The sequence below is a fragment of the uncultured Dokdonia sp. genome, assembly GCF_947492535.1.
Lineage (GTDB): Bacteria > Bacteroidota > Bacteroidia > Flavobacteriales > Flavobacteriaceae > Dokdonia.
On record NZ_CANLNH010000011.1, the window covers coordinates 1 to 115,343 of the forward strand.

Consider the following 115,343-nt stretch of genomic DNA (forward strand, 5'->3'; position numbering starts at 1 on the left):
ACTGTTCCATCACCACCCGTAGGTTGGGTGATACTCCATGTGCCTTCCGTTGCGCCTCCTCCGATACTTGATCCTACCAAAGTGTAACTTCCAAAGTCGTTACATAATGCAATGTCATCACCTGCAGCAACCGTAGGCTCTTCATTTATCGTTAATGCTACCGTATCTACCGCTGGACTCGATGAACATGCGCCCGTAGCCGTTACTGTCTTGGTAAGGGTCACTACACCTGCGGAAATATCTAATGTACTTGGCGTATATACTGGATTGTCGATCGTAGCATCATCATACGTTCCTGATCCACTGGTTGTCCAAAGAATCGTTCCATTACTAGAGCTTCCACCTGTAACTGTATACATCCCATTTGAACAAATACTCGCCGTGGCTGGTCCTGCATCTACCGTAGGTGCTTCCTCCACTGTAATCGTTACTGTATCTGTCGCTGGTGTACATGGCGCCGTAGCATCTGTAGTTAAAGTAAGTACATATACCCCTGCTACCGTAGCACTAAATGTTGCCGTATCTGGGGTCGTCGTTGCTGTCAATGGAGTGACTGTTCCATCACCACCCGTAGGTTGTGTGATACTCCATGTGCCTTCCGTTGCGCCTCCTCCAATACTTGATCCTACCAAAGTGTAACTTCCAAAGTCGTTACATAATGCAATGTCATCACCTGCAGCAACCGTAGGCTCCTCATTTATCGTTAAGGATATATCATCACTGAAAAAACTAGAAGAGCAAGCTCCTATTCCCTTTACTGTCTTGGTTAACGTAATCATCCCTGCTGTGATATCTAATGCGCTTGGAGTATACACAGGATTATCAATAGTAGTATTATTAAAGATACCACTACCGCTAGTTGTCCAAGATATCGTACCATTACTCGAGCTTCCGCCTGTTACCGTGTACATCTCGTCTGAACAAATACTCGCAGTGGCTGGTCCTGCATCTACCGTAGGTGCTTCCTCCACTGTAATCGTTACTGTATCTGTCGCTGGCGTACATGGCGCCGTAGCATCTGTAGTTAAAGTAAGTACATATACCCCTGCTACCGTAGCACTGAATGTCGCTGTATCTGGAGATGCCGTCGCCGTTATTGGGCTTACTGTTCCATCACCACCCGTAGGTTGGGTGATACTCCATGTGCCTTCCGTTGCGCCTCCTCCGATACTTGATCCTACCAAAGTGTAACTTCCAAAGTCGTTACATAATGCAATGTCATCACCTGCAGCAACCGTAGGCTCCTCATTTATCGTTAATGCTACCGTATCTACCGCTGGACTCGATGAACATGCACCCGTAGCTGTTACTGTCTTGGTAAGGGTCACTACACCTGAGGATATATCTAAATCACTTGGCGTATATACTGGATTGTCGATCGTAGCATCATCATACGTTCCTGATCCACTGGTTGTCCAAAGAATCGTTCCATTACTAGAGCTTCCGCCTGTTACCGTATACATCTCATCTGAACAAATACTCGCAGTGGCTGGTCCTGCATCTACCGTAGGTGCTTCCTCCACTGTAATCGTTACTGTATCTGTCGCTGGCGTACATGGCGCTGTAGCATCTGTAGTTAAAGTAAGTACATATACCCCTGCTACCGTAGCACTAAATGTTGCCGTATCTGGGGTCGTTGTAGCCGTAGTTGGACTCACTGTTCCATCACCACCCGTAGGTTGGGTGATACTCCATGTGCCTTCCGTTGCGCCTCCTCCGATACTTGATCCTACCAAAGTGTAACTTCCAAAGTCGTTACATAATGCAATGTCATCACCTGCAGCAACCGTAGGCTCCTCATTTATCGTTAATGCTACCGTATCTACCGCTGGACTCGTTGCACATGCGCCCGTAGCTGTTACTGTCTTGGTAAGGGTCACTACACCTGCGGAAATATCTAATGTACTTGGCGTATATACTGGATTGTCGATCGTAGCATCATCATACGTTCCTGATCCACTGGTTGTCCAAAGAATCGTTCCATTACTAGAGCTTCCACCTGTAACTGTATACATCCCATTTGAACAAATACTCGCCGTGGCTGGCCCTGCATCTACCGTAGGTGCTTCCTCCACTGTAATCGTTACTGTATCTGTCGCTGGAGTACATGGCGCCGTAGCATCTGTAGTTAAAGTAAGTACATATACCCCTGCTACCGTAGCACTGAATGTCGCTGTATCTGGAGATGCCGTCGCCGTTATTGGGCTTACTGTTCCATCACCACCCGTAGGTTGGGTGATACTCCATGTGCCTTCCGTTGCGCCTCCTCCGATACTTGATCCTACCAAAGTGTAACTTCCAAAATCACTACATAAGGCTATATTATCGCCTGCCTCTACCGTTGGAATCTCTTGTACAACAACATTTATTGGAAGCTCATCCGTACAACCGTTTGTAGTAGTTGCTAAAATATAATACGTTGTTGTAACTGTTGGACTTACCGTACTATTTGTCAATTCATTCCCTAGCATTGCTGGTGTAGCACTATGATACGTAATACTCGCACTAGTGCTATTAGCATCCGTTATGGTTACTGTTGTTAAATCAAAACTATCACCAGAACATATAGTAGGAGTATCTGTAGTATTGATATCTGGAACTTGATTGACAGTTAATGTAACTGGAAGTTCATCTATACAACCATCTGTGGTAGTTGCTAAAATATAATACGTTGTTGTAACTATTGGACTTACCGTACTATTTGTCAATTCATTCCCTACCATTGCTGGTGTAGCACCATGATACGTAATACTCGCACTAGTGCTATTAGCATCCGTTATGGTTATTGTTGTTAAATCAAAACTATCACCAGAACATACCGATGGGGTATCTGTAGTACTGATATCTGGAACTTGATTGACAGTTAATGTAACTACGGTAGCAGCACTCTCACAACTAATCGTTTGTGTAACATATACTGTTGTCATACCAACCACTGTATTCAAAAAATTTAATTCAGCAATTGTAGGAGCAGCAGGATTAACAGTACTAATAGGCATTGTCAAAGCAGCATCACTATACCACTGTAATGCTGTTCCTGTAGCGGTAGGTGCTGTAATAGTTTCTCCAATACAATAAGTATCTGGATTGAAAGTAACAGATGGCGCACTCGGAGGAGTACAACCTGTACTAATGGTAACAGTAACTGTAAACGGAACAGGAGTGGAAATACAACCTGTTGAAGAATTTATAACGGTAATTGTTCCATTGTAAACACCAGGAGTTGCTCCACCAGGAATCGTTAGTACAATAGGAGAAGATGGTAGACTGGTTGGTGTTGTAATATCAACAAATCCTTCTGCATTTGCAGCTGTATCAAAATCAATAAGATATTGATCAGGGCTATTCGTTGTAGACGTATAAGGTAAATTGGCTGTAGTGGTTCCTGAACTAACTGTTGGATTTGTTCCTAAGGTGATAGTAGGAGAATTTGTATTTGTCAATGTGATTGGTCCAACAATTGTATTTGATTGACACCCCATAGCATCTGTTACTGAAATGTTTGTATAGTCTCCAGCTTCTAAACCATTAACTTGTATTTCAGATGTCCCAGTAGTTATATTTTGTGTAGGTTGTGCAACTCCATTAAAACTATATGAAACATCATAAGTTCCTGGAGTAACACCTGTTATAATTATAGTTCCGTTTGGTGTTATACAACTTGTCGGGTTTATATGTGTTCCTTCTCCAATAATAGGAGCTCCTGGGTCGCTTAATATAGCGCTTACTATATTAGAATCACATCCATTAAGTGTAACTATAATATTTGAATAAGAACTTGCTGCAAGGCCTGTAATTTCAAATTCGCCACTAGCATTTGAAGTAAAGCTACCTGCATTTACAGTGGTACTATTATCGTCGTAAATAAGATTATCATATAACGTAGAAGGGCTTAAACCACTTAATGTAATAATTCCATCAGTACCTCCACAACTAGTAGGGCTTGTTGAAGAAATTGAAATAACAGGAACGCTATTTACAACAATAGTAAAGACCTCTGGCGAACTTTCACATTCTATAGAATTAGAATTTTTTATAGTAAAAGATCCAGTATATGTACCCGCAGGAATTCCTGAAGGGATACTTAGCGTAATTGGGCTAGTAAAATTAGTATCATCTATGATATCTGAAAAACCTTCAGTTTCTGCAGCCATATCATAATCTATACTATAACTAATTGCTGGACCATTAGCGATTATTAAATACGCTAAATCAACCGAAGTATCTCCTTCACAAACATCTAGCATATTTGATGTTAAATCTATTTCTGGTAATACATTAACCGTAACATCAATAGGAGGTGATAATATTGTTTCACATAAAATTCCTCCTATTCGTTGTGCATTTACAGTAATACTAGTAATTGAAGTTGTTAAAGGAAATGTTGTCAAAACAAGTGCAGAACCGTCTCCTAATGCAGCAGGCCCTACTCCATTTCCAGCTTGATCAATTAGCTCATATACCACTAAATTTTCTGTGGTAGTTATTTCAAATGTAATCGTATCTCCTTCACAAATAACCGTGGTGGTGGTTGCGCTGAAACTCTGATTAACTGGCAATCTACACCCTATGATAGGTCCTGTTACTAAATTACTTTCACATAACATCCCATTTTGAACTGTAACAGCTACTTCACCTCCAGCATATAAAACATCAAATCCTGCACTTGCAGCATCTAAACCAGTAATTGTCCACATGCCTCCAGAAGCCATAGCTGTAAAACCCGGGATTATAGTATCATCTATATATAATTGAATAATACTTCCATCTGGTGCTGTTGTGGTACCAGATACGCTAGCATCACCTTCTTCTAATGGAGTTGTATCTATTGTAGCAGTATCTGTTGTTTGGCTAAACACTTGAACTTCATTAGACAAATCACTTTCTAAATCCCCAGTATTAGTTGCTGTGGCGGCTATATAATTTCCTACAGGAATTGAGAGTCCTGTCACCGTCCAACTCCCATCAGTTGCTACAATAGTTGTCCCAATTGAAGTTCCTATTGCCACAGGGGAAGTGGTAGATGTATATATATTTATTGTAGCTCCTATTTCAGATGACGTCCCGCTGACTTCATTAATGAATCCTGTAGATGTACAAAATGTCCCTTCAATAATTGGGGCTATTGATTGTGTTTGTACTGAAATAGCTACTGATTCTTGAGGACATTCTCCAACTTCTTGGTTAAATACAGAAATACTATCACCAGCCATTAAACCAGAAATACCTGATATAGACCAAGTAGTTCCCGAAGTAGTTGTCATAAAAGTTGTAACAACACCATTTATATATAAAGTTATTGTAGCTGTGCCTGATGGAGCTGCATCTAATGTTCCGGTTATTATAGAGGTAGTTTCTAAAATAGGGGATGTAGTAATGGTAGGTAATTGAGATGGAGTTCCTGTTATACATATAAATGGAGAGGCATTGGACTCACAATTGCCCGGTTCTTGAACTGTATAATAATAGATTCCCGATAAGGGAGAACCACAATTTCCTCCTTGATTACAATTTCCTGTATTAAAATTACCATTACAACTAAAAGCATATTCTCCTGTTGTTCCATTTTCTACTGCTGTACCTACAAGTCCTGTTACTGTATTATAAAATCGAATCGTTGCGCCACTAGGCAAACCCGTCACTACAATTCTTCTATCACTTGAACAAAACAGATTTGCTGCTATTGGAGTTGGAGAACAGACTGCTCCTACAGTAGTCGCATTACAGACATCTGTAGATTCTGATTTTTCTTCAGTACCTGTAGCCATTGCAACAGCTTCTGTTACTAAAGTTGTTGCCGTAAAAATTTCATTAGCCACGAAAGGAGCCAATCCAGATAATGTCCATGTTCCTCCTGAAACTGTAGTTGTAATTGGTTCTGGGTTCCCATCTCTATATACAGTAATTGTAGCTCCATCCACTTCTGTAGATGTACCAGAGATCGAAGTTGCACCAACGGCTAAGGGACCTGTAATTGTTGGACAATTTGCTCTTGGCGCTAATCCATCGATAATTTCATCAATGGGAGTAGGTGGAAAAATATCAATTACTTCCTCAAAAATTGTATCATCAGTTCCAGTTTGATCATCAACACCAGATACATCTGACAGACTGTTCCCTAATGCTGAATTAGGGTTAATGACTGTCGCTCCAACCATTCGTAACGGCGTAGAAGTAGTGATACCCGGAAACGCAGTCGTTATATCTGCAAAAGGAATATAGAAATCATAAAAGAAATCATCATCTCCACATATTTCTGAAAGAGCAATCGATTTTTGAGCAAAATCATCAAATGGCCTATCCACTGTATGATCTCCTATTTCTGTACCAGAAGTTGCGCCATCAACATCAAAAAGAGCTACACCAAAATTGGTTAATAATACTATTTCAATTTCAAATCCTGGATTTCCAGGCACAGCATTTGGATCGGCATCGGGACCAGAAAATCCAAAGCTTTCGTCAGTATCGATCAATATAGAATACCCTTTTGAATTACTAGCAGCACCACCTAGCCTGAAACGAAATAATAAATTATCACTGGCATCTAAATAGGAATATGTAGAATTATTATCTGCAGATCTCACTAAATCTGTAAATCCGCAGCTAGGTCCTGGACCTAAATCGCTATCTGGCTCACCAGCTCCTACACTTGGAAAACCAACATATGGGATTTCACTTTCTGTTTCATCATCAGACATAAATCCAGCATTGGTAGCAGAGGTATAACCATCTCCATTAGGATCTAATATAGGTTGACCAGCGCCTGCCGGATCAAATATTAACCCTTTAGTCTGTCCATAAAAATTAAATGACGCACTTAAAAATAAGAAAAAGGCAAAACAATACCTTTTTAAAATTATACCATAAGTAGTTTTTTTCATAAGAAAAGCTATATTTTGAATAGTATATAAGAATGTGTTTTTAACTTAAATTACCTGTAAAGAAAATTGACTATTTCTTTTTTGTGAGAAAAATCTTTAAATATACTATATGAGTTTTTGCAATTTTTAACATACTGATTAGCAATTAATTTAAATGTATATAATTATATTCGAAGAGCGAATATATATAACATTATTATTATATTAACGTTTTTAATCGGTAAAAAATGCCTTTAATCGAAATTTATTTATGCCTAAGTATTAATCACAAGTGCCTTATCAAAGATTAAAAAGTATAGATTTATTATGTTTTTTAAAAAAAAAGAATAATTGACAATTATTAACTAATGACCTACTTACTCTTATACAAGAGTATTGTCCAAACCCGTTGTGCATTTTGACAAAACAATTGTCATAGTATCCTATCAATCTTCATTATTTTCCTCAAATCCTAAAGGAAGTAATGAAGATTTCTTCGATTTACCCTTCAGAGAGGGGAGAAATCAATTCTTAAAATAATTTATAAACCCGTTGTTCATTTAGATGTTTATTACTCTAATTTTTAGTGAAATTTTTAGTTTTCACCTCAACCCTAAAGGAAGAACTAAAAATTTTGTCGATATTCCCTTTAGGATTAGGGAAAAATCGATAAAATTTCTTAACATGCACAACGGGTATTAATAAACATTTTTTATGAGTCATTGTAAGTTTGATATAACTTAACATAGATTAAATATAAATAACTGTTTAATTTCTTAATCTATTTTTGTAGGAATTTACCGTAACATATTTATAATTAAAATCACTTTTCTAAAATGTGGCATTATTAAATAGGCTATACCCTAGGTTTGATCCCTAAGAGCTCTACTTTTTGTACAAATTACTGAATATCTGATTTATGCGATTCGATAATGAATTAAGAAGAAGAACTTAATAGAAGAAATACTACCTTTTGATAGCGTTTTTGTTTTAATACTTTTAGGCAAGAAGTATATCCTAAGCAAAATTGAAGGGAGCCCAAGAGGAGAATCAAGTCCAAAGGCTCTGGGACTCTGGAATCATTTTTTAACAACAAATCTCCATATTTCAAGCCATATCTAATGTAATCTCCTCAACTTTCTTTTGCCGTCTTAGAGCTATCTTTCTATGGTCGTGAATTTTATAAGTTCGCCACCACTTCGCTCTCACTGTGTTTGTATATCTCGTTGTACGCTTTCGCGAAAACAAAAAAGGTCTTACCTCCAAGCGAAGAAAGATTATTTTACAAACTAAATATTAGTTTTTTTACTCAAACTGTTGCACTGTCCCAGAATTTGCGAGTACAAGTCATTCATATCGGCATCACCAACAATCATAGTAAAGATGCTGTTTACCTATACAAGTACTAAGTTATATGCTTTCGCGAAAGCGAGATATTATGTAAAATACAGCTACAGGTAGAATGGATTTGCTGTTTCTTATTGATTACATCTTCTAAAGGTGGGTATCCCAAAGATATGAGTACGTTTAATACTTCTGATACCTGATGCGCAGTTTTAAAATAAAAGGCAACTATTGCTGTTAGCGAGTCTAAGTATACTTGTTCAATCACATCTACTTTTCTAATAGCATCGGAAATCATTGGAATGCACTTTTTGTAAAAGGGAGTTTGAACTGGTATTTTAGCAAGTTGGAGCGTTTCTCTTTGATACATTTTTATCTTTCAAAAATCATAAAAATAGATGCTATCTGTTTTATGGAGTAGCAATCATATCTGTAGGACTGACTCCAAATTCTTTCTTAAAGCATTTTGAAAAATAAGAAGGGCTTGAAAAACCAAATTGAAAGGCAACTTCTGCTACGGTATCTTTATAAAAAAGTAATGCCGTTTTAGCTCTTTTTAGTCGCATAGACGTAATCAATGAACAAAGAGATTTTCCTGTGACTTCTTTTACTTTTCTTTGTAATTGACGTTCACTTAATGATAAATCTCTACAAAGAGTCTCTATTCCAAAGTCTGTATTATCTAAATTTTGTTCAATAACTACTAGTAATTTTTCTAGAAAGCTCTCGTCATTTGGATCACTAATAAGTTCCTGATGTGGTACCTCTTGTATCACTTCGGTTTTACTTTCTGCCACGAATAACTCACATATTTTCGTAGATTGATATTTTAAGATAGCGGCAGTTTTAATAAACTTAACATCGCCTCCAGATAGTATATTTTTTACGGTCTGAGATACAAGAATTTGATTTAAATGTGCTTGTAAGCGTATGGTTTTTATCATATAAATGTCTTCTGTTGTTAATTGACATCTATCTATGATATTTCCCTCTCGGGCATACATTCCCATCGTAGAACACAAACCAAATTTTTTGGATTTTTCCAGTAATTGTAAACTACAATTTGCTGCATTTTTGGCAGATGTAAAAGTAGCAACAAAATATTCGGTATTCGTTTGTATAAATTGCCCATTATATGCATTAACTAATGTGCATATCCAGTCGGTTTTATATCTTTTATGAGGTATTTTTTCAATGTGACCAAATAGCATGGTAATTAAGCCTTTTTTGTAGACATTTCTTTTTGATAATGACCCTATAAAGTCTTTCATTTCTACCAACACTTCTTCTGTATTTCCAGCCCAAAAAAGATGATCTTCTCCATCAAACTCAACAAATTTTGCATCCTCAATACGCTCTGCAATAAATCTTCCTTCTTCAATCTTTACATCAATATCATGAGTACGCTGCATTAAAAGGGTAGGTACTTTGATGTAGGATAAAATATCTGTAATATTTACTTGGGTATTCATCTTTGTAAGTAGCATCGCTGCCGAAGGACTGGCTCCTGATCTGAAATAACTAGCGAGCCAATTCATAAATGCTGGATCTTTTGCTTTAGAAGGGGCTAATGTTTCTAAATTCATTTGACCGCTTCCCCAACTATGCTCAATCATATCATATACTCCCTGGCGTTCTTGGTCTGTAGGCGCCCATGGATAGTCTTCTGAATAGCGTCGTTTTGCAAAAATTCCAAACGCCATTAATGCCAATACTCGATTGGGATACGTAGCACTGAATAAAGCAGACGCACTTCCTCCTTCTGAATGTCCGAATAAAATCGCTCTTTTAGAATTAGCTGCATCCATTACTGCTTTGATGTCTTCCATACGCTCTTCCAGTGTGGCATATGACTCCATTCTATCTGAAAGGCCTGTTCCTCGTTTATCAAAGAGGATAATTCTAGCTATTTTCCCTAATTCTTCAAAGAAGTGAACTAATTCTGGACATGCCCACATCCAATCTATATTAGAAACCCATCCTGGAATATATACAAGATCTACGGGACCTGTACCAAATACTTGATAGGCAATATTAACAGTTCCGCATTTTGTGTATTGAATTGGAGGAATCATACATCATCTAGTTTAAGATCTGGGGATCTTTATTTTAACTAGTATCAAATTAAGCAGAAAGCGTCAACGCAAACAAAAAATAAGGGGTCTCAAAAGAGTAGCAGAAATCTTATATCACTAACAATGAGCAATTTAAAATATTATGTGCTACTGCATATAACTCATTCTTTCCTGTTTACTTAAGAGTTTTGCAGGTAACATATATATTTCAACATAATCTGTATGAGCTATCCCTCTTCGTGTTTTCTATGATTATGAACCTGCCCGCAGACAGGTCTCACAAGTTCAATTTCGCGAAAGCATAAAAAACATTTAAATAACCCGTTGTGCATTTGATTCTATTTCTACTACTTTTTCCCCTACCCTAAAGGGTGAATAATAGAAATTTTCATTCCATCCTTTAGGATTTGAGGACAAGAATGAAAATATAGTATCTAAATCCACGCTATTTTTTCTAAATGCACAACGGGTTTAAATAGTATCTAAGCATCCTATTTTAAATGCTTCAGTATCGAATTTCTAAATATGCTGTTTTAATAATAAGCAGTACACCAAGATTCTACTAAAAAAGTAATAGATTTACTTTTTAGTATAAAATTAGCTTCCGATACTTATTTACTACCTTACTTTATATCATTACTTTTTGTTGTATTTCTAATATTGCCATAGCATCCTTTTTATTTTAAAATATCATCATAATCTCTTTTTAACACTTTTATGGTTTTAAGCGTTATCATTCCTGTTTACAATACAGAGAAGTTTATTAAAAAATGCATCCTTTCTATTTTAGATTTCTGTGACAACTCTATGGACATAGAGGTCATTGCTGTAAATGATGGTTCTACAGATACTAGTTTAAAAGAATTGCAAGCCATTCAGGACACGAGACTCATTGTTATAAATCAAGATAATGCGGGAGTAAGTGCAGCAAGGAATAGAGGGTTGGATGAAGCCAAAGGGTCATACGTCTGGCTTATAGATGCAGATGATTATTTAAGCGATCATTTTATTGGAGAAGTATATAACATCTTGACCAAAACAGCTCCAGAACTTCTCCTTTTTGGGATTAATTGGGTAGATAAAGATACCTTGCTGGGACAACGTATCTATGCTCCAGGAGAATATACCGTATCACAAATTATAGAGGCTCGTATTTATGACAGTAATGTGTGGAGTAGAGTGATTAAAAGGGACCTTATCGAAAATCATCATATTCGGTTTATTGACGTCATGAATGGAGAAGATTTTGATTTTTGCATCAAAGTATTTTGTCATGCTCAAAAAGTCACCATTCCCAAAATTATTGGATATAATTACCTTACAAACCCAAATGGATCTAGTAAAAAAAGAGCGCAAACGCATCTCAAAAATCTAGCTATTGACTCTGTAAAAACGTTAGTATATCTTAAAGCTTTTTTTGAAAAATCAAGAGGAACACTACACAATGAATTTGAAGTTTTTAAGCCTTGGTTTAATAATAATATTTTTGGATTATTATTCAGTTTATACAGGTTTGACTACAACATTTCTTTTGCAAAAAATATCATTCATTCTTTAGCGAAAAATGGGTATTATCCTGTGGAGACAACGGGTCAAGGTCGCAAGCAAAAAATATTCATCTCTATAGCCAATCGGAAATCACTTTTTATAAGTATTCTCAAGCTTAGACGTTTTTTAAACATATAACGTTAAAAATAATACGTGTATCCTAAAAATTAATGCTTCTTTATACGCTTTCGCGAAAGCGTATAATAAAACTAAAAATGTGCTTAATTGGAATTCTGGATGTAAAGATCTTATATGACTCCTTATTACTCTTTATAAAAACGCACTTCTTTTTGGCATGAAGCTTCATAGAAAAAATGTCTCCAAAAGAAAGCATTTTTTGTTTTATTTCTACTAGACAATCAATTACACAACAAACTACCTGCGTTCTAAAATGAGTAGAAAAACACAGTTCTACCATTATGGAACCGAGGCAAGTAATCATTAATAGATATGAAAATCATCGTTAAAGTGTTTATTTTATCGATGAAACGCATATTTAAAGCGATTTATTTGTTGAGGAAAATAAAAAAACTTGAAATCATAATTAGGAATATCTTGTTTAAGAAATAGCAATGATCAAAATATCAATGAATCTTCTATGGTTAATTATAGAATAGGTTTATTCTTTATCTAACAAGAAATATTTTACGCGAAATGAAAGAATTACCCCAAAATCTTAATTCTATTGAGCTCACAAAAATCATTAGATCTCTTATGCAGTTTATAGTCATAGACGGTAGAAAATTTATTGATGAAAAGAAGAAAAAAGAATATATTAAAAGTTATATATATACCTTTTCAAAATCAATAAATGGAATGAATGATTTCGTAAATATGAAAATGATTCATGACCAAATAGAAAAAGATATTATGTCAGGAGATTTTGACAATACAATCAAGTGATTTTAAAAATAAACTACCTCTGAGTAAGAACGAGACATTTATACGAAACTGAATTTTAATTTCTAAGCAAGCCTCTTGGTATTAAACCCTTTAGCGATACCAATAAAATAATACTTCTTTATACGTTTTCAACGTATTGAAATTTATATTTCTCATTCCGCTTATAATGCATTATTAGTCCTTTATACTAGCTCTTAACTAGTTATTAGCCATACTATGATTTCTCATCGTGAACCTTTTTTGTACGATATATTGTTTTCGCTTACACAATATATTGTGTTTTTAAAAAAAATTATTAACGTCTTTATATTTTAAATTACTCTTTATCAGTGTTTTAAAATTAAAAATAGATTTGGCACATATTTAGAATGATAGGCAATTAACTATTAACCCTACTTAAAAATCTATTATAAGATGACTACACAATCACTCGATCCTAATAAGTGGATTAATTCATATGCTGACTTTTTATTTAACTACACGATTACAAGAGTACGAGATGAAGAGACCGCAAAAGATCTTATTCAAGAAACGTTTTTATCTGCACTAAAGGCAGCTCCCAATTTTAGAGGGGAGGCTACAGAAAAAACATGGTTAACTTCTATCTTAAAACGAAAAATTATAGATTATTACAGAAAAATCAATAATCCTAAACATAAGGCTATTGTTCGTTTTCACAATACACAGAGAGAAAGTTCAAATAGCAGTAATTGGCTAGAAGAACGTTATGAAGATCGCACAAATATCTCTGGAGATGTAAAACTTGAAGCTCAAGAGTTTGAAACTTTAGTTTTTGAAAACATTGCTAAACTTCCAAAAAAACAAAACAAAGCACTCACTATGAAAACAATTCAGAAAATGAGTACAGAAGATATTTGTAATGAGCTAGATATTACAGTAGATAATTTTTGGGTAACCATACATAGAGCTCGAAAAAGATTGATGTTAGAAATAAATAAAGAATGGCATCACTAAATGCTTAATATAAAATAACGAGTACATCTATACCCAAGTTTAGTATCTTTAATCATCACATATAGTCTGTTTATAGCTTCTTAGAAATGATATTTACTTCAAAAACATTAGTACGTATACTACTTATTATCTTCTTTTATGGCTATACATACGGGCAAGTTTCTGAAAAAAATAATACCGAATTAGATAGCTTGCATCGACTTATAAAACAAGTAGATACTAAAGAAAAAATAGACCCTTTTCTTGAATTAAGTCTATATTATAGTAAGATTGACACCGAAAACCTGGATAGTATACGTTACTATGCAAATCAGGCATTAGTACTTTCAAAACAATACGAAGATACTGAAGAAAAGAAAGTAGAAGCCTATATTTCATTATGTTATGCTGATATCTATGCAGGAAATTTTGAAAAAGCAACTCCATATGCACAAGAAGCATTAGCATTATCTAAAAAATTAGATTATGGGGATGGTTTATTGTTTTCAAATAAAGCATTGGGACGATTACTGATAGATCAGGAGAATTACACAGAAGGATTATATTATTACAATAAAGCTTATGAGGTAGCTAATAAATATGGTGCCTCTAAAGATAAGATTATAGATGTAGCTATTGATTTGAGTACGGAGTATTTACTTTTGGAGTATACACAAGAAGCTTCTAATTTATTAGTAGATGCTACAAAACTATTGGACGACCCATCTGTTTCTTTAGAGAGCAAAGGGATTTTTTATACAAATTTGGCTTTCATAAATCAGGATAATAAAAATTATGAAAAAGCGATTGAATACTATAATCTTTCTATAGATTATTATAAACAAGATAATAATTTGACTTTTCAGATGGCTCCTATGTCCAATATGGCAAACATATATCAGGATATTCAAGAATATAGAAAAGCCATAGATATCCATGAACAAACGCTAGAATTAGCTAATACTATAAATAATAGTAGCAATGGTTCTGCCCTTCATGGAATTGGAATATGTTATCTGCATTTAGAAGAATATGACAAAGCAAAAAAATATTTTTTAAAGTCTGAGAGATTTCATGATTCGATAAACTATACATTTAGAGAAGCTGGTTCTGCAGAATTGATAGGAAGAGTAAATCTAAAGCAAAATAAAAAGAAAGAAGCTAGAACGTATTTTGAAAAAGCATCAGAACTATTCTTGGAGAGCATAGCGTTTAATAAAAATAATAATATTCGAAAAGATGAGATCAGTATTGCTTACTTAAGCCTTTCCGAAATTGATTCTATATATAAAAACCCTGAAAGAAGTCTTCAATATTACAAACAGCATGTTATTTACAAAGACAGCGTAGAAAACGAAAGAAAAATAAAAATTGCTGAGCGTATAGAGTTTGCAAAAGAGACAGAAAAAAAGAATCAAGAAATAATTGTCTTAGAAAATCAAAATAAAATTCAGCAAGTAAATGCAGAGAAACAACGATACTTAGAAATTGGTTTAATGATTTTTTTAGTACTTGTTATGTTACTTTTAGGAGTTGTTTCTAATAGATACCGTCTTAAACAAAAAGCACTAAAAATTATTGAAGAAAAAAATGAAGAAAATCAATTACTCATGCGTGAAATCCATCATCGTGTTAAAAATAATCTTCAAATTATCTCAAGCCTTTTAGGTACTCAAATTGATAAGCACATCACGAATAATGAATTAAAAGCAATACTTCAAGAGAGTCAGAATAAAATAAAGTCAATGGCCATTATTCATCAAAATCTTTATAAAGGAAATCAGTTTGCAAAAGTTTCTGTTTCTTCATACATAAGAGAGCTCATTGACCATATTCAAAAAAGCTTCGAAAAAGACAATACAAAGATTCAGTTTGATTTGGATATTGATCCTAAACAAATTCAAATAGGATTAGCAGTCCCTCTGGGGTTAATTTTAAATGAATTAATAACAAATTGCTACAAATATGCGTTTTCAGATAAAAATGCCATAAACAACTCTATTAAAATTGTTTTTAATCAAATTGATGATTCTTCTAAATACCGCCTTATCATTAAAGATAATGGGAAGGGACTCCCTCAAGATTTTGACCTTAATAACCTTTCGTCTTTTGGAATGCAATTGGTACAAGGATTGGTAGAGCAATTACACGGTGAAATTCAAATCAATCAAGAACAAGGCACAACATTTACAATGCATATGGAAGAACCTACAACTACATAATTAAAACACTGCTTCTTTCTATTTAAAAAAACACCTTGTTTCAAAGTTTCCCCTCAATACAAAAACACAATAAATTGTAACTTCTATTAAATATTGGATAATCATTCTTAGTGATTTGGTATTAATCAAAAACATTTTTGATGTAACAATCTAACAGTCAGTTTGTTGAAATAAAATTAATTACTAATACATACACGGTATATCTATTGCATTTATAAAAACATCTACTCATAAAGTAGAACAAAAAAATGCTATACAACTTAACTAATTGGAATGATGGATTTAGGATTAAGAAAAATTACTCAAAACCTCGGAATAAAAAAGCTCATACGAAAGAATATTACTGATTTACAAAATTTAAAAACTTCATTTGGCGTACAAATCAATAATAAATTAGACCTAACGGGCATTAGTGATCAAGAAATTATTAGGCTTCAATCTTTATTAAAACATAAAGGAATGATCGTCATTCCTTCACATCGTATACTAAGTGAAGAAGAACACTTAAAAATTACAACCCTTTTCGGGGTACCTCATGAAAAAGTAAGTTATATAGCACCTCATGTAAAGATGTCAGGACAATTCAATACAACCAACGACACCTATCTTTCAAGTTCTTTATGGCATAGTGATTACTCTCATTCAAAAAATCCAGCACATATAAGTATCTTCCAGATGACAGATACTATTGATCAAGAATGGGAAACTTCTTTTATTAGTTTGCACCAAATTTATGCAAAGCTTAATGAAGATGTAAAAAGAAGATGGGATGGAATAAAGGTAATGTATTCAGGGAACGATGCGATACATCCTTTATTATGGGTACATCCCTTTACAGGAAACCCTAGTATTTACTTTGATTTCAGATTTGCAAAAGAAGTATTTGACATTTGTACAAATACAGGGGAGATTTTATTTAAAAATATAAATGAGACCGTATCACATTTGAACGATTTATTTTCAAAAAAGATATCTGTTTATACACATAGATGGTGTTCTGGAGATATTGTTATAATAGATAATTATGCGATCTCCCGCAAAGAATCTTTAAAACCTGACTATTCTCAAAACGCATCAATAAGGCGCACAATGACAAAAGGAGTCTATTTTTAATACTGTCGTATTATGTATATTCATTTTCCTTTTTAATATCTAATTTTTTAATTCTGAAGTCAAGTGTACTTGGATGTAATTTAAGAATTTCAGCGGCACCTCCTTTTCCTCTAACCTTTCCTTTACAATACTTTAATGTCTGGATAATCTGCTCACGCTCTACATCTTGAAGTGATTTTAATTCAAATTCTTTCTGTAGATTATCTGGCCCTTTAGCATCGTTATTATCTAGAGAATTGAATAATATGTCGTCTTCGGCAAGTAAAATACCTCTCTCTATAAAGTGCTGTAATTCTCTAACATTACCAGGCCATTCATGCTGCATTATGCCCCTAAGAGTTTCTTTATCTAATTCTGGACATGGCCTATTAATCTCTTTAGAGAAACGATTCATAAAGTAGTTTGCCAGAAGTTCGATATCTTTACCACGCTCTCTTAACGGAGGTACAGATATTGGGAATATACTAAGTCTAAAAAATAGATCTGCTCGGAAGGTTCCTTTCTCTACCTCTTCTTCCAGGTTTCTATTTGTTGCTGCTATAATGCGTACATCTATTTTCTTAGATATAATTCCACCTACCGTTTCAATTTCTTTTTCTTGAATACAGCGCAGTAACTTTGATTGACTATTTAAAGGAAGTTCGCCTATTTCATCTAAAAATAAAGTACCTCCATTGGCTTGTTCAAATTTTCCTATTCTTTTCTCAGTTGCCCCTGTAAAACTTCCTTTTTCATGCCCAAATAAAACAGATTCAATCAAATCACTTGGCAGTGCTGCACAATTAACTTTAACTAAAGATTTCTTTTTTCTAGGTGAACTTTTATGAAGAGCCTCCATAATAAGTTCTTTTCCAGTCCCTGTCTCTCCTTGGATAAGTACTGTTATATCTGTAAATGCAACTTGTTGAACTTGTTTTAATGTTTTAGCAATAGCATCACTTTCCCCTATAATATCTGGGATATAAACGGTGCTAATTCCTGAGTTATTAGCAGTTGCTTTACCCTCAGAAGTCTTAGTGGGTAAAGGTGTATTATCTGTATCTATTTTTCGAAACCCTAAATCTAAAGCAACTCTAATATCTCGCTCATCAAAAGGTTTTAGAATATATCCCAATGGATTTGTTCGGGTCATTTCGCTTAAGGTACCCGAATCAGAATATGAAGTAACATAGATAAAAGGAAGCCCAAATTCTTCTCTTATTTTTACAGCAAGCTCAGTACCTCTTAAATCTCCTATAATATGAATATCCAATAACACTAGATCTGGAGGCTCATTGGCTATTTTTTTCATAGCCTCATCTGCAGATTTTGCCATCCCCATAACAGCATGCCCTAGACCAGATACAATTCTTCTTAAATCTTGAGCGATGATAAACTCATCTTCTACAATAAGAATTTTCCCCATTTTAAATTGTTTTGCGCATTCATGTATACTAACAAAAATACAATGTCATTCACTAATCCTATTGCTTATTATAATATAATTACCAATTAAACAAGCGTGAAACAATTTAAACATTTTGTTAAACAAAACAATCTTTTTTAGTGAAAAAATTAATTAAAAATGCAACTTTCATAGCATCACATTCATTTTTGTTTAACTTTTGAAGGATTAGCTATTTAACCAATTCTTAAATGCTAGCGATTTATTTTTTCCTACAAATATTGGATTCTCTGAAGCAGGAAAAGTTTCTATTTTTAATCCTTGCCCCATTTTAACAATCTTTTTAATTGCTGAAACTCCTAAAATTACTTGTCTATTTACTCTAAAGAAATAATGATGATCTAACTCAGCAAAAAGAGTATCTAAACTATTATTTGACACACTCTTCTGTCCATTCATATTCACTACATAGGTGATAGAGTTTTCCTTATAGATATAAGCGATTTCAGAAACATATACAATAAGAAGTTCATTGCGGAAATAGGTAAGAATACGATCTTTATAAGTACTCTTATCTACTACTATTTCTGTAGTATCTTCTTCAGTACTTTCCATGTCTACTATTTCTGTTAACGACTCTTCTGTATATAAATAAGTAACAGTCGTTTCTTTAGGTTTAAAAGTAAAACTTGGTATTTGATAATTAATTGATAACATAATAAATAAGTATGAATGGGTGGGTTAATAAATGAATATGTTGCTTAAATTTTGTTTGGAAGATTTTAGGCGAGGTCTAAACTTTCTATAAGTTCTTTTCTAGCATTCTGTATAAGTTTCCAGAATACAGCTTCATTAATGTCTAAATCTGTGCAAATGGATGATGTCCTCTTATCTTCAAAAGTTTTATAAACAAATGCATTTCTCTGTATTGCCGGCATACGGTTTAAACACTCTTGTAGTATAGAATCATTCTGATTTTGGGTATCTTCTGGAAAAGAATTAATCATATTTGATGTTCCTAAAGGATAAGATGCCCCTACAGGATTACCAATGTGTAAATGAGTATTAGTAACATTTGATCTCTCTGATTTTCTTTTCAGAAATTGTAGTCTTAGGTTTTTAAATATTATTTTAAGGATTAGCTTGTACCCTTTTTTAGCGTTCTCAATAATAGATTTTAGTTGTAAAAACGCTGTTACTTCTATTTGTATATACATTTTTTTAAGGTTTATAATTGTACTTTCTGTTCAGATATAGAATTTTACAATTACCTTATAACCTAAATTTATGCCGTAAAAGAAATATATTTTAAATAATTGACAAACAGTATTTTATGCTTTATGTTTCATAAAATTAATTAATAAAAAAACACAGAATATGGTAGGCACACAATATTTAAAGGTTAAACAAGACATTACATTGCGTCCTAAATAGCGTATCCTGCAGTTAGAAATAAGGTTCGTTATACGCTTTCGCGAAAGCATATACAACACGATCAAAATAATACATACACACGCTTCAATAAATCATCTCAACAATATAAAAAGACCTATAAATAAGTAATAGATTTAGTATCTTGTTGGAGAATTATTTAATTATAAATTTCAGAGTTATCATTCTATTAATCCTACTGTAAATAGCAATAAAACGCTCACTACTTTGAAGAAGAAAAAACAGCATACATCATTTACATGGTTATTGTACTTTGTCATTCCTTTTGCGGTAGTATTGGGATATAAATATATCTCAAAAGAGACACCACAAGACTACACAGCCATAGATGCTAGTAATCCTGAATTAGCAAGTAAAACCAAAGTACTTCCAGAAACCATCGATTATATTTTTGATGTAAAACCCATTCTCTCTGATAGATGTTATTTATGCCACGGTCCTGATGATGGCACACGAGAAGCTAACTTGCGTCTAGACACTAAAGAAGGAGCATTTGCAGCCATAGGTCCAAACCAAGACAGATTTGCCATTGTACCGAACGATACTCTTACCAGCCAACTCGTCTCTAGAATACATGCTGTGGGAACAGAAAAGTTGATGCCACCTGAAGATTCAAACCTGAGTCTGACTGACTATGAGAAACAAGTGCTGACCAAATGGATTGACCAAGGTGCTGTTTGGAAAGACCATTGGGCATTTGTAGCTCCCCAAAAAAAAGAAACACCACAGATTACCAATACAAGTCTTGCCGCCAATGAAATTGACAACTTCATTATTAAAAAACTGGAACAACAAGGATTATCACCTTCTGAAAGAGCCAGCAAAGAAAAACTCATACGCCGTGTCTATTTTGATCTTACAGGACTCCCACCAAGCGTTTCTGAAATAGACGCCTTTGTGAATAACAGCAACCCTAACGCATACGAAAGTATTGTCGATAGTTTACTAAACTCTACACAATATGGCGAGCATATGACCACAAGTTGGTTAGACATTGCTCGCTATTCAGACACGCACGGATATCAAGATGACTTGGAACGTGTGATGTGGCCATGGCGCGATTGGGTGATTAACGCTTTTAATAAAAATCTCCCTTATGACGATTTTGTAACCTGGCAATTAGCCGGAGATTTACTCCCTGATGCTAGCTTAGAACAAATTATAGCCACAGGTTTTAATAGAAATCATAAGATTACACAAGAAGGGGGTGTGATAGATGAAGAATACCGTGTAGAGTATGTATTAGATAGAACCAATACGGTTTCCAAATCTTTATTAGGACTCACCATGGAATGTGCACAATGCCATGACCATAAATACGATCCTATTTCTCAAAAAGAATACTTTAGTTTTTACAGTTTCTTTAATAAGGTGAATGAAAAGGGACGTATCGATTATGGAGAAATTCCTGAACCTAATCTCAAAATCACACAACAACAAACCAAAGAATTACTTTCATTTATTAATATGCCAGATTCTATACCAGAAGTACAGCTTATGGTCATGAAAGATGATGCACCTACCCGAAAAACATACATTTTAAAAAGAGGCGCTTATGATGCCTATGGAGATGAAGTACAAGCTAACACCCCAAAAGCCGTACTTGCTTTTGATGACTTTGAAAATAACAGACTCGGACTCTCTAAATGGCTTTTTGATGAAAAGAATACACTAACGGCTCGCGTAGCTGTCAATAGATTATGGCAACAAATTTTTGGAACAGGGATCGTTGCTTCTAGTTCTGATTTTGGAAACCAAGGTGCCTTACCGTCCCACCCAGAACTATTAGACTGGCTCGCTATCACTTTTAGAGAAGAAGGTTGGGATATCAAAAAAATGATCAAACGTATGGTCTTATCTAATACCTACCAACAAACCTCTAAAACAAGTCCAGAACTCTTAGAAGCAGACCCCTATAATGTATTACTCGCCAGGAGTACACGCCAAAAACTAACCGCCGAGATGATTAGAGATAATGCGCTTGCCGTAAGCGGACTCCTTGTCGAAAAGATAGGCGGCCCAAGTGTAAAACCATATCAACCCAAAGGACTTTGGGCAGAAACCACTTCAGGACAAGGGCTCACCGAATATATCATGGACACCGGAGAAAATGTATACAGAAGAAGCTTATATACCTTCTGGAAACGAACGGTGCCACCACCATCTATGATGACCTTTGATGCGGCCACACGAGATTATTGTACCGTAGAACGTCAAAAAACCAGTACCCCATTACAAGCCCTTGTGATGCTTAATGACCCTCAGCTTATTGAAGCGGCAAATGTATTAGCCACTCAAATGCTACAAGATAACAGCCTAACAGACCAAGATCGCATACATACGATCTTTAAAAAAATTACCTCGCGCGCTCCTGATGAAACAGAAGTACAGAACTTACTCGCATTTCTACAGGAATCTGAAGCAAATTATGATGAAACTAAAAATGTAACAGCGACCGATATGGCTGTTGACAAAGAAAAACTATATGCCTTTAGTGCAGTCACAAGTTTGATTTTTAATCTAGATGAAGCTATTGTAAAAGGATAATCACATGGAAGAAATCTCAAAACATTTTCTCAACAATAACCGAAGACATTTCCTAAAGAAATTGAGTTTGGGTATTGGCGGTCTCGCAGCTGCTTCCATGCTAGATCCCTTTTCATCTTTAATAGAAGCGCCAGATTCTCCGTTGAAAGGAATGAATCTACCGCATTTTGCACCTAAAGCAAAACGCGTTATCTATCTATTTCAAAGTGGAGGTCCTTCCCAATTAGAGTTGTTTGATTACAAGCCACTACTTGATACAATGAGAGGTCAGGATTTACCAGATTCTGTACGAAAAGGACAACGACTCACAGGAATGACTTCTGGACAAGATAGCTTTCCGCTGGTGGGTAGTACTTTTAAATTCAATCAATACGGAGAGTCCCGAGCTTGGGTAAGTGATCTCATGCCTTATACCGCAAAAATTGTAGATGAGTTATGCTTTGTAAAATCCATGCATACCGAAGCGATTAATCATGATCCTGCCATTACCTTCTTCCAAACCGGATCACAACAAGCAGGAAGACCCAGTATAGGTTCTTGGATGAGTTATGGATTAGGAAGTCTGAATGATAATCTTCCCACATTTACAGTCCTTTTATCTCGTGGGACAGGAAGACCGCTTGCACAACCTTTATATTCGCGACTGTGGGGAAATGGGTTTTTGAGTTCGCTACACCAAGGTGTTCAATTTAGATCTGGAAAAGATCCTGTATTGTACCTAAAAGATCCTGAAGGCATGAGTAGGTCTGAGCGACGAAAAATGCTCGATCATATCGCTGAGCTAAATGAAAAACAAGAAAAAGAATTTGGCGATCCAGAAATCAATAGTCGCATTGCTCAATATGAGATGGCATACAGAATGCAAACCTCTGTTCCTGATACAATGGATATAGAAGGAGAACCTGACCATATTATTAAAATGTATGGTGCTGATGCAACAATCCCAGGGACGTATGCAGCTAATTGTTTATTGGCTAGACGTCTTGTAGAGAAAGATGTACGCTTTGTACAACTCTATCATATGGGTTGGGATCAGCATGAGAATTTACCCACACAAATAGAAAAACAAGCCAAAGACATTGATCAGGCAACCGCAGCTTTGATTCTAGATTTAAAACAACGCGGACTCCTTGAAGATACGCTTGTAGTTTGGGGTGGTGAATTTGGACGTACCAACTACAGTCAAGGAACGCTCACCGAAACCAATTATGGACGAGACCATCACCCAAAATGCTTTACCATGTTTATGGCTGGTGGTGGTGTAAAACCAGGATTCACCTATGGAGAAACCGATGATTTTGGATACAACATCGTAAAAGACCCTGTACATGTGCATGATTTACAAGCTACCATGATGCATTTAATGGGCGTCGATCATACCAAATTCACCTATAAGCACCAAGGAAGAAGATTCAGACTTACTGATGTTTCTGGGCATGTAGTTCACGATCTTATTAGTTAATTCCATATGAGTCGTAGAAAATTTTTAAAACAATCTTCATACCTCACCATGGGGTTTCTGACGTATCCCGCTTTCGCGAAAGCGTTCTCAGTATCATCCTCCAAAGATGTGATTATAGGTCATAACTCACATCAATATAAAGTAAATCTCAACTGGGGAAACCTCAACGCATCCCAAACCCCTGTAAATGATTGCCATGAAATGGTACAGGACTCCAAAGGACGGATTGTATTATTAACCAATCATACTAAGAACAATGTCATTATTTATGACAAATCAGGAAAATTAATCGAAACATGGGGCACTGAATATCCTGGAGCTCACGGACTCACCCTCGTTAAAGAAAATGGCACTGACTTTCTATTAATCACCGATTATGAACGCCATCAAATTATCAAAACCACCATCGATGGTAAGGTGGTTTTTAAAATAGATGCACCTTTAGAAACGGGAAAGTATACTAAAAAAGAAGATTTTAAACCTACCGAAACGACCGTTACCGAAAATGGAGATATCTACGTAGCTGATGGCTATGGAAAACAATATATCACGCACTATAATCACAAAGGAGAATTACTAAATATATTCGGAGGTCATGGTACTAACGATGGTCAATTTCTAAATGCACATGGCATTTGCTATGATCATAGAGACTTAGATAATCCGTCGTTATTGATTACCGCTAGAGAATTAAATCAGTTGAAACGATTTAGTTTAAAAGGAGATTTTATAGAAACCATTCGGGTGCCTGGCGCCTTGATTTGTCGTCCTGTGATTCATAAAAAAGATATTTATTTTGCCGTCTTACGATCTAAAAATGCCGTACACGATGACTCTGGGTTTATCTTGATTATGAACGAAAAAAATGAAGTCGTTTCTTGTCCTGGTGCAACGGCGCCTTTATATCGCAATAATGAACTGGGTGAATTGTATCAAACCATCCGATTGTTTCAACATCCACATGATGTATGTATCGATGATGATGAAAATATGTATGTCGCTCAATGGAATTCTGGACAAACGTATCCTATTAAACTGACAAGAGTATGAGACTAGGTATACTAATCATACTCTTTATAAGCATCCTAAGTTGTGCTAAAAAAACAGAACCTGTTGATAGTATTTTTGTACAACAACAGGAAATCAGCATTGCACAACCTCGCGTAACGGCTACGAGCACGATTATAGATTCCACTGTAAAAATAACGGCTGCATTAGCACTAGAAGATGTTGCGATCTATTACACAACAGATGGTGCAGTTCCTACTGAAAACAACACAAAATATACCGTTCCTATTACGGTTCAAAAAGAAGGCAAGTATGCCTTTAAAGCATTTCATCCCGATTGGAAACCAAGTGAAACTACAACCTTAAAATTGTATAAAAAGGGGATTACTCCTCGTAAAATGGATTGGCAAACTACTGCGCACACTACCTATCCTGGTGTTGGGCCAATGACGGTACTGAATCAAAAGAAAGCCTCTTTAAACTTCAAAGATCAACAATGGATGGGTTATGATTCGTTAGCTTTCGCGAAAGCGTACTTTGACAAAAAACCTTTTATAAAAAGTATGACCATCGGATATCTCATCGATACCAAATCATGGATTTTTCCTCCAGAAAAAGTAGTGGTACTTCTTAATGAAAAAGATACCCTACAGATTGATATTCCAAAAACCACCGAAGGAGAAACACCTAGACTCGATGATGTATATATTCCTATTAATAAAGAAATAGAACGTGTTTCAATACGCGTATATAACACCTCAAAATTACCCGAATGGCATCCTGGAAAAGGCCTAAAAGCATGGTTATTTATGGATGAATGGATTTTTAACGAATGAAGGAAAGCAGTCAAGCATATAAAAGTATATTTCTAATCATCCTGACAGTGTTTGGCGTGATGACCTTGTATACGTTAAACACAGAAGAAGCCCCTCGATTTATACTCTTCTTTGGTCGATTTCACCCATTGCTTTTGCATTTACCTATTGGCGCCTTGGTGGTTACTTTTTTTATAGATATAACCAGTCGTTTTCAAAAAAAGTATCCAACGTCCATCATTAGAAATTTATTAGGATTTACAGCCGTTTTTGCGATAATCACGTGCTTTTTTGGTTATTTTCTTTCATTAGAAGGCGGCTATCAAGAAGAGACTTTAGACCTTCATTTTTATACTGGTATTGCAACGACATTATTAACGAGTGGTTTGTTTTTAATCAGTAATACATCAAAGCCAAAGACACAAAAATGGTTCTTACCGCTATTTATAGCAACGCTTATCCTCATCAGTATCGCTGGGCATTATGGAAGTGTTTTGACACATGGAGATAATTTCCTAACAGAATATGCACGTGTTCCCGAAAAAGAAAAAACGATAGAAGTAGTAGATAGTTTACGAATGTATGACCATGTTGTTGCAAAGATTCTGGATGACACCTGTATTCAATGTCATAATGCAAGCAAGCAAAAAGGCGAACTTTCCTTATTGACCAAAGAATCCATTTTAAAAGGTGGTGTGAGTGGTGCCAATGTCATTGAAGGAAATGCTTCTCAGAGTTTATTATACACACGTTTGTTACTTCCTATTTCTAATGAAGAACATATGCCACCAGAAGGGAAAGCACAATTAACCAAGGATGAGATTTGGCTACTACAACATTGGATTGACCAAGGACTCGATTTTGAAGGGTATGCGACGCGTGGTATGGAGAATGATACCCTACGTAAAAAGCTAAAAAAGTATCTTGTTTTTAATGAAGTTATCATTCCAATAGCACCTGTAGATGCTATTGAAGAAGTAAAGGAAGCTGGCTTTAGGGTTTTGGAATTGGTTCCTGGCAAAGGAGCCCTTAATGTGAAGCTCTTGAACTCCAGTCCTACAAAAGAAGCGATAGAAACGCTTTCTTTATTAGAAGAACAGATCGTAGAACTAGATTTAAATACGTCTGAAATTACAGATGAAATGACAGCAGTATTTAAAGATTTTAAAAACCTGAAATCCCTACGTTTAGATAACACCAACATTACAGATGCCGCTATCAAAAACATTAAAAAACTAGCGCATCTAGAGGTATTAAATATCTATAATACAGCGATCTCTAATGACGGACTTACCGAATTAGTAAACACCATACAACCCAAACAGGTCTATGCATGGCAAACCCAAGTAGATAAAGAAACTGCCGATAGACTAGCCCAGCAATTTGATATCCGTATTCAAAGTACAATTGCAGCTAATTTTGTAGAAGACAGTCAGCTGGAACCTCCATTAATTAGTCCTATAAAGACATTATTTAATGACACTATTCATATTGCGCTTGAGAGTCGTTTAAAAGATGTAGCGCTACGATATACACTAGATGGAACAACACCCGATACCACAGCAACGGTCTACACAGAAAAAATCATACTCGATCAATCGAAAACCCTTAAAGTTGCAGCTTTCAAAAAGGGATGGGACCCTAGTGATGTATTGGTGCGTGAGTATGCAAAAATCAAACATATCATCACTGATTTTACGATCAAAACAAAACCAAGCGAACAATATCCTGATGCCAAAAAGTTATTTGACTTAAAAGAGGGAAGCTTAGATTTTAAAGATGGGAATTGGACAGGATACTTAGGTACAGATCTCAATACGACGATAGACTTAGGAACTATTACTCCCATACAACATGTGTCATTTCGTTGTATGGAAAGCGTAGGCAGTTGGATTTTCTATCCTTCTAGTTTTACCTTGTATACGTCCACTACTAAAAAGGGTCCTTTTAAAGAAGTAGCTTCTACAAAAGTTACCAGAGAAGGGGAAGGTGGGGATACCGAAACAAAAAAGATGACCCTTGAACTTCCAAATACAGAAGCTCGCTACGTAAAAGTGGTCATCAAAAATTATGGAACATTACCCGAATGGCATCCGGGTGCTGGAAATCCCGCATGGCTTTTTGTGGACGAGGTTTATTTTTGGTAAACGTATATTTATCTAAAATTTACTAACTTATAAAATAAATAATACTCTTGGTGCACTTTAATTCAATCTTTCTGGATTTTTCCCAAGCCTTTTCGGTTCCGAGCTTACTCTTCTTTCAAGTTTTTTGATGTCTTCTTCAGGAGGTAACTCTTCTGGTTTAATACCTCGTTTTAGAAGTATATTTCTAACCCCACGATTATTAGTTATATGTTCAGCTGAAATTTGCCGCTCTGTAGAGAGCCCTTTCTCTTTTGTGTTAAAAACAGTTATCTCTGTGGCAAAGTCTTTTGCTTTTATGGTTATGGTAGGTAAAAAATCGGCAAGTGCACGTCCTTTTGGAACACCCATTTTCTCCTTCATTTGTTGAGTAGTTTTCCCAAACAATGCATGATCTCCTTTACTTCTTATTATTCCAAAATTTCTATCATTACCTGTTTGTTCATATATAAGTTCTGAGAGTTCTTTTTCAGAGAGTGTTAATTTCTGTCTTGCTTGCAATCTTTTCCAATCTTTTATCCTTTTCTCTATCTCTTCAAATTTACGCGTTTGTATTGCAAAATAATTTTGAGCAAAAGCTATTTGTTCTTTTCTAGAATCACCATTTTGAGCTATCAAGTAACAAGCGTATCTTGTTAGCATAATGTCTTCAATCTCTCTTTCACTTCCAGAACCTAATTTAACCATTTTGTTGACATCAACAAAATGGTCTAAAATTTCGTTCCCTGTTACTTCACAAGAGGTTTTTGCTTTAATAATAACTTTTTGAAAATTCCTCCATTCTGAATAACCAAGTAAGTGTTGTATATCCCTAGCAAACCAAAACTCAATCCCATTCTCAGTAGTTTGAGAGTGATCTTCAAAATTGTTTGATAATGATCTTATTATTTCTGATTTCATATTGTTAATATACAAACTTCATATTAATTAAACATGGCATTTTAAACACAATATTACATCTGTATTTTTCTATGATTAAGTAATTACAATTCAAAAGTCATTTACGACAGTTGAACAAAATCACTTTTCTATTTCTATATAATAATCACATATTTGACCTATCAACAAAAAATCCCGCTATAAAAGCGGGGTTAGTTCAACTTACAATCTTGAGTACGTCTTGCAGACTCCTCAACATTGAGTTTCACTAATTAAAAACGAACAACCATGACACCCACCGAAGTTTTCTCTATTGCAGGAATGATCACCATGCCCATGTGGATATTAATGATCGTAGTACCAAAATGGAAAGTCACTCGCTTCTTAATCGATTTTAAAGTCATTCCGTTAGCCTTATCAGCTATCTATGCGGTATATATTTTTAAAGCGATGCAGATAGGGGGGGCGCCAGATTTTGGGAGTCTAGCTTCCGTTATGGCATTATTTACCGAAGAACATGCAGTACTCGCAGGTTGGGTACATTATCTCGCTTTCGATCTTGTCGTAGGGATGTGGATGCTGGATCAAAATAAAAAACTACAAATTCATCAAGTACTCATGGCTCCGTGTCTTTTCGGGACATTTATGTTAGGTCCCATAGGCTTTCTTGCCTTTATGATCATAAGAGCTATTAAATCAAAGAAATCATGAATGCAATCAAAAATCTAATCAACACCGTAAGAACCTCAAGCCCTATTTTATATGGGATTGTCATACTACACTTACTCATGACTGTAGGATGTATCATTGGTCTCATGGTAGATGACAGAACATTACTAGGAATTAATGTCTGGATCAAACCTCTAAAGTTTACCATCTCTGGAGCGATTTATATTTTTACGTTTGGGTATCTCATTACACTATATCCTTTCTCTACAAGGAAAAAGAATATCATTAATAATATCACTTCATGGACATTACTGTTAGAAATTGGCATTATTGTATATCAAGCAGCACGCGGTGTACAGTCTCATTATAACATATCTTCTGCTTTTGATGGGATGCTCTTTGCAGCCATGGGAATCTTAATAGGAATCAATGTTTTAATTATGGTCTTCTTTATTATTGAGACCCTACGATTACGATTAAAAACCCCTAGATCCGTACAATGGGCCATTCTGATGGGATGGATTATTATCGTGGTAGGAAGTTGGATTGGTGGGCAAATGATTAGTCAGATGGCACATAATGTTGGGGTAGCCGATGGAGGTGAAGGAATCCCTATATTAAACTGGAGTACGGTAGCTGGAGACTTGAGAGTCGCTCATTTTTTGGGATTGCATAGCATACAAATAATACCGTTATTCGCAGTAGGGTTATACAAAAAATGGAATACTTCGACTAGAAATCAAGTACTAGGAGTTATTATATTTGGACTCTTATTTGCTTCTTTTATTGGGTTTACATTCTATCAAGCAAAACAAGGAATGCCATTTATTAAACTATAACGAGTATACCTCATTTTAAAATAAAGAGTCGGTTTTATACGCTTTCGCGAAAGCGTATACTAGAAAAATAGAACTTAAAACGATATGAAGTTATTTAATAAAGAAAAACGCATCAAATATCTAGGGTTTAATGACTTCTGGTTTGCAGTGATCGCTATTCTGGTTTTAAGTATTGTAACAAATTATCTATTCACGAACTATTCAGAGGAAGTTTCTTTTTTTGAAATCGTTATTAATTGGGTAATATCACTCTTCTTTACATTATGTAACTGGTTTTTTATGCGTAATGTGATCATTTACTTACGCAAAAAATACCCTTCTTTTAAAGACACTCCTAACCGTATTATTATTGTTTTTATTTTTATTCTCATATCCGTACCGCTTATTGATTATATAGGAAGTATGATGATTGGTGCGTTTTTTAACGACTTCCATTATTATATCACAGAAAGGTTTAAAGTGCTCCTTCCTATCGTTATTATAAGTGTCATGATTCAGGCGATTTATGAAGCGATTTATTACCATGCAATGCTCAAAAAAATAATTAGAGAAGAAGAGCAGGCAAAGCAAGTGATGGTACAGGCACAACTAGATGCGCTACGTAATCAAGCACAGCCTCACTTTTTCTTTAATACGCTTAATACATTACGTGATATTATTGATCAAAACTCTAAGGAAGAGGCAAAAGATTTTGTAGATAAGCTTTCAGGAGTGTATCGCTTTATTTTAGAGTCTGGAAATGTAAATGTCATTACATTAAGAGATGAGTTAAAGTTTTCACAGGCATATGTTCATATTCAATCAGAACGTTTTGGAGACAATCTGCAAGTACAATGGGATATTCCTGAGACCTTTTTAGATAGGATGACTGTTCCTATGAGTATACAACTCTTACTAGAAAATGCCATCAAACATAACGTGGTTTCTAGATCTAAGCCACTTACTATAAAAGTGTCTATTCATAATGACCACATCGTTGTGGAAAATAAAATCCAAGCAAAATCTACACAATTGCCTTCTACCAAATTAGGGTTGAAAAATATTGAAAAGCGATATGCTTTAATCTCTAATCAGTCTATAGAAATAACAAATGACGGAAAACAATTTACCGTTGCGCTTCCATTATTACATACATCTGATCAAAACAACTAAATATGCAGGTACTAATTATAGAAGACGAGCCACGTGCAGCAAGCCAACTACAAAACATGTTGAAAACATGTGAATTTGAATATCAATTATTAGATATTATTGATACGGTAGAAGATGCTGTGATTTGGTTTCAAAAAAATACCACGCCTGACTTAGTGTTTATGGATATACAACTGGCTGATGGATTGAGTTTTGAAATCTTTCAAAAAATAGATGTAGAGGCACCTATTATTTTCACCACAGCTTTTGATCAATACGCAATTCAGGCATTTAAAGTAAATAGTATCGATTATTTATTAAAGCCTATACAACGAGAAGATCTCACATCGGCATTAAAAAAATTCAAAAAAACAAATCAACCGCCTGCTGTTGATCCATCTATATTTAAACAACTTCTTACGAGTATTCAAACACCCCAAACAAGAACTGGGTTACTTGTAAAAGAAGGAAATGGATTTGTACAAATAAAAGTAACCGATCTCTTATATGCCTATTCAGAAGATAGTATCACTTTTGGAGTTACTTCAGATAGACGGTACATCATAGATGAGACCATAGATCAATTGTTCAACTCCCTTGACCAAAATGAATTTTATCGAATAAATAGAGGGCATATTGTATCAAAGCAAGCCATTATAAAAATAGATCCTTATTTTAATCATCGTGTAAAACTTACCTTGACAAACCCTAGAGATCAGGAATTTATTGTAAGCAGACCCAAAACAAGTGACTTCAAAACTTGGATGAATACATAATATAAAAAACAAATCATAATCCACTTATCTACAGATAGGTGCCATTCATCTAAGGATTATTTAGTTTCAAAGAATACTTTAATAATACACATCAATGTGGTGTAGTTTTATACTCGAATCATGCATTATAGACTCTCTAATGCATGATTTGGATAAATCATAATGATGAGACAATGGAGTTGTATGTATTAGAAAATAGGAAGGAAGAAGATGGAAAGAAAGATGTATTAAAGTATCATTTAAGGCATTTAGAATTTATTTTATTTTTTGAAATACAATTAGAACAAGGGTATGTAGGTGATTGCTCTTGGCATTTTTTAGAAAAGTTTAAAGTATTAAAACATGAAGCCCAAATGAATGTTTTAAAATACAGTTCATACTATCAAAAGGAGCAAAACGCTCAATTCCATTCGTCGACACTTAATGGTGATCCACCGATAGTAAACATAGATTAACCGAAACATATACGTTGCACATAAAAAATACACTATTTTTCATTAAATTTTGATATATTATCTCATTATGAGTAACTTACTTGATGTTCTGTTAATTGAAGATGACACCATAGAAATCATGAAATTAAATAGAACAATTTCTACCCTAAACGTAAAGCACAAAATTACAGAAGCTAACAATGGAGAAGAAGCACTTTCTATATTAAAAGAAGGAAATTCATTACCCGATATTATTTTATTAGATTTAAATATGCCTAAGATTAATGGAATAGATTTTTTAAAAATTTTAAAGAATGATGTTCATTTGAAATATATTCCAACTATTGTTCTTACCACTTCTAATAACAGAAATGATTTATTAGAATGTTATAAAATTGGAATTGCTGGCTATGTTTTGAAACCTTTAAAATATGATGACTATGTTTCAAAGATTGAAAAATTGCTTGCGTATTGGAGTATTAATGAATTAATAAAAGCATAAATGAAAGGAATTGTTTTTACAGAATTTTTAGATCTTGTAGAAGATAAATTTGGCTTAGAGATGGTTGATAAAATCATCACACAATCTGAACTAGAATCTGAAGGTATATATACTTCAGTGGGCACGTACAAGTTCTCTGAAATGTTACAATTACTTCAGAATCTAAGTGCAAATACGGGGGTGTCAATAGATGACTTGTTACTGGTATATGCAGAGCACTTTTTTAGTGTACTTGAAGACAGTTATCCAGGTCTTTTAAGTACCTATAAAGATCCTATAGAGATGCTTGCTTCTATTGAAAATCACATTCATGTAGAGGTGCGAAAAATATATCCAGATGCAGAGCTTCCTACTTTTTTAGTGGAAAGCAAAACAGAAAACTCACTAGTGATGATATACAAATCTAGTAGAGCAATGCATCATTTTGGTTTGGGGTTAATGAATAAGACGTTTGAACATTTTAATAGCAAAGCAACGATCACTTTAGAAAAAATCAAAGAAGATGGTACTGAGGTGAAATTTATCATTACCAAAATTTAATGAGTCAAGAAAACGTTGACATATTACAAAGAGCATTACAAAGAGAAAAAGCGGCTAGAAAAGTAGCCGAAAAAATCTTAGAAGAAAAATCATTACAACTCTATCAAACAGCTCAAGAGCTTAAAGAAGCAAATCATAAGTTAGAACATCTTCTAGACGAAAAGACATCACAACTACAAGGTATTTTTGAGAATATAAATGATGCGTATTTAGTGATGGATCTTAATGGCAATGTCATCAAAATGAATGACGCCGCTATTGAGCTTTTTGGATATGATATTGAAAAAGAAAAGGTCAATGTAGTTGCACTTATCTATAATGAAGATTATATGTATGCCATGCAATCTTTTAATGAACTTAAAAGTAAAGGTGCCTTTACAAATTATACAGCTCGTGTAAACACAAAAAATAAAGGCATACGATGGATTCATATAAATGCAAGTGTAGTTTTTGATAAGGATAAAAATCCTATTGCCGCGCAAGGAATTGTACGAGACATTACAGAAGCAAAACGCACTGCAAAATTAATTGAAGATCAGCGACAAGAACTAGATGTGATTGTGCAAAATTCTTCATTTGGTGTTGTACTCACTCAGAATGGTCAAATCCTAAGAACGAATGAAACCATTCAAAAAGCCTTAGGGTTTTCCAAAGAAGAATTACTAGAACGCACCATAAAAGACGTTTCTCTCAAAGAAGATTATCCTTTATCAAAGGAATATATCGCAAAAATGGATGCTGGCGAAATAGATAATTTTGTCATAGATAAGCGCTACAGAAAAAAAGATAATTCTATTCTATGGGCAAAGACCAATGTAAATGCTGTAAGAGACAAAACAGGCGTCATAAAGTACCAAGTTGCCATTATTGAAGACATTACTCAAGAAAGGGAACGATCACTAATTATCAATATGATTAATGAGGTTGCAAAATCCCTTTTAGGTAAGGTAGATATTTATGACATCGCTCTTGAAATCACAAATAGCATTGCAACCTACTTAAATACTGAAGATTGTGTCATTTACATTGTAGATCAAGAAAAAGAAACTGTTGAGCAAATTGCAGCTTATGGCGAAAAAGTAACTAATGATGGTGCGATCATTAACAAGATGTCTATTCCTATTGGAAAAGGCATTGTAGGTACAGTTGCAAAAACAGGAAAACCTGAACTCATAGCCAATACTGATCTCGATAAAAGATATGTCACCGATACCATAAAAAGACACTCAGAACTAGTTGTTCCTATTCTTAGTGATAACAAAGTTATTGGTATTATAGATTCTGAACATAGTCAAAAAAACTACTTTACTCAAAAACATCTTGAAACATTGCAAAATGTGGCTGGCTTGGTGTCTATGCAACTCAAAAGTGCTATCAATTTAAGAGAACGTCAAAAAGCAGAAAATCAAAATAAAATATTAGTAAAGGAGCTTGAAAAAAATAATAATGAATTACAAGAGTATGCACATATTGTATCGCATGACTTGAAATCTCCATTACGCAGTATAGAAGCACTTACCTCTTGGATTAAAGAAGACAATAAAGAAAAATTGGATGAAGCCAGTTTAAAAAACTTCTCTCTCATTGAGATGACTTTAGAAAAAATGGAACAACTCATTTCTGATATTCTAAAATACTCTAGTATCGGATCCAATGATCAAGACTCTCAGATGGTAGATCTTACTCCTACCATACAAGACTTAATACAAGTATTATATGTTCCAGAACATATTACAATCACCATTCTAAGAAAATTACCTACTGTAAAAGGAGATAAAACAAAACTCCAACAAGTTTTTCAAAACTTGATAAGTAATGCTATTAAATTTAATGATAAAGAAAAGGGGATCATTACAATAGATTATGAAGAAAAAAAATCTTATCATCAGTTTTCTGTTAGTGATAATGGAATAGGGATTGAAAAGAAATACCATGATAAAATTTTCAAAATATTTAATTCTTTAAAACAGAGTAAAGATTCCTCAGGGATTGGACTCTCCATTGTTAAGAAAATTATAGATTTATATCAAGGAGATATCTGGATTGAATCTGAAATACATAAAGGCACTACTTTTTTCTTTACATTAAAAAAATAACCCCATGGAACAACCTAATCATTCTTATATAGACCAGCTTTCTGCTGGAAATAAAGCCTTTAAAGAAAAGCTTATTTCTGTTATTAAAGAAGAGTTCCCAGAAGAAAAAGCTATTTATTTAAAGAACATAAGTGCAAAAAACTATAAAGAAGCTGCAGAAAATGTACACAAGATTAAACATAAAATTAGTATTTTAGGTCTTGAGAAGAGTTATGAAGTAGCACGTGCTTTTGAAAACAATCTTAAAGAAGAGAAGACCAACTTAAAAGATGAATTTGAAAATATCCTACATGTTATTTCTGAGTACCTACTAACGATGTAAGCCATTTATATGAATTGTATTATTATAGACGATGAAACGACTGCTAGAGTGATTATGAATCAATTGTGCTCGCAAGTAGATGATATAACTATTCTAGAAGAGTTTCCAAATGCAATACAAGCTATAAAATATTTAAACCAAAACGAGGTAGACCTTATTTTCTTAGATATACACATGCCCGATTTTACAGGATTTGACTTTATCCAAACCTTAAAAAATCCTCCAAAAATCATTTTAACTACTTCTGATCCTAATTTTGCTATTGAAGCATTTGAATACGATTGCATTGTAGACTATCTCGTAAAACCTATCCATTTTGCACGGTTTGAAAAAGCAATTCAAAAGGCAAGAAATGCAACCATAACTAACGAGAGTCCTTCTACACAATCTACTCCTGATCAAGAAGCTACTTCTGATAATCATTTGTATATCAATATAGACAGACGTTTAATAAAATTAGAAATCCCTAGTATCTACCTGATAGAAGCCAAAGGAGACTATATTAATGTCAAAACAGAAGACAAAAATTACACCGTACATTCTACATTAAAGAAAATAGAAGACAAGCTTCCTAAAGATTTATTCTTAAAAGTACATAGATCCTATGTTATTAATGTCAAAAAGATTATTGATATAGAAGATAACAGTGTCTTAATCAAGAAAGATGTTGTCCCTGTAAGTAGGTCCAATAGGCCTGAGCTTATGAAACGACTCAATTTGCTATAATATTCCTAATTCCCTTTTCAAAAGGGTGATTCTCTTTTATTTTATTTCGCTTAAAGCGAAATTCAACTTATACACAGTCAAGCCGTTACAGATATTGACTACGATCACTGTATCCTAAATCTTCAGTTATGTACCATTCACCTACAGTAAATGGCAACTCACCGAAATGTGATCAATATCCTCAAATTGCTACACGATATTTACACCAGAAATAAAAAACAACAATTATAAAAATATAAAAATCATGGCTTTACAAATCTTAGAATGCGACGGAACTTTTTACATCACTGGAAAAATAAACGCAACAACTTCAAATTCGTTTACGACACATTTTACACACGTATTAAGAAAACATGAAGAAGTAACAATCAATATTGATAATGTAAAAGAGATTGACAGAACAGGTGTAGAAGCTTTTAAAAGACTACAGACAACTGCCACAGAAAATCAGAAGGAGTTTTCAATAACAGGGTATGGATGTAAAGACATCTACTATGAATTTACATATCATAAAGCTGCATAAAGTACTCCCCTTATCATAATTATAATATATATAGTGCTCCCTACCTACTAATACTAAAAACAACAATCATGAAACTTGCCATAGTAACCGCTTATCCGCCTAGTAAAGTAACATTAAATGAATATGCTTTTCATCTTGTAAAGCATTTTAGACAAAAAGAAGAGATTACAGAAATTGTATTACTTACGGATAGAACTCAAGGAGAAAAAAACTTATCATTTACTGAAAATGGTTGTAAAATAACGATCAAAGAGTGTTGGTCATTTAATAGTTATCGTACGCTTTATAGTGTAAGTAACGCTATTAAAAATACACAACCAGATGCGGTCTTGTTTAACTTACAGTTTATGAAGTTTGGAGATAAAAAAATACCTGCTACGCTAGGACTATTATTACCTCTTGTCTGTAAACTAAGAAAGATTCCTACGATTGCATTACTTCATAATATACTAGAAGAAGTAGATCTCGGTTCTGCAGGATTTACTTCAAATAAAGTACTCCAAAAAGCCTATAATTTTATTGGCTCTATGATTACTAGATTAATTTTACAAGCAGATGTTGTTGCTGTAACTATGCAAAAGTATGTGACCATTCTTGAAGAGAAATATAAGGTTTCTAATGTGCAATGTATTCCACACGGAACTTTTGAAGTATCCAATGAAGCTCCAGACTATACCGTTCCAAAAGGGCCTTTACAAATCATGACTTTTGGCAAATTTGGAACCTATAAAAAAGTTGAGCCTCTTATTGAAGCCGTCGAACTGATACGAGAATCATCAGATCTAGACTTAGAAGTTGTCGTTGCGGGAACAGACAATCCTAATGTCCCTGGGTATTTAGCCAATGTACAAGAGAAATACAAACATATAAAACAAGTACGTTTTACAGGATATGTAGAAGAAGAAGAGGTTCCTACACTGTTTAAAGATAGTGCTGTTGTTGTATTTCCTTATACAGCTACTACTGGAAGCTCTGGGGTATTACATCAAGCAGGAAGCTATGGCAAAGCGGTGGTACTTCCAGACCTTGGAGACTTGGCTCTACTTATTAAAGATGAAGGATACCAAGGAGAATTTTTCAATCCGGAACATACACAAAGCTTAGCAACCGCAATAGAAAAGATTATTACAAATGACACCTATAGAAAGCAATTAGGAGAAGCAAATTATAAAGCTTCTATCGCTTTCCCAATGGAACGCATTACAGACATGTATCTTGATACATTTAAAACGATTATTCAAAGAAAAAAGCAGATAAGAAACACAAACGAAGCACCTTCTATTATTTAACATGGATGTACTAAAAGAAATACTACTATTTAATGTTTTACAATCTAAAAAATTCCTTCTCCTTTGGGAGAGGAAATATAAACAACTATTAACTGGAGATTATCTTTAATTTAATGTTTTTCTTATATCTAACTTACATTATAAAATATGCTTTGAACACTCCCTTTCACCCCTTTTCATTTGAATTATATAAAGCCCCCAAATTGTTTTCTGATTATTGATTTTTATGCTGGGGAAGGCCCCCTAAACTTTCCTGGCATTTCAGAAAACCTATTAACTATTATTCATTAGAAATATACTTGAACGCAGCCTTTTCATCCCCTTTTTGATCAATGAACCCAAATTGTTTTTGATTGTTTTTTTGCCAAGGAAGTCTCCCTATGACTTCCTTTGGTATTTCTACAAAGTCATATAATGTCCATGACATCGAAGGGATCTTATTTTTAGTAATAATACCTTGCATCTCTTTATGATACGCTGCCTGATCCTTTTCTGAATTTCCAAATGGATTCCAAATCCCTCTATACGACGACATTCCAAACTCACTTAAAACAATAGGTTTTTCTGGTATTTGCTTTTTTAAAGAGGTATATGTTTCCTCCAGTATATTGATATCTTCATAAAAGTGAAAAGACACAAAATCTACTTGATCTTTGAGAATAGCAGCACTTTCTGCATTAGACCATCCAATAGTCAATGGGTGTTTTGGATCTGTCTTTTTTACAAAACTCGTCATCATTTGTAGCCAAGCTGTTACTTGCTGTTTTCCACGAGATTCAAAATCTAAATTAGGTTCGTTTTTAATATCCCAAGCATACAATGCGGCATGGTCTTTAAGTGTCGTAATGATGGTTTCTGCGTGACGCCTATTTAAGGTCCAATCTAACACAGAATAATCTCCATAGAAATCAAATAATGTCACCATTACTTTCAAATCATACTGCAAAGCAATATCTAGTGTTTGTTCTAGTTTTTCTAATTTCCCAATCGCCACATGTGCCTTTCCAAAATCACTATACGGAACAAAAATCCGGATGCTTTCTAAACCTGCATCTTTTATGATTTTAAAATCTTTTGCCAGTATTTCTGGATCAAAACCAACACCAAACATATCCCAAGGTGTTGCCTGAGGATAATAGTTGATCCCTTTAAAAGATACCTCTGTAGTTTCACCAAAGTTCGCTGTTTCTATATACGGCTCATGACTATCTTTAATCATATGTCTGATCCGCCAAAACCCATCTTCAAGCAAAAGAGCAATCGTATATGTAGCAACTTCTGTGGTTTCTAAAACAAGTATATTGTCTTTGTATATACGTTTATACTCAACAACATTGGTATCTGTAATCACTGCAAGCTGACCATCTTCACTAAAAAATTCTAAAGTAGGATGATGCGCTAAGGTTGTCGCTTCTGTAGTAACGCCTTCCTTGGTATTGTACGCTATTGTATTGTAGAGATTTTTTCTAGCATTTTCGGTGTAATAATCTTCAATACCGTTTGTTGTATTTGTTTTATACGCTACTTGTTTTACATACCATGCATCAAGGTAATTATTCTCAATACGTTTTAAGGTTTGCTCATCCATGGGTCGACCTTCATTTTGTAAAGGTGCCCAAATCACTTCAGGTATATATTGATCTATCTTTTGTATTTCTGTATGTAGTATAGAAGCTCTATCTGCTCCTGTGTTTAAGTATCCAAACAAAGAGCTAATACCGCCAATAATAATGGCAATAATGATCATATAAGAGATGATCAGAACACTTCTCAATAGGTTCTTATTCATCGTTCTCATAATTTTATATTTTTAAAACTTTTTTCTATTCCTGCCGTTTTAATCTTTATAGTATAGGTGCCACTTATATACATTTCTTCCTTTAGCATAAAAGAGACATATCCTCCTTTTGACGTTTTTGTCTCTGTATTGAGTAATGTATCCCCTTTATAAATTTCCAATACGACATGAAATCCGTCAGGTATCATTTGGTTCATAAAACTTTTCAACGGACCTACTTTAATTTCTCTATTCGCTTTCGCGAAAGCGATCTCAACATCTTTAATAACTTGTTGATAGGCTATTGTCATCCGATTACTTTCTGCCATTCCCTGCACATATGCTTTGATGCTCCATGCTTCTTCCTGATCTGGATGAATCATTGTGGCTGTCGCAATACCTTGTACTGTCGTTCCAGAAGTCTTTAATATATTTCCTTCTTTATTTGTAATGAAAAAAGTGACAAAGGTACCATCACTTACCTCATTACCATATTGATCTCTAAGTATGGATGTATATAATGATGTGATTTGATTTCCATCTGCATACTCATGAGGACGATCTACTGAAATCGTAAAATCTGTAGGGATGGCAGGAAGTACATCCACCGTATACTCTTTTGAATTGGTTTCTAAACATTCTGAAGAAATAAACAATCTCCCACTTTTTGTTTCTGAGGTGATATTTTTATACGCAATGATCTTATTAGTAACAACCTCATCCCTTTTTTGGGTCTCTAAAAAACGATGATTGACCATAACCGAAGTGTTTTCTGGCATGGGGTTGTCTAACGCATCTGTTGGAATCACCACAAGCATCGTATAATCAATAGCTCCTGCCTCTATCGTTGGCGGACCAATATAGGTTTCCATAGAAGTGACACGCTCTTGAGGGTGCATCGTAAACATCCCTAAAGTGGACTCATGTCCTATTAACTTCCAATGCACTATTCCCTTTTTATTAGTGATAAACTCAGGGATTTCATAATAGAGTCCGAGGTCTTCCAATACAGGTGTTATAACGGTACTCCCATAACTATTTGAACAATACAAAAGAGGTAGCTCTGTATCTGATGAAGAAAATTGTAATAAAACAGTACTCCCTACTTCAAATTCAGTTTGAGTCGTTACTAACGTAATGCGATCTCCTTGGTTTTTATGTTGACCAATAGTGACCGTAGAAATCAGTATTCCTATACATATAAGTATGTGTATTTTTTTATACTTCATTAATTGGGGTTTCCTATATAAGAATTCATTTCAATTTTAATGTACTCATAATTTGGGTGTACAATTTTTTGTAATTCTGTTGCGGTATGATTTTGTATCCTATCGGGCACTATTTTATTAGAAATTCCCTCATTAGGCAATCCGTTTACAAAAATATATTCCATAGAATCGTTTACTACTGTAATAGATGCTTCTTTTAACATGGGGTATTCAAATACTTGTTGTCGTTGTTGCCTGATGCCTTCTTTTATAAATAGATGATCTACCCAAAGTAATGTTTTTTCTTCATCATAATAGGTGACTAAAAGCTGTGGTATGGTGATTTCTTCAACACCTCCATTAAATACAGTACCTGTAATTTTATCTGAATCTATTTGAATAGCACTCAGTGAGGCATCTTTATACAAATCAGAGCCCGCTACATTTCCTGCTACTTGAAGATTAAACTTGGTAGGTTGTTCTTCAAATTCAACAGGTGTAAACTCATCAGGATTAAATGCTTTTGGAATGGAGTCTTTTGTTTTAGACCAAGCAATACCTTCAAAATCAATTCGGAATGAACTTACTTCTTTAGGCATTAATTTATGTTTTACATGATCTTTTGCATTATAGGTAGCAAGCTCTTTATTTGCATCATTATATAATGTTCCTTTTAAAACGATATCTGCAGGCACATTTTCTAAATTTTGCACTTCCCCTATAATGGCATAATGCGTATTATACTGAACCAATTTAGCCGAAAGTACTTCTAACACAGGTTGTTTCAGCACATCTTCATGATGGGTTTGCTCTGTGGTGACCCTTCTTCTCCCTTGATTAAAATACTTGGTGGTATTAGAAGCATATAATTGGTCTGGAGGAATATCAGTATCCAAATCGTCGTGTTGTAGAAACCATTTTCCATTACGTTTTACAACTGTTCTATACGCTTCCTTATGGATCTTTTCAAGAGGTGTGATCCAATCTGTACTCACTTTGGCAGTTACTAAGGAATCACTATTCTTAGTAATTACCGTAGTGATGTTATCTAATTTAGCATAGGAACTTAGTAATCCATCTGTCACAGAAATTTCTAACATGTATTGTGCTATTGAGAGTTCTTTTTCTGGATCAACTAAAGCATACGCTTTTTCAAACTCTTTAAAATCTAAAGCATCATAATATGCAATAATAGCATTTTCAGGGGTTCGTTGTGTATCATTTTTGAGATAGAATACATACAAACCATAACAGACAATTCCTCCTAAAATAACAGACCAAATATGTGTCACCTTTAGAAGGTTTTTTGAAAATGAGGAATACGTATTTTTAAATTCTAAATATGCAGGAGTTGCTTTTATTTTGGTTTTCAATGATCGAATCCATAACATCTGAATATTCAGCATAAAAGCAATAATGACTGTCAGAAAAGGGATCGTTCCCCAGAGTATTTTTTGCCACTTTGGAATTTCATCTTTAGGTAAAATAGCAGGTACAGGCGGTACATTAAGTCGTTCCCAAACCATAATCCCATTTTCTAATTGACGTAAACGCTGCCAACCACAGAAATACAGAACTGGGTCATAAAACTTATCATTAGAAAAGATATACTTGAGATTATATTTTTCAGGGGTCGTTAAAAATTGCTGTAAAGAACCTATTCCCGCAACTCCTTTATATTTTGAATTTTCTAATCGTTCAATAGGTCGGGTTGTTAATTCAGGTAAACGTCTTGCCGAGTGATAATTCCCATCTACAGATAAGGCATTTGTCTGGGCAGATAACCACGCCATTTGATCTCCAAAACCTAGTGTTAAAAAGCGCCATTGATCGTGATCATCTTGATTAAGAAAGTTTACAATAGGTAACATCTTTATTTTTTGTGGCTGCGAAGGCCTAAAGTATCCTAAACTCATGGTGAAAACTGTCATAAAAATAAACAGACCCGCCAATACTCCTCCAATAATGCGATGATATACACTACCAAATCTTCCCTGAATACGCTGCTTTAAATCACCTTCAGAAAATCGATATACAAACTCTCCAAATAGAGGTAGCGCCATAATACTTGCCCAAAGTGTAAACCTATCTAAGGTTAATATATTAAAAGCTGTTTCTCCTAAAACCATTCTAGGAATAGGCGTTGTTCCTCCTGTTCCTAATATAAAAAGTATGGTAAAAGAGAGTCCAAAAAACAAGTATCGCTTGCTATAATATCTATAAAACAAATAAGGAAGTAGTACTAATAATAGTCCCCAAGGAATCAAAAAGAAAACGAGTCCTGAAGACGTTATCTCTAAAAAATTATCACGAGATCCATGTGGAATAGGTACTTGCGTAATAGGGTTATTTTTAGAATTGATCCAATACGGAAGAATACATCCTATAATGATTACTAAAGATGAGACTCCAAAACCTACAATACGTTTCAATAGTCTCAGGAAGCTTCTTAAAAAGATTTTAAACGTTATCTCTTTCATAGAAGAAACGTGCTCTCTGGATACATCCATAATAACCATTCCTATCAATGGAAAGATGAAGAATACCATTCCGAAAATAGGTGTCACGTGATGTGATGTCACTGTCACTGCAATTAATGACAATGATGTAAATAGATATCGATACTTTCCTGTTTTTAACCACAAATAAATCTCAGGCAACGCATGCATTAATATGGAAATTCCGATGATGCTTGGTAGTTGACCAAAAATATGTAGTGTCTCTACAAAAGAAGAAGAGAACACAGCAAGTATTGCAGCATATCCTGCCACGGTTCTATTTGCACTAATTAATAGCGAAAATCGATACACGCCTGTTATAAAAAGAACTATACTTAAAAGTGCCACCGTAAATAATCCAAATTTTAATCCGCCTATCAAAGACAAGACCCCTATAGATTGATGTACTAATGGCGGATAACTGGTTACTGTAAATCCTGTATACCATTTATAATTCCAAGGCTCAAACCAGCTATTTGCATAATGATCTGCAAAAAACAAATGGATCAATGCATCATACGTAGTTTCTAAGGTAAAAAAGATAGAAGTCCCATGAAAAGCCACTCCTACAAGGAGTGCTATTATGAGGTGCTTATTGGTACTTTCTTTCATGTATTGATTCACTATTCTTTTGAATTTTAAAGATATAACAAACTTCCTTCTCTGAAAGAAAGTGTGGTCTACGCTTTTTTTTCATTCACCTACACAAAAGCGCCATCCATCGAATATTACTCAAAAAGGGAAGCATCTCCTGCTACTTTTGACCTAAGAAACCCAAATAAATACAACATGAAAACTGGAATTATCATACCCTGCTACAACGAAGAAAAACGTTTACCTGTAGATGCTTTTATTAAGTTTATTACAACTCATGAATCGTATCATCTATGTTTCGTAAATGATGGAAGCAAAGACAATACTATAGAAGTTTTAGAAACAATACAAAAAAGTGCTCCGACTAAAGTAAGTATTGTAGATATCAAAAAAAATGCAGGTAAAGCTGCTGCCGTACGATTCGGATCAAGATATCTATTTAATAGAAAAGACATCGATTACATTGGTTTTATAGATGCCGATCTCTCCACAGACTTTGATGACTTTAAAAGTCTCACAGACACACTTCACAAGAATCAGGAACTAATGCTTGTATATGGATCTAGAGGAAAAGGTGAAGGTCAAATAGAAAGAAATATCTTTAGAAGCCTATTCTCTAAAATTGTAAAATCCATTGTATTCTTCATTTTAGGTCTTCCAATAGAAGACACACAGTGTGGCGCAAAAGTTTTTAGAAGAAATGCGATCCCTGTTGCGTATAATAATACGTTCTTAACGAGATGGTTATTTGATGTCGAGATCTTTTTACGTTTAAAAAAACACTTTGGTTCAAAAGAAATTATGAATAAAATGTATGAGCAACCTTTAAACCGTTGGGTACATGTAGACGATTCTAAATTAGGAATGAAAGACGCTATTCAAATTCCTGTAAAATTATTACAAATCTGGGTATCTTATAACGTATCTCCTGCTTTTAATATACAAGAAAACACTCCTGAAATAGCACCTCAAGTTATTGTATTACAACCAGAAAATCTTCCTATGGCAGCATAATTACTATACATTTAAAAATCACATATAAACACCTCAAATCATAACGCATTATATATCATGCCATGATAAAATGATAGGTCCTTAGGTATACGCTTTCGCGAAAGCGTACAAAGATTAATTGCATTAAAAAAACATTTCTTATATACTAACAAAAGCTTTTTCTAAAACACCAGCACCTGTACAGAATACAATTAATTGATCATCATCATCTGTTCTTCTCTCTTTTTCTGTTGGATCTGTTGGATTTACAATAATTTGTCGGCTTAGTCCTTCTTTTTCTAATAGTTGCTTTAGGGTTTCTTCATCTATGATTTCCTGATCGTTAGTATTATGATATACAACTCTTACGCCTATCAATAAAATACCCTTATCTCTTAATACAGGTATTAATTGATCATATGTTTTACGTACCAATGATTTAAACTTTTGAAGTTTTAAATCTATTGTATAGAACTCATTAAACTCATTATAATTAAGCACTTCATCCAATACTTTTGATACACCATGATTTAATAAGCTTTGTGTAATTATATTTTTACTGTAGACACTGCTGTTTATTATCTCATTTACATCAGATTTTTTAAGATCTTCTGTATATTTTTGATCATTTAATTCTGCAATTATATAAATGGAGTCTATATATTTATCTACTTCATGTTTTTTGTATTCTGATGTTACTTTTTCAAGACTATTTGTTTTTTCTAACATTTTCTTCCTACAATAGCGAGATATTGCCAAAGACCGTAAAAGTGTTTTTTGATCTGCTTCTTTTGTTGTGTTTTCAGAGAGAATGACAACCGTATTAGCATTTTCAATATTAGCATTTTTTAGTACTACTTCATCAGTTGCATCACCAGCAACGAACTCAACATATCGCTTTTCTTGTAATTTTTTTATTTCAGGATAATCTTCTATTATTTGTAACGGATTTTCTACAATAGTGATGATCTTTCCTAGCTTCTTTTTGTAAGAGTTCTTAGCATTGATAAGTTCTTCAAGAAATTTAGAAGTTGTACTCTTCCAGCCTATCACTATGATATGATTTTTAGTATTGAATTGCATAAGTCCTTGTTTTCTCTTTTTATTGAATTTATAAATTAAATACTCGCAAAAACCTATAATAATAGAGCCCACTATTAATATATAAGAACTAAAAGATAACATAAGTTGTCCTACATATGATAAAGGGAAAATATTATTATTATTACCTGTTAGATTCGTAATAATAATCCAGAAGTGAACATCTGTTTTTGTTAAGTTAAGTACTTTACTTTTAATGCCTAGTTTCTTGTAAAAAGAAGATTCTGCTATGAGTAATACTTCTACACTTATATAGTAAAGGATACATATGAAAAATATGCCAAGAATAATATGCTTATATCTTATCCAGACGATATACATATCTATATTAACTAATTGTTTACGAGCAATGTATAGCGCTATGCCTCCAATTAACAAAAGAGAAAAAAGAAATATTATTCTAGCGATATCCCAAGATGTGTAATTCATGAGGTTTCCTGTAGATGTACTCATAGGAATACCATAAATAAAGCCATGATTTTCTTTATTCTGAAAATAGATAACACTTTCTTTGATACTCTCTGCAATTACAGATTTATCATTTTTTGCAGCTTCAAATAAAGACTGCGATATCGTCTTTTTAGTAGATTCATGAATATCTCCAATACTTTTATCTAATCCTACAAAAAACGTCCAACTACCTATTGTCTTTTTTTGATCGCCAGCCTCAATTTTAATAGGAGATACATTATTAATTTTACTTATTATGAGTTGGATTTCTGAATTTGACAAACTCACCAATCCTATTGTCTTATCTGTATTGATTTTTTGTATAGGAAGTGAAAATGTAACTAATGCATCTATACTACCATCAATTAAAAATTGAGATAATACAGGATACGTTCCTTCTACGATCTCTATATCATTGAGATTTACATTCAATAATCTGCAGATTTTTTCAAATATTTTAAAAGAGTAACCTGTCTTACTCGTAAATCCTATTTTCTTAAACTTTTTACAGCTTTGAACCAAGGAATTATCAATTGCTAATGATTTCTTTGTATAAACCAATAACTTTTCTTCAAATAGTGGAAGAATGATTTCTACATTTTTTATACCATTAACCTCGTCATATATATTCTCTAAAAGCACATCTCGTTGTACAATAGCAAAATCTGCAAATCGGTTATCTAGTTGTTGAATGTTTTCTAAAGATCCTGAACTTTCAATATTTATAAATTGAAACTGTGGATAAATACTATCTAAGACTCTAGTAATAAGAGCTCCTGTTTTATTATAGTTTCCACCCATACTTCCCGAAGAAAGAATGTATTGTTTTTTAGCAACTTGTGAGTTTACAAACTGAAAAAGACATAAGAAAAAAAGGAGTGATATATTTTTAAATGAGTGCAATAGGCTTTAATTTAAATCATTATAAACTTTTTAAGGATGTTTCTAAAATAAGATTAGCTACCATGGGACCATATGTTTTAATCATGTCATTGCTTTTTTTATCTACCAATAGTTCTACATTTTGTTGCTTATCACTATAAATACGAACGTATTTTACTTGTTCTTTAGCTATTGCTTGAGAATGATTATACGGCTTACTAGATATAAAAGGGATACTACCTGTCTCATCTTCTATAATACTTATAGAATAATTCAAAAATGATGCTGTCTCTACAATAGAAATATTAGATATTATAAAATAATCTTTAGCTGCATATTTAGTAGGATTATCTTTTATCATTTGTATAGTGATTAATTCAGGAGAACAGGAAGTGATCACGAGTAGTAGTAATATAGATTTTAAATAAGAATACATATGATACTAATTTTAGAAGCCTAAAAATCCTTTTTTATTGCTTAATTCCTTTTGATAATCTTTAAGTTTTAACATAAAAATTTCATCAAGACCAGATAGGTTTTCTTGCACTTTTTCAAGTCCTTCCTGTAACTCTTTTTCCATGATTCCTACCTTATCTGTAAGCAATTGTATTTGATTTTCTTTAAGTACTTTTTTAAGTCCGCTACTGGTTTCTTGAGTTACTTTATCTATGGTGTCTTTACTATTTTCTAAAGAGTTTGCGATTGTCTTCTCTCCACTTATAGCAATTTGCTTGATTTTGCTACTCATATTTTCCTCTATAATTTGGAGTGCATCTTCTATCTCTTCTTTGATATCTTTTAGATTTTTTTCATAATTAGAGATTACCATTTTTATTTTTCCATACACTTTTTCAAGTTCATCATTACTATTAACTAGTAATGGTTTTAAGTCATTATTTTTTGTAATGTTTTCCTCTGTACGCTCAAGAAGATTCGTTAACAAATCATTATTTGTTTTGAGTAATTCTGTGAGGGATGTGTAGTCTGACTTAATGAAAGCCGTTACTTCCTTAAACTTTGATTTATGATCACTAATTAAATGTGTATGCTCTTTTTCCAATGAGTCTAGCGATGCTGTAGATAATGCTGTAAAAGCCGTTACATTTTTCTCTAAAACCAGAAGTCCTTGAGAAAAAAAACCTTTAAGGGTTTTAAGTTCTTTATTTAAATAATTAAAATTATTCTCTTTATATGTCTTTATATATTTCCATAAAAGAAATAATACAATGATATGTGTTATAAGTAGTAATACAACCAATATTTCCATAATATAATAAATTTACTATCGTTAGCGCATGCTATACGCTTTCGCGAAAGCGTATAAACCCATCACATTTTTTTATACAATTTTAATAGAGAGTTTTTCTTTTACACGCCACTTACCATCTTCTAGTGTCATTGTTCCTCCTTGTGTTCCTATTTCTTCTATCCTAGTACCTGATGAATTAAAATTTTCTGGTTTTAATTCACAAATAGGGAGTAACAACGAGTCATAACTCATAATTCCTGCTTGCATCATCTGTTCCTGATCTAATAACAAATGGAAAGTAGCTTGTGTAATATTATCGGAAGAAAGCGATAGTTGCAAAGCACTATCACGTGCCTTTGTCTTGGATTTTTTTTCGTCCGAGAGTGCTCCCCTCACATCTGCAAATGGGAAATAAAAAACAAGGTTTTCCTGTAACATCTTATGAAGATGCGTTTCTATACTTTTTTTAAAATCGTTTATAATTCCAGAGAGCACTTCTTGTGTTGTTGTAAGCGGAAGCTCATTAATAAGGTTTTGTCTTAATAGCTGTACTTTTGCTCGCACCTCAGACTCAGGAATAATTGCTGTGTTTATTGTGGGGAGAAAATCTTCTGTTGTAATACGAGTATGTATCTGTTGTATTGCCATATCTTGAGATACACATTCTTGTATATCAATTTCTAATAATGCACGATGCTTCTGAATTTGTTTAGAAATATAGGAGGTTAATTCTTGTTCTGAAGTAAACCTTTCTGATCGAGCTGCTGCTATGGTATCAGAAAGAAGTGTATTATAGGTAACTTCCTGATCTTCTACACAGTCTCGATGATAGTTATATAATAGCGTTTTATGCATCGTTTCATATGCATTTTCTATTTTATTCTTTACAATATGGTCACTTAACTTTGAGGGTTTGGGTTTAAAAACATCATCAGATTTGTTTTCTGGTTTCGTTTTAATTGAAGCTAATTTTTCTGTAGCTTTTGATAGTTTTGAATTTAACTGCCTTCTCTTTTTCTTATAGAATATATATTGTAGTATGTTAAGTATGATATTAACTAAAAGTAGTATCAAAAAAAGTAAGCCTTGTTTTTTTATGAATTCAATTAATTTCTTGAATTTGTTTTTACCCTCATCCGGGATAGTTATCCCATTTTCTTCTTTTACTAGATTTTCAAGAGGCTTTTGATTTCCTTTTAAATCTAATTCTTCAATATCATTTTTTAGAGTATCAATATTTGCTTTAATTTCATCATTTAGTTTTATATATAACTCATTAGAAATTCTCTCTTTTCCAACAATAGTATCAATATAAAAACGGCTTTTTAAGATATTATCTAATCCTTTATAAATAGAATCTTTTGCTAAGTCTAAAAATAGCATGTCCCTGTATTTAACTAGAGATTTTACATATAATTTTACGTTTTTCTCACTTTCAGTTCCATTCTTAAGTTTTGAATTAAATTCATTTAAAGAAATAGATTTTAAAACAATTTTATTTTCTGGACTACTTTTATAAACACGATCTGTCAATACACGATCTATCATTTTGTAGCCTATCTTATCATAAAACTTTATGATAAGTTCTTTTTTTCTTTCAACAACACTAATACTATCTCTTTCAAATATTTCTTCTCCTAACTGTTCTATTTCTTCTTTATTGCTATCAATAGTATTCTCTATAGAGCCTTCTGGTTCTAATCTGTCACTACACCCCAATAACATTAAAAAACTTATAAAAACTACGTATAAACTATATGTATATTTCATCACTACGCGCCTTTAAATTCGTTAATAGTATCAGACACAATAATTTTAGAAAATGCATAGAGATATGCTTTTATCGCCTCAAAGAAAAAGGTGTCATTAATAAAGCGCTCTTGTTCTACTTCGATCTTGTGGTTAATGACTTCTCGTATGGTATTTTTTATTTTTGAGGTATCTGTAAAGAATACTTTGAGTTTATCTGTATTATAAGATTTATCTACTCCAAAATTCTTTACAAAATCTGCCTGATACCATAGTGTGTCAAAGAAATATTCAAAAAAGGAAACAATGTTCTCAGTAACCTCATCAATCTTTGTATTATCTTCCTCGATAAAGTCTGCATATTTTAAATTCTTTTGTGCTTCTTTATCTGTCTCTTTAATAAGATCTTGTTTTGTCCCTACTGAAATGTAATAATTCTCTGTGTCGAGTGTCGGTTCTTGTTTGATTTTTTCGATTCCTTGTATACCCCCAATAGCAGTCGATTCTTTTGGATTGTTTAAAATCTGCAATTCTATTTTATGGAGTTCTTCTAGTTCAAAAATCTCTTTAATAATGAATTGCACAACTTTAGACATTCCATGAGATTTATTAAGATTCTTATCTATATTAGTAACTTCTAAAAGTTTAGCACCATTACCACTTACTCCTATATAAGATGGAAGTTTATCAACTTCACTCATCTTTAAAATTTGTATAGAATGATAAAAAATAGCGCAGTTATGAATCAAGAAGAGCAATTTAAACTCGCTATCTAACTTTAGGTTTTTAATGAAAATTTTATAATTAAAGAAATAACTTACTAAGTCTGTAGATTGCAGTCCTTTTGATTCTTTGATATATTCAATTGTCTTTATCTTTTTAACATCGTCTCCAAAATACTTTAACATCTGATCTTCATATTTTGATACAAATCCATTATCAAAAGGATTATGGCTCCCATAGGATTCAAAAAGACTATTCCCAGCAAATCGATACGATGTCGTCAAAGCAGGTTTGTTATTTTTAAACACAATAAGATCTGTAGTACCACCACCTATATCTAGATTCATAAAGACCTCACCAGCTCCAAAAGGTCTATCATAACTATAGTAAGGTGCCCAAGATTCAGTAACAGATACTAGCTTTGAAATATTATCTGCTTTACTATAATAGTTAGTATATAATTCTTCCCAAATTATATTTAATGTACTAGTCTGCTTAGTAGCCATACTTAATGGTTTAAACCAGATTACATTAGCTACCTTAGGTTGGTAACCTTCACTCAATAATTTGTTTCTCCCTATCCAAGCAAGTTCTTCTACAAATCCTCTCAATTTATTATAAGCGCCTTGATTTTCACTATCAGTTATTCCCCATTTAATATTGGAATGTGAAAAATCATACTCATTTCTTAAAACACTATGTCCAAAAGCAAAAGGAATATTAGCATTAGAAAGTATATTGATACTATTTTTATCTTCTGCATTGGTATCATTATCTACATTAATTACTGAGCGTATAGGAAATTTAAATAGGGAGTCGTCACCTACCATGCTTGGTAAGAACTCTGCATCTTGTACAACCCCATAAATAGGTTTTACTTCATTGAGATCATTCTTCTTATACTCTTCGCCTTCAGATGCCCGTTCATTAAGTAATACGAAATGTGGTTGTATAGAACTTCCTTTCCCTTCATAACTTGATAAATTTTCTACCTGATTTGCTGTTTTTAAAGCCACAAAACTATTACTTGTTCCTATATCAAAAGCTATAGACGTATCTCCATCTATAAGCTGCCTAGGTTCTCCCATTAAAGGAAGTAGACAACCATCTAATGTTGTATTTTCATCTAGATTTTTTACTGTTACAATTATTCCGTCAAACGTGATATCACGATCACCATCAAATGTTAATTCTCCTTGTGTATCATATGTAATGTTTGTAATATCTAGATATGTAGAAATAGAAGGATATCCCTCATCCTTACGCGTTCTGGAATGTGCATTAGCTTCTACCCTTGCTATCGTAGGTATTGTATTTTCTTCTCTAAAAAACTGATAGTCTATTTCTTCTCCTTTCAAATGAAAAGAAAGTGCTTTGTATCTGTCATTAAATACAGGGTCTGAAACTTTAAAAAATGGATAGATTCCAAAGGCAAGAGAAGATTTAACTACCGCTCCATAATCTGGGTTATCTATCGTTTCTGGAGCGACAAAATCATAGGTTCGTTCAAACTTTATAGTACCTCTACCATTATCTCCCTGTACAGGAATATCTAATGTTATTAATATGGCTCCTAGGTTCAATTTTTCAACAGTGATCTGTTTTTTGAGGTCTTCTATAGTAAAATAATTAAAATAGGTTGGAGTCACTGGTAATATGATATTTTTTACAGGCCCTTGAGGTAACCAGTACTTATCTATATTTACATTATACTCTAACTGGATAAGGTGTTTGGAAAGAACATCATCACGAGTAATCCAAGGATACTCTATAACAGATTCTGGTAATTTCCGATCTTCTATGGAAGCTGTAGATCTAACGATACAATTTTCTGGAAATGTATTATCCAGATATGTCCATCTTTTCTTAGTAACTCCTTCTAATAAAGCAAGTGGAGGGCGTTCTAATCGTTTAGATGTTTTAATAACAAAGTCACTATTTTTAGCTATTTGTTGTTCATTTATACTATTAAATTTTTCACATAAAAAAGGTACTCTTCCACTTAAAAAGCTAATTTCTTCATTATTAATCTCAAGAATTTTATAATCCCTTACTAATTCTGTAGTATTACCTCTTTCTAATTCTCCTACTAATTGTCTTACATCATCACTAGCTGTTATTGTGTTGTTATTTTTTATATACGTTTGTAATTCCTTAAATGATTGCGCCACTTCTGGCTCTGTAGTAAAAAGCACATTCATGTACTTTTGAAAATCCTCTTCTCTTTCATACAATGCCTTATTCGTAGAAAAGAATTTTCTATTCTGCTTATCAGATATAGTAACTAATACTGAATCTCCTGTTATAAAAAAACCTGTATATGGAGAAGTACCTGCTACTATCGTATTATCAATGTAAATTAAAACACATTCATCAAAAGCATTTGTAATTCCTTGATTTACAAAACGTCTATCATTGTTATAATTTGTGATAAAAATTTTCAATGTTTCAGCAAAAGTCTTCAATCCTACATTTTTATCTTTTATTAATGCTGTAAGTTCTTCCTTTTTCCATAGCTGAATTTCTATTCTATCTTGAAGTTTTAAAGTTTCATAACTAAACAAAATCTCAAACACATCTAAACACTGTGAAATGTATTTATGATAACTTGTTTTACCTCTAAGTACTGAAGAATCATCAACAAAAGCTTTATTGATAAATGTAAAAGAAGTTTCAAAAAGATGCATTTGTGCAAATGGGGAAGGAATAGAGGTAACTGGAACTTCTATCTTACTTATATTATCCTTTATCTCTTGTATCTTATTTTCATCATAAGGATTATTAGGATAGGCATTCCAACCATTATTTGCAATATTTTGTTCAGGTATAAGGCTTAATTTATGTGACATGTCTGGTTGTGTTAAAGTCTTTACATTAAATATTCATAAAACAATTAAAGAACAAAGCGTTTTGCTATAATTTCAGCTATACCTTTATTCAAGAGTATATGTACATCTCTATCCATATTCCCATGTTGGAGATCTACGATATCACTAGCTAATTTTGAAAACTCTTCATCATAGTTGATGCTATCTTTACTGAAAAATGATTGCTTTTTGTTTGCAGGCATTCCAGTAATAAGTGTAAAAAGTTTTTCATTAGTGATATGTGTCTTAACAGGTAGTAAACCATCTACGTCTTTCCCTAGTTCATCTCTATTACTTATAATGGATAGATCAAATGGTAAAAACTTACGATCATGTCTTTCCTGTGATGTCTCATACAACCATCTATAATAGTATAGTCCTGTAAATTTTTCTAAATGTTTAAAGAAATTTTGAGAATCATAATTACTTGGTAGTTTAAGTTCGTTACGCCATGCTAATTTTTCGTCACGTAATGCTTCTTTCATATAATCAGATACATATATATTAAAATAATGGAAATGTAGAAGGCTGCGTTTTAAACTATCATTTTTAAGATGTTTAAGATCTATACTGCCCACATCTGTATCGAGACCATATTCAAAGAACTTAGAGGGGCTCCCTAAATCTTCTTTTGTGTTTGCTGTTGCATCATAATCCATAAAATCGATGATAGAAGATGCTGCTGTAAGCTCTATAAAGTTAGATGGGTTTTTTTGCTCAATACCTCCATCAAAATTTTCATAATTACTTTGTCTTGTATCCCCTACATAGTACATCGCATTTATAAGCGGACTTAGGTTTCTATTGTAATAAGAAAGAGCGGCTTTTGTTTTGGTAATAAACGTACTTGAATTAATCGCGCTTTCTCCTGTATTAAATTTTTCTACATCTACTTGAAAATAAGGTAATACAGAAACACCACCTATAATAGCGCTATTAATAAAAGCACCATTATTTAATGGTGTATTTGGATCTCTAAATACATTCATCAACAACGGAAACCCTGCTGCTCCTGTACCTCCAAAAATGGAGCTAATCACAAAAATCCGATCATTCTGACTAAAGTCCTGCGTAAACTCTTTAAATTCTGGAGATTCTACTACATTTTTTAACACGACACTTCCCACATTAGGGTTTCCTAAAAATCCTTTTTCTAATGGCATATCTTTATTTTCTGTGCTGTAGAGTAAATCAAAGAGTCCTTTTGTGTTTTTAAAGCCTTTTGCATTAAGGGTATTATAACTCACCATATCTCTAAGCGTCCCGTAGTCTGTGCCGCTAATATTAAGCTCTTTAGGGGGCATAATTTTAGTCCTAAAAAAACACCCTTGATCTTGATCATCAGAAATTCCTTTATACACCGTATCATGAATATTATTATACCCTTTTATAATATTTCGACACTTTTCTACATCTCCATTATTGATGTCTGTATCAATAATCATAGGAATGATTTTTTCTGTGTTTGTTTTAATGCCTGAGGCTAATAACATTGCTAAGGAGCTTAATACTCTCGAACCTGTTCCGCCAATGGCAAACAGATATAATTTTGGTTTTGACATCGTATTAAAATTTTACAGGTATATATTTTGGAAAAATTGAGAAACGCTTAAAAATGAGAGAGAATATGAAATAGAATACAAAAGCATATATAGTATTGATCAAAGTAAAAAGCCATATCTCAAAAAAAATAGTGTCAAAAGCTAGATCAAAAACAGCAAAACCTTCTATAAATAATGTGCTTATAAAGACAACGATCATATTAAGTAAACTAAAGAGAAACCACTTTCCTACAGTAGCATATTTCATATTTTTCCTGCCAAAATACAGATAGTATAATAGCGTAAAAAACAGGGTAGTAATGAGTAGTATTAAAAAGCCTATGAGATACCCTTTTTCATCCCAAACGGACCAATTATTTAAATCTTCAAAGAAAAAGTAAAATGCTTCCATAGTGTTATTTCTGTTGTTTTGTTAGTGTAAATTCTAGTAGTGGTTTTTTTTCTGTATACGCTTTCGCGAAAGCGTCTAAAATAAATTTAAAAGCAAACGTCTTGTGTTCTAATATCTTAGTTGAAACACCTAGATCATCATCAAGATTGGTATCTTCTATCCAAGTAGGTATTCTATTATGAACACTTATTTTAATTTCGGTAGTAGTGGGATCAAAATCTGATAATGTAGGTTGAATAAAATGAGTATATCCCTCTTGATTAATCTGTGATTTATTTGGAATATTTTCAGAAAATAGCATTGTTGCATCCTTAATTTGTATATCTATTGTATTTTGAATATAGTCAGGGCTTACCAAATAGTTAGTAGGAGAAATTATGATTTGATTTAATGGGTTTTCTTGTTTGTGAAGACGAAGTCCTATGGTAAATTGTGCTGGACGCCTTACATCTATTTCTTTAATAATAAGGGTTCCTTTTTCTGAATTAATAGCGATTTTCCCTGTTTTAGGATGATCTAATAAGGCAAAATCTACTTCTTTAGGAGTTAAATTATAAGTATGCGCTTCTGCATACCCTTTAATAATTCCTTTTGACACTAAATCACTGACTCGATTTTTATCTCCAAACACCCAAATGTAAAAAGGACGATTCTTTAAAATTTCCCCTTGATAGGGTCTGTTTGAAATAACATTACCTCCAGTGTTCTTTCTATCATAATAATAATCTCCATTGAAATCACTCGTATATTTAAAAACGGCAACGCCCATGCTTTCGTTATATACTAACTGTTGATATATTTCACTAGTTACTAAAGAACCCTCTGCCATTGTATCTGTCTTTCCAAGATCTACAATACAGTCAGATACAAGAATGCTAATATCAGTAGCTTTTGTAGAGGATATTACATCACTAAAAACACGTTGTAACTTTGACGACCTACCATTAAGTAATGATCCTCCTCTAAGTTGATCAAAAAATACCGTTTTAGATTGTTTGTATTTACGAGATACGTCTGAGATCGTGTGGAGTGTTGTAGGGATTTCATAATCTCTTTCTAAATCTGTAATCAAAAAAGGAACAACATCTTTTAAGGTATAATTACCTGAAACATTAGAATTAACATACCCCTTCATACTTATTGAGGTTTCTAAATAGAAATTGATATTTTCTATTTGAAGAGTATCTATACCATTGTTTCCTTCTGATTTTTCAAGCACATACATTTGAGGATCACTACAGGCCGTAATCACAAAAAAGAATAAAAAAATAATAGATATGTAATTATACTTATAGTCGTTCATTTTGTAATGGTTCATGGTTATTTAATAAGCGTGGATGAATCTCTTCTTCCTGAAATACAATATTATTTGAAGACACTAATATTTTTTGAGAAGGCACTTGTAATATTGTATATCCTGACCTACAATGCTTGTAACGATAATGTAATGCACTTACACCTGTAATAAATCCTTTTGCTTTTGTGATATTATATACATAATGAGAGCAACTCTCTTTAAAAAGACATCGCTTCCTTCTTGAAGCTGGAATTAATTTCCAGTACAAACGAATTGTTATGAGCAATAAGTATCTCATTTTTTTTCAAAAACAACGAGACCTACATGTGTCACCGTATCTGGCGTAGCACCAATACCAAAACAACCTTCTTTTCCTGGCGTTAGCTTATCGCTGTACTGATGATTTTTATACTCCCACCCATCTATTACATTTTGATTAATGATGGTTTGCAATTCTTTATCTGGTGATGCAGATCTAAATAGAGGTACTACTTTATATTCCATAATTATATGTTGGTTTTAATGTTTTACCAAATCTAAAAACATTAACAGTCAACACGTTACGGGTTTCCGTAAATACAAAAAGTATTTTAAATTGAGGAGCTATAAAAAGAATCCCATTTTTAAGAAAGCCTCATAAATACTAGTCCTCCCATCCACATAAAGTCCTACCTAGTTCTTTTGCTTTAGACATAGAAACTTCAAAAATATCTGTAGAGCATGGCTTTAATCCTCTACAAGATTTTTTGTAATGATATCGCTTACTTCTAGGCCCTTTACAGATATAAACCTCTTTACTAGTAGTAAAATTACTTTGTAAATACTCATACGAATGTTTATTTGAAACATCTAGTCTTGCATCTTTTTTATAAATATCTACTTCAAAAGATGTCAGGAAATACATAGAAACAAAACAGCCCACTATAAAGGAAAGTCCTATAAGCACTAAATTTTTTAACATCTCTTAATTTTTACGCTGTGATCGTATCATTTGAATAATTTCTGCTGTCTCTAAAATATCAGGTCGTTTTTTCTTTACTTTCTTGAGATCTCGAATCATTTCTGAAAATACCGCATTAGCTTTCCACTGATTTTTAACTAGCTCTATTGCGTGTATATAAGTTTCAATTGCCTTATCGCTTTCACCAGAAATTAAGAGTATAAGTCCTTTATTTGCTTTTACCCAGCCTAATTCATACACAGAAAGGGATTTATTACAATACTCCATTGCTTTATCTATATTATTTTTCTCATAGTATCCCCATCCCAAGGTTCCATAAGATTCTGCTTTACGCTGTGCCTCAGATTTTGGAGGCGCAGGTTCTCTCTTATTTGTAAGTAATGCTGTGAGAACGGCTCCTACTATATCTGGTCTTGACTCAATAATGGCAGCCACTTCAATAGTGATATTTGCTCCTGTCCATCGATTTGGATTTTTAATGCCTAAATACCAACTGCCATTAGTAACATCATCTACTCGTATGACTCCTTGTAATGTGTTCTTAACATTTCCCTCAGAAATTGAATAAAAAGAACCGCCATTATTATCTACCTTACGTTGAAAAAGATTTATATTTTTAGAATCACATACATAAACATCAATAGCACAAGAACCTTTAGGCACATAGATGTTTGATAACCTATTTGGAATAGACCCTTTTGACGTTTGAAGTAATGATGATAACTGTGAAGCTAAATTCAGATTTTTACTTTCCGATTGTTGTTTGGAAGTAGAGAAGCTATAATACCAAGCAACTGTATTGGGAGGTAAATCTACTTTAATGTACGTTCTTGAAGTTCCTCCTACAGATGCATTAAGACCGCCATTTAAATACATACTTCTGGGTTGTATAAGTTGTCGTACTTCGCGTTTAATTTCTAGACCTTGAGCAGAGATACTCTGTGTTAAAAAAAGGATTAGAACAATAACTATATTTTTCATATTAAATTATTTTACCTGCATTTCTACCATTTTTATAATTTTATCAACTTCAGCTATTGAAGGTTGCTCTTGTCTTATCTTTTTAAGCTCAATAATTAGATTTGAGAATACATTTTCTGCATTGGATTGTTCTTTAATCAATAAAATAGCATCAAAAAATGTTGAAAGCGCCTTATCTGTATCATATAGTTGTAATTGTGATAATCCTTTTATTGAAGTAACCCATCCTAATTTTGTAATACGATTTACTTTCTCACAATAGGCAATACTCATGGTATAGTTTCCATTTTCATACTCATCTTTTGCGGCATAGCCTAACAACTCAGCTTTTAATACCGCAGCTGATTTCTCCTGTTCAATGATCGTTTCTACAATGGCAACTACTTCAATATTAATATGCACCCCTATAAATCTTGCTGGGTTTTTTAACCCAAGGTATAATACCTCATCTTTAATATCATCTATCACTACAACTGCCTGTTCTGTGTTCTTTACAGTCCCTTCTATATGATGATTATAATTTCTTTTTTTTACAAAAGGAGTAACATTTTCATTATCCAACACATAAATATCAATACCACAACTCCCCTCTGGAATTTCAATTTTAGATTGTAAATTTCCTTTTAATCCAACATTGCTTGTATACAAGCCGACTAGTTGAGACATTAAATTAATCCTCGCCAACTTTTTCTTATATATTGAAGTCGTAAAACTATAATACCATCTAACTGTATTGGGCGGGAGATTTACTTCTACAAATGATCGGGATGATCCTTCTATGCTAGAAACAATTCCAGATTGGAGATAAATACTTCTACTAGAGACCACTTCAACTGGCTCTTGAATACGTTCTTCATATTGTGAAAAAAGTAGTTTTGAACATAATAATAGATAAATCCAAATAATTTTAGTCATTATCATATAACTTAATCGTTGCTAATAACTCCTTCTCAAATTGATAAATATCTTCAATAGTGGTTATATGTTCTTTTTGCTCTTTTTTCTCCTTTTTAAAAATCCCTATCTGTTTTTTCTTTCCATTAAAATATAATCTACATAATGGTTTACGATTGTTATTATCTAGTAGAATTCCAAAATATGATTGTGTATCTCTTGCAACGATACGATCTACAGGAATTTCACGTCTTAAAATAGCTACTACAATCCTATAAGCATCTTGCTCTTCTTCGGTAGTAATAACTTTTGATTCTTTCTCTTCTATAATTGGATGTTCTTCTTGTTGCTTTTCGTGTTCTTTAGTAAGTGCTGTATTCAATCTGTCATTTACACGATCACTAATAGTTTGATTTAATGCTTTGTGAACTAGTTTTGAAAATTCTTCGTGAACTCGTTCTGTAAATCTACCTGAATACACTTGCCCTGTAAGAAGTTTAACCATATCATACGAAGGAGAGAGCAACTCTTCATTAAGAACTTTCTTTATTTCTTTTGTATATTTTAATGAACTCGCATTATCTACAATTTTTTCTACATCAAAATTTGACTTATGAAACTTAGCAATTTCGTGAATGGTATTTTCTTTTAATAAGGTGATGTCAAATTCTAAAAAAGGTTTTTCATCCATTTTATTAGCTTCCTCTAAGTCTGTATAAAAACGATATTCTATACCATTTGTCAAAAGAGCAAAGCGTGTTTTTGTAGTGTGAAAATAACGGAACAATTGTGAGTTATGTATATCTAAATTTGTGTTCCAATATTTACACTCTATAATAAGTATAGGTTGTTCATTTTGAATGATTGCATAATCTACTTTTTCGCCTTTTTTAAGCCCAATATCTGCTGTAAATTCAGGGACTACTTCTGTTGGGTTAAAAGTATCGTATCCCAAAAGGTTGATAAATGGTAACACAAAAGCATGCTTTGTAGATTCCTCATTTGTAATATGACTTTTAAGTGGATTAATCTTATCTGCTAGTGCTTTAAGTGCGTTATGTATGTCCATAGTATTTATAGTTTATCTAGTACTTCAGAAAATATAGTATTGAAATGCCTCGTTACTGTTGTTTCTTTACCTTTTGAGGATACATATTCCAATCCTAGCAATTCAAGTTCTACAACAATAATTCCTTCACTTAATAATAATTTTGATTTTGAGTTGTCCTTTAAATCTTGAACATTATTAAGCCATTCACTATATGGACCATTTATAGCAAACCCATATTTTTTAAAATCTTGACTATCTTTAAAAAATAATAGTTGCTTATAAAGCAGTTCGAATTCTTCGACTACTTGATTTGCATCTAGTACAACTAATTCTACTTCTTTTTCTTGATTCTTTTCTATAGAATCTGGTTTGGTAATGATAGATGAGTATCCATTATTTATAACCAAAGCATCTTGTGTAGTTTCCTTAATCGATGAACGATTATTACAGGATATAAATGTTATCACGAATACAATTAAAATGAAAGCTCTCATAATAAAAAGTTTAAGTGGTGTGACAGGCATTAGAGCACGTATAGCATCCATTTGATTTTGAATACGTTTTTTTTGCCTCTATTACTGCCGATTGACAACTCAAATAATCACCTAGATATTTTTTACTCTTTACAAGCGGCAAGTATATACATCCTTTTTTATGCACCTCATGATCTCCATTAGATTGTGCATTATTATTTACATAATATTTTGCCATTTGTTTATTTTTTAGAAGGTTTAGTTGGAGTTGGTCTAGAAGGTTTTCTAGTAGGATTATTATCTCTTCTAGGTCCTGAAGGATTTCCTGGTTTTTTACTTGGCCAATTAGGAGGTCTTTGTGGTTGCTTTGCCATAATCTCTTGAGTTTTTAGTATACCGCCAAAGCTAAACTAGCTAAACAACAAACCCTTACGGAAATCCGTAAGGGTTTAAATATATTAGGTAAGATAGATTTCTAAGTCAAATCTTCAATGTAAAAATTGATTTTACACTTTATATTTCTTTGATAAATTATATAGAATCCCAATATTAAATATTTTTCAAATGTCACTTATAGGTTTTTTCTCTCGCTCTTTTTTTTCTTTATACCATTTATCTTCAGTATCGAATCCAAGCATATAAACATTCTTATATCTTTTATCTATTAATTTTTGCTCCTTTTTAATGTTACTATAACGAACACTTAAGCTTGGTTCAACTTTAATTCCAGAAATCGATTTAGGTTCAGAAATATCAATATTAATTTCTAAATTACCATTAATCCAAAAAACACTATATGGTCTTGACCTAAAATTTGGTTCTCCATACTTAAGTTTATATTCTTCGAGTAGTGCATCAAAAAGTATTTCATTTGAATTGTAATTACTTTTCCACATCCTTCTGTCTGTAGCAGATAATAAAATCCCTTGCAAAGAATCATTATGTCTAATAGGATGTACTAAAAAATCAATTCCTATTAATTTTGAAATTTGTTTAAATTCATATTTAACATCATCAATCGTATCCCTACCTTCCATATATCTATAACTCTGAATTTTATCTACTTTATTTAAAGAATCAAGTTTTCTTCTATATTTTTGAATATCATCATTGAATTCAAAACTCAAAAAGAATTGAGTGGTTTCTTTTCCTGTTAATAATTCAGCTTTTCTGATGCTCTGATGTTTGTCAAAGACATCGGAGGATTCATTTTTACAACCTAAAAGTACTATCAAACCTAAAATTACAATGATGTCTTTCATTTTAAATATTTAATAATAATTTTATATTACACCCCAGTCTTTAGCAATGGAAATAAGGTGTACCGGATTACTAGCATTAAAAAGGACTTTGAGCTTGTTGAGTTGCTTTTCAACGCTACTAATACTACAATTTAATTGTTGTGCAATATATTTTTGTTTGACACCTTTGGACAATAACTCTAATAACAAGATATCTTTTTCTTCTAATTCGTTAATCTCATCAGTACTTCGTAATAACTGACTTGTTTTTGGGGTACAATAAGAATGTCCTTGTATAATGGTTTCAATCGCTTTTCTAATATGGAGGGAAGCATCACGCCCTTTTTCTACAAAAGCATCAATATGATAGTTTTCATATAGCTTTTGAATGCGAGCTATTCTTTTTTCTACAGAGTATACAATAACTTTAAGGTTAGGTAAGAGTTCTTTTGCTTCAAGTATTAACCCTTCTCCCTTAACGATAGTACGTTCTCTATGATCTTCTTCAAAATTGAGATCTGTTATTAAGAGATCATAAGGGTATCCTTTATCTGCAGATACTCGTATCTTCAGTAAAGCATCATCACAATACTTAACTTTTTCAATTATAGGATTGTACATTTTTAAAGCATCTTCTATTCCAAAGTGGTTTGTATCGTGATCTTCTGCAATGATTATTTTAGTAAACATATTTGAGGAAAATTAATTAATTCGTAAAATATAAGTTGGCCTTAAAGCCTTGATTTATTGATGAATTAAAAGTAATACTTCCGTTTATGTCTTGCATACGGGTTTCCATATTATTCAAACCACTCTTTCTTACATTATCTATTACTGCTCCTTTCCCATTATCTGTATACTGTATTTGATATGTATTCCCCTCTTTTTTAAACATAATACTCACTCGGGCAGCTTCACTATGTTTTTTCATATTTACTAGTAACTCTTGTAAACAACGATAGACATTCGTCTTTTTATAATTAGGTAATGTATCCCAATCTATACCGGCATTTACATTCGTTAATACCTGTAACCCTTCTGTATGATGTTGCATAATTAAAAAATGAAGACTCTGTGTGAAGTTTGCAGTATCAAAACCACCTATCTCAGCAGAGATGTCTCTTGTACGATCATATATATTATCCATTTTATTTTCAAGAGGTTTTTTAACACTATCTGGAATCTCAGCTTGACGACCTATAAAGTTTAATATATCAGACATATCGTTTGCCAACTCATCATGTACTTTTTTAGATAAGCGACGTTCCGTTTGATAGGTTTCTCGTATGGCAACTTTTACTTTTTCTTTTTTGTGTTTAGATCGTAGATATAGGTATAGAAAGAATACGATTAGTAAGAAAATTATACTCCCACTGATAAACATCAGTCTCTGACGTTTGTTTTTTGCTTCTGCTAGCAGTCTCTGATTTAAAGCTCTCTGACGTTCTTTTTCAATATTATATTTTGCATGAGAGAATTTAATATCACTTGCCAATTCACTTTCTCTTAACTTACTTTCTATATCTAAATATTCTACGTATTTAGGGTTTCCTTCAAGCTTTAGCAAATTAGACAATGCTTCTTTCTTATAAATTGGACTATTAATTTTTTTAGATAATTCAAAAGCTTTATTGCTATACATCAACGCAGAATCCACATCCCTATACCGATAATACTCTGTAAGATTTATAGAACTCGAAAACATGCCTGTAAGATTGTTTTCTTCTGTTCTTATAGCTAATGCTTGTAACATATTTACAATCCCATTAGGATCTTCTAATTTAGCCTGAACAAATCCCATATTTCCTAATACCCTTGCATTTTCAATTTTATTATTCAGATAGTCTAAATCATTTGCAAAAGAAAATTCCATTAATGCCAATCGTAGTTTACTTTCATCTCTATAAACATTCGCTTTATTGTTATAAGCTTTGATACAGTCATCTATGTTATTAGATAATCTTAACACATTATCATATGATTCAATCGCATTTTCATAGTCATTAAGCTCTTTATGAGCTTTTCCTAAACTATTATACAAGCTAATAATGACTCCTAAAGTCCAATCATTAATTTCTGTTTCATCTACAAGCTTTAAAGCAGATATCGCACTGTTTTTACTCTCCTGATAAGCTCCTAAACGAAATTCTGCAATTGAAAGCATACTTAGATTATAAATGATACCAGTAGTATCATTTTGCTTAATACTTTCTTCTTTAGCCTTGTCAAAGTATAAGAATATCCTAGTTAAATCTTTTTCTCCTTTAGGCGATGAGATTAATTCCGACCAATATGCTATACTATCTCTATCTATAGTTTGTTGTGCGGTAAGATTTCCACTTTTTACACAGAAAAGAAACAAAAAAAAGAGGGATGGTGTTTTTAAACATTTCATCCCTCTAAAGTACTAACTATTATTTAGTTAACAATTATCCGCCGTTATTTCCACTTCCTGTTGGCGGTGGCGGTGGTGGCGGTGGCAGAATCGTTCCGTCTTCCCCACAACATGCTTGAGGGTTTTGAAATTCATCTAGTGTTGAATCGTCAGGGTTACACGAAGTAAAAAACATACTACCAAAAACTGTGGCTATTAAAAATAACTTTTTCATGATTTAAAAAAATTTAAAATGTTGAAAAAGGAGAGCCTGTCTGAGACGATCTCAGATCTACTGTACGGGTTTTTAAGATCCCGTTACTCATGGGTGAGTTCTCCTTGATTTTTGGAAAGTTGAAAGTCTATATCACAGTTACCGCTGGTAACTTTCCGATCGCACATTGGCAAACTGTTTTATAGATTTTGCTAAGAAGTAGTTTTGTACAATTAGTGTGTTAGCTAAACACAATAGTAACTATTTCTTGGGTCAAATATATAACCGATTAAACCCTTTGTGTATAAGGGATTCCGAAGATTCCTTGGAATTCCAAGGAATCTTCGGAATCCCTTATAATTCCTAAAAAGAAGATAAAATAAACCCTACTATATATGATAAGAACACATATTCATTTTTCTAAAATACCATAGATAAATATGTGCTTTACGGGTTTCCGTAAGAAGTAATTTGATACAATTAGTATGTTAGCATAATCACTAACCAATATTTAGGTAACATACATAACTCATATATTCCTAAATATGAAAATAATTTCCACCAACCATGGAAAGAAAAACAACTCAAACCTATAAAAGGGAAATTCTTAAAAAATATAAAGAAGATATTGATGGTGAAATCTACAGTTATCTAGTAGAACCTCAAAGGAAACGTATTAGAAAAGCATGTGCTCTTGTATTTGAAAAAAGAAATCATGATCTACATGACCAAAAAACACTCAAGGATTTTTTTGGATTCAGAGAAGAAAATGAAGAAGAAAAACTTACCATTATTGAAACATATGAATTAGATAAGTTTAGACCTATTGAAAGCTTTTTAAAAGGTATCACAAAAAAGCCAGAAGATATTTGTGTAGAGATGGTCAGTTGGCTACTTGATTTTAAACCTAGACCATTCTCAAGGTATCTTTCCTCTGATCATATACATACTCCCATAAAAGATGAGAGTCGGAATGACACGAATTCTAAAGAATCTATTACTGAAAAAATTGATCCCTCTAATCCTACTCCTAAAGAAGATACTGTATCTGATAATTCTGAGATTGATATATCTACAGAAAATAAAAAAAAACCTCCATCTCGTAAAAAAAGAAAATGGTCACTCACACTTAAAATAGTTATTGCATTTGGAGCAGTACTCATAACAACTAGCTACTTTCTAAAAGACAAAATACAACTGGTTACCTCACCACCATCAGAAGAACAACGTTGCATGGTGTGGAATGAAGATCATTATGAAGAGGTAATTTGCTCATGGAAATCATTAGCTAGATTAGAAGAGTATGATAAAAAACTGATTGATAACTTCCAAAAAATAGAAGTGAATATAAACACGCAATTTTTTTATCAAAATGGATCGCCTCGTATATGGTATTATAAAAAACCTAATGGCAAGATTGATTATTTTACTGCAAATGGTTTTCATCCTATTTTTAAAAAAGATGTGAAACCTATCTCACAACATATTATTAACAAATATGTATTAAAATCTCCTTTTAATACTTCTTTTGTAAATACTCCAGAAAAGGAAGAACTTGCCTTGTTTATCTTTCGTAATGATACTTTAGATCTTGAAATTGCAAAACAGTTACAAAAAACACTTTTTTCAAATTATAGAAGTACTCCATATTTAATTGCTGCAAAAAAACTCAATTCACAAATAAAAGAACACCTACAACAAGGAGACCTTTCTATGTACAAGAGTGATATGAAAAAACACATAGACTACTTATGTGTAGGCTCAGTAAGTTACACCTATAGAGAATCTGGCGTGAAACCAAAACGATTTGCTTGTGACATACAATTAACCTATGAAATATTTGATACTCAAGGAAATCCTGAACTTGATAAATCTTATTCAAAAACAATCACAGGGTCTGGATTTACAAAACAAGAAGCTCAACAAAACGCACTAAAAAAAATAACACGATGAAGAACATACTACTTCTAACTACAATCGTATTCTATCATTTTTCATATACTGCAAAAGCTCAAGATTTTGATACAGAAGTTGGAAAAGCAGTTGCAACTATTGCGCAACAACTCAACAAAAAGAAAAACATTCAAATAGCGATATATCCTTTTAAATTTTTAAAAAATAATGAAGAAGGACTTGCTGAGTATATCACAGACGAGTTTTGGGAAGGGTTACCTCAAAAAGCAATTTCCTATGAGGTGATGGATAGAGCTACTTTTGAAGAATATTTTCAAGAACATCAATTAAAATCAGAGGGGCTTATTGACCCTACTACAGAAAAACAGTTTGGTATGCTCATCGCTGCTGATGCATACATCACTGGAAAAGTGTATGTTTTTAATAGTATTATACGACTCAAAATAAAAGTTACAGACACTCAAACTGGAAAAATAATAGCTACTGGTTCTCAAAAACTACCTATCACATATGACATGTCTCAATATTTAAATTTAGAAGGTTGGGAAGAAAAGAAAAAAGAAATTGAAAAAAATAAAAGTGAAAACCCTAATTGTGATAAAGAAAACGTAGGAGATATTTGTTTTCAAAATAACACAAAAAATTTCTATTATATACGAATCATAGATTATGGAACATTACCAACTATCATAAGTACGATTTCCGTTAATCCAGGAGAATATAAATGTTTTAAAAACTTACCTTTAAAAGGATTTCATTATCGTGTTTCAAAAGATAAATATGGTGTTAGCAATAATAATAAATTAGGCTCCTTTCATATTAAAGAATGTGAATCTAAAGTTATTACCATAAATTAAAATTCTTAAAAAAACGTCTAAAATTAACAACCTAATCCTGAAACAGATTGACCACCATCAGGACAACTAAGGTCACAACTTAATTCTATAATTTCTAGAAATCCTCTGTTATTTTGAACTACACATCCACAACAATCCTTATTAGCGGGTAAAAATCCAAGTCCTGCTGTAATTTTCTTTTGTTGTTTAGAAGTGAGCGCTTCTGCTCCTTTTAAATGTACTAGCTTTTTCATAATACCTATTATTTTCAATATAAATATAGAAATATAAAATGTTAAACGCTAAAAATCAGTTATTTTATATTCCATTTTAAAGAAAAAGACTCCGTATAGCATTTATAATACAGTGACATTACTTTTTAAAGTTTCCGTACCTTGTGATACGATCAACGCTTTATTAGTATGTTTTTATCTCGTTTTATAGTTCCTTTAATCGTTATTGGGATGCTGTTTCAGTCCGCTTTCGCGAAAGCGCAACACATCACAAAACCAGAGCAACAACTCATTGCCCAAGTATCTAAAAATAACCCAGAAGCCATTCAGTTTTTGGAAGACGTTGTAAATATAAATAGCGGAACCCTGAATCTAGATGGAGTTAAAGAGGTAGGGGCTGTATTTTCAGAAGCCTTTCAAAATATTGGATTTGAATCACAATGGATCACAATGCCTTCAGAAATGAATCGTGCAGGACATTTATTTGCAACTACAAAAGGAACGAAAGGAAAACGTTTATTACTGATAGGACACCTAGATACGGTTTTTGAAAAAGACAGCGAGTTTCAGCAATTTGAAATGGTAAATGACTCTATTGCCAAAGGTCCTGGAGCCAATGACATGAAAGGAGGAAATGTCGTGGTATTGTATGCATTAAAAGCACTATATGAATCTGGATTATTGAAAAATACGCAAATCACCGTTGCTTTTACGGGAGATGAAGAAAGCACTGGAAAACCATTAAGCATTAGTAGAAAACCACTAATAGATGCAGCCAAGCAAAGCGATATTGCATTAGGTTTTGAAACCTCAACAGGGTTTGATAATGCGACCGTTGCTCGAAGAGGCTCTTCTAATTGGAAAGTCACGGTAACGGGAAAACGAGCACATTCTTCAGGTATTTTTAGTGAATACACAGGCGCTGGTGCAAACTTTGAGCTAGCCCGTATCTTACACCAATTCTATACCGATGTAAAAGGAGAAGAACTCTTAACTTTTAATCCTGGTATGATGTTGGGTGGCACTACTATGGATTTACAAGCACAAGAAAGTAAAGGCGCCATTTTTGGAAAGGGAAATGTTGTAGCCCAAACAGCATATGCTCAAGGGGGATTACGATTTATCTCTGAAGATCAGAAAGAACGAGCACGAATTAAAATGCGAGAAATTGCAGCTAACAATCTCCCGAAAACAAGTGCAAAAGTGGAGTTTCAGGATAGCTACCCTGCAATGAGACCTACTCCAGAAAATTATGAATTATTAGAAGTTTTAAGCCAAGTAAGCCAAGATTTAGGACAACCTAAAGTAACAGGATATGATCCCGGTAAAAGAGGGGCCGCAGATGTCTCTTTTGTCGCAGAATATGTTGCTTGCCTCGATGGATTAGGCACCATGGGAACGGGCGCTCATACACCTTCAGAAACCGTAAATCTCAACACCATTGAAATGCTTACGCAACGTACTGCTATCTTAATTTATAGATTAATTAATCAACCTAGATAATTTCAGAAAATAGAGTAACGTGTATTTATCTATTAAAATGATGTTATTTATTGATAATAAACTAGTTTTTTTAGTATTTTGAACGTTCTATTAATTTTTTTACAATGTTCAAAAACTATATTTTCTTTACTTTCTCCCTATTCTTTTTTTTATCTGTAACAGCTCAAGAAAAAATACCCTATCAAAGTGGTATTGAAATTCTTAAGGAAGCTTCTGAGTTAATCAATCAAGAAAAAGTTGATGATGCCATCATCGCTTTACAGAAAATTAGTTCTAATGATTCATTGTATAATGATTCGTTTGTAACGACATCGTATTATCAAATAGCACAAGGAAAATATAAAGATGCTATTGCAACTATAGATCAAGGACTAAAATTAGAAGGATACCCAAATACTAGACTAGGCTTCTATATAAATAAAGGAATTTGTTACGAAAACCTAGAATCATATGATCTTGCTAAGGAAGTCTATTTAAAAGGACTTGAAGAATTTCCTAGAAATTATGAATTACGCAATAACCTCTCTGTTATAAATACAAAACTAGAAGAGCCACAAGAAGCATTTAATAATTTAATGCTTACCCTTGAAGGAAGCCCTTTATACGAAAACACCATGTTAAATCTTGGAAATATGTATAGAAGGCAAAACAAAAAAGCACAAGCGCTTCTATTATACAACTTATACCTACTATTTGCTCCTGATGAAGAAAATTCATTTGCCGTTTTAAAAGTAGCGAATGATATGGTAAGTAATGCTGGGAAAGAAGAAGAAAAACCATTTGCAATCACATCAGACGATGACCTATTTGAGACACAAAATCTTATCGTAGAGAGTAGACTTGCACTTCAAAAAGATTATAAAATCCCTAATGACATAAATATAGGATTTGCAAGACAGACACATGCCCTGCTCTCTCAATTAAAAGAAGAGCCGTTTGAAGGCACATCTGTGTTATGGAATGAAAAAATAATTCCTTTTTTCAATTGGATTAATGAAAATGATCATTTTGACGCTTTATCTTATACAACTGCTTATCCTATTGAAAATGAAGAATACAAAAAGATCATCGCAAAAAAGACAGACGACATTAAAGAATTTATTCCACTCGCGTATAGAAAATGGGTAGACCTTGTTGGTGAGAATAACATAAAAGAAATAAATGGAAAAAAGGAAACTGTAAATTTCAATTATGTAGATGGTGTTATTAGTGGGGAAGGACCTACTATAAAAAGTGAAACACCTGTTGGAAAATGGGTCTACTATGATAGTTCAGGAAGAATTATTGCTAAAGGCCAATTTGTAGATGGAGAACGTGATGGAGCATGGGAATGGTATCATGAAAATGGAAAATTAAAAGAAGAAAGTTCTTATACAAAAGGTCTAGAACAAGGTCTTTATAATTTTTATCACGATAACGGAAATAGAAGCCTTACAGTAACTTTTAAAGATGGGAAGCTAGAAGGTACTTATCACTCCTATACTAAATATGGGGGACCATTAGAAAAGCGCAGTTATAAAAATGGAGAAATGAATGGCTTAAGACAACATTTCTTTGAAGCAGATCAAAGTTTAGTTAAGTATGAATACACCATGAAGAATGGAGAATATGATGGTGAGTTTAAAGAATATTACACGAATGGTACACTTGCACAGGAAATGACATTTAACAATGGAATAAAGCAAGGAGCAGAAAAAACATATCATGCTAACGGAAAACTCGCATCTGAAGCAACCTTCAAAGATGGAGAATATGAAGGACCTTATAAAACATATCACACATCTGGAAAATTAAAATCTACTGGAACCTATGTAAAAGGAAATAACCAAGGAGCGTGGAAAAGTTATTTCACCCATGAAGTGATAAGTGAAGAAGCGACTTATGAAAATGGAAAATTAAACGGCCCCTATTTATCTTATAATAGAGAAGGAATATTAGAAAGTAGTTTTATTTACCGTAACGGATTGATCAAAGAATATACATATTATGATAAAGATGGCACAGTCATTGAATCTCAGAAAAAGAAAAGCGGCGATTTAAACTATAAAGGTTTTATGGCAGACGGTACACTTATTACAGAAGGATTATATGATGTAAAAGGAGGTAAGATGGGACCTTGGTCTTATTATGACAAATATGGATCTATCTCTGATCAAACTTCATATACAGAAAATCTAGCACAAGGGGAATCTAAAGTATTTTACCCTAATGGAAAGGTGCAAGATATAAACACCTACTTAGATGATACCGTTATCGGGTATGGCGTTTCGTACTATCCTTTTGGACAGATGAGAACACAAGGATATTACAATGAGGAAGGTTTTAAAGATGGTTTTTGGAACTCCTACTATCCTGATGGCACCTTAAAATCAGAAACCTATTATCACAAAGGGGAATATAATGGTACTCAAAAATATTACGCCCCTAATGGCCAATTAGAAAGCGAAACAACATATGCCTTTGACACGTTACTAAGTGAAACCTATTATGATAAAGACGGTAACGTATCACAAGAAATAGATCGTTTTGACTCTAAAATCAACGAAATTGTATATTATTATGAGAATGAAAAGGTACACTCAAAAAGTGCCTATGCTAATGGCGTTTTACATGGCAAATACACATCGTATGATTTTTATGGAAATCTCTATGCAGAAGCTACCTATGTAAATAATGACTTAGAAGGTCCTTTAAAAATATATTACCCTAGTGGAGCTATAAAAATAGAAAGAAATTACACCCTAGGAAAGCTTGATGGTTTTTATAAAACCTACTTTGAAAACGGTCAGGTAGAAGATGTATATTTTTATGAAAATGGAGTACTCACAGGGGTTTCTGAAGAATATAATGAGGCAGGAATTAAAATAGGGGAAGTTCCTAATGTAGATAGTGAGATACACGGCCCTCGTAAATTTTATGGAAGAGAAAAAGGCACCTTACAACTTATCCGTTTTTATAATCAAGGAAAGTTAATAGGATATAGCTACCTTGATAAAGAAGGAAACGAACTCCCAATGATAGCATTACCGAATGGTACAGGGAAAATAATATCGTATTATCCTAATGGAAAAGTAGCAAGAGAGATGACCTATGAAAAAGGAAACTTGCAAGGAGCATACACTGCCTATTATGAAAATGGAAATCCAGAGCGAAAGCACACGAATGTAGACGATGAATATAATGGTACCGCATATACATACTATCCTGATGGCACCTTAAAATCAGAAACCCAATACGTGCATGGATATCAGCAAGGCATAGACAAGAAATTTCATCCTAACGGAAACATTAAAGAAGAGGCTAATTACAGAAACGACGAACGTTCTGGAGAGACTCATTATTATAATGAACAAGGGAAGAAGACAAAGACAGAACACTATTTCAACGAAGAAATCGTTAAATCACAAACGTATTAATATGAGATATACTCGTATCCTAGTACTCTTAGGTATACTAAGCATTACATCTTTTGGTAATGCACAAGAGTCACCCGAATTTATAAAATATAAAAACGCCTATCCTGATGAATATTTAGCTAGGCTCACATCGCAACGCCTTATTGATATCTCATTAAAAGATAATCAGATAAAAATATCACAAACCATAGAAGAAGAAGACCTTTTATTAAATGAAACTGCTCAGTTTGCAACAGAAGAATCTGTGGAGTATTCTTCATTTTTTCTTCTTGATAAAATAGAAGCGGCATCTCTTGTATATGATGGGAAAAAATATCGTGAATATGAAGTCACAGATTTTGTGCGTAAAGATGAGCTAAGCGAGTCTTTTTATGATGACACTAAATCTGTAAACTTTCTATATCCAAAACTTCAGCAAGGCGCTATAAAAAAACTTAATTACACCACATCTATTACCAATCCAAGGTTTTTATCTCCTGTTTATTTTGGTAATGTATACCCACTTGTGAAGCAAAAAGTCGAGATTGTGGTAGATAAAGACATCAACTTACGCTTTAAAAAGTTTAATATGGAAGGGGTTGATGTACGCTTTCGCGAAAGCGAAAAAAGAGGCAGAAAAATATATACTTGGGAACTTGAAAACCAAGATGCCTATGATCTAGAAAGTAATGGTCCAAGTCCTAAAACTATATTACCGCATATCATTCCTATCATATCTTCATATGAAGATAAAAATGAAGAAGTTCCTGTATTAAATGGTGTTAAAGACCTTTATAACTGGTATTACTCTCTCATAAAAGATATCAATCAGGAAGAGCTAGATGATGAATTAGTTGCCATTACAAACGACCTTATTGCTTCTAAAACCTCAGAAATAGATAAAGTAAAAGCGATTTATTACTGGGTACAAGAAAACATAAAATACATTGATTTTGAATATGCATTAGGAGGGTTTATTCCTAGAGATGCCAACGCTGTTTTTCAAAAGAAATTTGGTGACTGTAAAGACAATTCAAGCATTCTTAAAGAAATGTTTAAAATTGCAAACATTAAAGGAAATCTCACGTGGTTAGGCACCAGAAGCATACCATATAGTTATGAAGACGTGCCAACACCAGCCGCAGATAATCATATGATTCTCACCTATGAAAATGAAGGAGAAACTTATTTTCTAGATGCTACAGGAAGATACCTTCCTCTAGAGATTCCGTCTTCGTTTATACAAGGAAAAGAAGCCCTTATCGAAAATGGCGAAGGTGATTATAAAATTGTAAAAGTTCCTATTGTTCCTGCCGATCAAAACCTTTACAGTGATGTTGTAAATATCAAATTAGATGGTAATTCTATTAAAGGAAATGGGACATTAACACTTACTGGATATCAAAAATCTAACACCTTTAATTACATAGAAAATAGAGATACCCAAGAAAAACTGTTAGAATATTATAATAGTTTTTTACGAAAAGGAAGCAATCGATTCTTAGTAGAAAACTTTGAAGAAAAAAATAAATACAGTTATGAAAAACCATTTGAAGTAGAGTATAACTTTACGATTAAAGATTATGCGCAATCATTAAATGATGAGATTTTTATAAACCTTAACCTCTACAAAACGTCTATCAACGCATATAAAATAAAAGAAGATAGAAAAACGAATATTGAATTTAAATACAGATCTGAAGATAGTATTACTGTGGTTTTTGAAATTCCAGAAGGCAAAGAGGTTACATATCTTCCAGAAGACGTTAGCGTAGACAATGATTTTATGAGCGCTTCTATTTCTTATAAAAAAGAAGGGACTCAAATCATTTATACACATGCATATAAAACAAAAAAGCTCATCCTTGAAAAAGACACACATGAAGCTTTTAGAAAATCACTTAAAAAAATAAACAAAGCTTTTAAAGAAGTTGTGGTTCTTAAATAAACACCTTATGAAAAAACACATTTTAGTAGTAATTATACTTCTATCATCATTAGTATCTATTTCGCAAAATCTAGTACATACATCTTATAGCTGGGACCAAAACCCAACATATTCGATAGCACAAGAAGATAAAGACTTAGATATGGTAGGTCTAAAAGATTATAGAATTGTAGAGTTTGGATTTGAAAATGAAAATGAATTCTATCAATATGACATCATTCACAAAGTATTATGGTTAAATTCTGATGATAGGATTGAACGATTTAATAGAATCTATCTTCCTTACCGATCAGATTCTGAATTATTACGTAGTCAAGCTCGTGTAGTTTCTGCAAACGGAACTGTACAAGAACTAGATGATTCTAAAATCTTTACCGCAACCGATGAGACTACCAATAGAACCATAAAATATTATGCCTTAGAAGGTATTGAAAAAGGTGGTTTTATAGAGTACTTGTATATCATTAAAAAAGTAGCAAAATACAAAGGACAGTATCTTAGATTACAAGATAATTACAAGATTAAAGATGCTAAATTTGAACTATACGCTCCAGAGAATTTGGTATTCAAAATTTATCCTATCAATAGTGATGAAGAAGCCTCAGAAGATACTGAAGTAGAAGGAAAACAACACTTAATTGTTCAAAAATATGATCTTCCAGAATTAGATGCAGAAGAGTTATCTGCTGTTGAAGCGATGAAGCAAGCTATTATTTATAAGTTAGATAGTAATAAAGCAACAGGTGCAAGTAATTTTAGTTCATATAGTGATATTGCTAAAAACGTATACAACTTTGTAAATTCTGAATTAGAAAAAAACGAAATTGCTAAAGTTAAAAAGTTCCTTAAAGAAGCTTCCATTGATCTTAATGGAGATGATGAGTCAAAAATAAGAACACTAGAAAACCATATTAAAAATTCTATATATATCACAAATACAGGAGGCGATCAGCTTTCTGATATTAGTTTTGTAATAGAAAACAAAGCCGCTGATGAAACCGGAGCAATACGCTTATTTGCTAGTTCGTTAAAAGAATTAGGCATTCCTTTTGAAATTGTTCTTACATGTGATAGAACAGAAATGAAGTTTGATCCAGAAATAGAAGCATTGAGTTTTCTTCAAGATTATTTAATATACTTCCCATCTACAAAACAATACTTAGCTCCTGGGAAACAAGAAAACAGGTACGGTTTTCCTCCTTTTGAATATACAGACACCTACGGCCTTTTTGTAAAAGAAGTAAAACTAGGAAAGCTGAGTTCTGGAGTAGGGAAAATAAAATATATAGAATCTCCTGATGCTGCCGCGTCTGTAGATGAGATGACATATAAAGTAACGTTTGATCCAGAAGACCTAACAGAAGTAAGCATCGATTTTGATCACGCAATAGGCGGTTATAATGCTTCATTTATTCATCCATTTATGAATCTAGTAAATGACGAAAGCAAAGAAGAGTTTTATGAAGAGTTCATTAAAAGAATGGGAGATGATGTTACCATAGAGACTAAGGAGATTTTTAATGAAGCTCCAGAAAATTTTGGAATAAACCCATTACGTATAAAAGCAACACTATCTAGTAGTGCCTTTACAGATAAAGCAGGACCAAAGTATTTATTTAAACTTGGAGAGTTAATAGGTCCTCAAATAGAAATGTATCAAGAAAAAAAGCGTCAATTACCTGTAGAAAACACATTTAGAAAAACGTATTTACGTACCATAGAAATCACCATTCCAGAAGGATATACGATCAATAACTTAGATGATATTAATATCGATAATCGTTATGAAAAAGATGGAAAAGATCTTATGAATTTTATCTCTTCATACACAAAAGAAGGAAATAAGATTATCATCACAGCAAATGAAATGTATGACCAGAATATCCTTCCTGTAGCGTTATATGAAGAATACAGGACAGTCATTAATAGTGCAGCAGATTTCAATAAAGTTACCTTGATTTTAGAGCCGACAAAGTAAAACAAAGTAATTAGAAAACATCCTAAAAAAAGCCCTCTACTGAATACAATAGAGGGCTTTTTTCTTTTAATAAATATGTTGCTACTTAAGTAAATCACTATACAACGATCGTAATTTACGTACTTTAGGATCAATGACAGCAAGACAATATCCTTGCTGCTGATTATTATTATAATAATCTTGATGATAGTCTTCTGCATCATAAAATGTAGGAAGTGCTGATAATTCTGTAACAATAGGATCATCATAATATTCTTGTACCACTTTTAATACTTCTTCTGCCTGTGATTTTTGCATATCATTATGGTAATAGATAACAGATCTATATTGAGTGCCTCTATCGGCTCCCTGACGATTTAAAGTCGTAGGATCGTGTGTTGTCATAAACACGGTAAGTAGTGCTACATAATCTATAATTGCTGGATCATAAGTCACTTGAATCACTTCTGCATGACCAGTAAGCCCTGAACACACTTCTCTATAGGTGGGTTTTCCAGGTGCATTCCCTCCTGCATATCCTGACACTACTTTTTCGACACCCTTTAAGCGCTGTATCACTGCTTCTACACACCAAAAACAACCACCGCCAAAAGTGGCTACTTCTCTATTTGTATTACTCATATTCTTTTTCGTTTTTATCAATCTTTAACCATACTTTATCTGTGTTGAGATGAAATGTTCCTACAAAATCCCAATTACATTCTTCTGGAGAAATTAAAGATAAAAAAGGATTACCATCTTTAGAACGATATAAATGATATGTTTCCCCTACTATAGGTTCAAAAGAGAATTTCGCCGAATAAATAAGGTTATTATATTCAAACTGTTCCATCATGGCTTCATATTTTGCCTTTAAATCCTCATACTCTGTCTTAAATTGATGGTTAACCTTATTAATATTTGTGTTTTTCCATGTAGTCACATCATCAGTGACAATAGCTGGAGCACCCAAATTGGTTGCATATGGCGTTAATGCAGCATCATAACGACCTTTTTCTTCGTTATAAACAACTTGATCTGGTTTCTTCTTTTTCATATTCTATTGGGTATTCTACTATAAAGACAATTATTTTTTAGGACTTCGTACGCTTTCGCGAAAGCGTATACCAAACGCATCCCGTTAGTATCGTCTTTTAGATATCTTATTGTGTGTAATCTGTTTTTGTCTACTACATTTAAATCGTGCATCATCTATGTCGTAGGCACGTTTTGCCTCATGTTTTGTTTTACGGCCTTGCACACGAGCACGCCACATTCTGAAACTACTCTCTTTCATCTCTCGTCTCATCAGCGCTATCACCTGCTGCTCTTTAATGCCAAACTGCATTTTAATAGCATCAAAGGTCGTACGATCTTCCCACGCCATTTCTATGATACGGTCTATTTCTCGTTCTGTGAATTCAGGTAGTATTTCTTTTTTCATCTTTTTAAAAAAATTAGTTCACTTCCGTGAAATATGTCCATCATATTATCATCAATCAAAAGGATTTCTGTCAGCAAGCGTATGCCTCTTTAAAATACGATAGCTTTCTTTTTTAACCAAGCTATTTTCTTTTAAATTCCATAAAATATCGCCTGCTTGTTTTCCTGTTTTTTTTATATCTACTATAGGCAAAGGATAGTCTTTCCCTATAAATGTATTGCAAAATTGCTGTTCTAAAAGACTCATTGTATATGGTTCATGAATATAAGCGACGGGAACTCCTCGAAGTTCTGGCACCCATTTCTTTATAAACTCTCCTTCTGGGTCATGAGCGATACTATTCTTTACAGGGTTATAAATACGTAACATATTAATACCTGTTTCTCCTGCTTGCATTTGAATTTGTGGGTAATGAATACCTGGCTCAAAATCTAAAAATTGTTGTGCAAGATGTGGAGATGCATCCTGCCAAGGCTGCCATAAATTATGTGTAAAAAAAGAAAGTGTCATGGCGCGCATTCTAAAATTAAGATAACCTGTTTCTAATAGACATCGCATACAAGCATCTACCAACGGATATCCTGTCTTGCCTTCTCTCCATGCTTTTTGGTACACTTCATTTTTGACTTTTTTAAGTGTGTGATACCCTTTATTTACACTTACAAATTCCATGGTGTCTTCCATTTCAAACTTTTGAATGAAATGCGCTTGCCAACGAAGTCTCGATGTAAATCCATCGACAGCTCTTTTGTTTGTGGCTGTTTCTCTAACTAGCTTTGCTTGTTGCCACACCTGTCGTATGGAAAGATTTCCCCAAGCGATATAGGGAGATACTCTAGAGCAACTTTTTCGCGCAAGCGTGGGTTTTGAAATATGTTTATTATACGTCTTATAACGTCCTTTTAAAAAGGAATCTAAGTATCGTAATCCGTTATAGGTACCACCAGGTTGAAAAGAAGATTGTGTTGGCGTTTGTAACGAAGGAATGATAAAGCTCTCTTTCAATTTAGTTATAAAATCTAGAGCAACAAGCTGCCCTTCTTTAGGCTGAAATAGCAATTGCGGTTGTTTCATAAACCATTCCCAGTCTTCTCTCCATCCATTGCGATTGCGTAAACCTCTTTGCACACCATTATTGCAAAACTCAACCCAACCAAACTTCTTATCGGGCTGTTCTTTCTTTAATGTTTCTGCAAATGTCTCCAAAGCAATATCACGATCATACGTAATACGTAAGCCTGTTTCTTGATGCGAGAATACCGTATGTATTTTTATATGTTCTAACAAAGTCTTAAACACTGGAATGACCTCTCCTTCTACAATTAAAACTTCTGAGGTATGCGTATGTAATTGCTCTTGGATATATTGTAATGACTCTTTTACAAAGTTCCAATGCCGCTCACTATAGTGTTTATCTTTTACTAAAGAAGGTTCAAATATATATAACAAGAGTACAGGAAGACCTTCTTGCAAAGCATTATATAATGCAAGGTGATCATGCAAACGTAAATCCCGTTTCAACCATACTATGTTTACTTCTTTTTTAATAATGAGATGGGTTTTTAATAATATCCTGTGCTCTTTCTTTATGTTGCATTAATGTTTCTTTATCCATTTTATTCAATAACGAAAGCATCATACGCATACGCTGATTATCCTTAAAAAAGGATTGTTTCTCGTCTAGAAAATTCCAGTATAAACTATTAAACGGGCACGCATCTTCTCCTGTTTTTTTACTCACTTTATAATGGCACCCTTTACAGTAATTACTCATTTTATTGATATAACTACCACTAGACACATAAGGCTTTGTAGCAATCTTACCGCCATCTGCCCATTGAGACATTCCGCGGGTATTTGTGATCTCTACCCACTCAATGGCATCTATATAGATGCCTAAATACCAAAGGTCAACCTCAGCAGGATCAGTCATGGTAAGCAATGCATAATTTCCAGTGATCATTAAGCGCTGTATATGATGTGCATAGGCATTATCCAAACTATTATGAATACTACATTTTAGACAATTCATTTTTGTATTTCCTGTCCAATAAAAATCTGGAAGCGGATTATGATTTTCTAAATAGTTTGCAGAAGCAAATGCTGGCATTTGCATCCAATACATACCACGCATATATTCTCGCCAACCTATAATTTGACGTACAAAACCTTCTACTTGGCTAATATCAATATCACTTTTATGTGCTCTCCAATAATCAATTACTGTAATTACCACTTCTTTTGGAGATAGTAGTTTGCTATTCATAGCAAAACTCAATCTGCTGTGATAGAGATATGCTTGATCTGGATCCATGGCGTCTTGGTAATCGCCAAAATGAACTAATAAGTGCTCACAGAAATAATCAAGAACTTTAAGGCTTTCTTCTCTTGTAGTCGCCCAACCAAATGTTTTAGGATGGATCTTTCCCATGGTTTTTACACCTTGTTTTTTAAGCATTTCTACAAGAGCTGTTACATCTTTTTCAAAGGTTTTCTCTGTTGGAATTAGTGTGTCTTGTTTCCATTTTTTTCGATTACTTTGATCAAAATTCCATTGTCCGCCTTCTGGGTCTTTATCCGTAATCATCATAAGGTCATATTTCTTCCGCATCATACGGTAGAAATATTCCATGGTGTATTGTTTTTTTCCTTTAAAGAAATGCTCCAGATCGGTTCGGGACGTCATAAAGTGTTCTGTATCAAAAACGGTGGTGGAGATGTGTCCGCTTTCGCGAAAGCGTACTAATTCTTGATCCAATCGGTATTCATCAGGCTGCTGGTATTGAAACGCATCGCATTCTTTTTCTTTAAGAACTTGCTTGATATTATCTAGTAACACCTGTTGATTACGCGTATCATCAAGGGTATAATACACAACGGTATGTCCTTGGTTTTTTAGGTGACTTGCAAAAGATCGCATGGCACTAAAAAAGGCAACTACTTTTTGAATATGGTGTGTCGCATAATCAGTTTCTTGACGCATTTCTGCCATAAAATATACGATAGTATCATCTACTTCGTCATACCAAGAATGTGTATGATTGAGTTGATCACCTAATATGAGTCTGAGTGTTTTCATCTAAAAAAGTGTTTCCTGCAACCATAATTTCCTAAACTTTCCTTGAGGATCATAACGTTCTGCTTGACTCTTAATATTAAACCTTCGATCTCTAGGGTCATTACCTACTCCTGCATTATACATCCAATTTCCATAATTACTATGTACGTCATAATCGATGAGCATAGATTCAAAATAAGCCGCTCCAATACGCCAATCTTGTTTGAGTTCTTTTGCCCAATAACTTGCTACGTTTTGTCTTCCGCGATTACTCATCCATCCGGTTTCTCGCAACTCAATCATATTAGCATTGACAAAGTCGTAAGGTGTTCTTCCGTGTATCCAATCTTGTAATGCTGCTTTGTTAGTGTGCCACGCATAGTCTTTACTGAGAATACCTCCTATTTTGAAAATTGCATTCCCATATTTGAGTGACACATATTTAAAGTAATCTCTCCATATCAATTCGAAAATCAACCAATATGTGTCTTGATTTTTCTTGATCTCTTTTTCAAATTGTTTGACTTCCCAATAAATCTGTCGTGGTGAAATACTACCATTTGCTAGCCATGGAGATAGTTTGCTACTATAATCTGTACCAACGAGTCCGTTTCTAGTTTTCTTATAATATGCCAGCTTTTGTGTTTCCCAAAAATAGTGGTGAACTCTTTTTTTAGCTTGTATTTCACCTCCTTTATACGGAAATGCCGTTCTAGTATCTACGATAAAATCATCTAGTCCTAATGCTGAAAGTGTAGGAATCTTAGTATTATTTTGAATTCGGTTAGATATAGGCAACTGTTGAATAGGTTCTAATGTCGGTCTTACAACCGCTTTCTTTTCACATTCTTTTCTAAATGTTGTAAATACATTAGGAAGTTTTTCAAATGCTTGATAAGGGATGTCTTCTGGATGAAATAAGAATTGATCATAGGTTTCATGCCAAGTTAGTGTAGGATTCTTTTCTTTAATAGAAGTTATAATGGTTGCTTCTTCATGTGTCCATTCTTTTTGAAGAAATATATCCGTAATGGTATATTGTTGAGCTATTTCATGAATGATATTACTAGCATAATCGTTATATAGCAATAAATCTATATTTAAAGAGAGTAAAGAGTTTTTAAGTTCAAGAATTGTTTCTACCAAGAACTGAGCTCGATATTTTTCTGTCTTTTTAAAACCAAAAACATCTTCTTTAAAGAATGCTGGTTCAAAGCAGTATAAGGCTATAACTCGATTCCCTGAGGCTACAGCATTATAAAGTGACTGTTGATCCTGTACTCGTAAATCATTCTTAAACCAGACTAATGAAGTATTCATATAGCATTGGTATTGTTTTTATTGCGTTTACATCGCTCACTACAATATTTGACTTCATCCCAATTGCGTTCCCATTTTTTTCTCCAAGTAAATGGCAAACCGCAGGTAACACATATTTTTTGAGGAAGTATTTGTTTACGATGCATTATTTTTTATTTGTTCAAAGATATTCAAAAAAGATTAAACAAATAAATAATAAGGAAGTAGAAACCTATAGAAAAGGCAAAAAGGGCCACAAAGTATATGACCCCTTTTACACAACTCAACCAAACTAGTTCTTAATAATATCTAGAGACAGGTAAAGCAATCTGCGTCAAGATTAAATAGTTCTTCTATTTCAGTAGGATTTAACGCTTTTTTATAGACTCTCAAATCATCAAGATGACCTGTGAATCCATGACCTAGGGTAAAAAAAGATAAAGGATTATCCCCTATATCAAATTGGGAATTAGGGATAGTTGTTCTTAACACATTATCTCTATAGAGAATAATGGTATTATTTTGATCTACAGTGACAACTAAGTGATGCCAATCTGTGTTTGTCCACACTACATCAGCTTCATTAAACCAATCACCATCAAAGATGTTATGGCCTAAAGTGTCAATATAATAAGGTGTATTAAATGTAAATGCTTTTAGTTCAAAACCATCTCCTGCTTCTGTTCCTTTTTGAAACATAATTTCAATATCACTCGCGTTATCGTTCTGCATTTTAAACCATAGACTTATTGAAAAAGAATCTCCTTGAACTAATTGATTTATTGGTGTAACTGGTATTGTCAAAGAATCTGACTGAACAAATGAGTATGCACAAGAAGGATTACCATCTCTATCTTCTACAAAATTCTCTTCTAATCCCTCTATAGTATATCCACTAATTAAATCTTTAAACTCATTTCCGAATGGCATATAAATTACCAAGTCATCAAATAAGACTTCTGGATTATCACAGCAGTCTTCAACAATTAATGTTAATGGGAATATTTGAGAAACTGAAGTGTTTAAAATAAGTTCTACTCTATAATATAAAGTTTGGGAATTTGTAAGATTTGTGTATGCTGTAGGAACTGGAATTGGGTTTGTTTGATTTATAGCATCTACTTCTGTTTCATAATAAGTAACAGTATATAGATCGAGATCGCTACAGTTTTGGACAGCTTCTGTTAAATTAAATTCTTCAGTTTCATCGTTATTATCGTCACAAATAGACAGTTCTGTAATATCAAAACACATATCTGGTGCAATAAAATTACAATTTGAATTTGCGTTATTAATAGCGATTTCTAATTCTGAATTATTATTTACACTTACTGTATTTCCATTTTCATAAATAAGTGACACAGGGTAATTTAAACTTGCGAAAATGGCGCTATCATTACCAATACTTATAAGAAAATCATACAATGCTTCGTCATCATTTATAGTAACTACATCTGCGTCTTGGAAATCTGAATTAAATAATGAAAAAGAAATAGGGTATTGAAAATCTACACATGTAATAACTTCTTCTGAAACACAATTGATAACATATTGCAACAACTCTTCTTCATTCGCTACATCTACTACTGTATGATCACTTAGCGTTATTGTAATTGGAAATGATATCTCTATAATATCGTCATCTGTATCTGAAGAGTTGATATTTTCTTCTACTAATGATATATCATCAAGTGTATTAATAATAATGAGTTCATTATTTACAGTAACTGAAACAGGCAGATTAATTTCTATACAACTTGCATTATCTAATATATCGTCTTGAGAACCATCATTTAATGAGGTTTTTAATAACAATAAAGCTAAATTAGAATTTGCAGCTATAGTCTCTTCACTATCAGGAGTAATTATTTCTGATTCTTCTTGCTGACAAGAAACTCCTATCATGCAGAATAGGAAAATCAGAATATATGATATTTTATAGTTAGTTAGCATTTCTAAAAAATTAAATTACAAATATTAAAAAAATGTTACTTTATTTGTAAGTTCTTTTGCAGTATAAACTACATTACTAAAACAATTAAGATATAAAAACTCCTACCTTTACATTCTAAAATTACTATTTATTTATATTTTTCCTTCAATGACATCTCTATATGAGTAAAAATCTACATAAAAATATTTGTGAAGAAACTTTATATTCAAACTTCTTTAAGAAGTATGCAGATGACTTACATTCATTTTTATATTACAAATTTGGAGATCACTTAAATCCTAAGGATAAAGTACAAGAAGCATTTATTAAAGTTTGGGAAAATTGCAAAAATATCACTCCAGAAAAAGCTAAAAATTATTTATTTACAGTAGGAAATAACTTAATGCTTAATGAAGTAAAGCATCAAAAAGTAGTTTTGAAATTTCAACAAGAGAAACCAAAATCTCATACAAATGAGAATCCAGAGTTTTTAATGGAGGAAAATGAGTATTCTCAAAAATTACAAAAAGCAATTTCAAGCCTAACAGAAGCACAACGAGTTGCTTTTTTATTAAATAGAATTGAAGGCAAAAAACATAAAGAAATAGCACAACTATTAGACATTAGTACAAAAGCAGTTGAAAAACGTATTTATGGTGCTCTTAAAAAATTAAAAGAACAAATTCACGAATTATAATCTATAGGGTAGGAGTTTTTATATCTTAATTGTTCTATTAGTGAACGTATTATTATGGAAAGAGAAGAATTAATAAGAAAATGGCTTGATAATGAGCTAAATCCTAAAGAGTTACAACTCTTTAAGGAGTTAGATGATTATGCAGATTTGATTCGTATTTCTGATGGTGTACAAAAATTTAAATCAGATTCTTTTGATACAAATATAGAATTAGATAAACTTAAAAAAATCATAGACACCAAAAACCAAAGAAAAAATTGGTTAAAGCCATTAACGGCTATTGCAGCTGCTATTGTTGTTCTTTTTGGTGTATACTATTCGTTCTTATTACAAGAAACTGAAGTTTCAACGCTTGCAAGTCAAAAGCAAGAGGTCATTCTTCCTGATAATTCTAATGTTGCTCTTAATTCGTTGTCTTCTTTGACATACAATGAAAAAAAATGGGACACACAACGAGAAGTTAGCCTTCAAGGAGAAGCTTTTTTTAAAGTGGAAAAAGGAGCTACATTTAATGTAAAAACAGAAACGGGACTTGTAACTGTTGTAGGCACTCAATTTATAGTTAAAGATAGAGAAGAACTATTTGAAGTGATATGCTATGAAGGAGCCGTACGTGTAGATCACAATGGTCAATCTATCTTATTAAAACAAGGAGATCGTTATATTAAAATGGATGGTGTTACTACTTCACAGACAAAAACAAATCAACAAAGTCCTTCTTGGATTGAAAACACAAGTACCTTTAAAAGTTTACCTTATAGTGCTGTTATAGCAGAATTTGAAAGACAGTATGATATTGAAATCACTGCAACAAACATAGACTCAAAACAACTATTCACAGGAAGTTTTATTCACAATGATATTGATATTGCCTTAAAATCTATTACCTTACCCCTAAATCTGGAGTACACCAGAACAAATCGAATGATAACTTTAAAGGGTGAATAAAAAAAATAGACTAATTCTCTTTTTCATTATTGTCATTTTTAGTTTCTCAGAAATACTCTCTCAAACCAAAGAAGAAGCTGAAAAAAAATCCCTCTCCTACATTCTGGAGCTCATAGAGGATCGCTACGATATTCGCTTTTCCTATGCAGATGATACCATACTTAACAAAAAAACAATTATTCCCAAAACTGACCTGCCCTTAAAGCAGGTTTTACTGATTTTAGAAAAAAATACAGGTCTACTATTTGAAGTAATTGACGATCGTTTTATAGCCATTAAAAAAGCAGAAGAAGAGACCCTTACCAACCAACAGCTAGATGAGGTGTATATAAAGAATTACCTTACCTCTGGTATTTCTACAAACAGGACAGGTGCTATTATCGTAAAACCAGATGATTTTGGAATTTTACCTGGCCTTATAGAACCAGATATCTTACAAACTATTCAGGCACTTCCTGGTATTCTAAGTGTAGATGAAACGGTATCAAATATTAATGTACGAGGAGGAACTCATGACCAAAATCTTATTTTGTGGGACGGCGTTAAGGTATATCAATCTGGACATTTTTTTGGATTAATTTCTGCATTCAATCCACACCTTGCAAAAAATGTTTTTGTTGCAAAAAATGGTACCAGTGCTATTTATGGAGATGGTGTCTCAAGTATTATAGATATACAACTAGACCAATCCATTAATGATGATTTTTCAGGAGGATTAGGTTTCAATTTTATAGATGCAAATGCAGTAGCAAAAATCCCTTTATCTAAAAAAGTAGAGCTCCAAGTATCTGCAAGAAGATCTATCACTGATCTTTTAGAAACACCAACATTCAATCAGTATTTTGATCGCGTTTTTCAAAACACAGAGATTACAAATACACAATCTGAAACCGATCAAACGGTTATCAGAGACGAGGCATTTTACTTTTATGATGTAGGAACCAAGTTACTTTATGATATTTCAGAAAAAGACAAAATTCGTTTTAATTTTACCTCTATTTTTAACTCATTAGATTATCTCGAAGAAACAAAATTTTTAAACATTCAAGAGGCATCTAGTAGTGGTATTACACAACAAAATCTCGCTACAGGAATCACATATAGTAGAAATTGGAGTAATACACTCTCAAGTGACATACAGGTATATGGTTCTTTTTATACACTAGATGCTACGAATGCAGACATTCTAAACGACCAACGTTTAGATCAAAAAAATGAAGTCCTAGATACCGGTGTAAAATTAAATACAAATTATAAAATACGTAACGGTATACATTGGATAAATGGATATCAATTTTTTGAAGTTGGTGTTACCAATCTAGAAGATATAGACAATCCTCCTTTTAGAAGTAATGTCAAAGAAGTCCTAAGAAATCATGCCATTTATAGTGAGTTTCACATCACTACAAAATCTAAAAAAACAGACCTTAAAACTGGTGTGAGAGCTAATTATTTTGGAAAATTTGATAGACTACTTATAGAACCAAGGTTAAGTGTTAGTCAAGAGTTTCTATCCGATTTTAAAGTAGAAATATTAGGAGAATTAAAAAGTCAGACAACCTCTCAAATTATAGATAGACAAAATGACTTTCTAGGTGTTGAAAGTAGGCGTTGGGTCCTAGCTAATGATAGTACCATTCCTATTATTAAAAGCAAGCAAGCGTCTGTTGGGCTTCAGTATAATAAAAATAAACTATTGATAAGTGCTGAAGGGTATCTAAAAAAAGTAGATGGAATAACCGCTAGAAGTCAAGGATTCCAAAATCAATTTCAATTTGTAAATGATATTGGAGATTATGAAGTAAGAGGTATTGATTTTCTCATTAATAAACGCTTTAGAAACTTAAGTGCGTGGTTAAGCTATTCTTTTAGTGAAAACTATTATGAGTTTAATACGCTAAATGAAGGAAGTTCATTCCTAAACAATGCAGATATTAAACATGCATTAACTTTTGCAGGTACATATACCGTTGGAGAAAATTTAAAATTTGCACTTGGTGTCAATTGGCGATCAGGGAATGTTACAACCTTACCAGAAGGAGAGAGTCTTTTTGCAGGAGAAATCGTATATGGCTCTCCTAATAGCGAACGAGTAAATGATTATGTAAGGACAGATTTCTCATCTACCTATACATTTGATTTAAAAGGAAAAGCAAAAGGAAAAATAGGGATCTCTTTATGGAATATCTTAAATAGAGAAAATATCATTAACACCTACTTCATTGTAAATGATGATAGTACCGTCTCTAGGATAGACAATAAATCTCTAGCAATTACTCCCAATCTTAGTTTTAGAGTTTCTTTCTAAAAAAGGCTACTCTGCGTACCGCTCCTTCAAATTATCAATCATTGTTTTTGTGATTTCTTCTAGTCCAAAACTATGAGACCAACCCCAATCATTTCTTGCCTCACTATCATCTATACTTTGCGGCCAAGTATCGGCGATAGCTTGTCTAAAATCAGGCTCATAATTTATTTCAAAATCAGGGATATGTTTTTGAATACTTTTAGTAACATCTTCGGGAGCGTAACTCACAGCTGCAAGGTTATATGAAGATCGAATTTTAATATTCTCAGTAGGAGCATCCATAATAGCTATCGTGGCCTTTATTGCATCATCCATATACATCATAGGCAGTATTGTACCTTCTTTTAAGAAACAACGATATTGACCATGTTTTAAAGCCCTATGATATATATCTACCGCATAATCTGTGGTTCCTCCTCCTGGCTCTGTTGTATAACTTATAAGACCTGGATAACGTATACTACGTACATCTACTCCATATTTATTGTGATAATACTCACACCAGCGCTCTCCAGTTTGCTTAGAAATTCCATATACCGTAGAAGGCTCCATCACGGTAGTTTGCGGTGTATTTTGAGCAGGTGTAGTTTCTCCAAAAACAGCTATACTAGAAGGCCAAAATACTTTTTTTACTTTATTGTCTTTAGCAAGATTTAGAATATGAAAAAGCGAATTCATATTAAGATCCCATGCCTTTGCAGGAAAGCGCTCTGCTATGGCACTCAACATTGCTGCCATAAGATATACCGTATCTACTTTATATCTAAAAACAATATCTTCAACAGCCTCTATATCTGTTGCATCCAAAAGTTCAAAATGTGCGCTCTTCATCATCATTTCATTACCCTCACGTATATCACTAGCAACAATTTTGTCCTTTCCAAATCGTTTGCTTAATGCTAGAGTTAGTTCTGTTCCAATTTGCCCGCAAGCACCTATAATTAATATTCTTGATTTCATATAAACTATTTTTCAATAAAATTCAGTGTTTTCAATACCGTTTTATTCAAAATCACTCAATTACCTATTTCTTTATTTAAAAGTCCGCTTTCGCGAAAGCGTATACAAAAGCAAACTTAATCATAAATTTTTCTTGTATATTCCTATTTAGGCTACTTTTGTCTATGAACTTTTTTAATTACTTATGAAACAGCGTATACTCATATACCTATTAAGTACATTCCTTCTATGTATTTCTTGTGAAAAAAAAGAAGCACAAACCCAGGAATCAGAAACTACAGATGTAGTTACTATTGATACCCTTATGATTCCTATCAATACACAAGGATTAAAACCTTCTTTACGTCTTACATCAAAAGCTCAAGATGCTGTTAAAGATTGGCCTTTATATCAAAACCTTTCAAAAAGGTTAGATAGTTTACAAGGAGTATCATTAGGAAAAACCAAAAAACAAGTAGCTACTCTAATCTCAATATTTGACGGTCAAGGAGAAGCAGAAAAGGAAGATATTCTAGTGTTAACACCCGATAATTTAGAAACTCCTGCTATAAAAGCTCGATTACTCTCGGTAGAGACAAACCTGAAAATAGTTAATAATTATGCGCAAAAAAGTGATCCTAGTGCTCAAGAGATTTCGGAGGGTATTGTAGCGCTTAAAAATGCATTTCAAAATTTGAACCTTCAAATAAATGAAAATTTTGCATTAACTATAGAAGAAATGCTTGAGCAGTTTAATAAAGAAACCAGCGAGGGCAAGAATACGCCCGAATCAGAAAAACCAACACCTAGAGGGAAACCCCCAGTAAAAATCTATAAACCAAACCAATGATACGTACTATTCTATTTGTCTTTGTAGGCCTTTTAACTACAATAGGAGTCGCTCAAAGTGATTCAGAAAAAGAAACCATAGACGCTATGCTAGTAGCTTGGCATAAAGCTGCCGCAGATGCAGATTTTGACGCTTACTTTGGCATGATGACCAATGATGCTGTATTTATAGGTACAGATGCTACCGAAAATTGGCAAAATGAGGAATTTAGGTCTTTCTCTAAACCTTATTTTGACAAAGGAAAAGCATGGACCTTTACCACATTAGAACGTAATATATATCTGGACACACATGAGGATACCGCTTGGTTTGATGAGCACCTTAAAACACAAATGGGAATCTGTAGAGGTTCTGGTGTCGTAAAAAAAGAAAATGGAATCTGGAAAGTAAAACATTATGTACTCTCTATAGCTATTCCTAATGAAAATGTAACTGCGATTACTGAAATGAAAAAAGAGTGGGATCGCTTGCAGATGGAAAAAATGACAAAACAGTAGAGTTATATACTGTAAATCAAATCACTACAAGGCGTGTGTATACTTTTGTATTTTCGTTGTAACAATACATAAAAATTCACGTCTTATGTACCATAATCAAGAAACCTAAAAAACGAATATGAAACTAATAAAAACGGTTGCTATAGTTGCTTCTTGTACACTTGCTTTTACAAGTTGTAAACAAGAGACTACTCAAAAAGATACAGTAGCAACAAACACAGAAAAAACACCTGGTATTGTCCTAGAAAACATGGACACATCGGTAAGTCCTAAAAATGATTTTTACAACTATGTAAATGGTAGTTGGATGAAAAACACAGAAATTCCTGCAGATCGCACAAGCTGGGGAGGTTTTAGTGTATTACGTAAATCAACAGATGCAGATGTACTTAAAATAATTGCTGATGCAAAAGCAAGTGGAAAATATGCTCCTGGGTCTGACCAAGCAAAAGCACTGGCTATTTTTGACTCAAAATTAGATACCATTGCTCGTAATAAAGCAGGTATTGCACCTTTAACACCAGCGTTAAAAGAAATAGATGGCATTAAAAATCTTGCTGATTTACAAACAGTACTTTCAAAAAATCCATCTGTAAGTTCTCCTTTTATTGGAATAGGTGTGCAAGGTGACTTAAATAATAGTGCTATGAATGCTGTTTATTTAGGTTCTAATGGTCTTGGATTACCAGATCGTGATTACTACTTAGAGCAAGATGAGAAGTCAAAAGAAATTCGTGAAGAATATAAAAAGCATATTGCTCGTATGCTTCAAATGATAGGAGATAGCGAGAAAGATGCGCAAGCTGCTGCAACTAAAATCTTAGCAATGGAAACACAACTTGCAGAGCCTCGCCTTGACAAAGTACAGAGTCGTGATGCACGTAACTATAACAACCCACGTTCTTTAAAAGAAGTTGATGCTATGCTCTCTTCTATAGACATCAATAAAATGATCTCTGATCTAGGAATTACAAAAAAGTTTGATACCCTTATTGTAACACAACTACGCTATACAGAAGCTTTAGACAAGTTCCTTAAAGAAACGTCTATTGAAGATATTAAAACGCTAGTAAAATGGGATACGTTTAATAGTGCTACTGGATTATTAACGACAGATATTGAAACTGCAAACTGGGAGTTTTACAGCAAGTATTTAAGCGGTGCAGAAAAACAACGTTCAGCAGATGAGCGTGCACTCGCTACTGTAAATGGAACTGTAGGAGAAGCTTTAGGTCAATTATATGTAGATGCTAAGTTTCCACCAGAAGCAAAAGCTAGTGCAGAAACTATGATCAAAAACGTAATCGAAGCTTATAAAGAAAGAATCCAGAAGCTAGATTGGATGGGAGCTGAAACAAAAGCTAAAGCGGTAGAAAAACTTGATAAGTTTACCGTAAAAATTGCATACCCAGACAAATGGGAAGATTATAGCACCATGGAAGTATCTGCCGACAAAAGTTATTTTGATAATATGACAGCTGTAGGTAAATGGGGACAAGATAAAAACTATGCAGAAATTGGTGAGCCTGTAGATAAATCAGAATGGGGAATGTCTCCTCAAACAGTAAATGCATATTTCAATCCGCTTAATAACGAGATTGTATTCCCTGCGGCTATTTTACAACCTCCTTTCTATAACTATACTGCAGACGAAGCTGTAAATTATGGAGGAATTGGAGCTGTAATCGGACACGAAATCTCTCATGCATTTGATGATAGTGGTTCGCGTTTTGACAGTGATGGAAACCTTAAAAACTGGTGGACGGAAGATGATCTTAAAGCCTTTACTGAAAGAGGAAATGCACTTGCAGAACAATACAGTAACTTAGAAGTATTAGACAGTGTATTTGTAAATGGGAAGTTTACATTAGGAGAAAACATTGGAGACTTAGGAGGTGTTTTAGGAGCCTATGATGGTCTTCAAAAATTTTATGCAGCAAATGGACGTCCAGAAGATATTGATGGATTTACAGCAGAGCAACGTTTCTTTATGTCTTGGGCAACCGTATGGAGAACAAAGAGTCGTGATGAAGCATTACGTACACAAGTAAAAACAGATCCGCATTCTCCTGGAAAAGTACGTGCTACACAACCACTACTTAATGTAGATGCATTTTATAAAGCATTTGATATTAAAGAAGGAGATGCTATGTATTTAGCACCAGAAAAACGTGTTCGTATCTGGTAATACGCCTTTATAACACTATTTAACTATAGAAAACCGCCCAGAAATAGGCGGTTTTCTTGTTTTTAGCTCAAATAACAAACTATTTATTGTTTTAAAGTACTGATTTTAAGCGACTTGCATTTATTTTAAAAATAAACCAATATAAACGCCTGTAAATCAATATATGGCACTATCATTGCCTAGTATTAAATAATTAATTTTAAATTTTAAAAATGAATAAAGGAACAGTGAAATTCTTCAACCAAACAAAAGGTTTTGGATTTATTACAGAAGAAGGAGCAAGCAAAGATCACTTTGTACACATTTCAGGTCTTGTAGACGAAATAAGTGAAGGGGATGAAGTAGAATTTGACCTACAAGAAGGTAACAAAGGACTAAATGCAGTAAACGTAAAAGTTATATAAAACAGCATATATATTTTGTACAAAACCCATCCTAGTGATGGGTTTTTTTTTGGAATAAAAGTAGCTATTGTATTACAAGGCTACCTTAAATTTATATCCTAACACTTCATTGATAGAAGTGCTATCAACCTTTTTGAATATAACATCTCCTTCTTCTTCATATTGAGGTGCTGCTAAATCTAGCTTTTCTGCTTGTGCTGTGTAATAGTCTCTTTTGGTAGGATGTTGCGGTGAGACAGCATTAAAAATATGTCCAAAAGCATCTTTCTGAATGATAGAAAGGAGAATGCCTATACAATCTTCACGGTGTATCATATTGACAGGCGCATTCCCATTACTTAAACCTGTTCTTCCTGCCAGAAAACGCACAGGATTTCGGCTTCCTCCAAAAAGCCCTCCAAAACGAACAATTGTTGTTTCAAATGCAGGTGTATTAAAAAATATTTGCTCTACATCGTATAATTGCTTAGCAGCATTACTCTGTGGTTTAGGAACATCTTTCTCAGTGACATGACCTTGACCATCATCATATACAGATGTACTACTCACCAAAATAACTTTCTGAACAGAAGCATTTTCTATTTCGTGTAAAAAATGTGCCATTTTAAGCGCATAATTAGCGCCCGTATTTCTTCGTAATCCTGGCGGAATCATAATAGCCAATACATCTGTGTCAGACAAAAGGGTGTCTATCTTCCCTGTAACGCCTGCTTCTGTCAAAACAATAGGATATGCGGCAATACCTCTTCCCGTGAGTTCTTGTGCTTTACTAGCATCTGTAACGCTCCCCTTTACGGTGTACCCTAAATTCATCAGCGTAGATGCAAAAGCATTTCCTAGCCATCCTAATCCAGCAATTGTGATTCTTTTATTCAATAGTTTTTCTGTTTCATTCCCGCATAGGTGGGAATCTCATTAATATTCTTTTTAATTGTAATATTCTATTATACGCTTTCGCGAAAGCGTATACAGTATTATTCTTCTATAACTGTCTGATCAACCACTAACGTATCGTTTTTTGCTTTTACAAAAGCTGAAACATCAATAGTGCGCTCTACAATAACAGCATCATTTGCAATAAATGGTTCTGGCATCGTGTTTTTAGGTCTTGCAGACACTGTAAAACTTGGATTTTCTAATAAATCATAGGAGAATTCCTTAAGTGTAAATGTAGGCATAACTCCTTTAGGAACTCCGTACCTCACCTCCAAAGAATCTCCTAAAGTCATATAATAACTTAACATGCCTTTGCTTCCTCGTTTTTTGTATAAAGTTTCTGTGCTATCGGGTTTAAATTCTTTCCCATTATATGACAAATATTGAAACGGAGTATCCACTCCTGAATACAATCGCATTTGATGTATTGTACGACGTGGTGCAATAGTCATGGTTGTGTATGCAATATCTCCTATAATCGTGTCTTGCGAAATACGTACATCACTTTCTGGCAATGTAATCACAGAAGTCTCTTTTGCATACGAATAAGGCGTATTGTATTTACTTCCAGCCGCATTCCCTATATACTTTGTCGCCGATTCAGGAGTATCTCCTAAATAACCGCGTGTCCAATCATCTATATTTTCACTGTAGGTTGCCCAATAGGCTTTATTTGTATCTGCATTGTTATAGTATATCAAACTATTAGGTAGTTGTCTCTCTGGGGAAGCGCTAGATTTTGAGTGTGCGATCCCTAAAAAGATAAAAGCAGTTAAAAGGCTCAGAATTCCTACTATTTTTTTATTTCTAAAAAACCCAAAAACGGGTAGTAACAATCCAAAAAGTAATACTGTAAAAATTGCCGAGACATAAAACATATCTGGACCTAATCCAACAGGGAAAAATTGTATTAATGGTGCAAAAAGAAAGATCGCAGGTGCCGATAAAAGCACCATTAAAGTCATACTAGGATTGCTCTGTCTTATTAATAAGTATAGCGCTAGTAAACCAAAATAGACAGGAATGATAAAAAATGCGGCTCCTTGTAATTTTATGGCTAACGCTATATTGATGATCAACCACATAGTTAATGGCGCTACCAATGTACTTGCTGTATGTTCTGCTTTTACCATTTTATGATAAATTCCAAAACACAAACTAACACTTAAAAGCACAAAAGCGGCAGTATACCAATGTCCATTATAAATAAATACAGGAAGAATTTCAGTATACGATGGGTAGAGTAGTTTAATAAGTACCCATAATAAATAGAGAAGGCCTCCTCCTAATAATAGACTTAACATAAAAGCACCAAATCCTTTTCCAATAGCTTTCTTATATAATCTCTTTTTATTAAAACCATATACAAGCAAGACAACAAAGAGTACAATCGCTAGAATAAGCATAGGCCAAATCCAACTAAAAGGATATGCAATAAACGTAGCAACAGCTGTATCAAAATAGACATAATCTTCCTGAGATTTTACAGAAGTCAAATCGGCATTGGCATAGTATGTTAACAATGGCATTAAATAGCTTCCTTGATGTTCTAAACTATTTTTATCTAAATTTTCGGCAGTATCATTCACGGTATGATAATCATAATGATCGTCTATAAAAGCAAAGAAAAATCCATCTATATCTCCATCTTCTCTTAAAATAGTAGAATCTGTATCATTAGGCAGCATTTTATAGATGCTATACATTAATGAAGTTGCTACAGGATATTCAACATCTGCTTCTTGAAACCCTTTAATAAGGTTTGCATTCCCACCATTAGTCTCTACAATCATATTAGAAGGTCCGCCACTTCCTCTTGCCTCAAAATTAAGAGCTAAGGCGACATCTTTAGCCCAAGGATGTTCATTTACAAATAAAGATGCTCCGTCAAGACCTAATTCTTCAGAATCTGTAAAACAAATAATAATATCATTTTTAGGTTTGGCACCACTTGCAAGATACGCGCGTACACTCTCTAGAACCGTTACGACACCAGATCCTGCATCACTCGCACCATAAGAAGCACTATGTGGAGCACTGTCATAATGAGACATGAGTAATAGTGCTTTTCCATTTTCAGTTCCTTTAATACGTGCAAGAATATTTTGCGGCTTTACTAGATTACCATATCCTCGCCAGTGATCAAATGTAAATCCTTCTTGCACCTCAGGATTCAATCCCAGTTTTTGAAGCTCTTTTATAATATATGCGCGTACGTCTGCATGCGCTTTTGTACCAACAAAATGAGGTTCTTTTGCGATGACTTCTAGATGCTCCATAGCTCTCGCTGTAGAAAACTCATTTGCAGGGGTATTGAGATCACTTATTTCTTTTGGCATTAATGAACTAAAGGCTACAGATACTAATCCTATAATGAGAATTATAGAAAATATGTGAACTATTCGTTTCATAAAAAGGTTGGTTTGGTTTTCCTAAAAATACAATTTTTGAACATGTTTATGCTAAAGTTTATACTGAGTTTATCGAAGTACGAATGTATAAACAGCGCATTCTCCTTTAAATTTAGTAACTTTAAGAGGATTTACTCACTAAAAAGCAGTTCGTTATGGGAATCAAAAGTTTTACTGGACGCCGTGCCAAACCCTCAAAAGGCAACCCAACAGATATTAAAGTAAGTGATTATATGACTAAAAAATTAATCACATTCAGACCCGATCAATCTGTACTAGAAGTAATGAATACACTTATTAAAAATAAGATTTCTGGAGGACCTGTTGTTAATGAAAACAACGAGCTCATGGGCATTATTTCTGAAGGTGATTGTATGAAACAAATTTCAGAAAGTCGTTATTACAATATGCCTATGGAAAATATGGTAGTAGAAAAACACATGGCAAAAGAGGTAGAAACCATAGATGGTAATATGAATGTATTTGATGCCGCCAATAAGTTTGTAAACTCCAAAAGACGTCGTTTCCCAATTGTTGAAAATGGAAAACTCGTGGGTCAAATAAGTCAGAAAGATGTTCTTAAAGCGGCCTTAACCTTAAATGGTCAAACTTGGAAATAATCAACTAGGAAGTTTTTCAAACCAAGCTAACATCAAGTTTTCAGGTTCGTAAAAGAAATCTTCTTTGCGTTCTAGTCCTATTTTTTCCAATACGCGACAGGAAGCACCATTACCTAACTCAGCCATTCCGCAAAGTTTTTGATTTGGAAAATGCTCAAAAAAGTAATCTCTTGCTGCTATAGAAGATTCTGTAGCATATCCTTTTCCCCAATATTGAGGCATAAATCGATACCCTACATCATAGAAGTTAGAATGTCCATTGGGTGACCACTCGGTATTCATTTTAAGGCCAGTCCACCCTATCCAATCACCGCTTGATTTCTCAATAGCTGCCCAACGCCCTATTCCATATTTCTCATACTGCATACGAATACTATCTATGTATTCACGTGCCTTTCCCATACACGAGATAGGGTTTTTTCCTAAATACTCATGTACTAAAGGATCACTATCTAGTCGAAACATATCTCCTGTATCTTCTGTAACAATTTCTCTAAGGATAAGATGTTCGGTTTCGGCAAATATTTTCATGTCAGGTAATTTTAAGCTTGTATTGAACGTCTAAAGTTAGAAAATAATTTTTCAGAACATATTTCTAAAAGTAAATTATTTTACGGCAGCCCTACAAGGCCTTTATATCAAACTGAATTTTAGTTTTGAGGTAAGCCTCAAAGTATTAACCCTTTTGGCGGTGCAAATAAAAAAGGCACTGTTGTAACAATGCCTTTTTCATAAAGGGGGACTATAGTAATAACTATAGGTATATATAAGAAGGGTAAAATGCTAATTCAAATCAACAAATAAGTGATCCCAAAAATCAGATACTTCATTGGTCTCTTGAGAACTTTCTATAGAATTTACAATAGAAAGCATTTGTAAATTTGTAATATATTTTTGAACATCAAAATCTAATAGTGCAGTCATTTCTTCAAAATGTACGTCCATTTGATTTCTTAAGATTGTATTTTCCATGATCAAATTCTTTATGGTTAACACAATTTTAGACGCCTATTCTTCATGCACTTACAAATTAAGCCATTAAAAAAGACACTATACATACATTTTTCTACTCCATATCTTTAAAATTGACAGTAAAATAAGGTTATTCCATTGGGTATTAATTTTATGTTAAAAAGCATAACACCTTCAATATTGCTCTTAAAATATTCAAATTTGAGGTATTTTTAACCTATCAATTGTATGCTATGAAACATCAAAAACATCTCTTTTCACTTCCTGAAGATATTACCTATATCAATGGTGCCTATATGTCTCCACAACTTAAAAGCGTTGCGGAAATAGGATTAGAAAGTGTTTTAAGAAAAAATAATCCCACGGCTATTTCACAAGCTGACTTCTTTACCCATCGAACTATTGTAAAACAACGTTTTGCATCACTTATCGATGCTCCAGACCCTCAAAACTGTGCTATTATTCCTTCGGTATCTTATGGTATTGCAACCGTTGCAAAAAACATAGTATTACAACAAGGAGATGAGATTTTAGTAATAGATGAGCAATTTCCAAGTAATGTATACGCTTGGCGCGAAAAAGCAAATCGTACGGGTGCACAAATACGTGTAGTCACTCCTCCTAACACGTTTGAAGATCGTGGAAAACGTTGGAATGAATATATTCTTGAAGCAATTACTTCCACTACAAAAGTAGTAGCGATGGGGCATATTCATTGGGCAGATGGCACCTTATTTGACCTAGTTACTATACGTAAGCGAGCACACGAAGTAGGCGCAAAGTTAATTATAGACGGCACACAAAGTATAGGTGCACTTCCATTCTCCGTAAAAGAAATACAACCAGATGCATTGATTGTAGGTGGTTATAAATGGCTACTAGGTCCGTATTCCATAGGTATGGCTTATTATGCAGATACCTTTAATGACGGAGAACCACTGGAATACAATTGGATGAATAGAAAAAATAGTGAAGATTTTAGTCAGCTTATTAATTATCAAGATGAGTATCAGCCTAAAGCCGATCGTTTTTGCGTGGGAGAATCTAGTAATTTTATCCTTGTTCCGATGCAAATTAGAGCTATTGAGCAATTATTAGATTGGGGGATCCAACATATTCAAGACTATTGTGAAGCTATTTCTTCAAAGGCAATCGAACAATTACAAGCCAAAGGATGCTTTATAGAAGAAGCCGAGTATCGATCGAAACATTTATTTGGTGTGTACTTACCAGATCATATCAAAATGGATGCTGTTAAAGACCGCTTTCGCGAAAGCGGAATCTCAGTAGGCATACGCGGAGAAGCGATTAGAGTCGCTCCACATGTATATAATACTGCTGAAGACTTTGAGAAATTTGTAGCTTGTTTTTACTAAAAGAGGTTGTCTAAAAAGTGTTTTTAGACAACCTCTTTTATTTCTTAGAAATAATTGAAATCAGTAAGCGCAATATCCGCCTCCAAGGCACCACCCACTTCGACCATTACAAGAACAAGGAGAAAGCAAAGGACCTGAACATCTACACGAAGCTGAAAATCCTCCGTTAACTTCTTTTTGAGAAGCTACTTCTAGTTTTTTTACTCCCTTTAATTTTGAAATTTTTTTTAACATAACATGATAATTTTATAACATCATGAATAAGTCACAAAAGAATACAATTCTCTTACGCATATACATTGATAGTTTAGGTTAATATTGTTTTAAATTTACTTCGTAAATATCTGATTAGTAGTAATTTCCGATAATAATTTACGTTTTTAATTTATTTTTACATCATTCTTATAAACGTTACATCATTGGCCTACATAAAATCAGTAGATCAAATAATTTTAATGGTCTGGGCAATACCCTACCTTTGCAGCCTATCTAAATAGACTGAGATGAACAAAGACACTTTAGAACTTTCTAAAGAAGAAATGAAAGCCTACGGATATAGCGTTGTAGATGCTGTTGTAGCCCATTATGACACTCTTAATGACAAAAGTCCTATCGCTACAGGAAGTCGTAAAGAGATGGATAACTTATTCTTAGAAGAGGCTCCAGAAAAATCTTCAGACCCAAAAGAAGTATTAGACTTTGTCATTGAAAAAGTGATGGATAAAGGGGCTATTGCAGCACACCCTAAATTCTTTTCATTTGTTCCAGGGCCTAGCAATTACATCAGTGCCATGGCAGATACGTTGGCTACAGGGTATAATGTATTCTCAGGAGGATGGTCACAATCTCCACCAGCGGCAGAGCTTGAAATTGTTACTATAAGTTGGCTCCTCAAAATATTTGGATTACCTCTTAAAAAAGGAGGTGGAATTTTTACCAGTGGCGGTTCTATGGCTAATCTTACAGCTATTGTTACTGCAAGACGTGTGATGTGTGGGGATGATTTTTCAAAGGCGATTATTTATCTATCAGATCAAGCACATTCTAGTAATATAAAAGCCATTAGAACCATTGGATTTAGAAAAGAACAAATACGCTTAATCCCAACCGATTCTGAGTTTAAATTCTCTACCATAAAACTGAAGAATGCCATTGCAAAAGATCGCCTAGAAGGACTGCATCCGTTTTGCGTTATTGGAACTGCTGGAACTACCAATACAGGAACTGTAGATCCACTTAAAGAAATAGCTGCCATTTGTAAAGAAGAAAAGCTTTGGTTTCATATTGACGGAGCCTATGGAGGTGCTGCTATTTTAGATAAGAAAGGCAAAGAACTCTTAAAAGGGATTTCTAAAGCAGACTCTATCACAGTAGATCCTCATAAATGGTTTTTCCAACCCTATGAAATGGGATGTTTATTGATACGTAATCATAAGTATCTCAAAAGCACGTTTGTAGAAAAACCAGAATACCTTAGAGATATAGAAGGCAATGAATCTGAAATTAACTTCTATGACCATGGGGTACAACTTACGCGCCGTTTTAGAGCATTAAAGTTTTATATGTCACTGAAGACATTTGGACTAAAAGCATTCAGAAAAGCCATTTCATATAACATAGCCCTTGCCGAGAAAACAGAGAAGCTACTCCGTAAAAGTTCGCAATGGGAAATTGTTTCTCCAGCAACTTTAGCAATTATTAACTTCAGGTACAATCCTATTGGAAATAGTTATTCTGAAAAAGAATTAGATGCTTTAAATCAAAAGATTTCAGAAAGTGTTCTTGCTTCCAAAGAAGCTTTTCTAGTAACTACGGTTTTAAACGGGCAAGTGGTACTCAGGATGTGTTTGATTAATCCTCGTACAACATTTCAAGATGTAAAAGATACCATTGCGCTTTGTGAGCAATATGCATAAATTTCTTGTTGTAAATTAATTACCAACATAGGATTTATATGATGTTAGGTTCGCTTTCGCGAAAGCGAATTGTTAAAGCATACGTATCTTTATAAAAACGAATCCATTCCTATGAAAAAGATATTTGCTGTTGTCAATCTACTCTCTGTTGTTCTTGTGCTATTGGTAAATGGGCTTTCACAATCGCAACGCTGGAATAATACGACCATAGGCGAAATAAGTAATAAATATGATAATCTCTTTACACCAGCTGGATATGCCTTTGCCATTTGGGGGTTGATCTTTTTGATGCTTATGGGATATGCATTATTTCAAATACGTAGAGCATTCTTTAGTAAAAAGGAATCGTCTTTTATTGTACAAACAGGTTGGTGGTTTGCTCTTGCAAATCTGTGTAATGCTGCTTGGGTTGTAGCCTTCACCTATGAATATGTAGGACTCTCGGTTGTTATTATGTTAGGTCTTTTACTGAGTTTATTACAGATTATTCACAAAACAAATATGGAACGATGGGATGCTCCTATTGAAGTCATTGCTTTTGTTTGGTGGCCTATTTGTATTTATGCCGGTTGGATTGCGGTTGCTACGATTGCTAATTTCAGTGCCTATTTTGCAAGTATCGAGCTTACAGGAGGAGAATTTACGCAGATTCTGTGGACGATGATTATGATAACTATTGCCGTACTTCTCAATCTATTTATGGTTTGGTTACGTAACCTAAGAGAATTTGCTCTTGTCGCTGTTTGGGCGTTGTTTGCTATTTATATACGACATAAAGATAGTATCGAAAGCATTTCTTATTATGCGCTTTGCGGAGCGATTGTGTTACTCATTATTATTTCACTACATGCTTTTAATAATCGAAAAACAGCACCACATATAAAGTTAAAAGAACGATTGAGTGGAAAATAAACACCTGCTAATTTATAAACTCTTTGAATCTATACGTAATACGTTTCACAAACATACTATCTTCAGATTGTAATGCTTTTTGTAATGCACTAGCGAATGCCTCCTCATCATTAAGTTCTCGAAAAATATCTAGTTTAAGCCCCGTAGTAGTATGATCAAACGTTGTAAAAACTTCTTGATGTATCGCTTCTGCAGACACAACATATTGCAGTGCTTTTTTTAACGTCTCTTCTTCTTTTTTATAGGTATAAAGAGTCTGTGCGAGTAATAATTTATAATCTGCCAGAAATCTAGCTTCAATCATTAGATCCTGTTTAAGAACTGTATCTAAAGAGGGTATCTCTTTTAATCCTATTGATTCTAATCTATCAATTTCGTTACTCGTATAATCAATAAATAGCGGTAGTACTTTATCAAAAGAAGGACTAGAAGTAAGCCCCTCTAAAAGTCCGTTCATTTGTAGTAACAAACTATATACTACGGTATTTCTATCTGGGTTTTCTGGAGATAGATTTTTGTAGTCTTGTTGTAATGTCTTAAAATAATCATATAGTACCTTCTCTTGATTTTTAGAATGAACAATACTCTGATGTTCAAATGTAGTACCACAGTAACCACAGATATAACGATTTGGTGTAGTTTCAGAAAAACCATTGCTGGCACCACAACTAGGGCAAGAAATTTTATATGTTAATGCATCACTCATAATGTCTACAAGATACAGAATCGTATGAAAAATATATACGCTTTAACGCTTCGCTCTTCATTTTGGTCGTGAACTTGCCTACCGGCAGGCAGGTATCACAAATCCTATTTCGCGAAAGCATAAAAAACCCAACACAAATAGGTTGGGTTTTACTCATCATTTGTTTATTGATCTTGATAGGTTGCTAACACATCCAAATCTGCTTCATGCTTTTTAAGTTTCTTATCATAATCTTTATAAATAGCTTTTGAAAAGAATACAATAACAATCAACATAATACCAAATACAATAGCCGAATGGCTTAATTTTTCAGGCGTTTGAAAAACATCAAAGCCTTTTCCCCATTTTAAAAAAGAAAGTCCTGCTACACATAACCAAATCGCGACAATAGACATATCATAGATAGCAGTACGCGAAGTATGTATTCTAAACTTGGCGATCTCTTTTTGTAACTGAATAAGGCTCAATTTTCCATAATCTATCTTTTTTAATACACTATGTTGAAAATAAGAAAACACCATAGCACCAGACGCCACTACAAGCATCAATATATAGGGTATAGAGTCGCTTACAAAATAGATCATACACAAGGATATAACCGCATAAACTAATGCCATATTTTTACCCGCAATCGAAACCTTTAGAAGTGTATCAAAGCCCGTTTTTGCTTTGTTAAACTCTAGCGCTTTAATCTTTTCTTCATTTACCTTTACACGGTGCTCTAACGCATCCATATCTTTCTTCCAAATATTTTTTATATCATCTACATTCATACTATTTAGTTTTTAGAAGATGAAAGTTCTTGCTTCCATCTATTTTTAATACGACTTATTTTGGTCGCAACATTGGTTTTAGTAATTCCTAAGATATCTGCAATCACCTCATAGTCTTTATCTTCTAAATAAAGAAACATTAAGGCTTTGTCAAATTCATTAAGGCCTGCCAACAACTTTCGCAACATATCTTGCTCGTAACTTCTTTCACTAGTCTCAGAAGCTGCTGTAAACTCAAGTAATCCTGTATCTAGTCGTACAGTCTTTCCTTTTGTTTTAAACGTTTTACGATAATGTGAGATCGCTACATTCATTGAGATTCTATACAACCACGTGGTTATTGCATAGGCGTCATTATAGGTATCTAGAGATTTCCAGATCTGGATTAAAATTTCCTGCTCTAGATCCTTTTTGTCTTCATTGTCGGCACAATACATGGTGATCACTTTATATAAAATGCCTTTATGCTTTTCAATGATATCAATAAATGTTGCTTTCTTACTCAAGCTGTTTTGATGTTGTGGTTTACTCTATTATTCGCAGTAGATTTTAAAAAATCACAAGAAGCTAAAAAAAAATGAGTTTTTTATGGAAATATTGAATTTTGATAGGGTACGCTTTCGCGAAATTTGAATCAGTTTTCTTACAAGAGAGTACTATTATAACAAATATTCATACGAGTCTTCCCTCCTAGAAAGGCGTTATGCCGAGTTTATCGAAGTAAGAGCTAGGAAGTAAAACTAAACATCTTCAAATCACACACCCCTTACTCCCCTCTTCTTAGAGGGGAAACTGTTATGGAAAACCTTCTTATATAATTTGCGATTGAGTCTTCCCTCCTAAGAAGGAGGGCTAGGGAGGTGTTAGAAAAATTATTCTTTCAAACTCAAATCACACATCCCTTACTCCCCTCTTCTTAGAGGGGAAACTGTTATGGAAAACTTTCTTATATAGTTTGCATCTGAGTCTTCCCTCCTAAGAAGGAGGGCTAGGGAGGTGTTTTCATTAAGAATAATCCTCAATAGGAGGTAACCCATTTTCTTCAAATCTTACTACATAATCTTCTATAGCTCGATATACATTTTCAAAATCATTCATAATCTGATCATCAGAAAATCGAAGAACACGTATTTCTAATTCATTAAATCGTTTTGTTTTCCTAACATCTTTTTTCCAAACCTCTTGAATCTCATGAGAGTATCCATCACATTCTATCACAAGTTGTAGTTTATTACAGAAAAAGTCTGCTATATATTCATCAATCGGTTTCTGTCTATGAAAATCATATCCATACAATTGTTTCCTTTTCAAACATTGCCACATCTTAATCTCAGATTTTGTCGCATTATTTCTCAATTGACGAGCAAATTCTGTGAGTTTTGGATTGTACTTTATGATCATAGTTAAATATATACAATTTTACACACCCCTTACGCCCCTCTTCTTAGAGGGGAAACTGTTATGGAAAACCTTCTTATATAATTTGCGTCTGAGTCTTCCCTCCAAAGAAGGAGGGCTAGGGAGGTGTTAACTATAACAATGTTATTCTTCAAATCACACACCCCTTACTCCCCTCTTCCTAGAGGGGAAACCGTTATGAAAAACCTTCTTATATAGTTTGCGTCTGAGTCTTCTCTCCTAAGAAGGAGGGCTAGGGAGGTGTAAAAAAATTATTTTTTTCAAACTCAAATGACACACCCCTAACCCCTCTTCCTAGATGGGAATACTCTGATTTGAAAAAAACAGAAAACCAATCGTTAATTTTCTATATACGCTTTCGCGAAAGCGTAATTACCTCTTATCTTTGTTATAAATTAATTCTCACGTGAGTAAAACTACACTCTCGCAACACCTTGCACAGTCTCAGCAACTCCTGAAATTGCAGGATGCTATTGCCCAAAATCATCGAAACATACAAGCTAAAGGCCTTATAGGCTCTTCATTATCTTATACCATAAGTACTGTGTATGAGCAGATAGAACGTCCTATTCTTCTTATTTTGAATGATAAAGAAGAGGCCGCATATTACCTCAATGATCTAGAGCAATTACGTAAAGAAGTCAATGTATTATTCTACCCAGGGAGTTATAGAAGACCGTATCAAATAGAAGAGACTGATAATGCCAATGTACTCTTACGTGCTGAAGTATTGAATCGGATTAATAGCCGGAAGAAATCGGCGTTAATTGTGACGTATCCAGATGCGTTGTTTGAAAAAGTAGTGACGCGTCGCGAATTAGATAGGCAGACGTTAAAAGTAAGTGTAAACGATAAACTCTCTATCGATTTTATCAATGAGATGCTTTTTGAGTATCACTTTAAGCGTGTCGATTTTGTCACAGAACCGGGTGAATTTTCGGTACGCGGGGGAATTGTAGATGTTTTTTCATTTAGTCATGATGAACCCTATCGTATCGAGTTTTTTGGAGATGAAGTAGACAGCATCCGTACGTTTGATGTAGAGACACAGCTCTCATCAGAGCAACTCAAGAAAATCTCGATCATGCCTAATGTAGAAAATAAGGCATTAGAAGAAAAACGAGATACCTTCCTTAAATACATTGCAAATAACACCTTAGTATTCATCAAAAATCGATCACTATTTTATGATCGGATTGATAAAAATTTCGCGAAAGCAGAGGAAGCCTTTACAAAGTTAGATTCAGAAGTAAAACGTAGTACCCCAAGTGAATTATTCTGCAAAGGAACCCTTTTAAAATCTGAACTAGAAGGATTCCAAACGATAGATATTAGCGCTTCTGTTCCTGATGTGAAGATCAATACATTGGTGGCATTTAATCAGCAACCACAACCGTCATTTAATAAGCAATTTGATCTACTCATTCAAAACCTGAATGACAACTATACTGCAGGGTACAAAAATTATATTTCCTGTGTCAGTGAGCAACAGGCCAAGCGTTTTCGGGATATTTTTGAGGATGCACAAACCGATGTGGCTCCTTATGAAACGGTAGTGATTTCCTTATATCAAGGATTTATAGATGACGATCTTAAAATAGCGCTCTACACAGATCATCAGATTTTTGAACGGTATCATAAGTTCAATCTTAAAAATGGATATGCTAAGAAGCAAGCCATTACGCTTAAGGAACTCACCAATCTTAAAGTAGGTGATTATGTGACGCATATTGATCATGGCATTGGGAAGTTTGGCGGACTTCAAAAAATAGATGTAGAAGGTAAAAAACAAGAAGCCATTAAGTTGGTGTATGGAGAGCGAGATATTTTATATTTAAGTATCCATTCATTACATAAAATCACCAAGTTCACGGGAAAAGACGGAAAAGCGCCTCAAATCTATAAACTAGGAAGTCAGGCGTGGAAAAAGCTTAAAGCGAAAACAAAATCACGTGTTAAGCACATTGCTTTTAACCTCATCAAGCTCTATGCAAAACGTAGATTGCAAAAGGGGTTTGCTTTTGGACCAGACACCCATATGCAGCACGAACTTGAAGCGAGTTTTATTTATGAAGATACTCCTGATCAAAGTACCGCTACCGAAGCTGTAAAGCGCGATATGGAGAGCGAGCGTCCTATGGATAGACTTGTGTGTGGAGATGTAGGGTTTGGAAAAACCGAAGTTGCCATACGAGCCGCTTTTAAAGCAGTAGACAATGGAAAACAAGTCGCTATCTTAGTACCTACTACCATTCTTGCCTTCCAACATGCAAAGACTTTTAGAGAACGTTTAAAGGACTTTCCAGTTCGTATCGAGTATTTGAATCGCTTCCGTACAGCAAAACAAAAGCGAGAAGTATTAGAAGGGTTAACGAGTGGCGCGGTAGATATTGTGATTGGCACCCACCAACTCACCAGTAAAAATGTACAGTTCAAAGACCTAGGACTCCTCGTCATTGATGAGGAGCAAAAATTTGGAGTTGCTGTAAAAGACAAACTAAAAACCATTAGTGAAAACGTAGACACACTCACACTTACGGCAACACCTATCCCGAGAACATTACAATTTAGTCTAATGGCAGCGCGTGATTTAAGCACCATTACGACACCACCACCTAACCGTTATCCTATAGAAAGTAGTGTAATTCGGTTTTCTGAAGAAGCCATACGAGATGCGGTAAGTTATGAGATTCAACGTGGTGGACAGGTATTTTTCATTCACAATCGTATTGAAAATATCAAGGAAGTTGCAGGACTCGTTCAACGATTAGTCCCTGATGCAAAAGTGGCCGTAGGACACGGGCAAATGGAAGGGAAGAAACTCGAAGGGCTTATGCTTGCGTTTATGACAGGAGAGTTTGATGTTTTGGTGTCTACTACCATTGTAGAAAGCGGACTTGACGTGCCAAATGCGAATACGATTTTTATTAATAATGCTAATAATTTTGGCCTTTCAGATCTTCACCAAATGCGAGGTCGTGTAGGAAGAAGTAACAAAAAAGCGTTTTGTTATTTTATCACTCCGCCGTATAGTGCCATGACAGATGATGCTCGTAAACGTATTTCTGCATTAGAACAATTCTCAGTACTCGGTAGTGGATTTAATATTGCCATGAAAGATCTTGAGATACGTGGTGCCGGAGATTTATTAGGTGGAGAACAAAGCGGTTTTATTAACGAAATAGGTTTTGACACGTATCAGAAAATCTTAAATGAGGCCATCGAAGAACTCAAGGAAAATGAGTTTAAAGAATTGTATGAGGAGGAAAACGCTTTCGCGAAAGCGGATAAAGAGTATGTAAAAGACACTGTGATTGACACCGATTTTAGTTTACTCTTTCCAGATGATTATGTCAATAATATCTCTGAACGTTTGAACCTTTACACACAGCTGAACGAAACTAAAAACGAAACAGAACTTGCTACTTTTGAAGCAATACTTATAGATCGTTTCGGCCCTTTACCTGATGAAGCAAAAGACTTATTAAATTCTGTACGTATTAAATGGATTGCAACCAAAATAGGGTTAGAGAAAGTTGTTATGAAAAATGATAAATTTATTGGATTCTTTATCTCTGATCAGGAGTCAGAATTTTATCAAAGTAATGCTTTTACGCGTGTACTCCAATTTGTACAAGAATATACATATCGTGTGAAATTAGAAGAAAAGAAAACACGTAATGGCTCTCGATTACTACTCAAGTTTGGGGATGCTACTTCTATTCAAAGTGTGTATGAAATTTTACAGCCTTTCCTAAATAAAAAGTAATACGCTTGCTAGTTATATTCATTATAGGTTTTGTATTAACAGGGTTACTCATCAAGTTTATAGAAAAATAAAATGAGTAGGAACAAGAATAAGATTATTCTCGTTACACTACTCATTTAGTATAATAATTAAATAAATTATTACGCTTTCACAATTACTTTCAAATCACTTCATTTTTAGAAGTTGCCGTAAAAGTTTTTAATTATTTGCTGCTTCAATAATAGTTTCTGCCACTTGTAAATTAGGCCAAAATAAATTGAATCTATTTAACAATATAAAATTACCTCCATCATCCCATACAATAGGTAATAAATCTCTTTCTAAAGCTTCAGTCACATAAAATTCGGCATAGTCCAGACGTTCCGGTAAGCTATTTTGAACAACCGCTCCCCATTCTCCTAAAATAATTGGTCGTTGTTCTTCAACAATCCATTTATTTCTTATACGATCAAACTCTTGCCTTAAATCTTCTCTATCTGACTCAGTACCCCAAGATTCTTGACCTTCTAAAGCAAAAAGGAAAGGAAAATATGCGTGTAAAGATATAATTACATTACTGTCATTATTAGGAATCACTAAATCATCCATTGCAGATGGAACAGTACTCGCAGCATACGTAGAGATAAGAAGGTGTCTATTTGTATTATTTCCTCCTGTTGCTCTAATAGCTTCTTGACATACTCTATGTAAATCATTTAGTATCGTACGTTCTGCAGCGGTACCTCCACTCCACTCGTTAGGAGATCCAATAACTCTTGGTTCATTAAGAGGTTCAAAAATTAATTTATCACCATAATTTTTAAAACGTTCTGCTATTTGAGTCCATAAACTACTCATTCTAGGAGATACTTCATCAAAATTTTCTGGTACAGGTCCTGCCCAAGATTCTTCATGGTGTGTATCAAGAATAACAAACATGTCATTAAGAAGTCCATAGTTTACAATCTTTTGTACTTCATCTAAATATTCCTCTTCCAAAACATATGGAGCAGTCTCACCTAAATGATAGTCCCAAGTAACTGGTATACGTAATGTTTTAAATCCTAATTCACTTACTTGATCAATAATCTCTTGTGAAGGCAAAGGGTTATTCCATAAAGTCTTGTCTCTATCTTCTACATCAAAACTATTCCCTAAATTCCATCCAACACCCATCTCAGAGACTAGTTCAAAGGAGCTAATATCTCTAACAACTCCTGCAATTTCTTCAACTCCTGAATCATCATCTGTAGATTGCTCTTCTTGTTGTCCATCAGAATCTGAAGAGATAAATACAATTTCAGGTTCTGAATTACTACAAGCAAAAATCAATGATAGTATTAGCGTGAGTATTAAATAAGGAGCCGCTTTAAATTTTAAGTTTTTCATATATTCATATTTTTATTAATCAAAATAAGTAATAATCTATAGATTAAGCCAGAGACATATGTTGCATTACTGTCATAAATGTATTATTAAGTTTCATTTTTAGTATGTATGAGCTTTATTACCAGGATAAATAACATTTATTTCCTAGGTTGATATTCTATAAATTGAATAAAGTCGTCATTCTTAGCAATAATGAAATACTCTTTATTCTTTATCTTAATCATTTCAAAGTCCTTTACATCTCCTGGAGCATATAGTCCGCTCACTGTTCCAGATTTAGGCTCGAAATTCCCAGTTCCGTCTCCTTTTAAATAAAGGCCGTTACCTGCATCGGCTCTTGGCGTTTCAACTTCTGAAGCGTATAAATTACCTGCCACTACTAAATCAAGATTCCCATCATTATCAAAATCCTTACTAATTATCTGGTTTATAGGTGACGTTTGAGCTTCTATCGGTAAATCCTTCTTTTGAAACCCATTTCCTGTATTTTCCAGATATACACTAGCAAATGATTTTACTTGGTAATGTAATTCTGTATCTAACTTTTTTTTACCATAAACATCAATAAGTGTTGCAGTAGAAAATTCATTATAATTTCCAAATTTTTCTTTAATCCCTGGTATTTGTTGGGAAGAGCATTCTCTTCCTCGAACAGGATATTGTTTTCCTTCATTATAATAACTTAAAACAATATCGCTTTTGTTATTATCATCAAAATCATTAAAATAAATATCAAAAGTTTCATTTTCTGCAGCTTTATATTTATAGTTAAGCCCTAAATTACCAAGTACTAAATCTATATCACCATCACCATCAAAATCATTACTATCCATACTGAACCACCAACCCACAGTATCTTCTAGTCCCATGTCTGAAGTCGTATCTTCAAAAATACCTTCATTATTTCTAAACACTTTAATAGGCATCCACTCACCAGCAATTATAAGATCTGTCCAGCCATCTGCATCATAATCTAACCATTGGGCGCAAGTAACTAAGCCTATTTTTCTGAGTTCTGGAGCTATTTTATTTGTACTGTCTTTATACCTTGGGATACCATTAGAGCTTATATTTTCAAGAATATAGCTATCTGCTGGGTGTGGATAATTTGAAGGAACTAATCTTCCTCCTACAAAAAGGTCTAAATCACCATCCTTATCAAAATCATTTGTATAGACTCTACCATTACTTGAAGTCATTCTTGGCAAGGCAAAAACATCTTTTTTAAAGTTTCCATTACCATCATTAATGTAAAGTCTATCCTGTAATTGTGGTGAATTATCGGTAAATTCATTACCTCCACTTGTTATATAAATATCATTATCACCATCATTTTCAACATCAAAAATCAGTACTCCTATATCTTCAAAGTGTCTATCATCTGCAAGGATTTTTGTTTTTTGTTGCTCAAATGTGCCATCATTTTTTTGAAAAAACATACCTGCTGGATATTTTGTCGCAGCACCTACATAAAAATCATCCAATCCATCTCCATTAAGATCTCCAACAGCAATTCCTGGACCAAAACGAGAGGTTTTGTGTGGAAGTAACACTTCGTTTTTAAAATCATTAAAAAGATTTTCTTTATGCTTATAAACTGCTAAAGTATCTGTAAAACTATTAAAGAGCACATTATTAATAGTACTTCGTTTTTCGCTTGTTGCATTTATAGCATTTTGGTAATCTAGAGTTAATTTTTTATTTGTCTCAAGATTAAGCACAACCTCCTTTTTTCCATCAGGCCAAGTCACTGTAAGGGTATCTATTATTGATTTTTTTCCTAGTCCAAAATGTAATTTAGGTGATACAGAAGATTGAAACCCTCTACTCAAAGTAAGCTCTTGGTATTGTGTAATTCCTTCGGTCTTAATTTCAACTTTAGCACCAATTCCTGATTGATTCCCTAAACCCCCTTTAAAGTTTACAGTTAAAAAATTAGCATGTTCTGCACTAGTATTTTCAAATATTGAAGGTTCTTCGTCTATATTGTTTGTTACAATTTCAAGATCACCATCATTATCTAAATCTACGTAGATCGCTCCATTTGAAAAGCCTTCATGGCTTATACCCCAATAATCATTTGCTTTTTCAAAATTTAAACCGTCCTTATTCTTAAAAATATAGTTGTCAATTTTTTCAGAAGGTATACGCAGACTTTTAGTTAGAAGGCTGTCTTTATGCTTTTTTTCTCCTTTTAAATTGGCAAAATAATCTTTATTATTTATTTCTCTTCTTGTCCCATTAGAAACAAAAACATCTTTTAGTCCATCATTATCAAAATCTGCAAATAATGGTGCCCAACTCCAATCTGTAGAGGACAATCCTGCTATTCTGGAAACATCACTGAATTTTGGGACGCCATCTACAAGAATACCAGCATTTAATTGTAATGAATTTTGCATATACTGATATTGAAAACCAACCCGCTCCATATTATCAAATATCTCTGGATTCATGCTGGCCATATTGGCTTTAGATCTTCTATTACTAGAAGCGTCCATATCCATCTGTAAGATATCAAGAAAACCATCATTATTAAAATCTGCTATATCTACTCCCATACCATAAAAAGAAGTATGATTTGTAGCATTTTTAATTTCATTTTTAAAAGTTCCATCACCTTGATTAATGTATAAACAATCTGGAGTACTAAAATCGTTAGAAATATAAAGGTCAGTCCATCCGTCTCCATTAAGATCACTGGCTGTAACACTTAAAGAAAGGCTATAAAGTTTGAGGTTTGCTTCATCTGTAACTTTTGTAAATTTACCTCCGTCGTTTCTATATAGGTGATCACTTTCCAATTCGGTAACACGATCCATTCTCATTTTATAATTGTAGCTGTTATACTGAAAAGGAGTAATTGGGTAATTTGCGATATATACATCTAGATCACCATCTAGGTCATAATCAAAAAAAGTAGCATCTACACTATTGCCTGGATCATTTAAACCATAATCTTCTGCTCTTTCTTCAAACGTATTATCTCCTTTATTTATATAAAGTTGATTTTCGGTATTTCCTGACTGACCAGAAACTAGGCAATATATATCCAATAATCCATCACCATTAACGTCTGCCATTGTTGTCCCTGTATACCATCTTAAGTCTCCTTCTATACCCGCTTCTTTACTAATATCACTAAATGTCAAATCTCCTTTATTAAGGTATATTTTATTAGGAACCATATTCCCTGTAAAAAAGAGATCGTCAAACCCATCATTATTAATATCTCCAGATGAGATACCGCCTCCCATATATATATAAGGGTATGTAAAATAATTTAAGGTATCGTTTTCAGTTAATGTATTTTTAAACGTTACCCCAGTAGTTTTAGCTAGTAATTTATTGAAAATCTTATGCCCAATTCTATGTTCACTGGTTTCCTTAGTTGTATTGTTCTGACTACATCCAATTAGGATAAATACAATCAATAACGTCCACCAAATCCTTAGATTTATTTCCATATTCTCAATATTATTTTCATATCCTTTAAAAGTATTTATATAAAATGTTTTAATTGATTAGTAAAAAACTATCCTATAAAACTTAGTACAATAAAATACATGTATTTTTTAATTATATCCTTATTATAAGAAGTTTAATCATTTATTAAAGTAGTTACTATGAATTAAAGAATTGTGCAATTTTGAATTCAAAAAAGATAAAAAATTAGCGAAAAATTTCTTTTTCGCTAATTCATTAAAGCAACTAATTCTAAACACTA

94 protein-coding genes (1 of these 94 running past the window's edge) are annotated in these 115,343 nt (G+C 33.5%); 41 read left to right on the plus strand and 53 right to left on the minus strand.

The window, feature by feature from the left end:
* The 3 genes from Q1A60_RS14520 to Q1A60_RS14530 all read right to left on the minus strand — a co-directional run.
* On the minus strand, positions 1 to 6,881 hold a 6,881-nt coding region (locus tag Q1A60_RS14520; RefSeq protein WP_300007896.1), incomplete at its 3' end, for a hypothetical protein.
* A 1,384-nt stretch (positions 6,882 to 8,265) separates the two neighbouring features.
* The gene (locus Q1A60_RS14525) at positions 8,266 to 8,574 is read right to left on the minus strand and encodes a hypothetical protein (protein ID WP_299762552.1); all 309 of its coding nucleotides are present in this window, start codon (positions 8,572 to 8,574) and stop codon (positions 8,266 to 8,268) included.
* A gap of 40 nt (positions 8,575 to 8,614) precedes the next feature.
* Positions 8,615 to 10,279, minus strand: coding sequence for an alpha/beta fold hydrolase (locus tag Q1A60_RS14530; RefSeq protein ID WP_299762549.1), 1,665 nt, complete (start codon positions 10,277 to 10,279; stop codon positions 8,615 to 8,617).
* Between the two features lie 717 nt (positions 10,280 to 10,996).
* Here Q1A60_RS14530 and Q1A60_RS14535 point away from each other — a divergent pair.
* From Q1A60_RS14535 to Q1A60_RS14555, 5 genes are all read left to right on the plus strand, one after another.
* On the plus strand, positions 10,997 to 11,965 hold the full coding sequence (locus Q1A60_RS14535; RefSeq protein WP_299762546.1) for a glycosyltransferase: 969 nt from the start codon (positions 10,997 to 10,999) through the stop codon (positions 11,963 to 11,965).
* 516 nt (positions 11,966 to 12,481) lie between these two features.
* Positions 12,482 to 12,730 carry a hypothetical protein gene (locus tag Q1A60_RS14540; protein WP_299762543.1) on the plus strand — a complete coding sequence of 83 codons (249 nt, stop codon included), beginning with the start codon at positions 12,482 to 12,484 and terminating at the stop codon, positions 12,728 to 12,730.
* A 414-nt stretch (positions 12,731 to 13,144) separates the two neighbouring features.
* On the plus strand, positions 13,145 to 13,705 hold the full coding sequence (locus tag Q1A60_RS14545; RefSeq protein ID WP_299762540.1) for a sigma-70 family RNA polymerase sigma factor: 561 nt from the start codon (positions 13,145 to 13,147) through the stop codon (positions 13,703 to 13,705).
* Between the two features lie 86 nt (positions 13,706 to 13,791).
* Positions 13,792 to 15,906: a tetratricopeptide repeat protein gene (locus Q1A60_RS14550; RefSeq protein WP_299762538.1), complete on the plus strand. Its 2,115-nt coding sequence runs from the start codon at positions 13,792 to 13,794 to the stop codon at positions 15,904 to 15,906.
* A 273-nt stretch (positions 15,907 to 16,179) separates the two neighbouring features.
* On the plus strand, positions 16,180 to 17,019 hold the full coding sequence (locus Q1A60_RS14555; protein WP_299762535.1) for a TauD/TfdA family dioxygenase: 840 nt from the start codon (positions 16,180 to 16,182) through the stop codon (positions 17,017 to 17,019).
* A gap of 10 nt (positions 17,020 to 17,029) precedes the next feature.
* Here the strand turns inward: Q1A60_RS14555 and Q1A60_RS14560 are convergent, their stop codons facing one another.
* The 3 genes from Q1A60_RS14560 to Q1A60_RS14570 form a co-directional block, all read right to left on the minus strand.
* Positions 17,030 to 18,424, minus strand: a complete 1,395-nt coding sequence (locus tag Q1A60_RS14560; RefSeq protein WP_299762532.1) for a sigma-54 dependent transcriptional regulator — start codon at positions 18,422 to 18,424, stop codon at positions 17,030 to 17,032.
* A gap of 207 nt (positions 18,425 to 18,631) precedes the next feature.
* Positions 18,632 to 19,120, minus strand: a complete 489-nt coding sequence (locus Q1A60_RS14565; RefSeq protein ID WP_299762529.1) for a LytTR family transcriptional regulator DNA-binding domain-containing protein — start codon at positions 19,118 to 19,120, stop codon at positions 18,632 to 18,634.
* A gap of 65 nt (positions 19,121 to 19,185) precedes the next feature.
* Positions 19,186 to 19,620: a sigma factor-like helix-turn-helix DNA-binding protein gene (locus Q1A60_RS14570; RefSeq protein ID WP_299762526.1), complete on the minus strand. Its 435-nt coding sequence runs from the start codon at positions 19,618 to 19,620 to the stop codon at positions 19,186 to 19,188.
* Positions 19,621 to 20,062: 442 nt separating this feature from the next.
* Between Q1A60_RS14570 and Q1A60_RS14575 the strand changes: the two genes are divergently transcribed.
* Genes Q1A60_RS14575 through Q1A60_RS14595 form a run of 5 tightly spaced genes read left to right on the plus strand, consistent with a single transcriptional unit; the run spans position 20,063 to position 27,834 of the window.
* On the plus strand, positions 20,063 to 22,402 hold the full coding sequence (locus Q1A60_RS14575) for a PSD1 and planctomycete cytochrome C domain-containing protein (RefSeq protein WP_299762523.1): 2,340 nt from the start codon (positions 20,063 to 20,065) through the stop codon (positions 22,400 to 22,402).
* 4 nt (positions 22,403 to 22,406) lie between these two features.
* Positions 22,407 to 23,864: a DUF1501 domain-containing protein gene (locus Q1A60_RS14580; protein WP_299762520.1), complete on the plus strand. Its 1,458-nt coding sequence runs from the start codon at positions 22,407 to 22,409 to the stop codon at positions 23,862 to 23,864.
* Positions 23,865 to 23,870: 6 nt separating this feature from the next.
* On the plus strand, positions 23,871 to 24,914 hold the full coding sequence (locus tag Q1A60_RS14585; protein ID WP_299762517.1) for a 6-bladed beta-propeller: 1,044 nt from the start codon (positions 23,871 to 23,873) through the stop codon (positions 24,912 to 24,914).
* The gene (locus tag Q1A60_RS14590) at positions 24,911 to 25,708 is read left to right on the plus strand and encodes a chitobiase/beta-hexosaminidase C-terminal domain-containing protein (RefSeq protein ID WP_299762514.1); all 798 of its coding nucleotides are present in this window, start codon (positions 24,911 to 24,913) and stop codon (positions 25,706 to 25,708) included. The genes Q1A60_RS14585 and Q1A60_RS14590 overlap by 4 nt, the downstream gene beginning before the upstream one ends.
* A complete protein-coding gene (locus tag Q1A60_RS14595; protein WP_299762511.1) occupies positions 25,705 to 27,834 on the plus strand; it encodes an FN3 associated domain-containing protein in 2,130 nt (709 codons plus the stop codon). Before Q1A60_RS14590 ends, Q1A60_RS14595 begins: the two co-directional genes overlap by 4 nt.
* Positions 27,835 to 27,891: 57 nt before the next feature.
* On the opposite strand, the gene dinD is transcribed toward Q1A60_RS14595, so the two are convergent.
* Complete coding sequence (gene dinD / locus Q1A60_RS14600) at positions 27,892 to 28,731, minus strand: DNA damage-inducible protein D (protein ID WP_299762508.1); 840 nt, start codon at positions 28,729 to 28,731, stop codon at positions 27,892 to 27,894.
* Positions 28,732 to 28,998: 267 nt separating this feature from the next.
* Here dinD and Q1A60_RS14605 point away from each other — a divergent pair, with 267 nt between their 5' ends.
* The 12 genes from Q1A60_RS14605 (at position 28,999) to Q1A60_RS14660 (ending at position 38,557) form a co-directional block, all read left to right on the plus strand.
* A complete protein-coding gene (locus Q1A60_RS14605; RefSeq protein ID WP_299762505.1) occupies positions 28,999 to 29,421 on the plus strand; it encodes an ABA4-like family protein in 423 nt (140 codons plus the stop codon).
* On the plus strand, positions 29,418 to 30,218 hold the full coding sequence (locus Q1A60_RS14610; protein ID WP_299762502.1) for a hypothetical protein: 801 nt from the start codon (positions 29,418 to 29,420) through the stop codon (positions 30,216 to 30,218). Before Q1A60_RS14605 ends, Q1A60_RS14610 begins: the two co-directional genes overlap by 4 nt.
* Positions 30,219 to 30,302: 84 nt before the next feature.
* On the plus strand, positions 30,303 to 31,370 hold the full coding sequence (locus Q1A60_RS14615; RefSeq protein ID WP_299762500.1) for a histidine kinase: 1,068 nt from the start codon (positions 30,303 to 30,305) through the stop codon (positions 31,368 to 31,370).
* Positions 31,371 to 31,372: 2 nt separating this feature from the next.
* Positions 31,373 to 32,125 carry a LytTR family DNA-binding domain-containing protein gene (locus Q1A60_RS14620; RefSeq protein ID WP_299762498.1) on the plus strand — a complete coding sequence of 251 codons (753 nt, stop codon included), beginning with the start codon at positions 31,373 to 31,375 and terminating at the stop codon, positions 32,123 to 32,125.
* A gap of 143 nt (positions 32,126 to 32,268) precedes the next feature.
* Positions 32,269 to 32,580: a hypothetical protein gene (locus tag Q1A60_RS14625; protein WP_299762495.1), complete on the plus strand. Its 312-nt coding sequence runs from the start codon at positions 32,269 to 32,271 to the stop codon at positions 32,578 to 32,580.
* Positions 32,581 to 32,647: 67 nt separating this feature from the next.
* The gene (locus Q1A60_RS14630) at positions 32,648 to 33,061 is read left to right on the plus strand and encodes a response regulator (protein WP_299762492.1); all 414 of its coding nucleotides are present in this window, start codon (positions 32,648 to 32,650) and stop codon (positions 33,059 to 33,061) included.
* Positions 33,062 to 33,601: a heme NO-binding domain-containing protein gene (locus tag Q1A60_RS14635; RefSeq protein WP_299762489.1), complete on the plus strand. Its 540-nt coding sequence runs from the start codon at positions 33,062 to 33,064 to the stop codon at positions 33,599 to 33,601. It begins immediately after the preceding gene.
* Positions 33,601 to 35,697, plus strand: a complete 2,097-nt coding sequence (locus Q1A60_RS14640; RefSeq protein WP_299762486.1) for a PAS domain S-box protein — start codon at positions 33,601 to 33,603, stop codon at positions 35,695 to 35,697. The genes Q1A60_RS14635 and Q1A60_RS14640 overlap by 1 nt, the downstream gene beginning before the upstream one ends.
* A 4-nt stretch (positions 35,698 to 35,701) precedes the next feature.
* Positions 35,702 to 36,019, plus strand: coding sequence for an Hpt domain-containing protein (locus Q1A60_RS14645; protein ID WP_299762483.1), 318 nt, complete (start codon positions 35,702 to 35,704; stop codon positions 36,017 to 36,019).
* Positions 36,020 to 36,028: 9 nt separating this feature from the next.
* Positions 36,029 to 36,745: a LytTR family DNA-binding domain-containing protein gene (locus Q1A60_RS14650; protein WP_299762480.1), complete on the plus strand. Its 717-nt coding sequence runs from the start codon at positions 36,029 to 36,031 to the stop codon at positions 36,743 to 36,745.
* 244 nt (positions 36,746 to 36,989) lie between these two features.
* On the plus strand, positions 36,990 to 37,268 hold the full coding sequence (locus tag Q1A60_RS14655) for an STAS domain-containing protein (protein ID WP_299762477.1): 279 nt from the start codon (positions 36,990 to 36,992) through the stop codon (positions 37,266 to 37,268).
* A gap of 68 nt (positions 37,269 to 37,336) precedes the next feature.
* Positions 37,337 to 38,557 (plus strand): glycosyltransferase, encoded by a 1,221-nt coding sequence (locus Q1A60_RS14660; protein ID WP_299762474.1) that lies wholly within the window; start codon positions 37,337 to 37,339, stop codon positions 38,555 to 38,557.
* Between the two features lie 280 nt (positions 38,558 to 38,837).
* Here Q1A60_RS14660 and Q1A60_RS14665 read toward each other — a convergent pair whose 3' ends face one another.
* Genes Q1A60_RS14665 through Q1A60_RS14675 form a run of 3 tightly spaced genes read right to left on the minus strand, consistent with a single transcriptional unit; the run spans position 38,838 to position 44,652 of the window.
* Positions 38,838 to 40,355 (minus strand): glycoside hydrolase family 2 TIM barrel-domain containing protein, encoded by a 1,518-nt coding sequence (locus tag Q1A60_RS14665; RefSeq protein WP_299762471.1) that lies wholly within the window; start codon positions 40,353 to 40,355, stop codon positions 38,838 to 38,840.
* A complete protein-coding gene (locus tag Q1A60_RS14670; protein WP_299762468.1) occupies positions 40,352 to 41,563 on the minus strand; it encodes a hypothetical protein in 1,212 nt (403 codons plus the stop codon). Before Q1A60_RS14670 ends, Q1A60_RS14665 begins: the two co-directional genes overlap by 4 nt.
* Positions 41,563 to 44,652 (minus strand): hypothetical protein, encoded by a 3,090-nt coding sequence (locus Q1A60_RS14675; RefSeq protein WP_299762465.1) that lies wholly within the window; start codon positions 44,650 to 44,652, stop codon positions 41,563 to 41,565. Before Q1A60_RS14675 ends, Q1A60_RS14670 begins: the two co-directional genes overlap by 1 nt.
* A gap of 177 nt (positions 44,653 to 44,829) precedes the next feature.
* Here Q1A60_RS14675 and Q1A60_RS14680 point away from each other — a divergent pair, with 177 nt between their 5' ends.
* Positions 44,830 to 45,648 (plus strand): dolichyl-phosphate beta-glucosyltransferase, encoded by an 819-nt coding sequence (locus Q1A60_RS14680; RefSeq protein WP_299762462.1) that lies wholly within the window; start codon positions 44,830 to 44,832, stop codon positions 45,646 to 45,648.
* A 138-nt stretch (positions 45,649 to 45,786) separates the two neighbouring features.
* Here Q1A60_RS14680 and Q1A60_RS14685 read toward each other — a convergent pair whose 3' ends face one another.
* From Q1A60_RS14685 to Q1A60_RS14785, 21 genes are all read right to left on the minus strand, one after another.
* Positions 45,787 to 48,081: a TAXI family TRAP transporter solute-binding subunit gene (locus Q1A60_RS14685; protein WP_299762459.1), complete on the minus strand. Its 2,295-nt coding sequence runs from the start codon at positions 48,079 to 48,081 to the stop codon at positions 45,787 to 45,789.
* A 19-nt stretch (positions 48,082 to 48,100) separates the two neighbouring features.
* Positions 48,101 to 48,496 (minus strand): hypothetical protein, encoded by a 396-nt coding sequence (locus Q1A60_RS14690; RefSeq protein ID WP_299762456.1) that lies wholly within the window; start codon positions 48,494 to 48,496, stop codon positions 48,101 to 48,103.
* Positions 48,497 to 48,508: 12 nt separating this feature from the next.
* Entirely contained in the window at positions 48,509 to 49,327 is an 819-nt protein-coding gene (locus tag Q1A60_RS14695; RefSeq protein WP_299762453.1) for a hypothetical protein, read from the minus strand.
* 72 nt (positions 49,328 to 49,399) lie between these two features.
* Entirely contained in the window at positions 49,400 to 51,079 is a 1,680-nt protein-coding gene (locus Q1A60_RS14700) for a hypothetical protein (RefSeq protein WP_299762450.1), read from the minus strand.
* Positions 51,080 to 51,081: 2 nt separating this feature from the next.
* On the minus strand, positions 51,082 to 54,630 hold the full coding sequence (locus Q1A60_RS14705) for a cell division protein FtsA (protein WP_299762447.1): 3,549 nt from the start codon (positions 54,628 to 54,630) through the stop codon (positions 51,082 to 51,084).
* Positions 54,631 to 54,674: 44 nt separating this feature from the next.
* Positions 54,675 to 56,210 (minus strand): hypothetical protein, encoded by a 1,536-nt coding sequence (locus Q1A60_RS14710; protein ID WP_299762445.1) that lies wholly within the window; start codon positions 56,208 to 56,210, stop codon positions 54,675 to 54,677.
* Positions 56,211 to 56,214: 4 nt separating this feature from the next.
* The gene (locus tag Q1A60_RS14715; RefSeq protein WP_299762442.1) at positions 56,215 to 56,601 is read right to left on the minus strand and encodes a hypothetical protein; all 387 of its coding nucleotides are present in this window, start codon (positions 56,599 to 56,601) and stop codon (positions 56,215 to 56,217) included.
* A 4-nt stretch (positions 56,602 to 56,605) separates the two neighbouring features.
* Positions 56,606 to 57,904, minus strand: a complete 1,299-nt coding sequence (locus tag Q1A60_RS14720) for a hypothetical protein (protein WP_299762439.1) — start codon at positions 57,902 to 57,904, stop codon at positions 56,606 to 56,608.
* On the minus strand, positions 57,891 to 58,196 hold the full coding sequence (gene yidD / locus Q1A60_RS14725) for a membrane protein insertion efficiency factor YidD (protein WP_299762436.1): 306 nt from the start codon (positions 58,194 to 58,196) through the stop codon (positions 57,891 to 57,893). The genes Q1A60_RS14720 and yidD overlap by 14 nt, the downstream gene beginning before the upstream one ends.
* Entirely contained in the window at positions 58,193 to 58,402 is a 210-nt protein-coding gene (locus Q1A60_RS14730) for a hypothetical protein (RefSeq protein ID WP_089370121.1), read from the minus strand. The genes yidD and Q1A60_RS14730 overlap by 4 nt, the downstream gene beginning before the upstream one ends.
* A 139-nt stretch (positions 58,403 to 58,541) precedes the next feature.
* Positions 58,542 to 58,859, minus strand: a complete 318-nt coding sequence (locus Q1A60_RS14735) for a hypothetical protein (protein WP_299762431.1) — start codon at positions 58,857 to 58,859, stop codon at positions 58,542 to 58,544.
* A gap of 3 nt (positions 58,860 to 58,862) precedes the next feature.
* Positions 58,863 to 59,840 carry a hypothetical protein gene (locus Q1A60_RS14740; protein WP_299762429.1) on the minus strand — a complete coding sequence of 326 codons (978 nt, stop codon included), beginning with the start codon at positions 59,838 to 59,840 and terminating at the stop codon, positions 58,863 to 58,865.
* A 6-nt stretch (positions 59,841 to 59,846) separates the two neighbouring features.
* A complete protein-coding gene (locus tag Q1A60_RS14745) occupies positions 59,847 to 60,755 on the minus strand; it encodes a hypothetical protein (RefSeq protein WP_299762427.1) in 909 nt (302 codons plus the stop codon).
* Positions 60,748 to 61,803 carry a type I restriction endonuclease gene (locus Q1A60_RS14750; RefSeq protein ID WP_299762425.1) on the minus strand — a complete coding sequence of 352 codons (1,056 nt, stop codon included), beginning with the start codon at positions 61,801 to 61,803 and terminating at the stop codon, positions 60,748 to 60,750. Before Q1A60_RS14750 ends, Q1A60_RS14745 begins: the two co-directional genes overlap by 8 nt.
* A 5-nt stretch (positions 61,804 to 61,808) precedes the next feature.
* Entirely contained in the window at positions 61,809 to 62,279 is a 471-nt protein-coding gene (locus Q1A60_RS14755) for a hypothetical protein (protein ID WP_299762423.1), read from the minus strand.
* Positions 62,280 to 62,289: 10 nt separating this feature from the next.
* Positions 62,290 to 62,496 carry a hypothetical protein gene (locus Q1A60_RS14760; RefSeq protein ID WP_299762421.1) on the minus strand — a complete coding sequence of 69 codons (207 nt, stop codon included), beginning with the start codon at positions 62,494 to 62,496 and terminating at the stop codon, positions 62,290 to 62,292.
* 4 nt (positions 62,497 to 62,500) lie between these two features.
* A complete protein-coding gene (locus tag Q1A60_RS14765; RefSeq protein ID WP_299762419.1) occupies positions 62,501 to 62,632 on the minus strand; it encodes a hypothetical protein in 132 nt (43 codons plus the stop codon).
* Positions 62,633 to 62,818: 186 nt separating this feature from the next.
* Entirely contained in the window at positions 62,819 to 63,520 is a 702-nt protein-coding gene (locus Q1A60_RS14770; RefSeq protein ID WP_299762417.1) for a hypothetical protein, read from the minus strand.
* 21 nt (positions 63,521 to 63,541) lie between these two features.
* Positions 63,542 to 64,189 (minus strand): LuxR C-terminal-related transcriptional regulator, encoded by a 648-nt coding sequence (locus Q1A60_RS14775; RefSeq protein WP_299762415.1) that lies wholly within the window; start codon positions 64,187 to 64,189, stop codon positions 63,542 to 63,544.
* A 16-nt stretch (positions 64,190 to 64,205) separates the two neighbouring features.
* Complete coding sequence (locus Q1A60_RS14780; RefSeq protein WP_299762413.1) at positions 64,206 to 65,861, minus strand: hypothetical protein; 1,656 nt, start codon at positions 65,859 to 65,861, stop codon at positions 64,206 to 64,208.
* Positions 65,862 to 65,928: 67 nt separating this feature from the next.
* Entirely contained in the window at positions 65,929 to 66,108 is a 180-nt protein-coding gene (locus tag Q1A60_RS14785) for a hypothetical protein (RefSeq protein ID WP_299762410.1), read from the minus strand.
* A gap of 546 nt (positions 66,109 to 66,654) precedes the next feature.
* On the opposite strand from Q1A60_RS14785, the gene Q1A60_RS14790 reads away from it, so the two are divergent.
* Together Q1A60_RS14790 and Q1A60_RS14795 are read left to right on the plus strand one after the other, a co-directional pair.
* A complete protein-coding gene (locus Q1A60_RS14790) occupies positions 66,655 to 68,040 on the plus strand; it encodes a hypothetical protein (RefSeq protein WP_299762408.1) in 1,386 nt (461 codons plus the stop codon).
* The gene (locus tag Q1A60_RS14795; RefSeq protein ID WP_299762406.1) at positions 68,037 to 68,858 is read left to right on the plus strand and encodes a CsgG/HfaB family protein; all 822 of its coding nucleotides are present in this window, start codon (positions 68,037 to 68,039) and stop codon (positions 68,856 to 68,858) included. Before Q1A60_RS14790 ends, Q1A60_RS14795 begins: the two co-directional genes overlap by 4 nt.
* Positions 68,859 to 68,881: 23 nt before the next feature.
* Here the strand turns inward: Q1A60_RS14795 and Q1A60_RS14800 are convergent, their stop codons facing one another.
* Positions 68,882 to 69,091, minus strand: coding sequence for a hypothetical protein (locus Q1A60_RS14800; protein ID WP_299762404.1), 210 nt, complete (start codon positions 69,089 to 69,091; stop codon positions 68,882 to 68,884).
* A gap of 168 nt (positions 69,092 to 69,259) precedes the next feature.
* Here Q1A60_RS14800 and Q1A60_RS14805 point away from each other — a divergent pair, with 168 nt between their 5' ends.
* From Q1A60_RS14805 to Q1A60_RS14820, 4 genes are all read left to right on the plus strand, one after another.
* Positions 69,260 to 70,573: a M20/M25/M40 family metallo-hydrolase gene (locus tag Q1A60_RS14805; RefSeq protein ID WP_299762402.1), complete on the plus strand. Its 1,314-nt coding sequence runs from the start codon at positions 69,260 to 69,262 to the stop codon at positions 70,571 to 70,573.
* Positions 70,574 to 70,677: 104 nt separating this feature from the next.
* A complete protein-coding gene (locus tag Q1A60_RS14810) occupies positions 70,678 to 73,989 on the plus strand; it encodes a hypothetical protein (RefSeq protein WP_299762400.1) in 3,312 nt (1,103 codons plus the stop codon).
* A gap of 1 nt (position 73,990) precedes the next feature.
* Entirely contained in the window at positions 73,991 to 75,916 is a 1,926-nt protein-coding gene (locus tag Q1A60_RS14815) for a transglutaminase domain-containing protein (RefSeq protein ID WP_299762398.1), read from the plus strand.
* A 7-nt stretch (positions 75,917 to 75,923) separates the two neighbouring features.
* Positions 75,924 to 77,894 carry a DUF3857 domain-containing protein gene (locus Q1A60_RS14820; RefSeq protein WP_299762396.1) on the plus strand — a complete coding sequence of 657 codons (1,971 nt, stop codon included), beginning with the start codon at positions 75,924 to 75,926 and terminating at the stop codon, positions 77,892 to 77,894.
* Between the two features lie 81 nt (positions 77,895 to 77,975).
* On the opposite strand, the gene msrA is transcribed toward Q1A60_RS14820, so the two are convergent.
* The 8 genes from msrA to Q1A60_RS14860 all read right to left on the minus strand — a co-directional run bounded on the left by msrA (position 77,976) and on the right by Q1A60_RS14860 (position 85,579).
* Positions 77,976 to 78,515, minus strand: a complete 540-nt coding sequence (gene msrA / locus Q1A60_RS14825) for a peptide-methionine (S)-S-oxide reductase MsrA (protein ID WP_299762394.1) — start codon at positions 78,513 to 78,515, stop codon at positions 77,976 to 77,978.
* A complete protein-coding gene (locus tag Q1A60_RS14830; protein ID WP_299762392.1) occupies positions 78,508 to 78,930 on the minus strand; it encodes a DUF2452 domain-containing protein in 423 nt (140 codons plus the stop codon). The genes msrA and Q1A60_RS14830 overlap by 8 nt, the downstream gene beginning before the upstream one ends.
* An 84-nt stretch (positions 78,931 to 79,014) precedes the next feature.
* Positions 79,015 to 79,317, minus strand: coding sequence for a TIGR03643 family protein (locus Q1A60_RS14835; protein ID WP_299762389.1), 303 nt, complete (start codon positions 79,315 to 79,317; stop codon positions 79,015 to 79,017).
* A gap of 51 nt (positions 79,318 to 79,368) precedes the next feature.
* A complete protein-coding gene (locus Q1A60_RS14840) occupies positions 79,369 to 80,838 on the minus strand; it encodes a deoxyribodipyrimidine photo-lyase (RefSeq protein ID WP_299762386.1) in 1,470 nt (489 codons plus the stop codon).
* Between the two features lie 22 nt (positions 80,839 to 80,860).
* Positions 80,861 to 82,396 carry a cryptochrome/photolyase family protein gene (locus tag Q1A60_RS14845; RefSeq protein ID WP_299762383.1) on the minus strand — a complete coding sequence of 512 codons (1,536 nt, stop codon included), beginning with the start codon at positions 82,394 to 82,396 and terminating at the stop codon, positions 80,861 to 80,863.
* The gene (locus tag Q1A60_RS14850; protein ID WP_299762380.1) at positions 82,397 to 83,695 is read right to left on the minus strand and encodes a DASH family cryptochrome; all 1,299 of its coding nucleotides are present in this window, start codon (positions 83,693 to 83,695) and stop codon (positions 82,397 to 82,399) included.
* Entirely contained in the window at positions 83,692 to 83,841 is a 150-nt protein-coding gene (locus Q1A60_RS14855) for a DUF2256 domain-containing protein (RefSeq protein ID WP_299762377.1), read from the minus strand. Before Q1A60_RS14855 ends, Q1A60_RS14850 begins: the two co-directional genes overlap by 4 nt.
* Before the next feature lie 142 nt (positions 83,842 to 83,983).
* Positions 83,984 to 85,579, minus strand: coding sequence for a LamG domain-containing protein (locus Q1A60_RS14860; RefSeq protein ID WP_299762374.1), 1,596 nt, complete (start codon positions 85,577 to 85,579; stop codon positions 83,984 to 83,986).
* Positions 85,580 to 85,788: 209 nt separating this feature from the next.
* Here Q1A60_RS14860 and Q1A60_RS14865 point away from each other — a divergent pair, with 209 nt between their 5' ends.
* Genes Q1A60_RS14865 through Q1A60_RS14875 form a run of 3 tightly spaced genes read left to right on the plus strand, consistent with a single transcriptional unit; the run spans position 85,789 to position 89,560 of the window.
* Complete coding sequence (locus tag Q1A60_RS14865) at positions 85,789 to 86,304, plus strand: RNA polymerase sigma factor (protein WP_299762371.1); 516 nt, start codon at positions 85,789 to 85,791, stop codon at positions 86,302 to 86,304.
* 54 nt (positions 86,305 to 86,358) lie between these two features.
* Entirely contained in the window at positions 86,359 to 87,252 is an 894-nt protein-coding gene (locus Q1A60_RS14870; protein WP_299762367.1) for a FecR family protein, read from the plus strand.
* A complete protein-coding gene (locus Q1A60_RS14875) occupies positions 87,245 to 89,560 on the plus strand; it encodes a TonB-dependent receptor plug domain-containing protein (RefSeq protein WP_299762364.1) in 2,316 nt (771 codons plus the stop codon). The genes Q1A60_RS14870 and Q1A60_RS14875 overlap by 8 nt, the downstream gene beginning before the upstream one ends.
* Before the next feature lie 6 nt (positions 89,561 to 89,566).
* Here Q1A60_RS14875 and Q1A60_RS14880 read toward each other — a convergent pair whose 3' ends face one another.
* Positions 89,567 to 90,520 carry an NAD-dependent epimerase/dehydratase family protein gene (locus tag Q1A60_RS14880; protein ID WP_299762361.1) on the minus strand — a complete coding sequence of 318 codons (954 nt, stop codon included), beginning with the start codon at positions 90,518 to 90,520 and terminating at the stop codon, positions 89,567 to 89,569.
* Positions 90,521 to 90,704: 184 nt separating this feature from the next.
* Between Q1A60_RS14880 and Q1A60_RS14885 the strand changes: the two genes are divergently transcribed.
* The 4 genes from Q1A60_RS14885 (at position 90,705) to Q1A60_RS14900 (ending at position 94,438) form a co-directional block, all read left to right on the plus strand.
* Positions 90,705 to 91,349 (plus strand): hypothetical protein, encoded by a 645-nt coding sequence (locus tag Q1A60_RS14885; RefSeq protein WP_299762358.1) that lies wholly within the window; start codon positions 90,705 to 90,707, stop codon positions 91,347 to 91,349.
* Entirely contained in the window at positions 91,346 to 91,846 is a 501-nt protein-coding gene (locus Q1A60_RS14890; RefSeq protein WP_299762355.1) for a nuclear transport factor 2 family protein, read from the plus strand. The genes Q1A60_RS14885 and Q1A60_RS14890 overlap by 4 nt, the downstream gene beginning before the upstream one ends.
* A gap of 118 nt (positions 91,847 to 91,964) precedes the next feature.
* Positions 91,965 to 94,034, plus strand: coding sequence for a M13 family metallopeptidase (locus tag Q1A60_RS14895; RefSeq protein WP_299762352.1), 2,070 nt, complete (start codon positions 91,965 to 91,967; stop codon positions 94,032 to 94,034).
* A 212-nt stretch (positions 94,035 to 94,246) separates the two neighbouring features.
* Positions 94,247 to 94,438 carry a cold-shock protein gene (locus tag Q1A60_RS14900; protein WP_299762349.1) on the plus strand — a complete coding sequence of 64 codons (192 nt, stop codon included), beginning with the start codon at positions 94,247 to 94,249 and terminating at the stop codon, positions 94,436 to 94,438.
* A gap of 72 nt (positions 94,439 to 94,510) precedes the next feature.
* Here Q1A60_RS14900 and Q1A60_RS14905 read toward each other — a convergent pair whose 3' ends face one another.
* Together Q1A60_RS14905 and Q1A60_RS14910 are read right to left on the minus strand one after the other, a co-directional pair.
* Positions 94,511 to 95,314: an NAD(P)H-binding protein gene (locus Q1A60_RS14905; RefSeq protein ID WP_299762346.1), complete on the minus strand. Its 804-nt coding sequence runs from the start codon at positions 95,312 to 95,314 to the stop codon at positions 94,511 to 94,513.
* Between the two features lie 98 nt (positions 95,315 to 95,412).
* Positions 95,413 to 97,785, minus strand: coding sequence for a M28 family peptidase (locus Q1A60_RS14910; protein ID WP_299762343.1), 2,373 nt, complete (start codon positions 97,783 to 97,785; stop codon positions 95,413 to 95,415).
* 155 nt (positions 97,786 to 97,940) lie between these two features.
* On the opposite strand from Q1A60_RS14910, the gene Q1A60_RS14915 reads away from it, so the two are divergent.
* Positions 97,941 to 98,405, plus strand: a complete 465-nt coding sequence (locus Q1A60_RS14915; protein WP_299762340.1) for a CBS domain-containing protein — start codon at positions 97,941 to 97,943, stop codon at positions 98,403 to 98,405.
* On the opposite strand, the gene Q1A60_RS14920 is transcribed toward Q1A60_RS14915, so the two are convergent.
* Together Q1A60_RS14920 and Q1A60_RS14925 are read right to left on the minus strand one after the other, a co-directional pair.
* Positions 98,406 to 98,936 (minus strand): GNAT family N-acetyltransferase, encoded by a 531-nt coding sequence (locus Q1A60_RS14920; RefSeq protein WP_299762337.1) that lies wholly within the window; start codon positions 98,934 to 98,936, stop codon positions 98,406 to 98,408. It lies immediately after the preceding gene.
* 252 nt (positions 98,937 to 99,188) lie between these two features.
* The gene (locus tag Q1A60_RS14925; protein ID WP_089370157.1) at positions 99,189 to 99,377 is read right to left on the minus strand and encodes a hypothetical protein; all 189 of its coding nucleotides are present in this window, start codon (positions 99,375 to 99,377) and stop codon (positions 99,189 to 99,191) included.
* Positions 99,378 to 99,610: 233 nt separating this feature from the next.
* Here Q1A60_RS14925 and Q1A60_RS14930 point away from each other — a divergent pair, with 233 nt between their 5' ends.
* The gene (locus Q1A60_RS14930; protein WP_299762327.1) at positions 99,611 to 100,753 is read left to right on the plus strand and encodes an aminotransferase class V-fold PLP-dependent enzyme; all 1,143 of its coding nucleotides are present in this window, start codon (positions 99,611 to 99,613) and stop codon (positions 100,751 to 100,753) included.
* A 60-nt stretch (positions 100,754 to 100,813) separates the two neighbouring features.
* On the opposite strand, the gene Q1A60_RS14935 is transcribed toward Q1A60_RS14930, so the two are convergent.
* Complete coding sequence (locus tag Q1A60_RS14935) at positions 100,814 to 100,987, minus strand: hypothetical protein (protein ID WP_299762324.1); 174 nt, start codon at positions 100,985 to 100,987, stop codon at positions 100,814 to 100,816.
* Positions 100,988 to 101,256: 269 nt separating this feature from the next.
* On the opposite strand from Q1A60_RS14935, the gene Q1A60_RS14940 reads away from it, so the two are divergent.
* Both Q1A60_RS14940 and Q1A60_RS14945 read left to right on the plus strand, forming a co-directional pair.
* A complete protein-coding gene (locus Q1A60_RS14940) occupies positions 101,257 to 102,669 on the plus strand; it encodes an aminotransferase class V-fold PLP-dependent enzyme (RefSeq protein ID WP_299762321.1) in 1,413 nt (470 codons plus the stop codon).
* Positions 102,670 to 102,780: 111 nt separating this feature from the next.
* Positions 102,781 to 103,581 carry a tryptophan-rich sensory protein gene (locus Q1A60_RS14945; protein WP_299762318.1) on the plus strand — a complete coding sequence of 267 codons (801 nt, stop codon included), beginning with the start codon at positions 102,781 to 102,783 and terminating at the stop codon, positions 103,579 to 103,581.
* A gap of 7 nt (positions 103,582 to 103,588) precedes the next feature.
* Here Q1A60_RS14945 and Q1A60_RS14950 read toward each other — a convergent pair whose 3' ends face one another.
* The 4 genes from Q1A60_RS14950 to Q1A60_RS14965 form a co-directional block, all read right to left on the minus strand.
* Complete coding sequence (locus Q1A60_RS14950; protein WP_299762315.1) at positions 103,589 to 104,287, minus strand: hypothetical protein; 699 nt, start codon at positions 104,285 to 104,287, stop codon at positions 103,589 to 103,591.
* Between the two features lie 164 nt (positions 104,288 to 104,451).
* Entirely contained in the window at positions 104,452 to 105,060 is a 609-nt protein-coding gene (locus Q1A60_RS14955; protein ID WP_299762312.1) for a hypothetical protein, read from the minus strand.
* Between the two features lie 5 nt (positions 105,061 to 105,065).
* Positions 105,066 to 105,566: a sigma-70 family RNA polymerase sigma factor gene (locus tag Q1A60_RS14960; RefSeq protein ID WP_299762309.1), complete on the minus strand. Its 501-nt coding sequence runs from the start codon at positions 105,564 to 105,566 to the stop codon at positions 105,066 to 105,068.
* 499 nt (positions 105,567 to 106,065) lie between these two features.
* Entirely contained in the window at positions 106,066 to 106,461 is a 396-nt protein-coding gene (locus tag Q1A60_RS14965) for an endonuclease domain-containing protein (protein ID WP_299762306.1), read from the minus strand.
* Between the two features lie 424 nt (positions 106,462 to 106,885).
* On the opposite strand from Q1A60_RS14965, the gene mfd reads away from it, so the two are divergent.
* Entirely contained in the window at positions 106,886 to 110,248 is a 3,363-nt protein-coding gene (gene mfd / locus Q1A60_RS14970; protein ID WP_299762303.1) for a transcription-repair coupling factor, read from the plus strand.
* 198 nt (positions 110,249 to 110,446) lie between these two features.
* Here mfd and Q1A60_RS14975 read toward each other — a convergent pair whose 3' ends face one another.
* The 3 genes from Q1A60_RS14975 to Q1A60_RS14985 form a co-directional block, all read right to left on the minus strand.
* Positions 110,447 to 111,616 (minus strand): glycoside hydrolase family 5 protein, encoded by a 1,170-nt coding sequence (locus Q1A60_RS14975; protein ID WP_299762300.1) that lies wholly within the window; start codon positions 111,614 to 111,616, stop codon positions 110,447 to 110,449.
* Between the two features lie 137 nt (positions 111,617 to 111,753).
* Complete coding sequence (locus tag Q1A60_RS14980) at positions 111,754 to 115,083, minus strand: VCBS repeat-containing protein (RefSeq protein ID WP_299762297.1); 3,330 nt, start codon at positions 115,081 to 115,083, stop codon at positions 111,754 to 111,756.
* A gap of 257 nt (positions 115,084 to 115,340) precedes the next feature.
* Positions 115,341 to 115,343 carry the end of a RagB/SusD family nutrient uptake outer membrane protein gene (locus Q1A60_RS14985; RefSeq protein WP_299762294.1) on the minus strand. It continues 1,527 nt past the right edge of the window, so the window shows 3 of its 1,530 coding nt (coding positions 1,528–1,530); its start codon lies off the right edge, out of view; it ends in the stop codon at positions 115,341 to 115,343.

Bases quoted from the DNA above. Each gene is read 5' to 3' on its own strand.
- Q1A60_RS14525 (WP_299762552.1), bottom strand. From the start codon at position 8,574: ATGTATCAAAGAGAAACGCTCCAACTTGCTAAAATACCAGTTCAAACT.
- Q1A60_RS14530 (WP_299762549.1), bottom strand. From the start codon at position 10,279: ATGATTCCTCCAATTCAATACACAAAATGCGGAACTGTTAATATTGCC.
- Q1A60_RS14535 (WP_299762546.1), top strand. From the start codon at position 10,997: ATGGTTTTAAGCGTTATCATTCCTGTTTACAATACAGAGAAGTTTATT.
- Q1A60_RS14540 (WP_299762543.1), top strand. From the start codon at position 12,482: ATGAAAGAATTACCCCAAAATCTTAATTCTATTGAGCTCACAAAAATC.
- Q1A60_RS14545 (WP_299762540.1), top strand. From the start codon at position 13,145: ATGACTACACAATCACTCGATCCTAATAAGTGGATTAATTCATATGCT.
- Q1A60_RS14550 (WP_299762538.1), top strand. From the start codon at position 13,792: ATGATATTTACTTCAAAAACATTAGTACGTATACTACTTATTATCTTC.
- Q1A60_RS14555 (WP_299762535.1), top strand. From the start codon at position 16,180: ATGATGGATTTAGGATTAAGAAAAATTACTCAAAACCTCGGAATAAAA.
- Q1A60_RS14560 (WP_299762532.1), bottom strand. From the start codon at position 18,424: ATGGGGAAAATTCTTATTGTAGAAGATGAGTTTATCATCGCTCAAGAT.
- Q1A60_RS14565 (WP_299762529.1), bottom strand. From the start codon at position 19,120: ATGTTATCAATTAATTATCAAATACCAAGTTTTACTTTTAAACCTAAA.
- Q1A60_RS14570 (WP_299762526.1), bottom strand. From the start codon at position 19,620: ATGTATATACAAATAGAAGTAACAGCGTTTTTACAACTAAAATCTATT.
- Q1A60_RS14580 (WP_299762520.1), top strand. From the start codon at position 22,407: ATGGAAGAAATCTCAAAACATTTTCTCAACAATAACCGAAGACATTTC.
- Q1A60_RS14585 (WP_299762517.1), top strand. From the start codon at position 23,871: ATGAGTCGTAGAAAATTTTTAAAACAATCTTCATACCTCACCATGGGG.
- Q1A60_RS14590 (WP_299762514.1), top strand. From the start codon at position 24,911: ATGAGACTAGGTATACTAATCATACTCTTTATAAGCATCCTAAGTTGT.
- Q1A60_RS14595 (WP_299762511.1), top strand. From the start codon at position 25,705: ATGAAGGAAAGCAGTCAAGCATATAAAAGTATATTTCTAATCATCCTG.
- dinD (WP_299762508.1), bottom strand. From the start codon at position 28,731: ATGAAATCAGAAATAATAAGATCATTATCAAACAATTTTGAAGATCAC.
- Q1A60_RS14605 (WP_299762505.1), top strand. From the start codon at position 28,999: ATGACACCCACCGAAGTTTTCTCTATTGCAGGAATGATCACCATGCCC.
- Q1A60_RS14610 (WP_299762502.1), top strand. From the start codon at position 29,418: ATGAATGCAATCAAAAATCTAATCAACACCGTAAGAACCTCAAGCCCT.
- Q1A60_RS14615 (WP_299762500.1), top strand. From the start codon at position 30,303: ATGAAGTTATTTAATAAAGAAAAACGCATCAAATATCTAGGGTTTAAT.
- Q1A60_RS14620 (WP_299762498.1), top strand. From the start codon at position 31,373: ATGCAGGTACTAATTATAGAAGACGAGCCACGTGCAGCAAGCCAACTA.
- Q1A60_RS14625 (WP_299762495.1), top strand. From the start codon at position 32,269: ATGATTTGGATAAATCATAATGATGAGACAATGGAGTTGTATGTATTA.
- Q1A60_RS14630 (WP_299762492.1), top strand. From the start codon at position 32,648: ATGAGTAACTTACTTGATGTTCTGTTAATTGAAGATGACACCATAGAA.
- Q1A60_RS14635 (WP_299762489.1), top strand. From the start codon at position 33,062: ATGAAAGGAATTGTTTTTACAGAATTTTTAGATCTTGTAGAAGATAAA.
- Q1A60_RS14640 (WP_299762486.1), top strand. From the start codon at position 33,601: ATGAGTCAAGAAAACGTTGACATATTACAAAGAGCATTACAAAGAGAA.
- Q1A60_RS14645 (WP_299762483.1), top strand. From the start codon at position 35,702: ATGGAACAACCTAATCATTCTTATATAGACCAGCTTTCTGCTGGAAAT.
- Q1A60_RS14650 (WP_299762480.1), top strand. From the start codon at position 36,029: ATGAATTGTATTATTATAGACGATGAAACGACTGCTAGAGTGATTATG.
- Q1A60_RS14655 (WP_299762477.1), top strand. From the start codon at position 36,990: ATGGCTTTACAAATCTTAGAATGCGACGGAACTTTTTACATCACTGGA.
- Q1A60_RS14660 (WP_299762474.1), top strand. From the start codon at position 37,337: ATGAAACTTGCCATAGTAACCGCTTATCCGCCTAGTAAAGTAACATTA.
- Q1A60_RS14665 (WP_299762471.1), bottom strand. From the start codon at position 40,355: ATGAGAACGATGAATAAGAACCTATTGAGAAGTGTTCTGATCATCTCT.
- Q1A60_RS14670 (WP_299762468.1), bottom strand. From the start codon at position 41,563: ATGAAGTATAAAAAAATACACATACTTATATGTATAGGAATACTGATT.
- Q1A60_RS14675 (WP_299762465.1), bottom strand. From the start codon at position 44,652: ATGAAAGAAAGTACCAATAAGCACCTCATAATAGCACTCCTTGTAGGA.
- Q1A60_RS14680 (WP_299762462.1), top strand. From the start codon at position 44,830: ATGAAAACTGGAATTATCATACCCTGCTACAACGAAGAAAAACGTTTA.
- Q1A60_RS14690 (WP_299762456.1), bottom strand. From the start codon at position 48,496: ATGTATTCTTATTTAAAATCTATATTACTACTACTCGTGATCACTTCC.
- Q1A60_RS14695 (WP_299762453.1), bottom strand. From the start codon at position 49,327: ATGGAAATATTGGTTGTATTACTACTTATAACACATATCATTGTATTA.
- Q1A60_RS14700 (WP_299762450.1), bottom strand. From the start codon at position 51,079: ATGAAATATACATATAGTTTATACGTAGTTTTTATAAGTTTTTTAATG.
- Q1A60_RS14705 (WP_299762447.1), bottom strand. From the start codon at position 54,630: ATGTCACATAAATTAAGCCTTATACCTGAACAAAATATTGCAAATAAT.
- Q1A60_RS14710 (WP_299762445.1), bottom strand. From the start codon at position 56,210: ATGTCAAAACCAAAATTATATCTGTTTGCCATTGGCGGAACAGGTTCG.
- Q1A60_RS14715 (WP_299762442.1), bottom strand. From the start codon at position 56,601: ATGGAAGCATTTTACTTTTTCTTTGAAGATTTAAATAATTGGTCCGTT.
- Q1A60_RS14720 (WP_299762439.1), bottom strand. From the start codon at position 57,904: ATGAACGACTATAAGTATAATTACATATCTATTATTTTTTTATTCTTT.
- yidD (WP_299762436.1), bottom strand. From the start codon at position 58,196: ATGAGATACTTATTGCTCATAACAATTCGTTTGTACTGGAAATTAATT.
- Q1A60_RS14730 (WP_089370121.1), bottom strand. From the start codon at position 58,402: ATGGAATATAAAGTAGTACCTCTATTTAGATCTGCATCACCAGATAAA.
- Q1A60_RS14735 (WP_299762431.1), bottom strand. From the start codon at position 58,859: ATGTTAAAAAATTTAGTGCTTATAGGACTTTCCTTTATAGTGGGCTGT.
- Q1A60_RS14740 (WP_299762429.1), bottom strand. From the start codon at position 59,840: ATGAAAAATATAGTTATTGTTCTAATCCTTTTTTTAACACAGAGTATC.
- Q1A60_RS14745 (WP_299762427.1), bottom strand. From the start codon at position 60,755: ATGACTAAAATTATTTGGATTTATCTATTATTATGTTCAAAACTACTT.
- Q1A60_RS14750 (WP_299762425.1), bottom strand. From the start codon at position 61,803: ATGGACATACATAACGCACTTAAAGCACTAGCAGATAAGATTAATCCA.
- Q1A60_RS14755 (WP_299762423.1), bottom strand. From the start codon at position 62,279: ATGAGAGCTTTCATTTTAATTGTATTCGTGATAACATTTATATCCTGT.
- Q1A60_RS14760 (WP_299762421.1), bottom strand. From the start codon at position 62,496: ATGGCAAAATATTATGTAAATAATAATGCACAATCTAATGGAGATCAT.
- Q1A60_RS14765 (WP_299762419.1), bottom strand. From the start codon at position 62,632: ATGGCAAAGCAACCACAAAGACCTCCTAATTGGCCAAGTAAAAAACCA.
- Q1A60_RS14770 (WP_299762417.1), bottom strand. From the start codon at position 63,520: ATGAAAGACATCATTGTAATTTTAGGTTTGATAGTACTTTTAGGTTGT.
- Q1A60_RS14775 (WP_299762415.1), bottom strand. From the start codon at position 64,189: ATGTTTACTAAAATAATCATTGCAGAAGATCACGATACAAACCACTTT.
- Q1A60_RS14785 (WP_299762410.1), bottom strand. From the start codon at position 66,108: ATGAAAAAGTTATTTTTAATAGCCACAGTTTTTGGTAGTATGTTTTTT.
- Q1A60_RS14790 (WP_299762408.1), top strand. From the start codon at position 66,655: ATGGAAAGAAAAACAACTCAAACCTATAAAAGGGAAATTCTTAAAAAA.
- Q1A60_RS14795 (WP_299762406.1), top strand. From the start codon at position 68,037: ATGAAGAACATACTACTTCTAACTACAATCGTATTCTATCATTTTTCA.
- Q1A60_RS14800 (WP_299762404.1), bottom strand. From the start codon at position 69,091: ATGAAAAAGCTAGTACATTTAAAAGGAGCAGAAGCGCTCACTTCTAAA.
- Q1A60_RS14805 (WP_299762402.1), top strand. From the start codon at position 69,260: ATGTTTTTATCTCGTTTTATAGTTCCTTTAATCGTTATTGGGATGCTG.
- Q1A60_RS14810 (WP_299762400.1), top strand. From the start codon at position 70,678: ATGTTCAAAAACTATATTTTCTTTACTTTCTCCCTATTCTTTTTTTTA.
- Q1A60_RS14815 (WP_299762398.1), top strand. From the start codon at position 73,991: ATGAGATATACTCGTATCCTAGTACTCTTAGGTATACTAAGCATTACA.
- Q1A60_RS14820 (WP_299762396.1), top strand. From the start codon at position 75,924: ATGAAAAAACACATTTTAGTAGTAATTATACTTCTATCATCATTAGTA.
- msrA (WP_299762394.1), bottom strand. From the start codon at position 78,515: ATGAGTAATACAAATAGAGAAGTAGCCACTTTTGGCGGTGGTTGTTTT.
- Q1A60_RS14830 (WP_299762392.1), bottom strand. From the start codon at position 78,930: ATGAAAAAGAAGAAACCAGATCAAGTTGTTTATAACGAAGAAAAAGGT.
- Q1A60_RS14835 (WP_299762389.1), bottom strand. From the start codon at position 79,317: ATGAAAAAAGAAATACTACCTGAATTCACAGAACGAGAAATAGACCGT.
- Q1A60_RS14845 (WP_299762383.1), bottom strand. From the start codon at position 82,396: ATGAAAACACTCAGACTCATATTAGGTGATCAACTCAATCATACACAT.
- Q1A60_RS14850 (WP_299762380.1), bottom strand. From the start codon at position 83,695: ATGAATACTTCATTAGTCTGGTTTAAGAATGATTTACGAGTACAGGAT.
- Q1A60_RS14855 (WP_299762377.1), bottom strand. From the start codon at position 83,841: ATGCATCGTAAACAAATACTTCCTCAAAAAATATGTGTTACCTGCGGT.
- Q1A60_RS14860 (WP_299762374.1), bottom strand. From the start codon at position 85,579: ATGATAGGAGTTTCTTGTCAGCAAGAAGAATCAGAAATAATTACTCCT.
- Q1A60_RS14865 (WP_299762371.1), top strand. From the start codon at position 85,789: ATGAGTAAAAATCTACATAAAAATATTTGTGAAGAAACTTTATATTCA.
- Q1A60_RS14870 (WP_299762367.1), top strand. From the start codon at position 86,359: ATGGAAAGAGAAGAATTAATAAGAAAATGGCTTGATAATGAGCTAAAT.
- Q1A60_RS14880 (WP_299762361.1), bottom strand. From the start codon at position 90,520: ATGAAATCAAGAATATTAATTATAGGTGCTTGCGGGCAAATTGGAACA.
- Q1A60_RS14885 (WP_299762358.1), top strand. From the start codon at position 90,705: ATGAAACAGCGTATACTCATATACCTATTAAGTACATTCCTTCTATGT.
- Q1A60_RS14890 (WP_299762355.1), top strand. From the start codon at position 91,346: ATGATACGTACTATTCTATTTGTCTTTGTAGGCCTTTTAACTACAATA.
- Q1A60_RS14895 (WP_299762352.1), top strand. From the start codon at position 91,965: ATGAAACTAATAAAAACGGTTGCTATAGTTGCTTCTTGTACACTTGCT.
- Q1A60_RS14900 (WP_299762349.1), top strand. From the start codon at position 94,247: ATGAATAAAGGAACAGTGAAATTCTTCAACCAAACAAAAGGTTTTGGA.
- Q1A60_RS14910 (WP_299762343.1), bottom strand. From the start codon at position 97,785: ATGAAACGAATAGTTCACATATTTTCTATAATTCTCATTATAGGATTA.
- Q1A60_RS14915 (WP_299762340.1), top strand. From the start codon at position 97,941: ATGGGAATCAAAAGTTTTACTGGACGCCGTGCCAAACCCTCAAAAGGC.
- Q1A60_RS14920 (WP_299762337.1), bottom strand. From the start codon at position 98,936: ATGAAAATATTTGCCGAAACCGAACATCTTATCCTTAGAGAAATTGTT.
- Q1A60_RS14925 (WP_089370157.1), bottom strand. From the start codon at position 99,377: ATGGAAAATACAATCTTAAGAAATCAAATGGACGTACATTTTGAAGAA.
- Q1A60_RS14930 (WP_299762327.1), top strand. From the start codon at position 99,611: ATGAAACATCAAAAACATCTCTTTTCACTTCCTGAAGATATTACCTAT.
- Q1A60_RS14935 (WP_299762324.1), bottom strand. From the start codon at position 100,987: ATGTTAAAAAAAATTTCAAAATTAAAGGGAGTAAAAAAACTAGAAGTA.
- Q1A60_RS14940 (WP_299762321.1), top strand. From the start codon at position 101,257: ATGAACAAAGACACTTTAGAACTTTCTAAAGAAGAAATGAAAGCCTAC.
- Q1A60_RS14945 (WP_299762318.1), top strand. From the start codon at position 102,781: ATGAAAAAGATATTTGCTGTTGTCAATCTACTCTCTGTTGTTCTTGTG.
- Q1A60_RS14950 (WP_299762315.1), bottom strand. From the start codon at position 104,287: ATGAGTGATGCATTAACATATAAAATTTCTTGCCCTAGTTGTGGTGCC.
- Q1A60_RS14955 (WP_299762312.1), bottom strand. From the start codon at position 105,060: ATGAATGTAGATGATATAAAAAATATTTGGAAGAAAGATATGGATGCG.
- Q1A60_RS14965 (WP_299762306.1), bottom strand. From the start codon at position 106,461: ATGATCATAAAGTACAATCCAAAACTCACAGAATTTGCTCGTCAATTG.
- Q1A60_RS14975 (WP_299762300.1), bottom strand. From the start codon at position 111,616: ATGAAAAACTTAAAATTTAAAGCGGCTCCTTATTTAATACTCACGCTA.
- Q1A60_RS14980 (WP_299762297.1), bottom strand. From the start codon at position 115,083: ATGGAAATAAATCTAAGGATTTGGTGGACGTTATTGATTGTATTTATC.